Here is a 114,233-nt window from a genome sequence, read left to right as displayed (position 1 = left end):
TTCCTCCTGAAAATAGCATTATTCCTGTTTGCTTTACAGCTAAAGAAAATTAACTAGCAACTTGAGTTAATTATAAAGAAAAAAGATTACACTTGGGTAGGTATAAAATATGCTTTTATAACACTTATTTCGACCGCTTTTGTTTCAAGTTTAATAGGCTTTTTTGAAGAAGGTATGGGAAAAGTTAATGGATTCTCAGACTATATATTAAAACCTATTTTTTTAATTTCAGTAGTAGGAATTATCCCTGTTTTGCTAGTAGGATTCTGGTTCGGTTGGAAAATAAACCGTAAAGGAAAACAATAAATTTAGATTTGTGTCAACAAGTCGTTCGTTTTTATTGCATCTTCCTTCAACTGACTTTTTAAGGCATCTAGACCATTGAATTTTACTTCGCCACGTATATAGGCGTGAATGTGTACTTGAATAGTTTGGTCGTAAATGTCTTCGTTAAAATCAAAAATATTTACTTCAATTACCCTCACTTTGCCATCAATTGTTGGTCTGATGCCGATATTCATCATTCCTTTGAAACTGTCGACTGTCGACTGTTGACTGTTGACTGTAACTGCATACACACCATTTGCAGGAATTAATTTTTCTTCTGTTGCGATAGAAATATTAGCGGTAGGATAACCAATTGTTCTGCCTAGTTGATTGCCTTTTACAACTGTACCTTCAAAAAAATAAGGGTAGCCTAATAATTGATTGGCTGTGGTAATATCATGTTCTAATAAAGCTTGACGAACTTTTGTGCTGCTAACAGTTATTTCATTTAAAATTTGTGCATTAATTTCTATTACATCAAAGCCAAGTTCTTGCCCAATTTTTTCTAGTAAATGGTAGTCACCTGAGCGATTTTTGCCAAAGCGATGGTCGTAGCCAATAATGATTTTGCTTGGTTTAAAATATTGATAGATAAAGTCTTTGCAATAAGCTTCAGCAGATTGATTGGCAAAAGCCTCGGTAAAAGGTACAACCACCAAATGGTTGATGCCTGCTTGGTTGAGTAAAATAATTTTCTCTTCAAGTGTATTTAGCAGCGCTACATTGCCACCGTAGCTACCCACTATTTTTCGTGGATGTGGATGAAACGTAATGATAACAGTTTCGCCATTAACGGCTGCTGCTGTGGCTTTTAACTGATTAATAATTTGCTGATGGCCTTTGTGTACACCATCAAACGTACCGATGGTAATAACGGCATTTTTAAATTCGGGTAACTGCGCTAGGTCTCTGTGTACTTGCATCATAAAGTGCGAATATACCGCCAAGGCGTAAAGCGTAGAAATTATGCGTAAAAAAGGTTTGTCAACAGTTACATTTGCGGCGGAAATATGGTGGGCTGCTGATAAAAGTATCAGAACGTTGCAGTGTGCGACGCAACGAAGCTACATAGCAGTATAAAAGTTCACCCAATCATCATCTTTAAAAATGGCCGTTAAGGGCTGGTATTATGTCTTTATATTCTCAACGTGGTGTTTCGGCGCAAAAAGAAGAAGTGCATGCAGCAATTAAGAAATTGGATGTCGGTTTGTATGCCAATGCATTTTGTAAAATGTATCCTGACTACCTTGGTGGTGACGATAATTATGTGAATATTAGCCACGCTGATGGTGCTGGTACAAAGAGTATTTTGGCGTATTTGTACTGGAAAGAAACTGGTGATGTGAGTGTGTGGAAAGGCATTGCACAAGATGCAGTAGCGATGAATTTGGATGATTTATTGTGTGTAGGTGTAGTGGATAATTTGCTGTTTTCATCCACCATTGATAGAAATAAATCGGTGATTCCTGGTGAGGTTTTAGAGGCAGTAATAAATGGTACGCAAGAATTTTTTAATCAGTTGAAAGATTTCGGGGTAAATATTCACTACTTAGGTGGCGAAACGGCTGATGTAGGTGATGTGGTGAGAACGATAGCTGTAAATGGCACAATGACGGCAAGATGGCCAAAAAACAAACTGGTAACCAACGATAAAATTGATGTAGGCAATGTGATTGTGGGATTTGCAAGTAGCGGTAAAGCGGTGTACGAAACTGAATACAATAGTGGCCTTGGTAGTAATGGCTTAACAAGTGCTAGGCATGATGTGTTGAGTAAATATTATGCAGAAAAATATCCTGAAACATTTGAGCCAAAATTGAACAATGAGGTAGTGTATATTGGTAAAAATAAAGCAGAGGATGAATTTGAGATTGGTGATTTGAAATTTCAAATTGGCAAGCTATTGTTGTCGCCTACAAGAACATACGCACCTTTGCTAAAAGCCTTGCTAGATCAACATTTTGACGATATTACTGGCATTATACATTGCAGTGGTGGTGGACAAACTAAGTGCATGAAATATTTACCAAAACCTTTAAAAATTATAAAAGATAATCTATTTGAAGTACCACCGATTTTTAAATTAATTCAAGAAAATTCTGGTGCAGATTATAGAGAAATGTATCAAGTGTTTAATATGGGGCATCGCTTAGAAGTATTTACAAACCCACAAGCAGCACAAGCGATGATTGCAATAGCGGCAACATTTGGTATAGAAGCGCAAATTGTAGGTAGGGTAGAAGCTGCTGAGGAAAAAGAATTGGTGTTAAAAGGTAGCTTTGGTGAGATTAAATATTAACAAGATCGTAAGCGCTGCAAACAATTCTTATATTGTAGTTTCGTTAAAAGAATAATCAATAGAACAATCATGGCTGAAACAGTAATATCTCTTAAAAACGTTAATATATATCAAGGCTCAAATTTGGTGTTGCAAGATGTAAATTTTACTATCGAAAAAGGTGAATTTGTATACTTGGTGGGTAAAACTGGTACAGGCAAAAGTAGCTTACTGAAAACATTGTATGGTGACCTTACGTTGACTGATGGTGAAGCGTCTGTGGTAGGTTTTGACTTACGCAAAATGGATTGGAAAAAAGTACCTTTTTTGCGTAGAAATTTAGGTGTGGTGTTTCAAGATTTTCAATTGTTGACTGATAGAAATGTACACGATAACTTAAAGTTTGTTCTAAAGGCCACAGGCTGGAAAGACGAACGGTTGATGGAAGAAAAGATAAATGATGTACTAAATAAGGTAGGCTTAAAGAGCAAAGGCTTTAAAATGCCTTTTGAAATGAGTGGTGGTGAACAACAACGTGTAGATATTGCTAGAGCTTTGCTTAACTCACCAAAGTTGATTTTAGCTGATGAACCTACCGGTAATTTAGATCCTGAAACTAGTGATGAAATTATGCAGTTGTTGTTTCAAATTGGTGAAGATTATGGTACCACTATTATTATGGCTACACATGATTTCATTGTTATCAATCGTTACCCATCACGAATGCTTAAAACTGAGCGTGGTAAGGTATTAGACAGCGGTACATTTGTACCTGCCAATCATCAACATTAAAATTTAGTATAGGAAATAATAAGACGAGCGACCATTTTGTGGCCGCTCGTTTTGTATAATAAGTATTTTGATAGCTTATTTAATAGTAAAACTCACTTTATTGTCACCCCATAACAATATCACAGTGCCATTTGCGCTAGCTTCAATTTTAAATTGTTCAGTAAAGCTGCCTTTACCACCTTTAACAGTTACACGCAAAGCGTCATCAGCTTCTTTGTAGTTAAAAGCGCCCCATTGTTTGGCAGTTTTGTTGAAAATAATCGTCCATTCTTCACCGTTTAGCAAAGTAAATAAACTGTATTTGCCAGCAGGCAATGCCTTACCCTCAATGGTTACATCTTTACTGAATTCAATTGTTGTGGCTTCATTTGCGCCAGTGCGCCATACTTTACCAGCCATTGGTTCTAAGTTAGTACCAATCGTTCTACCTTTTACAGAAGGTGCGCTGTAGTTTATTTTTACAGTTGCGCCACTAGCGATGGTAGCTTCTGTACTCATTGCAGGGCTTGGTTTTGGCTTGTCTTGCGCCATTACAGATGAACTTGCAAATAGACTTACAAATAGAAGAGATGCGATAACTTTTTTCATGTGTTTGTTTTATTTTTAGAATGACGAATATATTGTGGCTTTTGTTTGCTTGAGAGGTGTTTTATGATGTGCGGTAATTATTAATTTAGGTTTACAAAATCTGGTCGTTTTACATACTGACTATTGTATTTAAAGCGTAAGTCTGTAGAGAATGTAATATTCCATGGGTTCATATTGATTGTAGTTCTTGGATAATAAAATGCTTTTAATTCCATAGTACCAAAAATCAAGTTTTCATTGCGGCTTCTTACGCCTGCACCAACCGAACTATAAATATCACCTTTACCAAACTTGTAGCCTATTGGCTTTAGGTAGGTTAAATCAGTAAACACAAAAGGCGCAAAACTAAAGCCTGATAATTTCCAAGTATTGTAAAACACCGAGGTGCAGCCAATGCTTAAACGTGTATCTGCAAGTGTGGCAGAATCGCTACTAAATTGCTCAATACCAAATTCGCTGTTTAAACGTATAGGCTCATCTAATGTGCGCCTGTATTGCTGCGAAATGCTTGCATTGATAAAATGCCTTGTAAACCATCTGCTATTGGCTATTTTTCTTAGCTTGGTAAAGCTTTCTACACCTAAAACCATCCCTACATCTTGCAATTCTTTTTTGTTTAAATAACTACCCACACGTAAGGTATAGTTAAAATAATTCTGTTTGCTTGTAAAGTAATTACGCTGAAAATCAATACCAATATACGACCTTGACACATCGCTTCTATCGGCCCAGCCTGCTATTAATGAATAGTTAAAACCTTCTGGAATATCTTCATTTCTACCAAAACCATACAAGAAATTGGTACGGTAATACTCTTGTTTAAAAATGGTATAAGCTGCCAGTATGCTCGTTAAATTTGCATATTGATACACGTATCTATCGTGATACAAACTAGGTGTTTCATCAAATTTTCGCTCCGTAGCTCTTATTGCTAAAAACTGTTTCACCTTACGCACAGTACCTTCATCATTAGCCAATTTACCAGAGATATTATAGCCTGCCCAAGCATCTACTTGCTTGTAGCGATAGTTAAAATCACTGTTAAATAATGAGTCACTCACGTATCTGTTGGTAGTTGCATGTACGGCATTTTCTATTGAGCCCGTCCACAAAGAATAGGGACTTACAAGAGGTAAATCCAGCCTTGTATAGAAAACGGTTTCTTCTCTTCTGCCGCTATTAAAAGTTGGTGTGATGTCACTGTAGCCAATGGTAAAATCAACAAAAGTGCCTTTAATGTTGCGCTTGGTATATTCTAATCCAATACCATATTTTTTACTTCTATCTAAATCGTAGTATTGCCTTGCAATAATGCGTTGCGCTTGGCCCATGAAATTATCTTCCTTAATTTCTAAGTAAGCATTACGTGGTGAGCCACTACCAGTACCACTTACAGAAAATACGTCTTTATACACAACTACTATATCTACGGCATCATTATCTGTTACTGATGGTTGTACCAATATTCTAGCATCTTGTATGTAACTGAGGTCACGTAAAAAGCGCTCATTATCTGCCACCAAGTTTGGGAACAATCTATCGCCTTCTTTAAAAAACAAATTATTGCGAATGATTTTTTCTTTTGTTACAACGTGCAAATTATCTGCTAATCTTAAGAATATGGATTTGCGTACAGTGCTTGTATCATTCACCGAACCACCAAAAGTGATATTGGTAACCTTAATGTGATTGATTTTTTTGTCCTTGAAAATAATAAATGGATCGATGTTATTGATAGTAGCACCAATAGTATCATTAGGTGAATCGATAGATACTAAGCGGCCGATTTTACCAAGTAACCCTTTCTTTTTTGCCAGAAAAAAGGTATCTGCTTTAATGGTTGGGGTAGATTGTGAATAGCCATTGTTTATTAGCAATGCACTGAACATACCAAGCATACAACTACGCAAAAACATTATATAAAACTGGCAATGCATTGAAAATAAGAATGAATTAGAAACAAGCATGTAAATATAAGTGTTGAACGCATTGATTAGTAGATAGGTTGTGTTAACTATTTAATAGTACACAAAATGATGCCAGCTTGTAATTTTCCAGCAATCGAAACGTCTTTACCCACAAATGTTGATTTTAAATACCAACAAGAAACTATCAAACAATATTTTTGCAACTCTTTAAAAGAAGTTATTATGGCAACAAATGAGGCAATAGAAAAAGTACATGTATTAATTATTGGTAGCGGCCCGGCAGGCTATACAGCAGCTATTTATGCCGCTCGTGCAAATATGAAACCAGTGTTGTATCAAGGTATTCAGCCAGGTGGACAATTAACTATTACTACCGAAGTAGAAAATTATCCCGGCTATGCAGATGGTGTACAAGGCCCTGAAATGATGATTCATTTTGAGAAACAAGCCGCAAGAATGGGTGCTGATATTCGCTATGGCATGGCTACAAAAGTTGATTTTAGCCAGCAACCATACCGTGTAGAAATTGATGAGGAAAAATGGATTGAGGCAGATGCGATTATTATTTCAACAGGTGCTTCGGCAAAATGGCTAGGCTTGCCAAGTGAAGAACGCTTAAATGGTTTTGGTGTAAGTGCTTGTGCGGTGTGCGATGGTTTTTTCTTTAGAGGTAAAGAAGTAGCGATTGTAGGTGCTGGCGATACTGCGGCCGAAGAAGCCATGTATTTATCAAAACTTTGTACCACTGTACACATGATTGTACGTAGCGGACAAATGCGTGCAAGTAAGGTAATGCAAGATAGAGTGTTGGCTACGCAAAATATTAAAATTTATTGGAACAGCGAAACTGATGAGGTTTTAGGCGAACATAAAGTAGAAGCTGTGCGTATTAAAAACCGCCTAGACAATACCACACAAGAAGTACCTGTTAGCGGCTTTTTCGTAGCTATTGGTCATAAACCAAACAGCGATATTTTCAAAGGCTTTATTGATATGGATGAAACAGGTTACATCAATACCATACCTGGTACATCTAAAACAAATCTTGAAGGCGTATTTGCTGCAGGTGATGTACAAGATAAAAACTACCGCCAAGCAGTAACAGCAGCAGGTAGCGGTTGTATGGCTGCCCTTGATGCAGAAAGATATTTGAGTACAAAAGGCTTGGTTTAGTATAACATATTTACTAAAAATACAAAAACATCCGAGAGTGAATAGCTCGGATGTTTTTGTTTTATAAGTATACACTATGTCGATAAGATTTTTTTGTATGCATTTTATAATTATTATTACAACCTGAAATTTAAAAAATGAGAGTCTTAGTTTTAATTATTGCAATATGCAGCTTTGCGATTAGTGTAAATGCACAAAACGATACTATTAAGATGTACTTAAGCAGGTATAATTACAAGTCATCAAAGGAAAATGCAAAGTATTATGCAAAGACATACCAAGTTGATAGTCATTGGCATAGGCAAAAATTTTTATTAACAGACAATCGTTTGGTCGATGAAATAGATTTTGCAGATAAGAATTGTAAAAAGTATCACGGCTTTTTCCGTGAGTATTCAGATAGCGGCAATCTTGTTAAAGAGTTTTATTATCAAAATGATAAAACTATGTATGGTACTTATTATCATAACAATGGTAAGAAAGCTGGCTATGCAGAATATGATACTGCTAAAAAAGAAAAAACTAAGCAGCAAGGTTGGGATGAAAATGGCAATGAGATACCCAATTATTCTTTTTATCAAGCAGCGGAATTTCCAGGGAAATCTCAAGGTTGGGTAAAGTTTCTACAGAAAAATTTAAACCCAGATGTACCAACTTATAAAGGTGCTAAAGCTGGTAAATACACTGTTATACTTGGTTTTTTTGTTGAACCCGATGGCACTTTATCTGATATTTCAATACTTGAAGACCCTGGTTATGGTACAGGTGCTGAAGCCTTGAGAGTGATGCGACTAAGTGTAGGATGGACGCCTGGTATTGAAAACAATAAGGTTAAACGTTTCTTATATAGGCAACCCATTACATTTCAGGTGTCAGATTACTAAAGACTTTTGGTAAAGCTATAAGTATGCCTCACAAGCCAAATACTTGTACCTTTAAATAGCACTTCTTTTTTATTAACAAAAGTGGTGGCTGTAATTGTAAATGTTCGTCTGATAGTGGCCGGCTTATTATCATTGCCATCAATACTCTCTTTTTCACCAATAATTTCTAATGTACCGTCTTTCGCTTTTTTGAAACCAACAATTGTAAATTCATCTAGCATTTTTCCATCTTTACTTATAATCATCGAATCTTTTTGATTAGCATGTGGTTCTGTACTATAACCAATTGAGCGTAAATAAATGTTAGGATTGCTTTTGCTTTGTTCAAACGTGGTATTTGCAGGCATCGTAAATGGTTTGCCACTCGTATAATCTAAATAAGTAAGCGTACCAACCCAATTGCCTTCAAGTACTTTTAAATCTGCTGGTTTGATGGTTTGTGCAAAGGCAATTACTGTAAGCATTGTAAAAATGACTGTTGCAAAAAATTGTTTTTTCATGTGTTTTATTTTTCGAGTTAATATTTATTTTTCTTTAATTCTATCATTTTCGCCTTCATTACCAATGCTTCTATCTCTAGCGGCTTTTATTTTAAAGTTACCAAAGCGGTAGGTAAAACTCAATGAAATATTACGGCTTTCCCACTTGCGATAGGTGTGCATGTTGAGGTTGAAATTGTTTAAAGATTGTTCCCAGCGCTGCGAGTTCAATATATCTGTAATACCCATTTTTATAGTCGCTTTATCTTTCATGCAGGTTTTGCTTACACCAATATTGATGCTGCCAAGTGGTTTTGATACATAAATAGTAGTTGCATTTTGGTAATTAAACCAGCCGCTTAGTTCTGCCGCCCATTGCTTTTTAAGGGTAAATGAATGGCTCATGTAACCATTAAAGCCAATGCTACTAACATTTGTAGTTTTATTGATACCATAACCAACAATGCTAGTATTAAACTGTTGCCAATAAGGTTCTGCTGATACATAAATATTCCACCAAGGTGCAGGTTGAAATGGTGTACTTAAACTTAGCGTTACCATTTTTCTATTACCTACATTTTGTGGGGTTAAAATAGTGCTACTGCCTGTTTGGTAAGTAATTTGATCTATATAATTGCTTGTTTGCGTGTATTTTAGTTTGGCGTTTGTGGCGTATTTGTAAGTATAGCTTAGTTCTACACTGTGGCTTATTTGCGGTAGCAAATAAGGATTACCAACCTCACTATTAAAAGCATCTAGCACATAAATAAACGGATTTTGATCTTGGTAGCTTGGTCTATCTATGCGTTTACCATAGTTTAAGCCTAGTTGATGCTTATTATTTAAATTATATTGTACAAATAGGGTAGGAAATAAGTTAGTGTAACTCGTATCTGGATTTGTGATTTTTTCATTCTTTAAATTGGTAGATGTAGCTAGAATATTGGTGTTTTCAGCACGTAAGCCAGCTTGTATGGTTAGTTTTTTCAAGCTAACGTTGTAATTAAAATAAGCAGCGTTAATATTTTCTTTATAGTGAAAGGTATTTGTTTTGCCTGTGTCTTTTAGCCAATTGTTATTGCTAGCGTTTAAAACTTCTAAAGCATTATTGGTATTGGTAAATACGGTTTTTAATCCAGCATTTATATTTATTTTATCATTGATTTTCAATGAATAATCAAGTTTTGCTGATAATATTTTAATCGCTACGTCTACATTGTTTTGGTTGCTATTGTTATTATATTTCACATTGGTATTTGCAAAAGCAACATTATTTACGGTATTATAAAGCGATGAAATAAAGTTGGTGTAATCAGCATCAAAGTTTAATTCTTCACCCTTGGTGCTATTGTATTTATAATTAAAATTCCAGTTGTTTCTTTTGGTTACAAATGGTGCTAAGCTTCTAGTAATAATATTTGTGTCAGGTGCATTAAGCTGCTGTACCAAAGTTTGACTATTGTTATCCATGGTGCTTTTGTAATTATTGGCCATCCAAAGCACACCAATGGTATTCTTTTTATTAATGGTATAATCTAAGCCACTACGTAATAAACTACTGCTAAATCTATCATTTTCAATGCTTTTTTGTAGGTATTGCTTTTGTAAAGAAGTACGTTCGTTGTTAGCAATTGTATTTTGCTCGTTATCTTTTACGCTCACTGTGCTAAACCAATTTAACTTGTTTTTGCGTACATTAAAGCTGCCATTAATGCCTTTTCTTGCATGTACACTTTGTTGGTAATTAGTGGAAATATTGCCATTTACACCATTGGTAATGCTTTTTTTAAGCTTAATATTAATAATGCCTGCATTACCAGCTGCATCGTATTTGGCAGAAGGATTACTTATCAGCTCAAAATCTTTAATATTATTGGCTTCAATGGTTTTGAGCAAATTCGCAATGTCTTGTGCACTCATGTAGGTATTTCTACCATCAATTAAAATAGTAACGCCAGCTGAGCCATTCATTTTAATATTGTCGTTGCCATCAACTACAACACCTGGTGCAGATTTCAATACGTCTAACGCATTTTGCCCCGCTGTGCTTAACATATTATCTACATTCAGTAAGGTTTTATCTACCAATACTTGAATCCTTGGCTTTTTAGAAGTAACGGTAATACTGTCAACTTTTTTACTGTTAAGGGTATCATTTGTTTGAGCAGTTGTTTTTAAGGCAGAAAATAGGATGCAGATAAGCACTTGAAATTTCATGGTGGTGTGGTTTTGTTAGTGCAATTTGCGTTGCTTAAAAAGCTACACCGCCTCAAATGATAATTTGAGACCAAGCAAGCTAGTATCAAATTATTTATTATTGAAAATCAATGTGTTAGAAAATTTGTAAACCAGAATTTGAGACCTCACAGGATAAAATAGTTGTGAAATGTGCAAAGCTTTTTGCCGATAAACTCACTATTAACAGATGTTTACAAAACTTTAAACTCACTTAAAACAGAAACTTTTACTTTCGGCTAATGAAATACCTTTTGCTTTTATTCACTTGTTTTTCCATAGCAACCACATTTGCCCAAACTTCATTTATTGATGCACAGCGAAGCAACTCAAAAGTTGCAAATGCTTTGAAAACGAAAGAAGATACACTTAAAAAGCAATTTGAAAAAGCCAATTTACAATGGCCGGCCAAGCAAGTATATATACGCAGCTTTAAATACGATAGTCAGCTTGAAGTTTGGGTGAGAAACACAAACAAAGAGCCCTATAAGTTATTCAAAACCTACAAAGTTTGTGCTTTAAGTGGCGCAATGGGGCCAAAACGCATAGAAGGTGATTATCAAGTACCTGAAGGCTTTTATTGTGTAAATGAATTTAGGCCCAATAGTAGTTACCATCTTGCACTTGGTATTAATTATCCTAATGCATCTGATTTGCTGTTAAGCGATAGTACAAAACCTGGTAGCGAAATCTACATTCACGGCAGTTGTATTACCGTAGGTTGCATACCTATTCAAAACGATCCTATAGAGGAATTATTTTTAATTACAGCAATGGCAAAAAATGTAGGCGAAGATTTTATCCCTGTGCACATTTTTCCTGCAAGATTTAATGTGGCTAAAAGTGCAGATTATCTTGCAAAAGCTAGTCATGATGACAAAGACTATCAATTGTTTATCAAGCAGTTAAAAGAGGTTTACGATTATTTTGAATTACATAAAAAGTTGCCTCTAATTGCTGTAAACAAGAAGGGTGAGTATGTGGCTTTATAATAACTTATCTATACAAAACCTGTACAGTTTCTGGTGTTTTTTGCAACAGCAAAACCTGTTTACCAGCAGTTAGTTTCTCTAAAATAGCTTCGTTGTAATGACGAATGGTTAGCAACGTTAAATCCTTAACTACTTGAATATCAAAAAGGGTAGAAGCTGCTAGTGCTAATTGTTCTATCTTTTCTTTCCTATCATCAAGGCAAATTTGTAAGCTAATGGCTTCAGTTTGAATTAAGTTTGCTTTAATTTTTAATTGACTAAATATTTTATACAATTCAATCATCGGCTGTTCACCTACAAATGAAAAGTCTTGACTATGCAACTCAATTAATGCCTGTTGATTTTTAACAACAATAATTGGCGGTAAATGCTTTACAAGTTTTTGACGAATAGATGTGCCAGGTAAACCAGTATTTAAAAAGCATTTTACATGCAATGGTATGCCTTTGTTTTGTAGCGGTTTTATGGTTTTTGGGTGAATGACTTGCGCACCATAATATGCCATTTCAATTACTTCTTCAAAGCTTAATTCTGACATTAATTCAGCATCAGGAAATTGTTTTGGATCTGCATTCATCACGCCGGCAACATCTTTCCAAATGGTTAAACTATTTGCATTCAATAAGTTAGCAAAAATCGCTGCTGTAAAATCGCTGCCTTCTCTACCAAGTGTAGTACTTTCATTATCATCTGTAGCACCTATAAAACCTTGTGTTAAAATGATACTATCTGTCGCAAAATCCAAGCTTTCAACTGCGATTTTTGTTTTCGCCCAATCGATTGTTGCATCTCTAAAATTATTATCAGTGCGCACAATATCTCTTACATCCAACCATGTATTGGCAACACCAATTTCGTTTAAATAAAAGCTAACAATAGCTGTACTCAACAATTCGCCTATACAAACAATTTGATCGTAATAATAATCAAATTCTCGTACTGGTTTATCGTGCAATAGCCATTCTATCTCAGTAAAAAAATCATTTAATAATGCATAGCAAGGGTTGTAATGTGTAACCAACAAATATTTTGCAGTAGTTAAATGCTGCTGTTTAATCACTTCAAAAAGGCGTAGCGCATTGTCAGTATCGCCATTAAAAAATACTTCAGCTACTTTTTCTAGTGCATTGGTAGTTTTACCCATGGCAGAAATAATTACCACAAGTGGCTCATTATCAGTTTTATTCTGTAAAATGTTGCCCATGTTTTGTATACGCTCAATACTATTTACGCTAGCACCACCAAATTTATACACCTGCATTTGTTCATCATTTATTCATGCAAATATGCTAATTAGTCTGTTAAATTTGAGAATGAAGAAAATTATTTTTAAAACTTTCAGTAATTATTGAAAGTTTTATATAGTTTTGTAGCGTCAAATTTTATGATACTTAAAATTAACAACAGATGAAAGTAATTATAGTAGGTGCAGGTTTTGCAGGATTGCAACTTGCCAGAAGACTAAACAATAAAGAAGGCATTGAAATATTATTACTTGATAAAAATAATTATCACCAATTTCAACCGCTATTTTATCAAGTAGCAACTGCAGGTTTAGATGCTAGCAATATTTCATTTCCATTGCGAAAAGTATTTCATAATAGTAAAAATGTATCTATTAGGCTAGCAGAGTTACAAACTGTTAACGCAAAAGACAATACAATTACCACCGATATTGGCATTTTGCACTACGATATTTTGGTTTTAGCAACTGGTGCAGACACCAATTTTTTTGGCAACGATAATTTGAAAAAATTAGCTTTTCCAATGAAAAGCACCGTAGAAGCGCTACAATTAAAGCAAAAATTAATTCAAAACCTTGAAGATGCACTTGAAATAAAAGATGCTGTGGCTTTAGAGCAACAATTGAGTATTGTGGTAGTTGGTGGTGGCGCTACAGGTGTAGAAGTAAGTGGTGCCATTGCAGAAATGCGCAACGGTATTTTGCCAAAAGATTATCCAGATTTAGATTTTAGCAAAATGAAAATCTATTTGCTAGAAAATTCACCTGAATTGCTTGGGCCAATGAGCGAAAAAAGCCAGGTAGAAGCTAAGCAGTATTTACAAGAATTAGGTGTAATTGTGCAAAATGGTTCGGCGTTAGATAAGTTTGATGGCAGTATTGTAACGCTACGAGACGGCAGAACAATAATAAGTAAGACTGTAATTTGGGCAGCAGGAATAAGAGGTAATGTGCCTCAAGGCATTGATAATGAATTAATTGTTCGTGGAAATAGAATTAAGGTTGACAGAACGAACCGTATGCAAGGCTTTGAAAATATTTATGTTTTAGGTGATGTTGCATTCATGGAAACACCAAAATATCCTAAAGGTCATCCACAAGTAGCTAATGTGGCTATTAATCAAGCAAAAAATTTGGCCACCAATATTGAACGCATGGTTACTGGCAACAGCCATTTCTTAAACGAATTTGAATATGATGATAAAGGCAGTATGGCAACTGTGGGCAGACATTTAGCTGTGGTAGATATTCCAAATCCTAAAATTCATTTCAGCGGATTTTTTGCATGGCTAGTTTGGATGAGCTTGCACTTAATGCTAATTCTTGGCGTAAAAAATAGGTTGCAAATATTTATTAACTGGGTGTACAAATATTTTACAAGAGATCAAAGTTTAAGATTGTTGTACAAGGGTTTGTTTAGAAGCGATAAACCAGCTGAGTAAGGGCATTTTATACATCAAGTTTATTTCGAAGAACCATATAGATTTGGTATTCTTTATTGTAAAAAAGGTAGATATTCTTATCTAGTTTTCGCCACGAGAGCATTAATACACTAGGTTTTTTATCATTATTGGGCATTTTTTTATCAATATCAAAATACAAACTAGTTGTTGTTGAATTTTTAGAGTTGTAATAATAGATCATGTCATTTAAGTAAAATGCGAATAAATGATCCCTGTAAATAAAATATGCTTCATGACCGTTTTCAGATTTTACAACTTCATCGTTTTTAAGTATCAAAATTGATTTAAGTTCCTTGTCTTTTAAAGATTCCAATTGCGCAATTGTAGTATTGGCAAATAGAAGCGCTAAAGCTATGAAAAGCGTTTTCATGGTATAATATTTCATCTCAAATAAACAGAAAACTAGTGAGATTTATCAACTCGATTTTAGCCTATAATTTATATTATGTTAAACAGTGTCTAGGTTAAAATAAGACGACATCCTATCTATTCTTTCCACCCAACATTGGCACAAACGAAAAGTTTTCAAACGCCTCTTCTAGCAAACTGCCATCTGCTTGTTTGGTAATGCGTAGCATACGCTGAAATCCATTCTCATTGTCATCTACAGGAATTACCATATAGCCACCAACTTTTAGTTGTTCTACAAGTTTTGGTGGTATAAATGGCGCCGCTGCGGTAATAATAATTTTATCAAACGGTGCAAATGTTGGCAATCCTTCAAAGCCATCACCGTAAAAAAACTTGATGTTGAGATATTTGCTTTTAAAGAAATAATGCTTTTGGTTATCATACAATTTTTTTTGTCTTTCAATGGTAAAAACTCTTGCGCCCATTTCAGCCAAAACTGTTGATTGATAGATACTTCCAGTGCCTATCTCTAATATTTTCTCGTTCCGTTTTACCTCTAACAATTGTGTTTGATAAGCAACCGTGTAAGGTTGCGAAATAGTTTGGTCTGCATCTATAGGAAAAGCCCTATCCTCATAGGCAATTTTATCGAATGCGCTGTCTAAAAAATAATGCCTTGGTATGGTATTAATGGCATTTAAAACTGCTTCATCAGTAATACCCTTTGTTTTTAATAAATCTACTAGCTGCTTGCGCATGCCTTTGTGCTGATACGTGTCTATATAATTCCTCTTGTTCGTCATAAGCTATAGCGAAGGTAATTGCTTTGAAAAATAGAAATAAGGCTATTAATTGATTGTGAACAGAAAAATTTATCCATTAAATTACCCACAACGTTGAAAAACTTCAAATAACTCGTAGTATTCATTCAATTTCTGTTAACAATACCTTTATTTTTGTAACCGCAAATCATTAAAACTTAATCATGCAATTATCTTCTTTGTTAGACCGTTTCGCAGAACCAGAAACGCTGAAAATGGCCAAACTAGGCCGTGAATTAAGAGCTCAAGGCATTGATGTGATAGACCTTAGCCTTGGTGAACCAGACTTTGATACGCCTCAGCACATTAAAGATGCGGCTATTAAAGCTATTAACGACAACTTTAGCCACTACACACCTGTATCTGGTTATTTAGATTTAAGAGAAGCTGTTTGTACAAAGCTTAAGCGTGATAATAATCTTGACTATAAACCTGAAAATATTGTTACTTCAACTGGTGCTAAACAAAGTTTAGCAAATGCAATTTTAGCTTTAGTTGATGAAAATGATGAAGTGGTAATTCCTACACCTTATTGGGTTACTTACAGTGAGCTAGTTAAAATTGCTCGTGGTAAAGTGGTAGAAATTCATTGCGGTTTAGAAACTGGTTTTAAAGTAACACCTGCGCAGTTAGAAGCAGCTATTACACCAAAAACTAAAGTATTCATGTTCTCTTCACCATGTAACCCTTCTGGTGCTGTTTACAGCAAAGCAGAATTGGCAGCATTAGCAGAAGTTTTTAGAAAATATCCGCAAATCATCATCTTATCAGATGAAATTTATGAGTACATCAACTTTGGTGGTCAGCACGAAAGTATTGCGCAGTTCGAAGATTTAAAAGATCGTATTGTATTAATTAATGGTTTAAGTAAAGGCTTTGCAATGACAGGTTGGAGACTTGGGTACATTGCTGCTAATACTACTATTGCTAAAGCTTGTGAGAAATTACAAGGTCAATTTACAAGCGGTACTTGTTCTATTACACAAAAAGCTGGTGTGGTTGCTTTAACAACCGATCTAAAGCCAACTTTTGAAATGACTGAAGAATTTACCCGCAGAAGAACGACAACTTTAGAACTAGTGAGTAAAATTCCTGGTTTTAAATGTTTTGCACCAGAAGGCGCTTTCTATATTTTCCCAGATGTTAGTTCATATTATGGTAAATCTAATGGCACAGAAGTAATTAAAAATGCTGCTGATTTCAGTATGTATTTGTTAAATACGGCTCATGTGTCTAGCGTTATGGGTGATGCTTTTGGTGAACCAAATTGTGTACGTTTTAGCTTCGCAAATAGCATGGCAAATATTGAGAAAGCTTGGGCAAGAATTGCAGAAGCTTTAGCTAAATTGAACTAAAATCAATACGTTTAATTCATAAAAAATCCGTTCTAACACTCAGTTTAGAACGGATTTTTTCTTTTGTACCACTACCCTTTTTAGTTGGCAGTAATTTCTGATACAAAGTTATTCTTGCTCACTTTAGCTTTATTTATTAATGCTAATACGCGTTCTTTCACATCTTCTTGCAAGCCATCAACTTCTGTTTCAAATAAATGCTTCAGTTCATCAAGTTCATCTACTGCTTGACCTCTTAGTTTCTTAAGTTTTTTCTTTAAATCTTCTGCACTATTGGCAATGTTTTGTCTAGTTTCTTTACCAGATGCAGGTGCAGTTAATACGCCAATTACAGCACCAGCTACTAAACCTGCAGTAGCGGCAACAATTATTTTTTGTAAGCTCATGATACTATGTTTTAAGTTAAACAATATCTATCATAAGCCAATAACCCTGCCAACAATGCTTTACCACATTAATATTAACAATTGCTACAAATAAAAATCCCCCGGACGAGTTCGAGGGATTTTTTAATATATTACTTTAAAAACTATTTTACTGAAGCAACCAAAGCTTTAAAGCTTTCAGGGTTGTTCATAGCTAAATCAGCTAAAACTTTACGGTTAAGGTCAATACCTTTAACGCTTAGTTTATTAATAAATTGGCTATAAGTCATACCTTCTTCTCTTACACCTGCATTAATACGTGCAATCCATAATTGACGGTATTCTCTTTTCTTTAATTTTCTACCAACATAGCTGTAAGTTAAACCTTTTTCAACGATGTTTTTGGCAACGGTATATACGTTTTTACGTTTACCATAATAACCTTTGGCTTGTTCAAGAATTCTTTTTCTTCTTGCCCTTGATGCTACTGCATTTACTGAACGTGGCATATTTTATAAGTTTGTTGTTAGATGAGCTAACAGATTTTTAAAATGATTTTTTGCTTTTGAAACTTGTTCCTCGAAACTTGTTTCTTGGATGCTTATTTTAAAGCTAATAAACGCATAACAAAATCTTTGTTAGCTGGCCCAACCATACCTTTTTTGCTAAGGTCACGTTTGCGTTTGGTAGATTTTTTGGTTAAAATGTGGCGTTTGAAAGCCTTTTGAAAAGTGATTTCGCCTGTGCCCGTTACTTTAAAACGTTTCTTAGCACTTGAGTTTGTTTTTATTTTTGGCATAAAATAATCTTTGTTAAGATTACACCCTACTGGCGTCTCGAACAGACGAGCACTTGTTGAGCCGTTTGGGAAATGGGCTGCAAAAGTAAGGGCAATTTCTTAAATTAGGAAATTGAATTTAAAGCTGGTAAAACTTTGTAGCGCAGCTTTGGTTTTCCACATAGGCAGTTGTCCCGCTTTTCGTTGCAAGTCCTCGCTGCGCTGCGGGCTTTTCACTGCAATCGGGGCTAGAATCATCAGCTTATTGTAGCGCTATTTAGCTTTATAAAATTACAAAGCCCCACAAAATTGTGAGGCTTTGATTATTAGACTGAGTAGCTTATTCAGTTTCTTTCTTCTTTTTAGCTGTTTTTGGTGTTAACATCAAAAACATTCTTTTACCTTCTAGCTTTGGTAAACTTTCTGGTTGGCCACTTTCTGCTAAGCGTTCTGCGAATTTTAATAATACCAACTCGCCACGTTCTTTAAACATAATTGCACGGCCTTTAAACTGTACGTAAGCCTTTACTTTATTACCTTCCTTTAAAAACTTCTCAGCGTGTTTTGCTTTAAAGTCAAAGTCATGGTCGTCAGTGCCTGGCGTAAAGCGAACTTCTTTCACCTCGCTTTGCTTAGCATTGGCTTTCATATCTTTTTCCTTACGTTTTTTCTCGTAAAGAAACTTTTTATAGTCAATCGCTTTACAAACTGGTGGGTCTGCATTTGGCGAAATTTCTACTAAATCTAATTCAAGTTGCTGCGCAATCTTTAGGGCTTCTTGTATTGGGTAAATACCAACCGTAACGTTTTCGCCTACTAAACGCACTTGAAGTGCTCTGATTCGTTCATTAATACGATGTTCAGGTTCTGGTTGTCTGTTAAATCGTGGGTTAAATCTGCCTGCCCCACCGCCTTTAAATGGTAATGCCATTAAAACTTATTTGGTTATTTATTTTTGTTAAAGAAAAATCTTTGCAAGCGTTATAAAAAATGCACCTGATGCAAACATAGTAGCAATAATCCAAACGATTAGTTTATTAATTTCAGATTTTATCTCGCTTTTAGTTTCTGCTGAAATAGTTTTCATTTCTTGGCGCAGCATATTCATCTCGTGTTTTAATTCTTGAATATCGGTTCTAGGGGAAAAATTACCTTTCTCACTATCAAACTTTTGTTCAATTAGTTTTTCAACTTCTTCTACAAATACTTTGGCTTTAGCATCATCAATATTGAGTTGCTGCCTAAAGAAGTCGTAAAATTTTATGTGCTGTGCCGCAGTCATACTGTAAAAATAATATTATTCTGCACTTCTACGTTCTAAAATTTCTTCAGTAATATTTTTCACAAATTCTTCTACAGTTTGTGAGCCTCCATCGCCTTTACCTTGACGACGAATTGACAAGCGATTTTCGTTTACTTCCTTTTCGCCTACTACCAACATATATGGTACACGGCTTAATTCTGCTTCACGAATTTTCTTGCCAATTTTCTCTTGTCTATCATCAACTTCTACCCTAACACCTGCTTGCTTTAATTGTTGCATTACAGCTTCTGCATAAGGCATAAACTTATCGCTGATAGGTAAAATTTTCACTTGTAATGGTGATAACCACACAGGGAATTTTCCTGCATAATGCTCTAACAAGAAACCAATAAAACGTTCATGCGTACCTAGTGGTGCACGGTGAATGATTAAAGGAATATCCGTAGAGTTATCTTTTGTAGTGTATTCAAGTTTGAATTTTCGACCAGAATTAAAATCTACTTGGTTGGTAGCTAATGTAAACTCTCTACCAATAATGCTCCAAATTTGAACGTCAATTTTAGGGCCATAAAATGCCGCTTCATCTTGCACTTCAATAAATGGTGTACCAGTTTCTATCAATACTTTGCGCACCATGTCTTCAGTTTCTTTCCAAAGTTCTGGTTCATTTACATATTTCTGACCTAGTTTTTCAGGATTGTGTAAGCTTAAACGCATCACATATTTTTCTACCCCAAATATTTTGAAGTATTTTAAATACATATCGTTTACAGCCTTAAACTCTTGGAAAAACTGTTCTTTATTGCAGTAAATGTGCGCATCGTTCATGTGTAAGCAACGTACACGCATTAAGCCAAATAACTCACCACTTTGCTCGTAACGGTAGCAAGTACCATATTCTGCAATACGGTATGGCAAGTCACGGTAACTTTTAGGCTCAGCACCAAATATTTTATGGTGGTGCGGGCAGTTCATGGCTTTTAAATAGTATTTTTCACCATCCATTTCCATTGGTGGAAACATACTATCTGCATAATATGGTAAGTGACCACTTGTGTGGTACAAACTTTCTTTTGCAATGTGTGGCGTAACTACACGCTTGTAACCAGCAGTACCTTCAGTTTCTTTAGCAAGTTTTTCAAGTTCTTCAATGATGATGGTACCATTAGGCATCCACAAAGGCAACCCTTGACCAATTTCATCATCCATGGTGTAAATACCCAATTCTTTACCCAATTTTCTATGGTCACGTTTTTTTGCTTCTTCTAGCAACAATAAATACTCGTCTAACTCTTTTTGGCTAGGAAAAGTAATACCGTAAACACGAGTTAGCTGTTTGTTTTTTTCATCGCCTTTCCAATAAGCACCAGCAATGCTCATTAACTTTATGGCTTTAATAAATCCTGTATTTGGTATGTGTGGCCCACGACATAAATCGGTAAAATCACCTTGTGTGTAAAAGGTGATTTCACCATCAGTTAAGTTTTGCAACAAATCCAATTTGTATTCATCGCCTTTGGCTTCAAAATATTGTAAGGCGTCTTGTTTAGAAATTTCTTTGCGGACAAATAAGTTGTTCTTTTTTGCTAACTCATTCATTTTCTTTTCTAGCACAGCCAAATCCTCGTCAGATAATTTTCTATCGCCTAAATCCATATCGTAGTAGAAACCTTTTTCCAAGGCTGGACCTACCCAAAATTTTACTCCATAAAACATAGATTCTACCGCTTCTGCCATCAAATGCGCAGAAGAATGCCAAAATGTATTCTTACCATCATTATCATCCCAGGTCACTAATTTCAATGATGCATCAGACGTTATTGGTCTTGAGGCATCCCATACTTGTCCATTCACATTGGCAGCCAAAACCTTTCTGGCAAGCCCTTCACTAATTGATTTTGCTACATCAAGTGCACTAACGCCTAGCTCGTATTGTCTTACTGCACCATCTGGAAAACTAATGTTAATCATATACTATAGCCGCTTAAAAATTGTTTAAGGATTGCAAATGTAACAAATACATCGCTTAAATAAGAAGAAGGTTTTGCATTGCTAATTTGCTTGTTGGTAATATTCTTTTTGTTTCAGAACATTTACCCTGCTACTTTTAAATTCTAATCATCTTATAAGCATTTATGAAATTTTTAAAAGCATCTGTAATCGCATTGTGTGCCTTAGTAGGTAATGCTCAAATGAGTGTGGCGCAAACCGCTACACCACCTACTTCAAAGTACGATCAGCACAAAGTTTTCAACCCATTATTTTACACCACAAATGGTAACGAGTATCGCACAGCAGGCGGCGAGCCAGGTGTAAAATATTGGCAAAACCGTGCTGACTATAAATTAGCCGTGACATTAGATACTGCTGAACACAGAGTATCTGGTAATGTAGAAATAACTTACACCAACAATAGTCCTGACAAATTACCTTTTGTATGGTTGCAACTAGACCAAAATATTTACCGTGAAGATTCTCGCTCACAAGCTACAAGTGTGGTTGCTGGTGGCAGGTTTGCTAATAAAGCATTTACTAAGGGTGACGAAATAAAATCGGTAACAGTTATTCAAAATGGTAAGGCTGAAAAAGCAAATTTTATCATCAATGATACAAGACTACAAATTCGCTTAAAAGACACCCTTAAAGCCAATGGTAGCAAGCTATCTATTAAAATAGAATATGCTTTTACAGTACCTGAATATGGTACCGACCGTTTAGGTAGATTAAATACCAAAAACGGTTGGATTTATGAGGTGGCGCAATGGTATCCTCGAATGGAAGTTTACGATGACGTACTTGGCTGGAACAGCATTCCTTACCTTGGTAGTTCTGAGTTTTACTTAGAATATGGCAACTTTGAATACAGCATTACCGCACCAGCTAACTTAATTGTGGTTGGTTCTGGCGAATTAGTTAATCCTTCAGAAGTACTTACGGCTTCTACAATAGCTAAATTGGCTAAAGCTGCTGCAAGCCCTACTACTGTTACTATTAAAGATTCATCCGAAATTAATAGCAAATCATTTTACCCAAACAAAGCCAATTTAACTTGGAAGTTTAAATGCTTAAATGCAAGAGACGTGGCTTGGGCTGCTTCTCGTTCATTCATTTGGGATGCTGCAAAAATTGAATTGAAAAGTGGTAGAAAATGTTTGGCACAGTCTGTTTACCCAATTGAAAGCAGTGGCAAAGATGCTTGGGGCAGAAGTACAGAATATGTAAAACACAGCATTGAGTTAAGCTCAAGATGGTACGAATACACCTACCCTGGTGCTACAAACGTAGCAGGTATTGTAGGCGGTATGGAATATCCTGGCATTGTATTCTGTGGGCACAATGCAACTAAAGGTGGTTTATGGGGCGTTACCAATCATGAGTTTGGGCACAATTGGTTTCCTATGATTGTAGGTAGCAATGAGCGTAAATATGCTTGGATGGATGAAGGTTTCAATACGTTCATCAACGACTTTGATACAGATGATTTTAACAATGGTGAATATGCTGAAACGCAAAATGTACAACGTATAGCAAAAGCGATGTTTAACCCAAATGCAGATGCTATTATGAACACACCTGATGTCATTCAAAACAGCTATTTAGGTTTTGCTGCTTATAACAAACCTGCATTGGGGCTACACATTTTACGTGACCAAATTTTAGGCGCAGATAGATTTGATTATGCTTTTAAAACTTACGTTAAACGTTGGGCATTTAAACACCCTACACCATGGGATTTCTTCCGCACTATGGAAAATGCTGCTGGTGAAGATTTGAGTTGGTTTTTTAAAGAATGGTTTATGACCGATTGGAAATTAGACCAAGGCGTAAAAGACGTGAAATATGTAGATGGTGACGTAACCAAAGGTGCTTTAATTACCATCGAAAATTTAGAAGAAATGGCATTACCTGTAGTAATTGCTATTAAACAAGCGAATGGTAAAACAGATACGGTGAAATTACCTGCAGAAATATGGCAACGTGGTAGCAAATGGACTTTCAAGTACAAATCAACTTCTAAATTAGTAAACGTTACTATTGACCCTAAAGCACAATTTCCTGACATTAATACCAGCAACAATACTTGGACTGGCATAACTGCAAAAGCAGTGCCTGCAGGTGTTACAGCCAATACAGTTATTGAAAATTACTTAAAAGCTATAGGTGGTTCAGATAAAATTAAAGCCATTAAAGATGTGAGTGTTACATCAATTGGCACAGTGCAAGGTATAGAAGTAATACAGGTGTTAAAGCAAATAGTGCCTGATAAATTATTTCAAGAAGTAAGTGTACCAGCTATGAATATGGTGCCACTAAAGTTTATAATGAATGGCGATAGTTTAAGCATGAAGCAAAATGGTCAATCCGTACCATTGCCTCCTGCTGCTAAAGAGGGTCTTTTAACAAGCATGCAATTTATTCCTGAAAGTAATTTAGGTAGTGCCACTGTAACACTTGCACCTATGCTTGAGGCAGTGGGTGATGTACAAACATATGTGCTAACTATTGTGCTTGCATCAGGTTCTAAAATCACGGCTTACTACGACGAAACAACTGGTTTAAAAATTAAAGAAACCACTGCAACTGGTACATCAGAAATTAGTAATTACCAAGTAGTAAATGGCATCAAAATACCTTTTACTAAAAAGTCAGAAATGGCTGGCCAGTTAATTGAGTTTAAAATAAAAGAAGCTAAAATAAACAGCGGTTTATCTAACGAAGATTTCAAATAGAAACTTTTTGAATAATTCTCAAACAAAAGCGCCACAATATTTGTGGCGCTTTTTTTATACTTATGATATCAGCTTTCTGTAGCCCTATTCAGCACCCGTTGCGTCCACACTGCATCGGCTAGATACTGTGTTGGGCTTTTATTGTAGCGTAGTTTTTCACGTAACGAGTCAGCGAGGGCAAAGGGGGCAGAGGTTGTGTTGTCATGCTGACGAAGGAAGCATCTAACGAGATATGGAAAAGCAGTAAATTTGTTACAAATGATATAACCATGACCACATCGGCAATTAGAAAAAAGCTAACAGACTACCTAAAAGTTGCTGACGACAAAAAGATTAAAGCTATTTATGCAATGGTAGAAGAGGAAATAGGTACGCTAGAAAATGATTGGGATAAAGATTTTATACACGAAATGAATAGTAGAATAAAATCCTACGAAGCAGGCGAAGCAACTACTTACACACTAAATGAAGCAGAAACAATTGCGTGTATTGTCCCAGAATAGGTTGACAGATTTTAAGATATCCCAGTTGCTACGGTAACTGGGATTTTTTGTAAGTGTACTTGATTAGGGCAATTAAGTTTTAGTGCCCAATGTGGTCTATAATTGTTATAGATGTCTACTGCTTCTTCTACCAACCGGTATGCTTTTTGCCTTGAGGGCAACAGCCTACCTAACCCAAATTCATCTTTCAAGGTTCTGTTCATTCTTTCGGCTAAAGCATTTTCATACGGATCTCCATTTTCTGTCATGCTGATGGTTACGCCACATTTGTTAGAGAGTTCTGTATAGTCTTTACTACAATATTGCAAGCCTCTGTCGGTATGATGTATCAATGTTTCTAAAGGATAGCTTCTATTCTTTAAAGCCATTTGATAGGCTGGCAACATGGCTTCTGTGTGCATGTTGTCGCTAATGGCATACCCTATTATTTTACGGCTATATGCATCCGTAAGCATATTTAAATAGCAGTTACCTTCATCTGTTTTTATGTACGTGATGTCGCTCACCCACACCTGCTCTGGTGCTGTAATCAACTTATCTTTTACCAGGTTGGGATATTTTCTCAGCCAATGTTTACTCATGGTGGTTTGTGTATAGGTACGCCTAGGCTTTATGAGCAAATCCTTTTCAGACAAGAGTTTGAATAATTTATCTCTGCCAAATTTGATGTGCTGTTGCTGCAATTTGGGTTGTATTTGATGATACAGCTTTTTGCCGCCTAAGCGTGTTAATACTTTTCTTTCTTGTTGTACCAATTGCAATACAGATTGTGCTACCAACAACTTTTGCTGTTGTGAACTACAGTGTTTGTAATAATACTGACGGCTGTAGCCTAATATAGCTGCTACTCTGCCAATGGGTCGTTTTCGCTTAAGTGAGCCTGTTGCTGGCTGGTAGTGCTTGACAACAGGCTCAAATACTTTTTTCTGATATCTGTTTTGAGCATATCATCTGCAATATCTATGGCCACATTCAATACTTCTTTCTCTTCTTCTAAACGTTTAATATGCTTTTCCAGTAGTAATAGCTGCCATTAGCCAATACAGCAACACCAGTTTTATTGGGTAAACTTAATTCAGATACAACAGCATTATCACCAAAGCGCTTGCCAATACTATTGTAATATTCAAATGGTTCTTTCTTCTTGGTGTAAGTCACTTGTAAGTAGTCGGTAAATTCTAATGCTGCTGTGGTTGAATTTAAGGCATATGCAACACTATCGCCAGGCAGTATTTTATTGATTAAAAAATCTTTAGAGTCAGGTTCTTGTAAAATACGTTGGTAATAAGCCGAAGAATCACCACCCATAGCGTTCACGTCTATTGTAGAAATACCTCTTAATACAAAGCTTTTATACAATTGCTTTACTCGTAGTTTTTCTTGGTTAGGTACACGAATTATTTTACGTAGTTCGTACCCTTCTTCTACTATTTTATTACGATACACACAGCGCATAAAATGCATCACTGAACCATAATAAGCTTCTTCTCTATTCTTAGCCCATCGTTTAGCAATACCGGGTCGTTTGGCCGTCATTTCTTCAAACAAAGGATAGCCTTGATAGTAGAAAGTTCGCTTTGTAAAATCGTATTCAAACAGTTTTAGTTCATAGCGTAAAATGTAACCCAATGCTTGATTTTCTATCACTAAAGGCTCATCAGCAAAGGCTTTCAGTATATTTTGTTTCTTGTTAAATCTAAACTTGATGATGTCTTTATTTTTAAAGTTACACTGTGCAGCAAAGGCTGATTTGCCTATAAAATTCTCCATAAAAAAGTTGCCCCATTTATACCAGCCATTAGCATCATAAGGCTCTAGAATCACTTCTTGCAATTGTTTCGCTTTCGGTTGTAAGGTAACAGTGAGCAGTTCAGGTATTTGCGTTGAGTTAACAGTTATAATTTGCGTTTCGTAGCCAATGCTACTTACTACCACATCAAATCGTCCAGCAGGAAAATGAGCTATCGTAAACTCGCCTTTATCATTGGCAATAGTACCTACCGATGTATTGCTTAAAAATATAGAAGCGGCAGCAATTGGCTGATGTGTGTCAGACGCTACTACTTTACCTTGTAGGCTTTGCGCTATTGTTTGATTACTAAAAATAATCAGAAGCAAAATCAGACGTTGTACTATTAGTCTCATAAAGTATAAATATACAACAGCCACTGATTTCTAGAAATCAATGGCTGTAATAAACGGTAAAAATATCTTCTTAAAAATGATACACGACACCACCAAGCACTTGTAAACCTAAAGCCTCGTATTGGTTCCAACGTTGGTATTTATTATTAAATGCGTTATTCAATTGTAGCCATACATTCAGTTTTGGCATTACAGTAAATTCAGTGCCAATATTCGCATCTACAGCAGGGCTTAATTTACCACTTTTTAGATCTTGCATTTGGTAGCTACTGCCATCCCAAAAGAATACATCAGCCTTTACCAATAAATCTTTAAAAACTTTCCAGCGCAAGGCACCATTAATTTCTAGTGGCAACAAGCCATAAGCTTTGTCATAAGTATTTAGCTTGGTAAACTGTGTGTAATTAGCCGAAGCAATCAATGAGAATTTCTCTTGGTCAGTGTAGCCAATTTCACCATGTAGTTTGATGGCTTTTAACACTGGTTCAAACACTGTTTTAAACTCTTGCGTTTTAGCAGAAGTTGTATCATTTACAAACAACGCAGCATTATCCATATTTAAAAAAGAAACACGTGCATTGTAGGTAAAATGCTTGCCAGCACTGCCTTTAAAGCCAGCGTATTGCTCACTCACTTTGGTATTTAATAAGCTTGTTGGTTGTGTAATGTATGGATTAATACCAGCTAATGACTGATAGGTATTCTTGTTTACATAGCCACGCCAGCCAGCTTGAACTACAAATTTTTCTTCGTTAATTTTTGCTTCAGCAGTAATGTTTGGCAATAGCCAGAAACTTTGGTTATCCCACGTGGGCTGAACACCAATATTCACTTTTAGGTTAGGTGTTTTAAACTGAATGGTTGGATTAACGTAAAACAAGTTATTGTTGATAGTGACTGCATTAGGCACTAACTGTCGCTTAAACGTACTAATATCAGCTGTTGCAGCTACATCTAAAGCCAAGAATCTACCAAACGATTTATTGATAGGCAACTTAGCTAGTAAGCCAATCTCATTACCATCACGATTATCGAAAAAAGTACTTGCTTTAATTTGAGGATGGTAAGTAATACCAAAACTATTTGGCTCTTTATTTTGTAGCCCAAGTTCTATACCAACTGTGTTAAAAAACTGCTCAAATCCAACTGTATCAATTAATATAAATGCCATAGGATTATAGCCATATCGATATTGTCTACTGTTATCCCAATATGCCTTAGCCGAAATCTCATTGTTTCTTTTGGTAGTAATACTGCCTATAAAGTCAATACCTGTTTTACTAAAATTTTGAAGGTTAAGTTTACCTTTGGATGAGGTATGCTTACCATGTAAGCTAAACATGGTTTGCTTGCCATCACCAAATGCAATACCAGCTTCTGCATAAGGACTAGAAAAATTACCAAAGCCCAGTTTTACATACGCATCATTATGCCAATCGATGGATGTATCTGCAAATAAAGCAACAGGTTTTATAGCTACAGGTTGGTAACTAAAAAATAGATTTGACGAAGGGATATTGTAACTAAGCGGCAACTTATTAGTATCAATAATAGGCGTTGCAGCCGTGAAATTTATTTTAGCTGCATTACGTAGCGATGGCTTAAAAGAAGATGTAATGGTTACTTCTTTAGGTGCTGTTGTATCGCTTGCTGTGGTAATTGGCTTAAAATTAATAGCAGCAGGTTGCTCACTGCTAACTGTTGGTTTTAACTTTTTACTTGAAGCCTTCTTCTTACTTGTAGCTTGTGTTTTGGCACTTGCTGCCTTACTACTTTTCTTCTTTTTCTTTTGTGCATCAACAGTGCTATACGTCAATGTAAAAGCAACTATTAGCAACAATATATTGGTGACTTTATTCATTGTCTTAATTAATTTATTGAGGGTTAGCTACTTTATTTGTTTTTTCTTTTTCTGCAATTACTTGGGCCAATTTATTATTCGCTTCATCTTTAAGTTCAGCCACATTTGCATTTTCTGAAACACTTTTAAACGTTGCTTCTGCATTAAATAAATCATTGGTTTTAAAGTAGATATCGCCAAGTAGCAGATAGCTTTTGGTAACCCAATATTCGTATGAGCCCACTTTCTTAATCACATCAAATGCTGCTTTTTCCGCTTCAGAATATTTGGCTTGTAAAAACAAAATCTCTGCTAGGCGATATTGTGCTTCTGCACTGTATTCACTTTTACCTAAAGCAACTACAGCCTTATAAGCATTTGTAGCCTGGTCTAGTTGATTATTAGCTTGAGCACTTTTAGCAACTATTAAGTTCGCCATCATTTTATCATCAGTTGCTGCGCCTTTTTCTTGCAAAACATCTTGTGCATTTGCTACAGCTTCTTTAAATTGCTGTAAGCGATATTGGCAACGCAACAAACCTCGCATGGCTTCTATCCTATTTTCTTGTTGTGTAACCAAAGTTTTTAGCTGCGCAAAATAGGTTTGTGCTTTTGTGTAATCCTTTAAATCAAAGTAATAAATCCTTGCACTTTGTAACGATGCTCTTTCAGCATATTTGTTAGGTGCTTTTGCCGCAACTGCATTGTAGTAAGGCAATGCAGCGTTAAAGTCTTTATTGGTGATATTGATTTCGGCTAAGAAATAATTGCTCTCAATGGTGTTTCTACCTTCAGGGTATCTTGCTAAATAATCGATAAAACCAATTTTAGCAGAAGGAAAATCTTTGGCTTCGTAACGCAAGTAAGCCGAACGATATGTCAAACTATCAGCTTCATTTGCAGTTATATTTTTACCATTGCTCTGCATAAAATTTACAAAGTCACCCGGCTTTTGATTCTCTATAAAAATATTGCGGATGTACTCAATCGCTTCATCACTTTCAGGTGCGTTAGGATATTGCTTTACCAATGTTGTAAAGTTGCTTAACGCTTCATCGTTTTTATTGGTATTGAAATATGCGACACCAGTTTTTAAATAAGCAGTTGGCCAAAGCGCTGTTGCTTTTGCATCCTTTAGTACCGTTTGCAATGGTGCTAACGCTTCATTAAATTTTTCATCTGCTAAGTAACTATTAGCTACTTCTAAGCTTGCATCAGCCAATAAACTTGAGTTTGGATAACGTTGTATCAGTTGCTGCATTAGCGCTATTTTCTCAGCGTTTTTATTAGAAGCACCAGCTATTACCGCTTTTTGAAACAAAGCGTAATCTGCAGTTTTCCAGTTTTGGTTTAAAGCATCTTCATACACTTTACTTGCTTGTTTATATTGCTTCGTCATAAAGTAGCAGTCACCTGTACGTATGTAAGCATCTTGTTCTATTGGTGATGAAGTCGCTGCATTATAGCCTGCCACTTGCTGAAAATAATTCAGCGCTACATTGTAATCACCACGCTTTAAAAAGCAATAACCCAAATTGTATCTCGCATTGGTAATACTCACTTCACCATTGGTTCTAGGTGCTTTTAAATAGGTGGTTAAATAGCCAATCGCATCATCTAAATTGCCTGTTCTGTAAGCAATTTCGCCTTTCCAAAAGTTAGTATAAGGCAATTGCTCATTGTTATAAGGCACAGTTAAAATTCTATTAAACAATGCATCCGCTTTCTCAATTTGCTGATCATTGATTAGCTCAATAGCCCTGCCATACAATATTCTTGGGTAAATCTTTTTTACGTTTTCGCTTTGCGATGGCAAACTTTCAAAGAGTGCTAAGGCTTCTTTAAAGTTGCTTGTATTTGATAAAACAGCCACTAACAATTCTCTTGCTTCTTGCGTGTTTTTACTATCAGGATAATCTTTTAAATACTGTTGTAAATCTTTTAAAGCAATATCTGTATAGCCAAGCTCATAAGACAATTTTGCGTAGCTAAAACTTGAAATTTCTTTTTGTGTAGGGTTACTATTATTACTTGCACAAAACAAAAAAGCATTACGAGCATTAATCTTTTGGTCTGTTTTTAAATAGGCATCAGCCAATAAATACATACTATTTTGCGCTAGCGAATCTTCTCTACCACCTAACTGCTTAAAGCCTTCAATACTTTTTTTCCAAGTACCTGCTTCGTAGTAGCAATAGCTTAGTTCGTATAAATCTTCACGGCTAACTTTCTCCGTTTTATTTACATAAGCCTCTAAGTAAGGTTGTGCTTTGGCAAACTGTCTTTTATCAAAATACAAATGCCCTACTAACTGTTTTAATTGTAGCTCATAAAATTGACCACCTTTGTTTATGGCAGCCTCACAGTAAGTAATGGCTTTGTCTCTTTGATTGTTAAAGTAGTAAATCTCTGCAATGTAAAAAGGTACAACGTTTACATAATTGGCATTGCTTTCTGCCACGGTAAATGCAGCCAAAGCGTCGCTGTAATTTTTATCGTAAAAAGAAATGAAACCGTAATAATAATTCGCATCAATATAGTTGGGATCGCTTGGTATTTGTCTAATGGCATTAAACAAAGGCTTTGCTTCTTTAAACTGCTTTAAGGTAAACAAGGCGTAAGCTTTATGAAACTTCATAGCTGCTACATCACTGTTACTTAAATTATCAATGCCAGCCTTTGCATAGTAAGTTAGTGCGTCAGTATAATTGCCTTGTCTGTACAAATATTCACCAAGCTCAAAGCTCATCATTTGTATGCGAGGTTCGTTGTGTTCAAGTGCTATAAATTCAGAGGCTTTTGGCAAAGCGGTAGCATCGTTTAAACGCAAACCACAAACAATGTAATAAAACTTAGTTTCAAGATTTACTGTAGTACTGTAGTTACTTTTACTTACACCATTGCTGTACAAGTTTTTAAAAATGGGATATGCTAAACTGTACTGTTCTTTTAGGTAATACTCTTTAGCCAATTTAAAATTGGCATCAACATCGTTGTTTACCATTGTGTACTGTGCTTGCGCCGAAAATAGCAGTGTGCTAAGCAAAACGGTTATCAATATTGTAATCCTACGCATATAAAGTATTGATGGGTTTAAACAAAGATTCATTTTTCAATCTTAACGAAATGTAAAATACGCTTAAAGGTAAATTGCAGCCAAAGGAACAAACATCGTTCCAGCATTTTGTGTATAAACAGCAAATGCCAATAACTTTACCAACAGAAAATAAGCAGCATGTACGAAAGCAACACGCAGATACGCGTTAGATACGCAGAAACCGACCAAATGAATGTGGTATATCATGGCAATTATGCCCAGTATTTTGAAGTAGGCCGTGCAGAAGCCATACGCAGCTTGGGTTTTACCTATAAAGATTTAGAAGCAATGGGCATCATAATGCCAATAGTAGAACTGACTTGTAAGTTTTTACGCCCAGCGCACTACGATGATTTACTGACGATTAAAACCATGTTAAAAGAATTGCCCAAAGAACACAGAATAGAATTTCACCAAGAAGTGTACAATCAACATGAAAAATTACTGACCATTGGCAAAGTAGTGTTGTACTTTATAGATGCAGTAACAAGAGAAAAAGCGACCATGCCAAAAGAATGGCACGATGCAGTAGTACCATATTTTGAGGAATAAAAAAGCCCTTACAAATGCAAGGGCTTCAATTTTTTGTATTAATCTACTACACACGATTATAATCAGCTTTCCAATCTACAATAGCTTCTTTAATAGCTTTTGCAGATAAATTTTCTTCTACAGCTTTATTGGCTAGTACTACAAATTCTGCATCTGACGCAAAGCGTAAAGCGATGATTTGACCAATACGCAAACGACTATCTAACAATTTACCTGTTAACGCCAAATGGCGCAGATTTTCTTCTGCCCGTATTGCTCTGTCTTGCGCCTTCAATGCAAATACTCTTGTAAACCAAAAGATAAAAACCAAAATAATAGCTACCAATACAACTAATGCAGCGGTAAAATGTGTTGCCCAACTAGCGTAGCAAAGATTTATAATAGAACCAATTAATAAAACCAGCAACAAAAAGGCAGTGATGCCATGCCAGCCAAGTAATAAACGTGAGTGATTTTTGAAGTTTTGCGGTGTCATGATGAATGTGTTAAAATTTGCGGCAAGATAGCTGTAATTACACGTGAGGGAGTAATAATGGTAATTTTTATGTCTTCGCCAATTTGGCAATGACTGTCTAGACGTTTTTTATGTCTTCGCCAAATTTGCGATGACTATCTAAACGGTTTTTATGCACCCACCAATTTAGCGATGACTATCTAAATAGTTTTTATGAACAAGCTAATTTAGCGGTGACTATCAAATAAGTTTTTACGCATCCACCAATCTAGCTATAACTATTTAACTGTTTAGATATTACCAAAAAGATATTTTGTGACTATCTAAAAGATTATGCATCACCAAAAAGATATTTTGTGACTATCTAAACAATTATGATGCACCAAAAAGATATTTTATGACTATCTAAACGATTATGATGTACCAAAAAGATATTTTATGACTATCTAAACGATTATGATGTACCAAAAAGATATTTTATGACTATCTAATCATTTAGATAAAGCAAAACTTACGGTTGATGACTATATAAACAATTAGTTAGACAAAAACTTACAGTTGTATGCATAAAAAATGTCCGATGGCTATCTAAACCATCGGACGTTTTATGTTATTTATTGACGCTACAATTAGTGCTGAGGCATACCCTGTGGCATTGCTGGTTGTGCTTGAGGTGCCGGAGCAACTTTTACATCTACTACTTCAATGTCAAAAATTAAGTTGCTATTAGCTTTAATAGGGCCTTGTGCTTGTGGACCATAAGCTAAGCTTGAAGGAATAAGGATTGTACCTTTACCACCTTTACCAAAAAATTTCAAACCTATTTCCATACCAGGAATTACCATATGCGCCCCAATGTTTACTTGTAAAGGTTGGGCACCTGGCTTACCAATATTGCTGTCAAATTCTTTACCATCTTCTGTATAGCCTTTGTACATTACCAATACTTGCTTACCTGTATCTACTTTATTGGTTAAATCACCAACTGTAGTAATTTGTGCAAATACACCTTCTGCACTTTTTTCAGCTTTAATACCTTTTTTAGCAATGTAAGCTTCTAGCGCTTTTATTTCACCAGCTTTTTGCTTTTCTACCTCTTGTGTTCTATCAGCAGTTGCAGCTTTATCATCGTTAAATGCAGCTAATAATTCAGCTTTACCTTTAATTACTGAACCTTTTAAGAAAGGTGCTTTAAATTCTGGTATTAAGCCCATTCTTTTCAAAGTATCTACACTTAATTGAAATTCTACTTTATCACCTACATTCATTAGCGGAAGTACTTCCATTAAGTCGTATTTTCTTGAATTTACTTGCGCTGTATCGTATGGCATATAAACTGGTACACCACCATATGAAGTATTTAAAATACTGTCTTTGCCACCTACTTTAACGGTGAATTCAAAGTTAAACTTAGCAATTTGACCTTGTTTTAATTTGTCTGTTTTGCCGCTTTTGGCAATTTTATAAGGCAAGCCAGATTTTGTTTTATTGTACTGGTTACAGCTTACCAATAAAATGGCAATGGCTAAAAGCGATGTTAGTTGTTTCATGTGTGAGTGTTTGTATTTGTTGTTTTTGTTTTAAAAATCTAAACTGCGAATTAAGGCTAATTAATCGAGTATTTAACAGTGTGTTTATGTAGCATTTTATCGTAAGTTGTCTTCGTATTCAGTTATTACTTCCTTAAACTTTTTAACTGTTTGTTCTAGTGAGTCACTACTTCTTCCACCTGCGGCGTTAAAATGTCCACCTCCTTCAAAGTGTTTTCTAGCAAATGTGTTTACATCAAATTCACCTTTACTTCTAAAACTCCATTTGCGCTCTTCATCTCTATCTATGCAAATGGCACCAAGTTTTATCCCTTGAATGGTTAACAAATAACTTACTAAACCTTCAGAATCGCCTGTTTTAATGTGAAACCTAAGCAAGTCTTGCTTTGTAATGTACATCAATGCAGTATTGTATTCATACAACACCTCTAGCCTATTTAATAAGGCGTGACCAGTAAAGCGTAATCTATTTTCAAGAAAATTATCGTAAATGTTATTGTGAATAGGATTGTGTTCTAAGCCCAAGTCTTTAAAATGAGCCACCATTCTATGTACTGAAGCCTTGGTAGATGGAAAACGGAAAGAACCCGTATCTGTCATTACACCAGTGTACAAGCAAGTAGCTACATCATTATTTATTTTGTCTTGATGGCCAGATTGCATGATAAAATCGTACACCATTTCGCAGGTACTACTTTTAGAGGTATCACTTATACCAAAGTCAAACTGTGACTCTTGTGGTTCTTGGTGATGATCGATTAATACTTTAATGGCTTTTGAAGCGATAATTGGTTGTTCTAAGTGTTTGGTTCGATATAATACATTAAAGTCTAAGCAAAAAATAATATCGGCTTTATCTAATACCGCTTGTGCTTTGTGTTTGCCAGCTTCATAATCTAAAACCGTATCTACGCCTGGCATCCAGTTTAAAAAATCGGCCCAGTTAGTAGGCGATATTACCGTAACATCATGACCAAATTGAACTAAAAAATGGTATAAGCCAAGTGTACTACCCATTGCATCACCATCTGGCTTTTGATGACAGGTAATCACAATGTTTTTAGGCGTAACAATCTGTGGGAAAAAATGCGCTATTGCTTCCATAAGGTGGCGGCAAAATTGCGGTATTCAGTTCATACACTCAAATTGATTTTTAAATGATAACAGTATTTTCTTGGATAGGCACAATATTCTATTACTTTTGCTGCCGAAAAACACTATACAATGAGCAATAGAACTTTCACAATGATTAAGCCTGATGCAACAAGTAAAGGCTACACAGGTGCAATTTTAGACCAGATTATTAAAGCTGGTTTTAGCGTAAAAGCTATGAAATGGATAAAATTAAGTGAAGAACAAGCTGGTTTATTCTACGATATTCACAGAGAACGTCCATTCTTTGGCGAGTTAGTACAATTTATGAGCAGTGGCCCAATAGTAGCTGCTATTTTAGAAAAAGACAATGCAGTAGCTGATTTTAGAACTTTAATTGGTGCTACCAATCCTGCACAAGCAGCTGAAGGTACTATCAGAAAGAACTTCGCATCGTCTATTGGTGAAAATGCAGTTCATGGTAGTGATAGCGATGAAAATGCTGCAATTGAAGGCGATTTCTTCTTCAGCAAATTAGAGCGTTTCTAAACCGTTCGTACAAGAATTTTAATATTTCGTGTAATATTTTTTCTACAAATAAAATATTCCCATACTTTTAATTGTTTTTTAAGGGTTTAGGGTTGAAAAACGGGGCGGTGGTTTTCCACCAGCCCCTCTTTTTTTGCAATACCTTTTAACCTAAATATCATCTGGATAACACACAATTAGCCATATCTTAGCTTGTATTTTACCCCCAATTCGATAATAGATTTATGAAACAATCCTTTTTAGTAGCAATCACATTGCTAGTGGCTAATCTTTTGCATGCGCAAATACCTGTAAACATGGCTGCGCAAAAAAACTTTACCTACACAGAAAACTTCTCAGACATAGGCAATTGGATTTTTAATACCAACACCATTGATGGCACATTTACCTATGGCTTAGGTGCCGATGCTTGGCGTGGCAACGTGAGAAGTGGCACAGGCACAGTACCAAATGCTACAAAAATTACTGGGCAGACTATTTCTTTTCAAATACCATTTGGTTCTGGTACAGCTATCAGTAGTACGGGTATTCATAAAAGTACGAGTAGTATGATTTTACTAGCTACTGGTACAAAAGATGATACAGCCGCTGTTGCAATGGATTTGTTTTTAGATTTTACAGGCGTAACCGCTGGTACAATTAGCTTCGACTGGGCTAGCTTAAACAACGGTACAGGAAATCGTACGGGATCTTTGAGAATCTATACAAGTATTGATGGTATAAATTTTACCGAACTTTCAGCAGCCAATGTTTTGAACTTTGTTAATGGTGTACCTACATCTGGCACCATTGCTAGTGTTACATTGCCTAGTAATTTTACCAATAGTGCTACCGCACAAATTCGCTTTTACTACCACAATGGTACAGGTGGTTCTTCTGGCTCTAGACCGAGAATTAATATAGACAATATAAGCGTAACAGCAACACCAGCTAATGTTAGCTGCGCTACACCTACTGCTCAGCCTACCAATTTTTCAGTAGGCACTGTTACAAACTATTCTATACAAGGCATTTTTACTGCGGCTAATCCAGTAGCAGATAATTATATAGTGATAGCAAGTAGCAATACTGCATTAAGTGCTGGCCCAGTAAATGGCATTACGTATGCCTTAGGCGATAATTTGGGTGATGGTAGTGTGGTAGCATTTACACATGGGTCATCATTTACCGTTACTGGTTTAGCACCATCAACTAGCTACAACTTTTTTGTTTATGCCATGAATAGTAATTGTAGCGGTGGCCCTAAATATGCAACTGGTAATCCATTGGTTGGCACAGCCACTACCCTTGCAGGTGGTAGTACTTGTGTAGCGCCTATTTCTCAGCCTACTACATTAACATTTACTAGTACCAACACTACTACTATAAAAGCCAACTTTAAAACCAGTGTTATAAGCGATGAGTATTTAGTGGTAAGAAGTACAGCTGCTACGCTTTCAGCACAGCCTGTAAACAAAACAGTCTACAACCCTGGTGATGCATTGGGTGGCGGTATTGTTGTTGTACGTAGTGCCGATAGTTCGTTTAATGCACTTGGCCTAGCAAGTGGTACACAGTACTACTTTTTCGTTTATGGCCTAAGTTCTAAAAACTGTAATAATGGTCCTAATTACAATACTACCAATCCATTAACAGGTACAGCTAGTACCACTGCGCTTACAACTTGTGCCACACCTACAACACAGCCAACAGCATTAAACCTTACCGCAAGCAACACTTTTATTAATGGTAGCTTTGCCACAGCAACTAACACAGACCAATATTTAGTGCTTATGAGTACTGCTAGTTCACTTACAGCAACGCCTCTAGATGGCGTGAATTATGCTGTAGGTGTAACGCTTGGCAATGCAACTGTAATTAGTAATTCATCTGCCACAGCTTTTTATGCTAACAATTTAAATGCATCTACCACCTACTATTTTTATGTGTTTGCAAAAAATAGTATTTGCACCAATGGGCCTAAATATTTAACAACTAACCCATTATCAGGTAATGCAGCAACTACGGCTGTGGCTGCCTTTAACTATTATTTTGGCAATCTACATGCACATACTATTTACTCTGATGGCGGTAAGGATAATAGTAGTACCAATCCTGCTGCAGCTTATGCTTACGCCAAAAATTCTATGTGTATGGATTATCTTGGTATTTCAGAACACAACCATTCTGACGCAGGTATGAACATTGCCAATTGGCAGCCCGGTATTGACCAAGCAACAGCTGCTACTAGTAGTAATTTCTTAGCCTTATATGGCATGGAATACGGTGTTATAAGCAATGGTGGCCACGTATTAATTTACGGTACTAACCAGTTGATTGGTTGGGAAATAAATAACTATAACATTTTTGTGCCTAAAAGCGATTATACCAGTTCTATAGGTTTGTTTAGAACGATTAACGCTATTGGTGGCAATGCTTTTGCTACACTAGCACACCCAAATTATGGCGACTATAACAACCTTACTACAAGTACAACAGCCTTTAGTACCACAGCAGATAGTGCAATAGCAGGCGCAGCAATATCTAGTGGGCCAGCTTTTTCTACCAGCACTACTTACAACGATCCTTCGACATCATCAGGCGATTATTACGAATACTTTAAAACATTATTGGCAAAAGGCTATCATGTAGGTCCATTAATGGATCATGATAACCACTATACTACTTTTGGCAGAACATCAAACACAAGAACGGTTTTTGTAGCACCATCACTTAGCCAAACAGAGTTTTTAAAGGCAATGAAAAATAGGCGCTTTTATGCTACAGAAGACTGCGACACCAAAGTAAATTTTACGCTTAATAACCAGCAAATGGGCAGTATTTTGAGCGGTAGCAGTTACCCTTCTATTAGTGTTTGGGCAAGCGATCCTACTAATCCTACGGCAGTACCTACTATTAAAATCATGTATGGTAGACCAGGTAGTAATATCATTGCAATTGCCTTAGATTCTGTAACTGCCAATACTTATAACTTTACCGATTACAACATGCTTAACAGCACTACCAATTACTACTTTGCTGAAATAACTATTGCTGGCAATAAAGTAATCACAGCACCTATTTGGTACACATACAATGCAGTATTACCTGTAACATTATTAAACTTTAAAGCCACAGTTAATAATAACAAAACGGTGTTGGTAAACTGGGTTACTGCTAATGAAATAAACAATCAATTATTTGTAGTTGAAAAATCTATTGATGGTGTAAACTTTACTGCTATCGATTCGGTAAAAGGTGCCGTAAATACAAGTATACAGCACAATTATTCTATTATTGATGCCACACCGTTTGATGGTATTAATTACTATCGCTTACAACAAATAGATATAGACGGCAAATCAAGCTATAGCAATGTAGTATCAGTAAATATTAACCAAGCTGCTATTAACTATTTTACAGTATATCCAAATCCTGTAGGTAATCAACTAACCTTAAGTATAAACTCAAAAACAGAGCAAAAGGCATCACTTATTGTTACAGATATTTACGGTAGAACATTGCAATCTAATAGTTTACAATTGACTAAAGGTAATCAATTGCAACGTTTGGATATTAATCAATTAGCTGCTGGCAACTACAATGTAACCATCATATTTAACGATACTCAAGTGACTAAAAAAATACTGAAATTCAATTAATCAGTCTCACTAAGATTCATAAAAAAGCGAAGTCAAGTAATGACTTCGCTTTTTGCTTCTTATACATAATTTAAAAAGGCTGCCCTTTTGAGACAGCCTTTTTATGTTTTCATGTTATATCTGTATCATCAATCTTATCAGCGAGCGGTTACACTAAATATCAATCGCTTCACCGTAAGCCATAGCAGTAGCTTCTTTAAAAGCTTCGCTCATAGTTGGGTGAGGGTGCACAGCACCTAAAATTTCGTGTGCTGTAGTTTCAAGTTTACGTGCAACAACTGCTTCTGCAATCATGTCAGTCACATTCATACCAATCATGTGAACACCTAATAACTCGCCGTATTTAGCATCGTAAATTACTTTTACAAAACCATCAGTTGCGCCAGCAGCACTAGCTTTACCACTAGCCATAAAAGGAAACTTACCAACTTTTAATTCGTAACCTGCTTCTTTAGCAGCTTTCTCAGTCATACCTACACTAGCAATTTCTGGTGTGCAATATGTACAACCAGGGATATTATTATAATCCATTGCTTCTGGTAAGTGTGCAAATTTCTTTTCGTTGTAAGCAATTGCTTCAGCAGCGTTAATAGCTTCTTTACTTGCTACGTGCGCCAAAGCTTGGCCAGGTGTAGCATCGCCAATAGCGTAAATACCAGCAACATTTGTTTGACCGTACTTATCTACTACTATTTTACCTTTCTCTGTTTTAATACCAAGTTCTTCAAGGCCAATATTTTCAATATTTGCAACCACACCTACAGCGCTTAATACTAAGTCAGCTTCAAGTGTTATATAGCTACCATCTTGTTGTTTTACTTTAGCTTTAACACCTTCACCAGCAGTGTCTACACTTTCAACAGAAGCGTTAGTCATTACAGTAATGCCTTGTTTTTTAAAGGCTTTCTCTAATTCTTTGCTAATGTCATCATCTTCTACTGGAACAATTTTTGGTAAAAACTCAACAATAGTCACTTTTGTACCCATGCTATTGTAGAAATAACCAAACTCACAGCCTATAGCACCACTACCTACAATGATTAAACTTTTCGGTTGTTCTGGTAATACCATGGCTTCTCTATAACCAATAATTTTTTTACCATCAACAGGTAAGTTTGGTAACACTCTACCTCTACCACCTGTAGCTATAATAATGTATTTACCTTCTACTACTTGTTTGCTACCATCAGCAGCGGTAACTTCTACTTGGCCTTTGGCTTTAATTTTACCATAGCCCATTACCACATCAATTTTGTTTTTACGCATCAAAAACTGAACACCTTTGCTCATTTTATCTGCAACACCACGGCTACGTTTTACCACACCACCAAAGTCTTTTTCTACGCCTGTAGCTGTAATACCATAGTCGCTAGCATGTTTTAAATAATCGTACACATTAGCACTTTTCAACAATGCTTTGGTAGGGATACAACCCCAGTTTAAACACACACCACCTAAACTTTCTTTCTCAATAATAGCCACTTTTAAGCCCAACTGAGAAGCACGGATAGCGGCAGGATAACCACCAGGACCACTACCTAAAACAATTACATCGTATGCCATAATTTTTAATTTATTGAATGGGTGGTTGTAAATACATCGTTGGTTTTAACCAGCATGAGCTTTATAACTTTCCCGTTTTATTTTACAGATTGCGAATTTAGTTGCTAAAAAGCAAACAGCAAAGCACTGTTGTAATTATAAGATAAAGAATTACAGAAAAAATGTTACGCAAACAATAGCGTAAAAAACTAGTTGCTTCTGTATGGTGCTTTAAGCGTAAGAATAATGATGGCGTAACCGCTAAGGCGGTCGGGCTGTCCGTTATTACTCCGCCACAATAGCTTGGCTGCAAAGCCTTCAGCGGGGTAGCCACTGCCATCCCTTACGCAATAGTGCAGCAGGCTAAGAAAGTTGTAACCACAGCAAATTCAGGAATTGCAACAAGCAGTATAAAAGGCCTAAAAAATTTCCTGCCTTGAAAATTTATTTTCCAAGCTAGGAAATCTCAATTTCCTAGTGTGCTAATTTTTTTTCCTAGCTAGGAAAATTTTAACGCCTAACTAGGGATTTATTTATCATACTTTATCAAATTTCAAAACTCGACTCTTGTATTCTAATTTATGAGTGAGCAAGTATCTGTAAGCACATCTTATCCAACAGCTTTTACTTTATTGCTGTAACAACTTACTCAAAAAAGATTCTTACCGTTTGGTAAAACCATTTGTTTTGTACTGCAGCACCTTGCTGTTGCATTTTTTGGTTAAAACCTTGCAAGCCAAACAAACCAGCCAGATTACCACTATTGATAGCAATTTCTAAATAGCCAGCAGAATTAAACCAAGCCAATTTTTCGCCTTCAACAACGCTTGAATAGTTATTGCTAATCTTATCAATTACTTCATTGCGCTTAAATACAATCTTAAAGTTTCTATCACGTCGTTGTTCTTCAAACTCTTGTTTGGTAATATTAATCACAACGTTTTCAAAATTGTCTATAAATAAAATTTGGCCTTCCATCCAATCTGGCCCTATGGTAGCACGTAAAGGATATTTTTCAATTAACTGCTGTACAGGATAGCCTACTTCTGATAAATTATTGGTGTGTAATAAAGCGGCAATAGCTTTTGCAACAATGGCAGTTACAGATAACAAACTATGATAACCACTTACAGGAATGGCTACAATTTCTTCTGGTTTATTACCTGTAATCATAGTAATAATGCCATTATCGGGGCAAATGATGTATTGGTTATTGTGCTTGGCTACCAATAAATATTGTAAAGCATTTTCAAAAAAGTCAAGTACCACGATATGGCAGGTGTTATCTGGAAAATGTTTAAAAGCATTGGCACAGATATAGGCAGCTTGCGGGTAATTATCTTTGGGTAAATAATGCGTGATATCAACAACATTAAAACCAGCATACTGCGATAGTAACTGACCTTTAATGGCGCCAACTACAAAGTCTTGCTGGCCTATATCTGTTGTTAAAGTAACAATTGGCATTAGTTATCGGTAACGTAAAACAGGTAGTTATTATTTTACCAATTCACCATTTTTATAAAAGTAGTTGCGAGTCAATATATCTGCAAGCGATGGAAAAAATTTATTCATAAATACTGTACGCTTACCAGTAGCTGTTAATACTAAGGTACGCTTTCTTTTTTCTATTGCAGTAATTATGTGTTGTGCACATTCTTCACTTGTCATCATCTTACCTTCGTCCATAGAAGTTTCACCATGCGACTCACCTTTACTGTTTAATGCCGCCACTCTAATATTAGAAGCTGTAAATCCTGGGCACACCCACATTACATTTACACCACTGTCAAGCAATTCTGTTCTTACTGCCTCAAGCCAGCCATTTACAGCAAACTTACTAGCACTGTAACCGCTTCTACCAGGTAAGCCTCTATAACCTGCAATAGACGATACGCCTACAATAGTACCTTTATTAGCAGTGATGTAAGGCAACGCAAATTTGGTACAATAAACAGTACCCCAAAAATTGATATCCATCACTTTACGTAATGCCTCTAACTCAACATCTTGTAAAAGGGCACGCATAGATACACCTGCATTATTTATTAAAATATCAATGGTAGAAAAGTTTTTAATTACCTTTTCTATAAATAATGTACACTCTTGTTCTTTACTTACATCTGCAGAATGTATCACTAATGGCTTACCCGGATGTGCTTTTTGCAATTGATACAATTTATCATAATTTCTGCCACAGGTTGCTACCTTAGCACCTAGCAATAAAAAAGCATCTACTAAAGCCTTACCTATACCATCGCTACCACCTGTAATTACTACTACCTTATTTTGAAACACAGACATAATTTTTAAAAATTCTGAACAAAAATAAGCTTACTACGTTTTAATAATCAGTTCTTTTAAAATTTAGTTTACGTCTTTGCAAAAAGTAATTCAAGCAAAAATATTTTCTATTTTTTTCTAAATTATTTGGTGCAATAATCAAAACCCCTATTTTTGCACTCCCAAAATGAAAAAGGAATAAAAATCCTTAGAAAAAGGGTAAGATTTCGTAGCTCAGCTGGTAGAGCACATCACTTTTAATGATGGGGTCTTGGGTTCGAATCCCAACGGAATCACACTAAAATACAAACGCTTTAAAAAGCCGTAAACCCACTATTTACGGCTTTTTCATTAAGATTTCGTAGCTCAGTTGGTAGAGCACATCACTTTTAATGATGGGGTCTTGGGTTCGAGTCCCAACGGGATCACAAAACAAAAAAGCTTCACAACTGTGAGGTTTTTTTGTGTCCGTATCTTTTACTTTTTATTACGATTTCAAGATTGATGGCAAAAAAAATCACACCCAGAAATAGATGTGATTTGTGGAGCGTAGCGGGGTCGAACCGCTGACCTCTTGCATGCCATGCAAGCGCTCTACCAACTGAGCTAACACCCCTGAAAGATTGCAAATGTAAAGTTTCGCTAACTACAATACCAAAAGAAATTACTGTTCTTCTTGTTCCATCAATTTAGCTCTTAGTGCTCTCAATTCTGTTTCAAAGTCGGCTACTTGTAAGGCATCTTTTACATCAAAATTGCCAATTTTAGTTCTGCATAAGCTGCTCATATAGCCGCCTACACCTAATCCTGCGCCAAAGTCATTTGCCAAGCTTCTAATATAAGTACCCGTAGAACAGCGCACTCTAAAATGAACGACAGGTAATTCGATATTTACAATGTCAAATTCATGAATGGTAACAGGTCTCGGTTCTACTTCTACCACAATACCTTGTCTTGCAGATTCATATAGGCGTTTGCCATCTTTTTTTATAGCAGAATGTTGTGGTGGATATTGTAAAATATTGCCTTTAAACTGCTCAGTTGCAGCAATAATTTGTTCTTTGGTAAGATGGCTTGTTTCTTTGAAATTTTCAGGTTCAGTTTCTAAATCAAAACTTGGTGTAGTGCTGCCTAACGTAATAGTGCCAGTGTATTCTTTAGGCATACCCATATACTCGTTAATCTTCTTAGTAAACTTGCCTGTACACACAATTAATAGCCCAGTTGCTAATGGATCCAATGTGCCAGCATGCCCTACTTTTTTTACCTTAGTTAGATAACGTACTTTGCTTACAACATTAAAACTTGTCCATGTTAAAGGCTTATCAAACAATAGCACTTTACCCTCACTGTATTCTTGAATTGGTAGCATTTGGCAAATGTAAGTAACAGCATGTGTTTATTTTTTGTGGCAAAGCAAAATGCTAACAATATATTTGTTACATATCGGCTTTAACCCAATGAACAAATACTCTAAACAAACACGTATTTTAACGGCTGTTGATTGTATCATCTTTGGTTTTGATGGTACTGAGCTAAAACTGCTATTAATTAAACGGGCATTCGAGCCAGAAAAAGGCAATTGGAGCTTGATGGGTGGCTTTGTACAAGCTACTGAAAGCTTTGATGCTGCGGCAGAAAGGGTGCTAAAACAACTAACAGGCCTTGATGGCGTATATCTTGAACAGTTGTATGCTTTCGGGGCAATTGATAGAGACCCGCTTGAACGTACAATCTCAATTGCTTATTTCGCACTAATTGACATTCATAAATATGAGAAGCAAATAAGTGAGGACTATCATGCAGAATGGGTACCTGTTAAGCAAGTACCAGCTTTGATATTTGATCATCTGCAAATGATTAAAATGGCGAGGGAAAAGTTACAGTATAAAGCAGCCCTGCATCCTATCCTATTTGAATTACTGCCAGAAAAATTTACGCTGCCACAATTACAAAGCCTTTACGAAGGTGTGTATGATACAGAATTTGATAAACGTAATTTTAGCAGAAAAGTATTATCAACAGGACTTATAATAAAGCAGAAGGAAAAAGAAAAGGCTTCTTCAAAAAAAGGGGCTTTCTATTATAAATTAAACAAACGTAGTTACAAAGCAAATTTTCAAGCTTTTTTGAATATCATACCTAATTCACATAAATTGAAATAAGGTGTTAATAACCATAAAAAGTTTAAGTTTTCAGAAACTTAAATTTTTTTAACACACTTTTTAAGTGTTAATTTGACACCTATTGATAAATTATTTGAGGTTTGCAACGGTAAATGCGAGTTTCACTTGCCATTGAAAAATAGACAAGACATGAAAGACAACTATGTAATTGGTGTTGACTACGGTACAGATAGTGTACGGTCAATTATAGTAAATGCAGCTAACGGTTTAGAACTTGCTTCTTCCACATTTTATTATCCAAGATGGAAAAAAGGTTTGTATTGCAACGCAGCTACACAACAGTTTCGCCAGCACCCATTAGATTACATTGAGGGGCTTGAATCTACTATTAAAGATTGTATAGCAAAAGCTGGTAGCAATGTTACAGCCAATGTGAGAGCCATATCAGTTGATACAACAGGTTCTACACCTATTGCAGTAAATGAAGCTGGTACGCCGTTGGCCTTAATGCCAGAATTTGCTGAAAATCCACATGCTATGTTCGTACTTTGGAAAGACCATACAAGCATTGGCGAAGCCGCAGAAATAAACGAACATGCTATAAAATTTGATACTAATTACTTACAATTTGTAGGTGGTATTTACAGCAGCGAATGGTTTTGGGCTAAACTATTAAGAACCTTACGTATTGATGAAAACGTACGTAAAGCTTGCTACTCTTGGGTTGAACATTGCGATTGGATACCTTTTTTATTAACCGGTGGTAGCGATGTGAAAGATATAAGAATTGGTGTTTGTGCAGCAGGCCATAAAGCATTATGGAATGATAGTTTTGGCGGCTTACCACCTAATGATTTTTTTGCATCATTAGATCCATTGTTAGATGGCTTTACGAGTAGACTTTTTAATAAAACTTATACATCTGACCAAGCAGCAGGTACAATTAGCACAGAATGGGCAAGCAGACTTGGATTGCCAAGTGATGTAACCATTGGCATTGGTGCATTTGACTGTCACATGGGTGCAGTTGGTGGGCAAATTGAACCGTACTATTTAAGTAAAGTTATGGGTACTTCTACCTGCGATATGTTGGTAGCACCTGTTGCAGATATGCAGGATAAATTGGTAAAAGGTATTTGTGGCCAAGTTGATGGCTCTATTATTCCAGGCATGATTGGTCTAGAAGCTGGTCAATCTGCCTTTGGTGATACTTACGCTTGGTGGCGCAATACATTGGCTTGGCCTTTAAAAAATATTTTGGCAAATAGTACACTAATTGATGACGCTACTAAAGAGCAATTAATTAATGAAGCACTTGATAATATCATTCCCACATTAACCAAAGAAGCAGAAAAACTTGATTGGACAGAAAATGATTTGCTAGCTGTTGATTGGTTAAATGGTAGACGTACACCTGATGCGAATCAATCTTTAAAAGCAACAATTACTGGCTTACATCTTGGTAGCGATGCACCTTATATTTTTAGAGCATTGGTAGAAGCAACATGTTTTGGTGCGAAGAAAATTGTAGACAGAATTGCAGAAGAAGGTGTACCTGTAAAGGGCTTAATTGGTTTAGGTGGTGTGGCTAAAAAATCACCATTTATTATGCAAATGATGAGTGATGTAATGAAAATGCCAATTCGTATTCATAAAAGCGAACAAACCTGTGCTGCAGGTGCTGCGATGTTTGCAGCCACTGTTGCTGGCATTTATAATAAAGTTGAAGATGCTATGGCAGCTATGGGTCAAGGGTTTGATGCTTACTACGAGCCAAATCCTGCAAAAACAGCTTTATATGAAAAACGATATGAGAAATATACAGCACTAGGAAAAGCGTCAGAGGCATTTGTCTAAACCATGATTTTGTAGGATGATTGGGATTAAAATGATTAGAATTTCATTTGCCAAAACTTCTACAAAAAGCATTTACAGATAATCTCACAAATCTTTACAATCTTATAAAATCCCCGTTCAGACAAATGAACAAATACGAACACATACAACAAGAGGCTTACGAAGCCAACATGCAGTTGCCAAAATTGGATTTGGTATTATTTACGTTTGGTAATGTTAGTGCTGCTGATAGAAACCTAGGCGTTTTTGCTATTAAACCAAGTGGTGTTGCTTATGAGAAATTAAGCCCTGCAGATATGGTAATTGTTGACTTTGATGGCAAAACCATTGAAGGAAAATTGCGTCCATCATCTGATACTTTAACCCATGCTGTTTTGTACAAGCATTGGGAAGAAATTGGTGGTATTGTACACACACATTCTACCTATGCAACTGCTTGGGCGCAAAGCCAAAGAGATATACCGATTTTTGGCACCACACATGCTGATTACAATACAGTAAATATTCCTTGTGCTGCGCCAATGAGCGATGAGATGATTAAAGGTAATTATGAGTATGAGACAGGCTTTCAGATAATGAACTGCTTTAAAGAAAAGGGTTTGGATTATAAAGAAGTAGAAATGGTGTTGGTTGGTAATCATGCGCCATTTACTTGGGGTAAAAATGCAGATAAAGCGGTACATAATAGTGCAGTTTTAGAACAAGTGGCTAAGATGGCATTACTGACAGAACAAATAAATCCTGCCGCACCAAGATTGAAAGATGCATTGATTAAAAAGCATTTTGAACGCAAGCATGGGCCTGATAGTTATTATGGGCAGTAGTAGTCTGAACCTTGATTTAGTAGGATCAATTTGATTAGAGTGATTCATCAAGACAATCATGAAATCTAACAAATCCAAGTTCAGACAAAGCTTAATAAAGTATCAACTCGTACAAGTGGGTATTTCGCAAGCTCAATATAAACTTGCAACGATGCTAGATTGAAAAACTAAAGACGATAAACAAATTATAAAAATAACACTAATGAATACCTTTCAAAATTTAGAAATTTGGTTTGTTACTGGTAGCCAAGACTTATATGGCGAAGAAACTTTGAAAAAAGTTGCAGAACATTCTCAACAAATTGTAACTGGCATTAACGAAACCAATGCATTGCCTATTAAAATCGTTTACAAGCCTACTGTAAAGTCACCTGAAGAAATTTATGCGGTATGTAGAGATGCCAATTCTACGGCTAATTGTGCAGGTATTATTTCGTGGATGCACACTTTTTCGCCTGCAAAAATGTGGATTAATGGCTTGAAGGCTTTGCAAAAACCAATGTTGCATTTGCACACACAATTCAATAGAGATATTCCTTGGTCTAGCATTGATATGGATTTTATGAATCTAAATCAATCTGCACATGGTGATAGAGAATTTGGTTTTATGATGAGCCGTATGCGCATTAACCGCAAAGTGGTTGTTGGCCATTGGCAAGATACCGAAGTGCTTGATCGCATTAACGCTTGGATGCGTGCAGCAGGTGCTTGGCACGATATGCAAGGCGCAAGATTTGTGCGCTTTGGCGACAATATGCGCTATGTAGCTGTAACTGATGGCGACAAAGTTGAGGCTGAAATGAAATTTGGTTTCTCAGTAAATACACACGGTATTGGTGATTTAGTAGCAGTAATCAACTCAATAGATGACGCTACAATTGCTGCTTATGTAAAAGAATACGAAGCTGAATACAATCTTGTTCCTGCATTATTAGAAGGTGGTGCACAACGTGTATCATTAATAGAAACGGCTCGTATAGAGGCTGGTATGACTAAGTTTTTAGAAGATGGTAACTATAAAGGCTTTACAGATACGTTTGAGGATTTGCATGGTATGGCTCAATTGCCAGGTTTGCCAGTACAAAGATTAATGGCCAAAGGCTATGGCTTTGCTGGTGAAGGTGATTGGAAAACCGCAGCTTTGGTAAGAGCAATGAAAGTTATGGGCCAAGGTTTACCAGGTGGTAATAGTTTTATGGAAGATTATACCTACCATTTTCAGCCAAATAATTCAAAGGTTTTAGGTTCTCATATGCTTGAAATTTGTAGTTCTATTGCTAAGGATAAACCTAATTGTGAAATTCATCCGCTAGGTATAGGTGGTAAAGCCGATCCTGTGCGTTTGGTATTTAATGTAGCTGGTGGTGCAGCTTTAAATGCTTCATTAATAGATATGGGCAACCGTTTTAGACTATTAATTAATGAGGTAGTTGCTGTAGAAGCTGAAGAAGCATTACCTAAATTGCCTGTGGCTAGAGTATTATGGCAGCCTTTACCTGACATGAAACAAGCTTGCGCTAGCTGGATTTATGCAGGTGGTGCACACCATACAGGCTATAGCCAAAACCTTACAGCCGAACATTTGCAAGACTTTGCAGATATTGCTGGTATTGAATTCATTAACATCAATGCTACGTCTACCACACAAAGTATTCGTAATGAGTTGAGATGGAATGAGGTGTATTATCAATTAAATAAAAGCTAGATAACAATTTAGAAATAGTCAACTTGTGAAGAATCGCAATTAATTAGGCAATCATTTGCATTTTTGAAAGATAATCTCATACATTTATCGCTCAAAAATTAGCTTCAGAATTTAAAACTAACCTCAACTTTAGCCAAAATGAAAACATTACAAAGCCTTGACTATTTTGTGTTTATCTTCTATTTTATAATTGTTACAGGTTATGGATATTGGGTATACAAACGTAAACAAGAATCTAGTGGATCTGCATCGCATGACTACTTTCTTGCAGAAGGTTCATTAACATGGTGGGCAATTGGTGCATCTTTAATTGCTTCAAATATTTCAGCAGAACAGTTCATTGGCATGAGTGGTGAAGGTTTTTTTGTAGGCACAGCTGTTGCGGCTTACGAATGGATTGCTGCAATTGCCCTAATTATTATTGCTGTATGGTTTATTCCAATTTACCTTAAGAATAAGATTTATACAATGCCTCAGTTTTTAAAAACGAGGTATAATGATTCAGTAGCGTTAATTATGGCAGTGTTTTGGCTATTCCTATACATTTTTGTAAACTTCACATCTATTCTTTATTTAGGTGCGTTTGCAATTGATGGTTTATTAGGTGGTGGCTACTTGCATGTTGTAATGATTGTATTGATGGTTATGGCATTACTTATTAGTCTTGGTGGTATGAAAGTTATTGGTTTTACCGATGTTATTCAAGTTGCAGTACTAATTATTGGTGGTTTTGCTACCGTATACATGGCGTTACTAATTGTAGATCAACGTATTAACCATGTTGCTTCAGGTAGTGCCATTGCAGGTTTTAATACACTAATGAGCCAAGCCCCAGATCATTTTAAAATGATGTTACCTAAACCTAATAATACTGATATGAGTGCTGCTGGTCAACTTGCTAGAGACAAATTCTTAGTATTGCCTGGTATTGCTATGTATTTCGCGGGTCAATGGATTGTTAATTTAAACTATTGGGGCTGTAACCAATACATCACACAACGTGCTTTAGGTGCTAAGCTAGAAACTGCACGAAAAGGCATCCTTTTCGCTGGTTTTATTAAATTGTTTATGCCTATTATCGTTATGTTACCAGGTATTGCTGCTTATGTGTTACACAGTAATGGTCAGTTAGAGAATTTCTCTGGTAGTAAAGATGGTGCATATTCAGCTATCCTAGCCTTTTTACCAGCTGGCTTAAAAGGCTTAGCCATCGCAGCCCTTACCGCAGCAATAGTAGCATCATTAGCTGGTAAAGCAAACAGTATCTCTACAATCTTCACTTTAGATATTTACAAAAAGTACTTAAATAAAGAGGCTGACGAAAAGAAAATGGTTTGGACAGGTCGTTTAACCATTATTGTGTCAATGATAATAGCTATTCTATTTACATGGAAAGATATTTTAGGTATTGGTGGTGAAGGTGGTTTCACATTTATCCAAAAATATACAGGCTTTATTAGCCCTGGTGTATTTGCAATGTTTATTTTAGGTTTTTTCTGGAAACGCACCACTGCATCTGCTGCACTAGTGGGTTTAATTTTAGGTTTTGTATTAGCAATATTCTTTAATAGTTATGCTGTAAACCTACTAGGAAAAGAGAATTTCTTATACACTGCTTATTTAAACAAAGATGGTGTTTATGAGATTCCATTCTTAATAAACATGGGTTGGTCTTTCTTCTTTACAGTAGTTACCATGGTTGCAATAAGTATGGCTGGGCCTAAGGTTAATCCAAAAGCATTTGAGATTGATAAAGCAATGTTTAAAATTAGTAACAATACATTGGTATTAATTATCATTACGCTAATCTTATTAAGCGCACTTTACATTAAATTTTGGTAATCGCGTTTAATAAATTCTAACAAAAAGCTACTTTGGTCAATTTGCCAAAGTAGCTTTTTTATGTAGTAGACCTCTTTTTAATAAATATTATAAAAGCCGCCTAGTTTCGCGGTAATCAAACACAAACAAGCAAGCAATGGCAACAATCAACAAGGCATTTATTTTCGATATGAACGGCACTATGATAGACGATATGGCTTATCATGCAAAAGGCTGGTACAATATTTTAACAGACGATTTAGGCGCAACACTTACGTTTGAAGAAGTAAGTAGAGAAATGTATGGGAAAAATAGTGAGTTACTTGAACGGGTTTTTGGTAAAGGAAAATTTACCAAAGAAGAAATGGATTTCTGGAGCATCGAAAAAGAAAAACGTTACCAAGCAACTTACTTACCAAAATTGGCATTAATTGAAGGCTTACAATCTTTTCTTGAAGCTGCTTATAATGCAGAAATACTTATGTCCATTGGTTCAGCAGCTATTCCTTTTAATATTAATTTCGTGCTTGACAATTTGCGGTTACGCAAATATTTTAAAGCCATTGTAAGTGCAGATGATGTTGCAATAAGTAAACCACATCCTGAAACATTCACTAAAGCCGCAAGCTTAATGGGGGTAGCTCCTGAAAATTGTATTGTATTTGAAGACGCCCCAAAAGGTGTAGAAGCTGCTCAGAACGCAGGTATGCAATGTGTAGTACTTACTACTATGCACGAAGCAGAAGAATTTAGCCAATACACCAATATAATTTGCTTTGTAAAAGACTACACACAACTACGAGTAGAAGATTTAGCGTAATGCAAATACTTAAAATTACAAAACTCACCGTTGCTGGTGGGTTTTGTTTAAATTCTCAAGAAGTTCGAAAGAGTACTTACAAAGCGACTTTAGGGGGGCCGCTCCAGCGGCTAATAACACATCTGCCCGCCTGTAAATCAATACAAGCCAGTGTGTACGCTCTTGTCTAGCAAAGCACGTAGGCCTGTTTCTCGTAAAAGTTTAGTTAATAAAGATTTACGCAAATTTATTTTTTTTCTTTGTACAAATACTCTCATTTTAGTTTTGCCATCAGGCAAAGCTGCAACACAAATATCTAAACAGCAAGTTCGGCATTATTTGCTGTTATTACAGCCGTTACCTATCAGAATCTTCCGAAGTAGTTTCTTGCTGATGAGATTGCACCGTTTTACTATAAGCCAAATCATTTTTTGTGGTAAAATCTCTTGTAATAGTAAAATTACCACAAAACTGTGGTAAAAAAAATGTGGCAAATTATTTACCACAAAAAAAATATCACAAAAATGTGGTAAAAAAAAGTCAGCTAAAAAATTATCACAAAGCTAGTTTCTCTCGTAATTAATTACTGTAAGGTTGCTGATTTTAAAAATATAGACTAATATGGCATTATAAATGACTAGTTAATTACCATTTGGATGCTCACCACCAACCGTTTAAAGCTACGATTGTTGTAATAACCTATCTTTTATTGCGTTAATCACATTATTTAATTGTTAAAAATGGCTGAAAAAGTAGTATTTGCGAAGGCAAAAAAATCTGTTTTATGATGATAAATAATCTGTTTAGTGAGCGTAAAATAAATACCTGCTTATTCACATTTTTGTAAAAACCAGGGTATTTATTTAACTTTGAGACTCATTCAAAATCCATTTAAAATGATTACCCAAACCTTAACTCCACAGCAAGTGGAAACTGCATTAGCAAAAGCTAAAAAGAACAAAAAAAAGTACATGCAATCTATCCAAAAAATAGTGGATGGGCATAAAGCATTTTTAACCACTACCCAAGATGATGTATTGGTAGGTGCTGGTACGATTGATTTATTAGGTGTTGCCGTTTACCAGTGGGTAGATACTACCTCTATTTTTACAGATGGTTCTACCTTATCCTTTTCAGGTAGCGACTGGGCATTAAGTGCCATATTTGGTGACTGCCCTGTAGCTGTATCTACCTTGTATGTACCGTTAAACCAAGTGCCATCTAGTGGCTATGCAAGAGTTACTGCTTTAGCTTACGAAGAAGGCGGCATTTTGGTACAATTGTACGATAATAATGATGTATTACTAGCAACAGTTGGTGGCCCCATAGAAGGTCTTGGCTTAGACGCACCACTTACAGTAGATGGAACATACACCACTACACCAGCTTAATCAACAAAAATTTATAAGCAGCCTTTCTTTTTTTTAGAAGGGCTGTTTCTTTATAAAAAATAAACCTCGCTTTTCGAGAAATTCAACCACTTACTAATAGCTAAGGATTTACAAGTCCTAAGGCTCGTGGGCAAAACTACACCAGCAAAACAAGTAGGAATCCTCTGAGGCATCTGGAAATAAAAATTTTATTATTACCCAAAAATCTCCCCCACTACAAAACCAAATTGATTAGCATAGCGGGCAGCAATATACACGCCATTTACGTTCAAATAATTTATTTGCAATATCTCGCCATTGTTACAGGCAATGGACATATATTCACCAATGTTTAAGATAGTACCGCTTTGCGTTTGCGGGATAATATTTACACTTTCTATAAACGCATCTAAAAACCTTACATTCCAATGGTTATAATTAGTAGCCGCACCAATATACCAAGCGTTGCAGGCTTTTATCAAATGGCAAATTTGTAAAGCTGTCATGCTTTGCCAATTAATGCTTACATCTTCTAAAGTAGGTGATGCTTGGTAGCTAGCCTCGGCGGCATTTTGTTCAACTGCATGTAGCGGCTTGCCTTGTAATAAGCTACTGAGTATGCCATGCACCCCAGTAACAGTAAGGTTGCTGAGCATTTGCTGGGCATAGGTATAATTTATGTGTGGTTGGTTGGGTATTTCTGCTTGCCAAACTATTGCACCTGCATCTAGTTTATTGGTCAAGTGGTGTATGGTGATGCCAATCGTGGGGCTACCGCTTTTTAATTGCCAAAACAATGGTGCTGGCCCTCTAAACTGTGGCAATTTACCAAAATGAATATTGTAAATGCCCAAGGGTAAGGGCTTAATATTGCTAAGGTTTACTTTATTACTGTAGCCTAATATAAAAACAATATCAGCATTTATTTGCTGTAGCCAATAGTACAGGTTAGTAATATCAATTTCTATGTTAGCTGATATTTGGTGGGAATGGCAAAAATTTGATACTTGGGCTAGACTACTGGCATTGGGGCTTTTGCCAATATACACCATGGGTACAACTTGCTGAGATATTAAAAAAGACAGTAACGGCAGGCTAGCATCGCTATTAGTTATAATGCCTATTTTCATACATAGCTAAGTCTAGGTGTGTAAAAGAAACTGATTTACAAAGGCTGTAAGGCAGTTCATTACAAAAAATTTTGTCTAAACAGTTTCTCACTATTGCGTGCGCGGCAGGCAATCTGCATTGTTAAACAGGTAGTTTAAATAGCTTCATGACTCACTATTAACTTCTTCTACTAAGGATGATCTGGCCAAGTACCTACTGTTGCTATTACAAAGTTGATACCCAATACGGGTTGAATATTTGGTATTGGTGGTACTGGTGAATTACTACCCGTATTATTTACCGTAACCATACCTGCTGCTGTACTACTACCATTTAGTGGTACAGTAGGTGGGCCAATGTATTCAGCGGTAACATTTACACTCATTTTAGCAGTACCATCTTGTGGGCCATAAGCCAATACAGGTTTAGATACAGATCCACTAGATATTGGTGGAACTTGTGCTAGGCCAATATTAACACCTGGTGTGCTAGTAGTACCCATAGCCGTAGTGGTTAGCATTACGCCCTGTGCTATAATTGGGGGCAATGGTGCAGTATTACCTTCAAGTATGGTTTGCTTACCTGTAAATGTTGCAGCATGGTTGTGAAATGGTAGGTTTGGCACGGCTAGGGTATTGGTTTCTGCACCTGTGGGTTTGCCCAGTGTATAGGTATTTTGCAAATTAGACCCTTGCCCAACCTGTATGGGCAACCTACCTCTTAAATCGGGCACGCCAAAAGTCGTTCTGCCATCACCACCATAGATTGTACCCAATAAGGCATACAATGCTTGGTTGTCGCCAATAGACAATAATTGCCCGTTGCACAATGCCCAACCATCTGGTGCATAATCAGATGCAACCATAGAAATTTCACCTATAAACGGTTCTGTCATAATTGTATGTTTTATGGTTATAAAGTAAGAAATGTGTATTACCTTCTAAAGGCTAAACATTGGCTCTTCGGGATGCTAAAAGAACAATACCTGAAGTACTAAAAAACTAGCTTACCTACTAGCAGGATTCTACTAAATAAATTGAGAATACGCAAATTAAGGATGTGGTGGGTAATTACCGTACAATGCTATTACAAAGTTGATGCCCAATACTGGTTGAATATTTGGTACAGGTATATTGCTCCCCGTATTGCCAACTTCAACCGAGCCCGCCGCAATACTTGTACCAGCTAATATAGCAGTACCATTGCCTTGATAAACAGCAGTAACATTAACGTTCAATTTGGCAGTACCATCTTGTGGGCCATAGGCCAATACTGATTTAGGACCGCCCTGACCAGCATTAAATGGAATTTGGGGAATTTGTGCCGGACCAATATTAACGCCGGGTGTACTAGTTGTACCCATTGCAGTGGTAGTTTGCAATACGCCACCCGCTGAAATATTGGGCAATGGGCCTGTTTGACCACTAATTGGGCTTTGAAAGCCAGTAAATTTTGCAGTGTGGTTGTGTGACGGCAGGTTAGGTACAGTTAGGGTATTAGTTTCGGTACCAGCTGTTACACCCAATTCATAATTGTTTTTCAAACCTGTACCCTGCCCTGGATGTATAGGCAACCGGCCCCTTAAATCTGGCACAGCAAAGTTGTGTACACCATCACCACCATAAGTGGTACCTAATACCGAGAATAAAGCCTGGTATTGGCTTACTGGTAACAATTGACCATTACACAATGCCCAATTTACGGGTGCATAATTAAATGCCACCATGGAAATTTGACCTACATACGGTTCTGTCATAATTGTCTGTTTTTTTATAATTAAATAATAAGAGACATTTTATGGCATTACAAATGCCCACATAGCTGTACTTCGAGATACCTTACGGAACATCCCGAAGCTCGGCTTAAATTAGAATACTATCCATTCAGCCCCTGTCCATATTAATGCACTCATAAATCCGTTGGTACTATTAAGTGGATAATTAGCCGACGCAGCGAAAGCTGTACCACCCTGTTGATAATTAATAGGACCACTTGCACTATTGGTAATCTTATTACCCGTGCTACTTGTAGGAGAAGCAATTCTAATAACAATGCCTGGTGAGGGAGAAGTAGGTAATGTTAACGTAATATTATTAGCAGTAATTAAGTAATTCCCACTGGCATTAGGTAAGGTTTGACTTGTATTTGTTACTGTGTAACTTGCACTACCACCGCCGCCACCGCTAGGTGTACTAAATGCACCTGTACCATCCAAATAAGTAGTGGCACTACCAGAGCTGGTACCTAGTCGTGCCGCAGGTATTGTACCCATAGTAGCATTGCCCAATGCGGTTACCATACGATTACCTGCTGCTACTGACGTAGCAAGTGTTGTTACAGCTGTTGAAGATATTGTTATATCACCCGTTACTGTTTGAGGGCTTTGTGGGGCAAACGGTGTAGATCCTGTTAAATACACCTGACCAGCGGCCGTACCATTTGTAAAGCCAGCACCAGTAGCACCAGTTACGCCAGCTAAACCCTGTAAGCCTGTTGCACCAGTAGCACCTGTTACACCAGCCAAACCTTGTAGGCCTGTTGCACCAGTAGCACCAGTAGCACCAGCTAAACCTTGTAGGCCTGTTGCACCAGTAGCACCAGTTACACCAGCTAAACCTTGTAAGCCAGTTGCACCAGTAGCACCAGTAGCACCAGCTAAACCTTGAATCCCTTGTAAGCCTGTTGCACCTGTAGCACCAGTAGTACCACCACTACCACCAATTACAGTAGCCCAGCTTGTTATAGTACCATCGTTAGTTAAATATTTACCTGTGGTAGCACCTGATATGGCAGGAACGCCATTGCCTGTAGCACCAGTTGCACCAGCCAAACCTTGAATACCTTGTAAGCCTGTCGCACCTGTAGCGCCAGTTGCACCAGCCAAACCTTGAATGCCTTGTAAACCTGTGGCACCTGTTGCACCAGTTACGCCAGCCAAACCTTGAATGCCTTGTAGACCTGTTGCACCTGTAGCGCCAGTTGCACCAGCCAAACCTTGAATGCCTTGTAAACCTGTGGCACCTGTTGCACCAGTTACGCCAGCCAAACCTTGAATGCCTTGTAGACCTGTTGCACCTGTAGCGCCAGTTGCACCAGCCAAACCTTGAATGCCTTGTAAACCTGTTGCACCTGTAGCACCAGTTGCACCAGCCAAACCTTGAATGCCTTGTAAACCTGTGGCACCAGTTGCACCAGCCAAACCTTGAATGCCTTGTAGACCAGTTGCACCTGTAGCGCCAGCCAAACCTTGAATGCCTTGTAAACCTGTTGCACCTGTAGCGCCAGTTGCACCAGCCAAACCTTGAATACCTTGTAAGCCTGTCGCACCTGTAGCGCCAGTTACGCCAGCTAAACCTTGAATGCCTTGTAAGCCAGTTGCACCTGTAGCACCAGTTGCACCAGCCAAACCTTGAATGCCTTGTAAACCTGTGGCACCAGTTGCACCAGCCAAACCTTGAATGCCTTGTAGACCAGTTGCACCTGTAGCGCCAGCCAAACCTTGAATGCCTTGTAAACCTGTTGCACCTGTAGCGCCAGTTGCACCAGCCAAACCTTGAATACCTTGTAAGCCTGTCGCACCAGTAGCGCCAGTTACGCCAGCCAAACCTTGAATACCTTGTAGACCAGTTGCACCTGTAGCGCCAGTTACGCCAGCTAAACCTTGAATGCCTTGTAAACCTGTGGCACCAGTTGCACCAGCCAAACCTTGAATGCCTTGTAAACCTGTGGCACCTGTTGCACCAGTTACGCCAGCCAAACCTTGAATGCCTTGTAGACCTGTTGCACCTGTAGCGCCAGTTGCACCTTTAGGGCCTGGATTTAATGAGTACAAAGCATACGGCACGCTTAATAATTTACTAGCCCCCAAATTAATATAGCCTGCACCTAAATCTATTTCTGTTTGTATGTATTTCTGAGTGGAACTGCTCCACGTGATAGCAGAGAATGTTCCTATTGTTGGTGTGCCAGAACCGATATCTAGCGTAAACAATCCATATTGGTTGGTTGCTACTGACTGAGTTTCTTGGTATTCAACCGTTCCATTTGCACTACCCATAAGTATAGATACTCTAACATTAAATGATGTATTAACTAGTAGTGCACCATTTACACCTCTTGCTACCGCTTGATATTTAAATGCTTGAGGTTGAGCAAGAACCGCACTACTGATAAAAAGGGTTACTAATAGAAGTAGGATTGTTTTTTTCATTACATTATAGTTATGGTCTAAAAAGTTATTGCGTGTATTTATTATTTATTGTTTTATAAGTTTAACTGAACCTTTAAAATTATTATCACTTCTTACCCTTAAAAAATAAGTTCCTTGAGCATAAGAAGAAATATTAAAATCAACGTATAAAAAATTAAAATTGGCGTATACTACTGTTTTAGTTTGCAGAACTCTGCCAATAGCATCAATAATATCTATATTATAAGTTCCATTAGCTACATTATTAAATGCTAGCTTTACAAAACCATTAGTGGTAGGGTTGGGAAATATTGTAAGCGATTTGCTAATATCTCTGTTTAAAACTTCTTTTAGTTCAATATCGGGTTGTGTAAAACCAGTTGTAAGGTATCTACTATTATCTGAGCTTGATAAAAGCTCACCAACCGCTTCGCCCAATACGTAAGTAATGCTTAAATCACCTTTTTGTAAGGTTTCGCCTGATGAACATTGAACGGTACGTGATAAAGATTGAGAGGCTGCATTTATTCCTGTAGATAGGAAGGCAATTATTATTGCTAGGGTTAAGAGTAGTTTTGGCATCAAAATAGGATTAAAAAATAAAAGTGCAAATAAAATGTGAAATTTCCAAGAATAGTTAAACAAATTTAAAAAAAATATTGATAACATAAGTTTGTGTAAGCCATTTAGGCCACATGGCAAAAAGATGGGTACATAGAGTTTTTGCAAGTTAATTTCTCAAAACTTAATTTAAAATTCTTGATGTAGAACAACTAAAAATAGTTGGCAAATAACTTTTTATTTATTTTGCCGTCAACTAAAATAGCTATGAATCGTTTGAAAACCTTAGTTATTATACCATGTTTTAATGAAGAGGAGGCGCTTCCCAATTTAATTGCTGAGGTTAAACTTGTTCAAAAGGAAGTCCCAAATTTAAATATTTTGGTTGTAAATGATTGTTCTACTGACAATACATTTCAAGTAGCAAAAGCATTGGAAATTAATACGCTTAATCTACCAGTAAATCTTGGAATAGGTGGTGCAATGCAAGCTGGTTTTTTATACGCACATTTTAATCATTATGACTTTGCTATACAGTTAGACGGTGATGGGCAGCACAATCCACAAGAAATAAAGAAATTATTTGACACTGCCGAAAAGTATAAACCTGATATTGTAATTGGTTCAAGATTTATACATAAACAAGGTTTTCAATCCTCTTTTTTAAGAAGAGTAGGTATTTCATATTTTTTTATCATTAATAAAATATTTACTGGTTTAAGCATTCTTGACAGTACATCAGGATTCAGATTATTGAATAGAAAAGCATTTTCATTTGCAGCATTCAATTATCCCGATGAATTTCCAGAACCAGAATCAATTGTTATTTTCGCAAAACAAGGATTGATAATACAGGAAACTCCTGTAATTATGCGAGAACGGCAAGGAGGGCAATCGTCTATTAGATGGTTTTTGCAATTGTATTACATTATTAAAGTTAGCATTGCAATGTTTTTTTCTTACATACGAAAATAGATTCTATGGCTCGCATACAAATTATCACTATCATCATCAACTTATTTTTTATAGGCTATATAAGTTGGTTGATTATTAAAGGAAAGCTCCGTGAAGAATATGCAGTAGTATGGATAATAATAACGTTATTCATGGCCATATTTTCGTTTTGGCGAGATGGGCTTGCTTATTTTTCAAAGCTATTTGGAGTAATAGAACCACCAAATTTAGTATTTACTGTTTTTATTTTTCTAATTATGGTTTATTTACTCCATTTAAGTCAGGTAAGTTCTAAAATGCAAAAAAACATTACCAAGCTTACACAAGAAGTTGCTTTATTAAAAAATGCAATAGATACAAGTAATAATAACAAAATAAATTTTTAAATAAAATGAAGCGAACTGTACGAAATGCAATTATAGTAGCGTTAGTTTTATTTGTACTATTACTCATAAGCTATTCCAATCATTTTAATAATGGCTTCCATTTTGACGATATGCATACAATTGTTAATAATGTGCATATTAGAGCCCTAAAAAACATTCCCGAATTTTATAGAAACCCAAAAATGTTCAGTGCTTCGCCAGCACATTGGGGTATGCGACCTTTAGTAACTACTACATTGGCCATTGATTATTTTTTAGGTAAAGGCTTAACCCCTTTTTATTTCCAATTATCCACATTCCTTTGGCATATACTCTTGGTGTTTATACTATTTATAGTATATAAAAAATTATTAAAAAAATCACTATCCGATGAGACGTATGTATTAATTTCGGCTGTTTTAGGTGCTGGTTGGTTTGCATTACATACAGCTAATGCCGAGACATTAAATTATATTATTTCAAGATCAGATGTACTTTCTACTTTTTTAATTACTCTATCGTTATTAATATTTATTAGCTTTCCTAATAAAAGAAAATACTTATTATATCTTTTACCTGCTGCAATTGGGGTATTTGCAAAAGAAACTGTACCAGTATTAATAATACTATTGTTTTTCTACTTATTGTTTTTTGAAGCGCAGTTGTCCATAGTAGATATTTTTAAAAAGAAAAATATCAAACAAGTAGGAAATGTTATTGTGAAGCTTTTACCCGCAGTTTTAATCATTGCTTCATTTCAACTTTACACTCTTTCTAAAATAAAAGCCATTGAAGGCATATCTAACCCAGCGGGCTATTATATTTTAACGCAATCGTATGTTTGGTTAAGATATTTTGTACTATTTTTTATTCCGGGAAATTTAAGTGCCGATTCTGACTGGTGCGTAATCACAAATCCTTTTGATGAACGAATTATAATTGGGTTGACATTTGTTTTTATCCTTGTTACTACTGTAATAAAAACTTCAGCAAAAAAAGAAACAACACCTATTGCCTTTGGATTGATTTGGTTTATGGCTTCGTTACTACCAACATCGTTCGTGCCTTTTTCAGAAGTTACAAACGACCATAGAATGTATTTTGCTTTTGTTGGATTAACTTTTGCGTTTACTTCTTTTGTTCTGTTACAGATACAGAAAATGAGCAATAAAGAACCGCAATCAAAAAATACAAAAGTTTTTATATTATTGATTGTGTGTGTTGCTTTTTTACTAAATGCATTTGGGGTTTATCAAAGAAATAAAGTTTGGAAAACTGAAGAATCTCTCTGGTATGATGTAACAATTAAAAGCCCTATGAATGGAAGAGGTTTGATGAATTATGGGTTAACACAAATGGAAAAAGGTAATTATGCAGTTGCAAGTAATTACTTTGAAAAGGCTTTAATCTATACACCCTATTATCATAGTTTATTTATTAATTTAGGCATTCTAAAAAGTGCAATGGGCAACCCTACAGATGCGGATATTTATTTTAAGAAAGCAATATTTTACGGATCTACTTATGTGGATTGTTATACTTTTTATGCAAAGTTTCTTATTCAAAACAATAAATATGATGAAGCAATTGCTATTTCTGAAAAAGCATTAAACATTGATCCTTATTCAACTATGGCATTGAATAACTTAATGGTTGTTTATTTACAAACAGAACAATGGAATAAATTAACAGAAACGGCTAAAAGATACCTTTCAATAATTTCAGACGATAAAAACGCATTAGTTTTTCTAGAGTCGGGGAAACGAAAACAAAACTTGTTCATAACAACTACTTCGGCAGAAACAAAAAAATTATCAGCAGAAGATTATATAAATATAAGTCTCAATTATTATAACAAGAAGGAGTATTTAAAATGCATTGATGCTTGCAATGAGGCACTAAAAATTAAGCCTAATATGGTGGAGGCTTATAATAATATTGGTGCTTCTTACAACCAATTAGGGCAATGGGAAAAAGGAATAGAAGCATGTGCAAAAGCATTGCAAATTAATCCGAATTTGCCTCTAGCAAAAGGCAATTTAGAGTGGGCAAAAAGCCATCTTAAAAACAAATAATCTAAACATTTAACTGCCAAATTGCATTGAAGCATTTATTACTATTTTCGAAAAAATCATTCAATCTTTTAGGCCCTAAAAATGGTAACAAACAATGGAACTAAACTATTCGGTTGGAGAAAAATTATTATTGCCCCGCCCTGTTGAAAGAGTAGGTTATATAGTAAAAATGTGTGACGGCAAAAACGTTTTGGACCTTGGTTGCTATGATGAAACAGCTTTAATTAAAGAAAACACTGGAAAATACTTATTTACAGAAATTTCAAAAGTTGCAAAATTGCATTATGGAATAGACAATTCGGCTCAATTACCTGAAAAAGGTATTATCTACTCTGATAGAGAAAAAATATTAAAAGGCGACATATACAATTTACATCAAATAAATTTTGGCAACACTGAATTTGATGTAATAGTTGCCGGTGAATTAATAGAACATTTACCAAATACACTGGATTTTTTTAAGCATATAAAACAATTATACTCAGGCAAAAAAATGATATGCTCTACGCCAAACACCACATCATTTTCTAATATTATATTAGCTCTGTTTAAGAGAGAATCTTGTCATATAGACCATTTGCAGGTGTATTCTTATAAAACATTAAACACGCTTTGTAAACTTGCAGGCTTTTCTAAATGGGAAGTAATTCCTTATCATGTAAAATTTACAGAAATGATTATGCGATCTAAAGGGTTGAAGAAAGTTTTTGTAAATGGCTCTGAGAAATTGGTAAATGGAGTTGAGATTTTATTTCCATTGATTGCAGGTGGTAATATTCTTGAAATAGATATTTAGACCTATACCTTATTTTGTTTATGGCCAATTAAATAAATTGGAATAACTATTTGGGCGAAATATTTACCCCAAATAGTTCGAAAAAGTTTAGTTTCTTCTTGTTTTCGCTTTCCATTATTGATAAGGTTACTGGTTTCTGATGCCACATGAATTCTATGGAGCATTAGAGATTGATTAATGAAATAGAAAGCACCTTTTCGTGAAGCAAGTTCATACCATGCAAACCAATCAAGTACACAGGCATAATCATTAGAAAATGAAAAATTCTTTAATGCTGACGAATTGTATGTAACAGTTGGGCATCCAATTGGATCTCCAAATGCTAGTATCATTTTTTTTACGAAACGCGAATGAATATTTTTTTTAAACAAAAATGGAAATAGTAATATTTTTTTAACAATATGGTTAAGAGAAATATTTCTTGGTTCAGTTCCAATCAAATCTTTATAATCTGTAAATGCAATCAGCCAATCCTTAGCTTTAGAGTTAAATGTATTAACAATTTCCTGACTAAAGTTGGATAGATAAACATCATCTTGATGTGCAATGGTAGTTAGTATTGTAGAAGATTTTGACAAAGCAAAATTCCAGTCGGCAGCAATCCCTTTCTCACCACTGTCATTAATATAACATTTGAGCTGATATTTATCGGCCAATGCTATTATATGATTGTTAGGGGTTGAAGTAGTTATTATTATATTACTTTTCTCTTTTTGAGAAAGCAGGTTTTGAATGCATTGTTCCAAATATGGCGACTCATTATATGCAGGTATTACGAATGTATGTATAGTCATTTTAGATGTTCATGCAAAAAATTAGAGAGTATTACGGCCATAAAAATAAATAATTTATTTAGCTTATAGCTATGTTTTGTTAAATATTTTCTTTAACATTAAAGTTATTTAAAATTATTTTAACCGCAATGAACGCAACTTTTTTAGAAAAGAATTCGCTAAGCCCCTTGCAAACTCTGCATTTTTCACTTTGTGCTTCTCTGCGGTTAAGAAAACAACTTGTTTATTTTAAAGAAACTAAATTTAAAATAATTTTATTATTTAAGTGTGAAATAATATTTTCTAATTGGTTGAATGTAGGTTATTTATAAAATATTTGGTATCATTGTGTTTTGAAAATAAATATTATGGCTTAACCAAATATATACATATTCATAAAATATTTTAACAGACAAATTAGAAATTATGGTTTTAGAAATAATCTTTTGGTTATTGGTTTACTGTTTTTCATCTGCTATTTCAATTGTATTAGTTGGTGATAGAAATTTAATTTCGGGCAACTTATTTAAAAACTATGCGCTCATCAATTTGCTATTTAATTGGAAATTTATTCTAGCAATGTTCTTTGCAATTTTTTCAAGATTAAGTTTTATATTTTTAAATAATAGTTTTTTAAAAATACCTCGCTTAGCCCCTATTTCTACAACGCTCACAACTTTTGTAACCTTACTATCGCTGTTTTTTATAGTGTTGGCAAATTATTTTTTTCTTAACGAAAAATTAAACATTCAACAAGTTATTGGTGCGGCTTTTATTATTGTAGGAATTATTATTATAACAAACTAGATAACAAATACGAACATATAAAAACTCATATCCTCATAAATAAAAAAAATACAATTGTAAAATATTTGGTGTCTATAAATGAGTTTAAATTTAGGAATTTACCACCCCTATATTAATTTTAGGAAAAAAAGTCATTAACATACTGATAGCGGAGGAAACTACTAGTGCCAATAAAGCCCAGTGTCTTTCGGGGCAAATACCCATCATACAAGTAGTTAGTAAAATATAATTTCTTACAGCCCAAGAAAAATTTAAAGCACCTAGAAACACATTAGTACGCTTAGCCCAAATTTTTGGCAAAAAGAAGAATACTGCCATGACTATGCTAAAGAAAATGTTCACTTTACCAGGTGTACCAAAATCTGTTCCTTTAGCGTTCATACCAGTAACTACCAAATCTTTTGTGGGTATAGTAACCCAAGGTAAAAAACAGATACCAATAATTACCAACGCTGCTAATAATCCTATAGTTTGTGAATGTTTCAAAGCATAATATTTTAGTGAATAAAATGGCTGGCGAAGATAACGTAGAGACAGTCTTAAATTGGTAATCAAATTATCACAAGTAATTACCAACCAATACCATAATGTTCACCGTTATTACTATTACCCCCCAAAAACTACCATGTTGCCAATCGCACAAAATTGCATTAATTGATCCCTACTTCTATTGTCATAACTCAATTTGTAACCCATTTTTTCTACCTCAGCTACAAGTGCAGGATTTTTTGGGTTTTAGTGTTCAGCAATAGGTTACCCACTTTGGGTTTCTATCATCTATTCTAGCCCCCCTAAGCTCAACCATAGTTAATGGTTTGTGATAAAGATAACAAGCAGTTCGGTTTATTGTTATGGTCTAGATGACTTTTAAACAAAAATGCCTGTCACCAAATAGTAACAGGCACTTTAAATTATGTGTAGAATACTACAGTTGTTTGATTTCAATATTTCTATACCATACATCATCACCATGATCTTGCAGGCATATTTTACCTTTTTTAGCTGTGCCAAAATCAGCCCATTGTTTAAACTTACTTTTAGCTACCATGGCTTTCCATTCATCACCAAACATGGTTGTGTGCACTACTTTTTCACCGTTAAGAATAAAAGTTAAATCACCATTGTTTAAAATAATTTCTGCTTTATTCCATTCACCCACAGGCTTTACAGTTTCTTTACCACAAGATATTAAATCGTACAAATCACCAGCTCTGTGCTTTATTATTTTACCATCAGCATGACCATCATTATCTAGCACTTGCATTTCTGGGCCAGTGAAATAAGGTTCGCTGTATTTAGCATCTTCAACTACATTAAACAGTAAGCCACTATTGCCTTTGGGCGAAATTTTCCACTCGTATTTTAAATGATAATTTTCATAAGCTTGGTCGCTTACTAGGTTACCTCTACCCTCTTTGGTAGCTGCATCTAAGTGCAATGCCCCATCTTCAACTTTCCAAGCAGCGCCAACAGTTGATTTATTGTAGCAGTGCCAGCCTTTGGTAGTTTTACCATCAAATATTTTTACAAAACCTTTAGCAGTATTTTTAGCTACAGTTGTAAATCCAAAAATTACTACTAATGCGCAACTTGCAATCGTTAGTTTACTATACATGACTTAACTATTTTTAAGTAATAAAATATATTTCACCATTTGCTCAGCATCAGCTTGCGATACTTGAGGGTGTGGTGTCATAGGTACAGTGCCCCATGAGCCAGCACCACCTGCAATTATTTTACTAGCAAGTCTTATAATAGTTGTATCGGCTGCGCCATCATACTTTTTAGCCACTTCGTTGTAAGCAGGGCCAGTAGATTTCTCATTTATTTTATGACAAGTAAGGCAATCAGATTTTGCAACTAAATCAAGTCCTTTTTGATAATTTGGATCAGCGCTAATGTCGGTTGTAGCTGTAGCTACCGCTTTGTCTTTTGTTTCAGAACCACCACAAGCTATTAAACTAGCTACAATAGAAGTGGCAAATAGGATGGTAAACACTTTTTTCATCTTAATCGTTTGAATTTGTTTTTAACAAAATAATACTTGTAAATGTATGGATAGAAGCAACAATTAATCATTTTGCACTACCTTTTTTGTACTAAAAAGTTGAAAAAAAACCGCCTAAAAAAAAGTTTATAAATAGCAAAGCTTTGCATTAAAACAAAGAATTATAAATAACTAAAAAAGCTATTGTTAGTTCAAATTTATTTCTACATTTAAACCGCCAACCTGTTTTATACATTCTAACGATTTACACAAATGATTAAAAAGAATCAGCTTTTTGTTGCCAGTTGTCTTGCGCTTTTAGTTACATCACTTTCTTTCGGTATTAGAGCCGGTTTACTTGGTACTTGGGGCGATGAATTGCACCTTTCTAAAACAGAATTAGGCAGTATTGCTGCCACTGCATTTTGGGGCTTTCCTTTAGCAGTTATTATTGGTGGTTTAGTGGTAGATGTTATTGGTATGAAACGCTTACTAGTTCTTGCTTTTATTTTTCATTTACTAGGCATTATCTTAACCATTACTGCTAGTGGCTACACAGGTTTATTTATTTCTACCTTGCTTATAGGTATTGCAAATGGCACCGTAGAAGCAGCTTGTAATCCTTTAGTGGCTAGTCTTTATAGCGATAATAAAACAACTAAACTTAATCATTTTCACCTTTGGTTTCCTGGCGGTATTGTAATAGGTACTTTAATCGTTTTTTTACTTAATAAAATTGGCATAAGCTGGCAAATTCAAGTTGGCTTAATGTTAATACCTACCGCTATTTATGGTTACTTGTTTTCAAAGCTTGATTTTCCTGTAACTGAGAGAGTTGCAAAAGGCGTAAGCACAGCCAATATGTACAAAGCTTTGCTTAAACCTTTGTTCCTTTTCATGATTATCTGCATGTTTGGTACAGCTATTACTGAATTGTTTACAGGTCAATGGATTGACGTTTTATTGCACAACGTAACAGATAATTCGTTGCTTATTTTAACTGTAACAACGTTGGTGATGGTTGTGGGTAGAGGTTTTGCAAAGCCTGTTGTAAAGCAATTTTCACCACAGGGCGTGTTGTTATTTTCTACCATATTAGCGGCTTTGGGCTTATACATTTTAAGCCATGCAAGTGGTAATGCCTTATTTGCTGGTGCATTAGTGTTTGGTATGGGTGTTTGTTATTTCTGGCCTACTATGCTGGGTTTTGTAGCTGAGAACTTGCCAGATACTGGTGCTGTTGGGTTAAACCTAATGGGTGGTGCAGGTATGTTTGCTGTATCTGTTTATATGATTTTTATGGGCGAAAGATATGACGCCATTTTACTTGAAAAATTACCTGCTGGCGCAAATTTGGCAGAATACAGTAATGCCGTAGCGGGTACACCTTTGGCAAATGCTTTATCAGTGGCAAAAGCAACCGCTGGCCCCGATATTATTAATACTACAATGATGATTCCGTTAGCTTTGATTGTAGCTTTTACTGGCCTTGTTATTTACATGCGCAAGCAAAAAGCTACTGCTTAATTATTCTTTATCTTATAATTTATTTATTGATGTCGAACACTAACAGAAGAACCGTTATAAAAAATATACTTGCTGGCTCTGTAGCAGCATCTGCAACAGGTGTTTTATCAAGTTTTTCTTCACCAAACGCTCAAAATAATCCTTTGAAGAAGAATATCAACCATTCAGTTTGTAGATGGACTTATGATTTTTTACCGCTTGATGAATTATGCAAGGTGGTAAATAGTATTGGCTTTAGTGCTATTGATTTGTGTGGCCCAAAAGATTGGCCAACGCTTAAGCAATACAATATTTACAGCAGCATGTGCAATGGCGCAGAAATTAGTTTAACAAAAGGCTGGAACGATACTCAGTATCATTCAACCTTGATAAAAAACTACACCGATATGATTCCATTAGTAGCTGCTGCAGGCTACAAAAATCTCATTTGCTTTAGCGGTAATAGAAATGGTATGGCAAATGAAGTTGGCATGAAAAACTGTGCCGATGGTTTAAAACAAATAATGTCTGTTGCTGAAAAAAATGGCGTTACAATCATTATGGAACTTTTGAATAGTAAAGTAAACCATAAGGATTACATGTGCGACAGAAGCCAATGGGGTGTTGATTTGTGTAAAATGATTGGCTCTGAAAACTTCAAATTGTTGTACGACATCTACCACATGCAAATAGACGAAGGTGATGTTATTAGTACTATTAATACGCATCATCAATATTTTGGTCATTACCACACAGGTGGTGTACCTGGTAGGCATGAGATTAATGACACGCAAGAATTGTACTATCCTGCCATTATGAAAGCCATTTTGGCAACAGGCTACAAAGGCTATGTAGCACAAGAATTTATACCTACAGGCAATGATAAAGTAGGTTCATTAAAGCAAGCCATCAGTATTTGCGATATTTAAACAGCACTATTTTCAAATAATTTCTAACGATAAAACAAACATAAAACAAATCCATATGGCAGAAAACACTTACGATGCTATCGTCATAGGTAGCGGTATTAGCGGTGGCTGGGCAGCAAAAGAACTGACTGAAAAAGGCCTAAAAGTACTCATGTTAGAACGAGGCAGAAACATTGAGCACATCAAGGATTATGTAAACGCTAATAAAGCGCCATGGGAATTTCCACATAGAGGTGGCAAAACCCAGCAAATGATTACTGATTATCCTGTACTAAGTAGAGAATATACACTAAACGAGCAAAATCTTGATTATTGGGCTAGCGACAAAGACAGCCCTTACACTGAGAAAAAACGTTTTGACTGGTTTAGAGGCTATCATGTTGGTGGTCGTTCTTTAATGTGGGGTAGACAAAGCTATCGTTGGAGCGATTTTGATTTTGAAGCAAATGCAAAAGATGGTCATGGTGTAGACTGGCCTATTCGTTATAAAGATTTAGAAAAATGGTACGACCATGTTGAGCGCTTTGCTGGTATCAGCGGGTCTAAAGAAGGTTTACCACAATTACCTGATGGTCAGTTTTTACCACCAATGGAAATGACATGTGTAGAAAAAGATGTTGCTGCAAGAATAAAGGCGCATTACAAAGGTGCACGTACTATGATTATTGGCCGTACGGCTAATTTAACAGAAGCGCATGAAGGCAGAACCAATTGCCAATACAGAAACAAATGCTGGTTAGGATGCCCATTTGGTGCGTATTTCAGCACGCAATCTTCTACCCTACCTGCGGCTATGAAAACAGGTAATTTAACAGTACGCCCTTTTAGTATTGTTACTAAAATTTTATATAACAAAAACACTAAAAAAGCAACTGGTGTTGAGGTTTTAGATGCTGAAACAAATAAAACCTACGAGTTTAAATCAAAGATTGTATTTGTAAATGCTTCTGCGTTAAACTCAACTTGGGTGTTGATGAACTCAGCAACAGATGTTTGGGATGGCGGTTTAGGTAGTAGCAGCGACCAACTTGGTAGAAACGTAATGGATCATCACTTAGGTGTGGGTGCAAATGGTACTGTAGAAGGTTATGAAGATAAATACACGTATGGCAGAAGAGCCAATGGTATTTACATACCTCGCTACCGCAATTTATTTGGTGATAAACGTGATTACGTACGTGGTTTTGGCTACCAAGGTGGTGGTACAAGGCAAGGCTGGCATAGAGATGTAGCCGAAATGGCAAATATTGGTGCAGCATTCAAAGATGCCTTAACAGAACCAGGTGGCTGGACGATGGGCATGATGGGCTTTGGTGAAGTACTACCTAACCCCGATAACAGAGTGACCTTAGACAAAACCAAGAAAGATAAATGGGGCTTGCCAGTATTGTCATTTGACTGTGAGTTGAAAGAGAATGAAATAAAAATGCGTAAAGACATGATGAATGATGCAGCAGAAATGCTAGAAGCTGCTGGCGTTAAAAACGTAAAAACTTACGAAGGCAACGGCATTTTGGGTAGAGGTATACACGAAATGGGTACAGCTCGCATGGGCAAAGACCCTAAAACATCGGTATTAAATGGCAACAACCAAGTATGGGATGCTTTAAACGTGTTTGTAACTGATGGTGCGGCTATGACTTCAGCAGCTTGTGTAAACCCTTCATTAACTTACATGGCGCTAACAGCTAGAGCATGTGATTTTGCAGTAAGCGAATTGAAAAAAGGCAACTTATAATTATCTAATTTTAAAACATTTACAATGAATAGACGTGAAGTAATTTCAAGATTAGGATTACTGCTAGGCGGCACCATTATTGGCGCAGAAATGTTTGTCAATTCAGGGTGCGGCTTAACCGATACACAAGTAAACAAACTGTTTAAACAAAGCGATGTTGCATTGTTTGACGAAATAGCAGAAACTATTTTACCAGCAACGGCTACACCTGGTGCTAAAGCAGCAAAAGTGGGTGATTTTATTGCAATGATGGTACAAGATTGTTATACTGTTGCTGATCAAAAAATATTTGCAGACGGTATAAAATCGCTAGAAGAGGGTTTTAATAAAAAATACAACACTAGCTTTATTAAAGGTACATCAGAACAACGTACTGAATTTTTAACAGCACTTGATAAAGAGCAAAAAGCATATCAAGATAGCAAGAAAAAAGACGAGCCAAGCCATTACTTTAGAATGTTAAAAGAAACAACCTTACTTGGCTTCTTTACATCTGAAGTTGGCGCTACAAAAGTGTTACGCTATGTAGAAGTACCTGGTAGATTTGAAGGTAGTGCAACATACAAAAAAGGTGATAAAGCTTGGGCAACATAAATTGATTTATGATTTTGGATTTGAGATTTATGATTAGTCAAAATTACTATTGACTATTGACCATTCACTTTTAATTAAACAACATTATGTCTGACAATAAAAGAAGAGAATTATTAAAGCTTTCAGCACTAGCTGCTGCGGGCTTTTTGTTACCATCAGCCACTACAAAAGCAGCCTCATGGTTTAGCGAAGTAAGCGGCGGTGTAACTACACATAAATTTGGTATACAGTTATGGTCGTTAAGAGACGATTTGCCCAAAGACCCTAAAGGTGTTTTAAAGCAAGTTGCCGATTTTGGCTATAACCAAATAGAAAGCTTTGAAGGCGCTAAAGGTATTTTTTGGGGCATGACGAATAAAGAATTTAAAAGCTATCTTGGCGGTTTAGGTATGCAAATAGTATCAAGCCATTGTGACTTTAGAAAAGACTTTGAACGCAAAGCCGCTGAGGCAGGTGAAATAGGTATGAAATACTTAATTGCACCTTATTTGGGGCCACAAAAAAGTATTGATGACTTTAAAAAAGCTGCCGACGAGTTTAATAAATGCGGTGACATCTGCAAAAAAAACGGTTTAAAATTCGCTTACCACAATCATGATTATTCTTTCAAGAAAATGGATGGTGAAGTACCTATTGATGTGATGCTAAAAAATACCAATCCAAGTACTGTATTTTTTGAGCTTGATATTTATTGGGCAGTTACTGCTGGCGTAAATCCTGCGGATTATTTTACCAAACATAAAAATCGTTTTACACTTTGTCATGTAAAAGATAGAATGAAGAATGCGGTAGCTACCGACCAAAATTCTTCTTGCGTTTTAGGCGAAGGCGTTATTGATTACGCACCAATTTTAAAAGTTGCAAAAGCAAATGGTATGCAATATTTTGTAGTAGAACAAGAACGCTACGATACTGCAACACCACTTGAAAGTGCTAAAAAAGATGCAGCCTACATGAAGAAATTGAAGTTTTAACCAACAGATTTTGGGTATACAAAAAAAGGATTGAGCTTACATCTCAATCCTTTTTTGTTACCTATAAAATCATAATTAAATCGCTACCATATTGCCAAAGTTTCACAAATACAGGTTGTGTAACTGTAGCCCAAACTTTTTCTAAGCTAGCGTTAATGGTAATTCTAGAGATGTTTCTAGCCATATTGTTGTTGTAGAAATCGTACATTGGTTGAAGCAACTAATTTCTAAATGCTACACAAATAATCTCAAATCATAAACCCCAAATCTCAAATTAACCAATCCCCAATATCCTTCTATTCGCTGCATCATCTGCACCGCTATTGGCAAAATCATCAAATGCTTTTTCAGTCACTTTTATAATATGGTTTTGTATAAAAGCAGCGCCTTCTGTAGCACCTTGTACACTGTCTTTAATGGCGCATTCCCATTCTAGCACCGCCCAGCCTTTGTAATTGTATTGTGCTAGCTTCGAGAAAATGCTCTTAAAATCAACCTGACCATCACCTAAACTTCTAAACCTACCAGCACGGTTTACCCAGCTTTGATAACCACCATACACACCTTGCTTGCCTGTTGGGTTAAATTCAGCATCTTTTACATGAAACATTTTAATTTTCTCGTGGTAAAAATCTATGTACTGCAAGTAGTCAAGGCATTGTAATACAAAATGCGAAGGGTCGTACAACAAATTCACACGTTTATGATTGCCAGTAGCTTCTAAAAACATCTCAAACGTTACGCCATCATGCAAGTCTTCACCTGGATGCACTTCATAGCAAACATCTACACCACAAGCATCAAACGCATTCAATATTGGCAACCATCGCTTTGCTAATTCTTGAAAACCAGCCTCTACAATACCTGCAGGCCTTTGTGGCCAAGGGTACACATAAGGCCAAACCAATGCACCGCTAAAAGTAGCATGAACATCTATACCCAAATTCTGCGACGCCTTTGCGGCATATTTTAATTGTTGTACCGCCCAAGCTGTTCTTGCAGCACTATTGCCATGTACTTCTTTTGGCGCAAAGCCATCAAACATTACATCGTAAGCAGGATTTACCGCCACCAACTGCCCTTGCAAGTGCGTAGAAAGTTCGGTTATTTCTAACCCATAAGAAGCCACTTTTCCTTTCAATTCATCGGCATAGGTTTTACTTTCTGCCGCCAATTGTAAGTTCATGCAACGGCTATCCCAAGTTGGTATTTGAATACCCTTAAAGCCAAGGCTAGCAACCCATTGGCAAATAGTATCTAACGAATTAAACGGTGCTTCATCACCTAAAAACTGCGCTAAAAAAACGGCAGGGCCTTTAATAGTTGTCATACAGAAAGCATTTATTTTTGCGAGGATGAAGTAACGTGTTTTTACAAACAAATCGTTCAAGTTTTTCTTTTTTTGTTTACCGATTGTAGTATTTCTTTACAGCTTCGTTGCGCAAACTGCGGCATCTTGTTCGCTTTGGGGCTTTTATTAAAGCGAAGTATTTTACAAAAACACAGCGCAACCAAGGATAGAAGACTTACAAGTATCTTATACATTGCTTCCTTGCCATGTGGTTCTCTATTTTCTGAGTAATCAGCGGTATCTAAGAGAAATTAAAACTATTGCTCTGTTGCATCTTTTGCTCTATGGTTTTCTATTTTCAGCGTAATCAGCGACATCTGCGAGAAACTAATGTCGTCTGCGAGAAATACTCTACTGACACTGTGTATTTAAAAACTTCAATGCAGCCCTATTATAGTCACTATACATTTGATGGTCAGCTACACATAAATCTATTTGCTGTATCACAAATGCTTTCTGAAAGCCATTCAAACTATTAAGCACAGTAAAACTGGTAGGATTAGCCGTGTAAGCACTCACCATCCCATCAGAGAAACCAATATAATAACCTTTGTTATCAATATAACCTTTGGCTTTTAGCTCATTAAACACAGCAATAGATTGACTAGTAGAAATATCACCTCTTCTTGCAAAACGTTCAGGATAAATAGGGCAATGCTCTTTAATAGAGTATTTACTACAAATACCTTTTGCCAATAAATTGGTATAATTGGTTAATGCAGCTGCATTACCAGTAGCACCAACATTGTCATTATTATCGTACCTAGCCATACAAAACTGAAACGGTGTGCTGCTAAGTTGAACCAATGCATTTGCAGTTTGTGCACAATAACTTACACCAGCTTTGTACTTAAACATGTACGATAAAAAAGACGAAAAATACCCGCCATTACTCATGCCAACACTATAGCGCAACTTGCCCCGATTGGTAACCCCACGATTGTAAAAGGTGTCTGTTATTGCTTTAATATTGGCATAGTCAACATTAGTAACCGAATCTAAAGGCGTTTCGTTCCATTGCAATTTACCATTACCATTGGCATCTACAACTGTGGTTGCTTCTTCTGCCTCGGTAATAATGACACCAAAATTATCCGTCACCAAGTCTTTTATTAGTTGTGTAAATTCAAAATCATTTACCGTGTATATAGCCCTACCACCAGTACCATGCAGCAAAAACACAAAGCCTTTATGCCCTGCAGGAAAATAATAGTACACAGGCTTTTTTCTATCTCTACCTTGTATTTGCTCAAGTCTAAGGTTATATGTTGCAGCGGCTTTAACACTACCAGATAGGCTAACATTTTTTGCAGGCATTACAAACCAAGTATGCCATTCGTTAGGTGCGTTAAGCAAGTTTGCATCGCCAGCCCAAGTGTTAAATACCTGTGCATCGGTATAATGGGCTGAAAACACATTCACCGTATCGCCCACTTTGTATTTACCACTACCATAGCCACTAGTTACAGTAACCGAAAAACTATCCGTGGTGTTAGGTATGGCGGTAGTTGAGTCAGCTTTTTTACAACCAAAAAGCCAACCTACCATTACCACACAAAAAGCAATAGTCACTAAATATTTCATACCAGTTTGTTTTTGTTAAAGACGCAAATGATTAACTAGTGTTTAAAATAACAACAAAAAACGATTGTGGCAAATGGTAAAGCCTGACCCCACCAACAGCATTCTTACCATTGCCAAAAATATTCTAAGTGCTACTTACCAGAAGCATTAGCAAAACAAAAAGAAGTTTAGCTAATTACTTGGGTGCTATTTTACACCACCTATAATATATTTTTGCAGGTAATGTTAACTTCTCTTTAAGTTTTATCTATAATAATATTACCCTAATAAAGGCTTTTACTTTTGAAACATTATTTATTCGTTTATTCGTTAAAAAGCTCTAGCATTTATCTATAAGCCTTTACTTTTGTTGCGTTACTAAATTGTTACGTGTATGTTTTGGTACGAGGAAGATGTAAAACGCCTTGAGATAATTAAAGAAACAGTTGCTTACAAGCCTGAATTGGTGTTTTATGGTAGTTCCTCTATTAGATTGTGGCGTGGTTTAAGTAAAGATTATTCAGCATACAACCCTATCAATTTAGGTTTTGGTGGTTCTACTTTGGCAGCTTGTGTGTGGTATTTTGATAGGATAATGGAAGGCTTGCAACCTAAAACCATGATATTGTATGCAGGCGATAATGATCTTGGCGATGGTAGACATCCCGAAGAAGTATTTATTTTTTTTAAGCAAGCAATAGCAAGCATTAGAGAAAAATATGGCAATATACCTGTTGTGTATATTTCTATAAAACCAAGTATTAGACGCTTTAATATTATAGACCAAATAAAATTTACCAATAAAATTATTGCCGAAGAAATAGAGCGCATGAACGATGCGACGTATTTTGTAAATATTTATGATAGCATGCTTGATGCCAATAAATATCCTAGAAGAGATTTGTTTGAAGCCGAAGGATTGCACATAAACGATAAAGGCTATGCCCTATGGAAAAGCATAATTGATGAAACACTTGCAGCCAAGTCGCTTCATTTATTGTCAACCATTTAAACAAAAATCGTTATGAGTTACCAAGCAAGCCATGCCATAAAAAGAGAGTATCAAAAGTGGTATAGCCCTCACTTGCGGAGAGACATGGAATTATTGGTGTTTGGTGACGGTGGCAAACCTGTACTGTTTTTTCCTACACGTACAGCGCATTTTTACGATTATGAAGATTGGAAAGTGATTGATGCTTTAGCACCAAGAATAGATGCTAGAGAATTACAAATAATTTGCGTAGATAGTGTAGATAAAGATAGTTTTTACAATAAAGAACTACATCCATCAGACCGCATTAAGCGCCACGAACTGTTTGAGAAATACATACTCACAGAAGTATTGCCATTTGTTAAACAAAAAAATAGTAACCATCAGATTATTTCGGCAGGCTGTAGCTTAGGTGCTTATCATGCAGTTAATTTGGCTTTTAGATACCCACAACTGTTTAGTAAAGTGGTAGGTATGAGTGGTAGATATGATATTACTATTCAGCTAGCCTATTTTGAAGATTTGTTTGAAGGCTATATTGATCAACAAATTTTCATGCATCAGCCTACGCAATATTTACCACATATAAAAAGCGAAGCAACGCTTAGTAAATTAAATCAATTAGAGATTGTAATAGCCATTGGTGAAACAGATGCTTTTTTAGCCAATAACTTGTTGCTAGATAATATTTTAACAGAGAAAGGTATTAACCACAAGTTTTTCATTTGGCAAGGTGAGGCTCATAAAGCACAATATTGGAGCCAAATGGTGCAATTGTATTTCTAACTTTCATGACACGAATTTTTGAACAATTACACGAATTATACTCATGATTGGTGTAATAATTTTTCTGCGTTAATCAGCGCAATCTGCGAGAAAATATATCATTTTATGATAGCCAAAACACCACTACCACCCTATTATGCGGTCATCTTTACATCGCTAAAAACTAATGATAATGCAGGTTATAATGAAACGAGTGAATTAATGGTAGAACTTGCTCAGCAACAAGTAGGATATCTTGGTCATGAAAGTGCAAGAGATGGTGTAGGTATAACGGTATCTTATTGGCAAAGCCTTAATGATATAAAAGCTTGGAAACAACAAACCGATCATTTGCTTGCGCAAAAGCTAGGTAGGCAACAGTGGTACGAATGCTATAAAACACGCATTTGCTTGGTAGAAAGAGATTATGGTTTTGAAAAATGATTTGCCGCTATTAATCTGTCTTTACACGTTGCAATAACACATCATAAACATCTGCGTAGCTAGTACCAATTGGTAACTCCTTACCAGCAACAAATACTTTGCTTTTGCTAAATTTTTCAACCTTGGCTATAGGAATTATATACGACCTATGAATACGTATAAACTCTTTTGAAGGTAGCTTTTCTTGAATGCCTTTTAAGGTCATTAAAGTGAGTATTGGCGAAGGTTTTATATAGAGTTTTATGTAGTCATCTAGCGCTTCTATCAGGTCAATATCTTTCAAGTTTATTTTCATCATTTCGTAATTGGCTTTAATGAAAATAGAACTCATTTGTAAGTCTTGCGAAGACAAAAATTCCATGTATTCTTTTGCTTTATACACCGCTTTTAAAAACCTATCAAACTCAAAAGGTTTCAATAGGTAATCAACAGCATCTACATTAAAACCATCTACTGCATAATCCTTGAAAGCAGTGGTAAAAATTACTTGTGGTTTATTGGCAACAGACAGATTTTTATAAAATTGCAGCCCACTTACATCTGGCATTTGAATGTCTAAAAAAATTAAATCTACCGGGTTTTGATGCAAGTAAATAGTCGCTTCATCAGGATTAGTAAATACTTTTTTTAGTTGTAAAAAAGGCACTTTTTCACAGTACTGTGTAACTAATTGTAGCGCCAAAGGCTCATCATCTATTGCTATACATTTAATCATTTTATCGTTATATCTAAGGTTACAAAAAACTGGTTACCATCGTTTGTAATTACTAAGTTATGCTTATCAGGGTACAATAAGTCTAGTCTTCTTTTTACATTATTAATTCCAATACCTGTTGTATCTAAAATGCCGTTATCTGCTTTTACAATGGTATTAGTTGTGTACAAATGCACAGCAGTTTCTGTTGCTTTAATGGTGATAGAAATGGTAGAATTTTCTTTGGTACTTACGCCATATTTAAATGCATTTTCAACAAAAGGAATAAATAGCAAAGGCGCAATTTGTTGATTGGCAATAGTGCCTTCTGTAATAAAAGCTACCACTACTTTATCAGTTAATCTCACACGTTGTAAATCAATAAAATTATTGATAAAATTAACCTCATTTTCAACTGGCACAGTATCACTTTGTGTATCGGTTAAAATGTACCGCATGATAGACGATAGCTTCATAATTGCCGGTGCGGTTTTTTCGCTGCCAACTACTGCCAAAGAATAAATATTATTAAGGGTATTAAAGAAGAAATGTGGGTTTACCTGTGACTTTAAAAATGATAATTCTGTGTTTAATTTTTCCGTTTCAACTTCCTTTTTTGTTTGCTCAGATTTAAGCCATTGTTGTGTTACAGAAATACAAGTGCTTATTAAAAAAACTAAAAAGAAAATGGCATTAGAACCAGGAAAAAATATAAAACGAGAGCCACCACGCATACCACCTCTTGGTCGCATTTGTTGCCACTGTTTTGCTGTATCTATTAAGTGATTATGTTGCTGCTGTTTAAAAGCTTCCATTTTAAAAGGGAAGTCTTCTGGTGGTACTATCAAATTGGCAATTTCTCTTGGTACGTACATAAATACTACCAAGCAAGCCACGATGCTTGCTGCATACCAAAGCCACTTTTTTTGAAACAAGAGTTTTGGCAACAATATCAATGTGTTAAAGTAGTAGAATGCAACTAAATAAATACCGTTGGTTGTAAATACTGCAATAAATCGGTTGCTAATACTCATTGGTACGTCGCGACCTTGCGGCCTGAAAATAAAAGGCAACAGAAAAAAACAGCCCCAAACAGCTGCGTGTATAATGATGGTAAGTATTTTCTTATTGTTCTTCAAAATGGGGGTATTTAAATATGCATAATAATACCGCAAACATAAACCTACAATAAGCTACAGGTTTTACATTATGGGTAAAGCAAAGTAATCAATCGGTAAATGCAGTTTTTTGCTACAATCAATGTGTTTATTTTACACAATAACTAGTATTTTTAGCCCCTAAAACATTGTTATGCATTTGAAAAACGTATTTCTTGCAGCATTTGTATTGCTGTTTTTTGCTTCTTGTAGTAACCAAAATAGTTCAATAAGTAACGCTGATACAGCTAAAATCGACGGGCATCCTGCTTGGATAATGCAGGGTAACATCTATGAAGTGAATATTCGTCAGTACACACAAGAAGGCACTTTTAAAGCTTTTGAAAAGCACTTAGATAGACTAAAAGATATGGGTGTACAAACCCTTTGGTTTATGCCAATCAATCCAATAAGTGTAAAAGACAAAAAAGGTGCACTTGGTAGTTACTATGCTGTTGCAAATTATACAGCCATTAATCCTGAATACGGTACGCTACAAGATTGGAAAGATTTGGTAGCAAAAGCGCATGACATGGGCTTTAAAGTAGTAATAGATTGGGTGCCAAATCATACAGGTGCAGATCATTATTGGCTAGAAAAACATCCAGATTTTTATGTACTTGATAGCGTTACTAAAAAGCCTGTTTCACCATTTGACTGGACTGACACACGTAAACTAAATTACAACAATCCTGCATTGTGCGATAGTATGATTGCTTGTATGAAATATTGGATTACCGAAAGCAATATTGATGGTTTTAGATGTGATGTAGCACCAGAAGTACCAAAGGCTTTTTGGAAAAAATGTATTGCTGAGTTAAAAAAACAAAAGAACATTTTTATGCTTGCTGAAGGTGATAAGCCTTGGTTACATACGGCTGGTTTTGATGAAACCTATACTTGGAACGACTTTAACATGATGAAACTAATTGCAAAAGGTGAAAGAAAAGCCATTGCCTTAGATAGTACCATCAATAAAACCGATACAAGTTTTCCTAAAAATGCATTGCGCTTATTTTTTACCAGCAACCACGATGAAAATAGCTGGAACAAAGCCGATTATGCAACCATGCCTGGTGAAAGCCATGCACCATTTGCTGTGCTTACGCAAACTTTAAAAAATAGTGTACCATTAATTTATACCGGCCAAGAAGAACCAAAGCTTGATAGTATTAGTTTCTTTTATAAAAACGCTATTCAGTTTGGTAAATATCAACGAGCAAATTTTTACAAAGCATTACTTAATGCTAGAAAAAATAATGCTGCCTTAGCTGCCAATGCGAGTTTCACAAAACTTGTTACCACTGCTGATGATGCGGTTTATGCTTTTGTGAGAGAAAATAATGGCAAAAAAGTAGTTGTGATTGCCAATCTATCTAAAACGCCACAAAGCGTAACTATTAATAATGCGATTGTTGATGGCGAGGCAACAGAACTATTTACCAATAAAAAAGAGATTCTAAAATCTGGCCAAGCAATAATATTACCAGCTTGGGGTTATTTGGTATATCAGTACTAGTTTATTATTAAAAAGCTTCTTAAAGGCTATCACAGGTCTAAATATCTGTGGTAGCCTTTTCTTTTTTCGGCATATCTGTAACCTTTTTTACCACATTTCGTTTAAAAATGGCTTGGTTTTAATTTTTAAATTTTAAACAACCCTTATTATTTACCTTTTATCCTTGCAATGCACCGTTTATGCTAAAGCAATGTACTATGCAATGCAAGGTAACTAGTTTTGTTCTGTAATAATCAAACACAAGAACTATAAACTAATCAAACAAAATATCATGAAAAAGATTTTCGCATTACTAACTGCCCTTGGATTATTCAGCTTTACAAGCCAAGCGCAAAACAATTCAGGTAAAGTAAATGGTAGTATTTCTAGCGGTGCTAAACCAATAGAAGCCGCTACTGTAAACCTTTTACGAGCTAAAGACAGTAGCATTGTAAAAATTGCCGTAAGCAATAAAGACGGCAATTTTGAAATAGAAAAAATAGCCAATGCTAAATATTTGGTGGCTGTACAAAGTGTAGGCTACAAAAAATATTATAGCGAAGCGTTTGAATTAACTGCAGCTAAAAATGAGGTTACATTAAAAGCAATTGTATTGGCTGCTTTGGATAAACAACTAACGGATGTAGTAGTTACAAGTAAAAAGCCATTGGTAGAAATTAAACTTGATAGAACTATTGTAAATGTTGAAGCATCTGTTACGAATGTTGGTTCTACCGCTTTGGAGGTTTTAGAAAAATCACCAGGGATTTCGGTTGATAAAGATGGCAATATCAGTCTAAAAGGTAAAAGTGGTGTGGTTGTTTTAGTTGATGGTAAACCTTCTTATTTAGGAGCGGCAGATTTAGCCAATATGTTGCGTAGCATGACATCTAGCCAATTAGACCAAATTGAAATAATGACCAATCCACCTGCAAAATTTGATGCTTCTGGAAATGCAGGTGTTATTAATATTAAAACCAAAAAAACAAAGTTGAAAGGTTTAAATGGCTCTGTAACGGCAGGTTATGGTCAAGGCGTTTACCCAAAAACCAACCAAAGCGTTAACATGAATTTCCGTGACGGTAAATGGAATTTGTTTGGTAATTACAGTTACAACCATAGAGAAGGCTTTCAAGAGTTGGATTTAGAAAGAAAATTTATAAACAGCAACAAACAATTAGTGTCAGTTTTCAAGCAAAATTCGGTAATGACAGACGAAAGAAACGGTCATAGTGCAAAACTTGGTGCTGACTTTTTTGCCACCAAGAACACAACTTATGGTTTTGTTGTAAATGGCTTTAATAATCATACTGCAAGAACTGGCAATAGCGATACGAGAATTTATGATGCTACTAACAATTTGAAAAATATTACAATTGCTGATGTACCATCTGCTCAAAACTTTAAAAACTTAAGTACCAACTTCAATTTCCGTCATCAATTTGACAGCACTGGTAAAGAAATTACTATAGATATTGATTATGCTGGTTACAATGGCACTAATCATGGTCAGTTAATTAATAGCTATTTTGATAAAAATAGAAATCCTGTATTGCCTGGTGATACTTTAAACAGCAACTTACCTACTATCATTAACATCTATAGTGCAAAATCTGACTTTACATTACCATTGAAGAAAGGCGCAAAAATTGAAGCTGGCTTTAAAATAAGTTATGTAGAAACTGATAATAATGCTAAATATGATAGTGTTATTAACAATCAAGAAAAGCCAGATTTTAACCGTAGCAATCACTTTATTTACAAAGAAAATATTAATGCTGCTTACGTAAATTATAGCAAACAATTGAACAAAAAATGGTCTGTACAGTTAGGCTTACGTTTAGAAAATACACATGCAAAGGGTGACCAATTGGCTAAAGTATTAATTGGTAATGCAACATTTGATACCACTTATACGCAGTTATTTCCAACTGCCTACATTAGCTATACATTAAACGATAAAAACCAATTCTCATTAAACTATGGTAGAAGAATTAACCGACCAGATTACGAATCATTAAATCCATTTGTTGAATATCTTGACAAATACACTTTTGAACAAGGTAACCCTGGTTTAAAACCACAGTTTAGCGATAATATTGAGTTAAGCCATTTGTTCATGGGTGGTGCCATTAGCACAACATTGAACTATACAAAGGTAAATAATATTATACAACAAGTAATTGAACAACGTACAGCTACCAACGAAACGTTTGTTAAGCAAGCTAACATTGCCACTTTAGATCAGTTTGGTATTGCCATTTCAGGTCAAGCACCAATTACAAAATGGTGGAACCTTAATTTGTACACCAATTTACTTAGCAACCGTTTTAGAGGTTTGGTAAACAATGCTGTTGTAGATTTAAGTTCACCAATGTTTATGGTTAATGGTAGTAACTCATTTAAACTTGGTAAAGGTTGGAATGCTGAAATAAGTGGCTTTTACCGTACAGGTGGCTTAGAAGGTGTTATGTATATTCAACCATTAGGTCAAATTGGCGCAGGTATTTCAAAATCTGTACTTAAAAATAAAGGCTCTATTCGTTTAAATGTAAGAGATATTTTCTGGTTGCAACAGCCAAGTGGCTATGCTAAATACGATGATATTGACTTAACATTTAAAAATAGAAACGATAACAGAGTAGCAAATATTAGCTTCACTTACCGCTTTAGCAAAGGTAAAGTAGGTAATACGCAACGTAAAAGAAGCAGTGTAGACGAAACAGAACGTGTAAAATCTGGCAACTAATTATCCGCATCGTTTTAAAATCCTTCATACAGCAAGCAGGCTATCTTTATTAGGTAGCCTGTTTTTGTTTGTAAATATTAATAGGTTATGTAAATTAATTACTGCATCTTTACATTGTTAAGAAAAGAATTTGTCATTCCGTACCCTATTTTTTCTTAATAAAACGCTTTGGCGCATTAGTTTTTATCCGCAGGTATTTTGTCACACTTCTCCAGACAATTATTACTTACTCATCATTAGCGGTTTTCAGCAATGATCTTCAGCACAATATTCATTTGCAGTTGTACTATTTGTATAGCTAGCTCAAATACATTTTATGACATTTAACGACATGGGCATAATTAGCCCCATTTTAAAAGCCTTACAAGAAGAAGGTTACACGCAACCCACACCTATTCAAGAACAAGCCATCCCTGTAATTTTAAACCAAAGCGATATTTTAGGTTGTGCGCAAACTGGTACAGGTAAAACAGCAGCATTTGCTATTCCTATTTTACAATTATTACAAACACAGAAAGAATGTGGCAACACCAATACCGGCATTAAAGTATTGATTTTAACGCCTACAAGAGAACTCGCTATTCAAATTGGCGAAAGCTTTGTAGCTTATGGTAGACATTTAAAACTAAAGCACGTTGTTATTTTTGGCGGTGTTTCTCAATTTCATCAAGTAGAAGCCTTAAAGAAAGGCATTGATATTGTTATTGCAACACCGGGCCGTTTGTTAGATTTAATGAACCAACGTTTTGTACACTTAAACAACCTTACAACCTTTGTTTTAGATGAAGCAGACAGAATGCTTGATATGGGTTTTGTACAAGATGTAAAACGCATTATTACTAAAATACCAGCCAAAAGACAAACCTTGTTTTTCTCTGCAACCATGCCTCCTATTATTCAACAATTGGCAAATAGCATTTTAAGTAATCCAGTAATGGTAAAGGTTTCGCCGGTATCTTCTACTGCCGATACCATTGACCAAAAAGTGTATTTTGTAGATAAAGACGATAAGAAGAAGTTGTTGGTTCATTTACTTCAAGATGCATCTATTGCTAGTGCATTGGTATTTACACGTACAAAACATGGTGCCAATAAAATAGCAGAACACTTAACAAAATCGGGTTTTGAAACGCAAGCCATTCATGGTAATAAATCGCAAAATGCAAGACAACAAGCGTTGCAGAACTTTAAAAATGGCAAAAACCGTGTGTTAGTGGCTACAGATATTGCCGCTAGAGGTATTGACATTGATGAACTGTCTCACGTTATTAACTTTGAATTACCTAATATTCCTGAAACCTATGTGCACCGTATTGGTCGTACAGGTCGTGCAGGTTTTAGTGGTAAAGCCTATTCTTTCTGCGATATGGAAGAAAAAATGTTCTTGCGTGATATTCACAAAGTAATTGGTAAAACTTTACCAGTAGAAAAAGAACATCCTTACGCAATGCCTGAAGTAACGCCTATTGTAACCACTTATGTGAAAGCACCTTCACAACAGTTTAGAGGTAAAAAACGTAGATTCTAGCACGAATTTGAAAAACATTACTCGTCCCGATAGCTATCGGTATACACGAATAAAAAATCCTATTTCATTAAATTGAAATGGGATTTTGTTTTTTGTTAAGTCTTGGGCAACAAAAAACCCGTTTACAATAAACGGGCTTTTGAAATATTTAAAAAGAGATTAGTCTTTTTTTGCGTAACGTTTTTTGAATTTATCGATACGACCTGCAGTATCAACCAACATGTTTTTACCTGTGTAAAAAGGGTGAGATGTATTAGAAATCTCCAATTTAACTACTGGATATTCGTTACCGTCTTCCCAAACAATAGTTTCTTTACTGTTTGTAGTTGATTTGCTTAAAAATGATGTACCGTTACTCATGTCTTTGAAAACAACTAAACGGTAATTTGAAGGGTGGATACCTTGTTTCATATAATTTTATTTAAGGCTTATACGGATTTTGCCGTATAAAATGTTTTAATGGATGGCAAATGTAAGCTTGATAAGCCTTTTAGCCAAATGAAATTTCAATCTAGCTCTTCATGTTATCAAATTGTAGCGGAAAGCCAAGATTTCCACTTTTACAAAGTGCTATTACTTCTTGTAAGTCATCAATTTTTTTAGCAGTAACACGAACTGTATTATCCATAATAGCTGCTTGCACTTTTAGACCGCTATCTTTTATTAGCTTCACTATTTTTTTAGCATCATCTTGCTTTAAACCATTGCGTACCGATACCTCTTTTTTTACCACTTTACCGCTTGGGTAAGCTTCTTTTTCAAAATCAAATGCATTCGCATCTATACTTTGCTTCATACTTCGGCTAATAATCACATCAATTACCTGTTGTAACTTCATATCACTCTCAGCTTCAAGATTTACGACATAATCTTTCTTATTTAGAGATATTACTACATGACTATTTTTAAAATCGAAACGATTTTCTATTTCTTTTTTTACCGTATTGATGGCATTATCTAAGGTTTGCAAATCAACTTTACTGGCAATATCAAATGATGGCATAACTAAAATTTACGCAAATATAATAGCAAGTTCACTATGGTGTAACTGTAAGCTATCGTAAACCTTTAAGATTTCTTTCACAACAAAACTGTAAAAGCTGGTATCTAGTAGTAAATACAGGCACGAAATTTTCTGTTGTATTAACCATCAATTCACACTATAAATATTTGCCGCAAATAAGAATTCTACCTGACCATTTTTTTAACACTAAAACTTCAGTTATGAATTCTAACCTCAAAACCCGTGTGGTAACTACTGCCCTTTTCGCCATTGTATTTACAACCCATGTTTCAACAGTTTCTGCCCAAATCAAAGGTAATTACGAAATTGGGGTAAACGTGGGTACACTTATTTATCAAGGCGATTTAAACAATACAGCTTTAGGTTCTATAAAAAACCTAAAACCTGCAATTGGTGTGTATGTTAATAAAGAACTAGATGCTTATTTTTCACTTCGTGCCAATTTGTTATACGGAAAAATTAGTGATGATGAATCGCAATACAGCAGCCCATCGTGGAAGCAGCAACGTAATTTTAAATTTTCTACATCGGTTACAGAGCTTTCTACGGTTTTAGTTTGGAACTTTTTGGGCGACAATGGCGCAAGAGATTACCGTACTTTTTCGCCGTATGTTTTTGGTGGTTTAGGTGTAAGTTTATTAAATGTAAAAAGAGATTGGAGCGGCATAAATCGTACAGTATTTGATAATAAATCTAGTGCTATTATTGGTTTAGGTATTGATACACTACATGCAACACCAAAAATTTTGCCTATAATACCTGTTGGTATTGGTTTACGCTATGCTGTTAATAACAAGATAAGCATTAGAGCAGAAGCTACTTACCGATTCACTTTTTCCGACTATATTGATGGCTTTAGCCAAGCCGCCAACCCTTCAGCAAACGATAAGTATTATGGCTTATCACTTGGTGTTGGTGTTAAATTATTTGGCAATAATTATAAATGCCCTACCGTAAGATAATTGCTGAAATTTAATGCTTGAACATAGGTAGAATTACCAATTTTACAAGTATTACAACAATTGCTATTAAAAACATAAAAACCGAAATGCGATTCATGCCGTGCATGTATTTCATCCATTGTGTGCGCTCATCGTTTGGGTCACGTTTTTTAATGTACAAATATTCTGCGAGTTGTTTTAGTATTCCCATTGTGTAAGATTATATTGATACAACAATACGCTTTGCTTTTAGTTGTACAAATAGTAAACTAACTAAGAAATATGAGGTAACGAAAACCTTCTCAAAGTGAATTTAGACAACAGCATTTTGAATCTTAACAATACAACTAATTATTTTTCATAGAGTTAATTTTTTTTGTTGAAGTTTTTGCGGGTAATTTGAAGTATTAATTACCAATATGGATAACAAGCATACACTAAACGCTGATAATTGGATTACTAATTATTCCGATGCTCTATTTAAATACACCATGATGCGTGTAAACGATGCTGGTATTGCTGAAGACATTGTGCAAGAAACTTTTTTAAGTGCTTGGCGTAATAAAGACAGTTACAAAGGTATTGCATCAGAAAAAAACTGGTTATATACTATTTGTAAAAATAAAATTATAGATCATTATCGTAAAAAAAGTACCAGCATTATTCAGTATGCTGAAGCAGATACAACTTCGAGTATGTTTGATGATGTAGAACATTGGACAAAAGAAGATGCGCCAAAAGAATGGGGTGTTAATTACAGCCAAACCGTTGAGAAGAAAGAGTTTTACAGCATTTTAGAAAAATGTAAGTCTAAACTTCAGCAAATGCAGCAGTCTGTTTTTGTAATGAAATACCTTGAAGATTTAGATACTGAAGAAATTTGTAAGGTACTTGGTATTACTACGTCAAACTATTGGGTGTTAATTCACCGTGCCAAGTTGGGTCTACGAAATTGTTTAGAAAAAAACTGGGTAAATATTTAAAGCATTGTGATGAAGCGATTAGTGAATATTAGTTGTAAAAAAGCAACGTATCTTATTTCTAAAAAAGAAGAGAAAGCCATCGGCTTTTTCGATAGTATAAAGCTTAAGCTTCACTTAGGCATTTGCAGCGCTTGCCGTTTATTTGAAAAACAAAGTTGGTTTATAAAAATAAATGCAAAGCATAACCACGAACACTTAGATGCTTCACTTTCTAATGAAGCAAAAGAAAAAATGAGTGCAGCTTTAAAAAGCGTGCAATAACTTTTACAAGGCAATGTTTTCTTCACAATTTGTTGCATATTTCTCAGTTTGGTACAATTATTTCTAATGGTGTTTTTATATTCACTAACAGCTATTAATTGAAACTTTATGACAGCATATCCTTTTTACCAAGTTAACGCTTTTACAACTTCCATATTTGGCGGCAATCCTGCGGCTGTTTGTCCACTTACAAGTTGGCTACCTACTGAGCAAATGCAGCAATTAGCCAAAGAAAACAACTTATCAGAAACGGCCTTTTTTGTACAAGATGGCGATATTTTTCACATCCGTTGGTTTACGCCTGAAATCGAAATGGATTTAGCTGGTCATCCTACTTTGGCTACCGCTTTTGTCATTTTCAATTATCTTAATTATTCAAAAACAGAAATAGAATTTCATAGCAATAGTGGGCCATTGTATGTAACAAATAAAGGCAATGGCTTGTTAGAAATGAATTTTCCAAGCAGAATGCCTCAAATATGCGATCAGCCATTGGCTTTAATTCAAAGTATTGGTCACCAACCGTTTACAATGCTTAAAAGTAGAGATTATGTACTAGTGTATCATACACAAAAAGAAGTGGCTGACTTAAAACCAGATTTTAATTGGTTAAATAAAGTTGAAGCTATGGGTATTATTGCCACTGCACCTGGTGATGATTGCGATTTTGTAAGTCGCTTTTTTGTACCAAATTCTGTTATTGGGGAAGATCCTGTTACAGGTTCTGCACATGCCACTTTAATTCCTTTTTGGGCAGAAAAATTGGGCAAAACCAATATGCTTGCTAAACAAATTTCAGAGCGTGGTGGTGTTTTGTATTGCGAAAGTAAAGGTGACCGTGTAGCTATTGGTGGTGAATGTGTGCTGTACATAAAAGGTGAGTATTTTTTACCTTAAAAGCATTGAAAAAGTAGAAGCTAAAACGATATGTTTGCAGCCTTCATTTTTTACAATTCACTTTATAATGTCAGAAATACAATCGCATCCTTTAATTATTTATACTGATGGTTCTTCTCGTGGTAATCCTGGCCCTGGTGGTTATGGTGTGGTAATGATGTGGGGCAGCAAACGTAAAGAAATTTCGCAAGGCTTTCGAAGAACTACCAATAACCGTATGGAATTAATGGGTGTAATTGTAGCGCTTGAAAGCCTAAAGAAAAATAACATTCCACTCACCATTTATACCGATAGTAAATACATTGTAGATAGCGTTCAAAAACGCTGGCTAGATGGCTGGATTAAAACTGACTTTAAAGGCGGTAAAAAAAACAAAGACCTTTGGACGCGTTATTATCAATTGTCAAAGCAGTTTAAAATCACTTTTGTTTGGGTAAAAGGTCATGCTGATAACCCACACAACAATCGCTGCGATGAACTAGCTACTTCTGCTGCTGATGGCGGAAACTTAATTGAAGATATTGGTTACGAAGGCTAGAAATACATACTAAAAGGCAACTATCGGTAACAAATTTTTGGAAAATACGTTACTTTATTGTAGAAACTAACAGCAATATGCCTTTTCACTTTAACAAATACAGTGGCTTACTTTTAATTTTTTTTATACATGGCCTAGTTTATGCCTTCTTACTATTGAGAAAAGGTATGAAAAACGAAACTGTTCACGACAAATGGTTGGCTTTTTTTCTCCTGCTGTGTATTTTCTTCATTTGTCCATGGATGCTTGGTTTTGCAGGCTGGTACGATGGTAGAGATTGTATTGAATGCAGAAACTTCTTGTTTTACATGCCTTTTCAGCAGGCATTACTCATGGGGCCGGTGCTTTATTTCTATATCCAAACGCGTCTAAATCCTAGCTTTTCATTTACAAAAAAGCATTGGCTACATCTTTTACCTGGCATACTTTATAATACTTGGATTTTGGTGGTAGCCATTGTAGATAGAGTAATTTTAAAAAGCTATTACCTGATGGATGGCGAAAACGACCCTGATTTTAATACGTGGTATGTCGCTTTAGGTTTAGTGAGTTTGTTGGTGTATTTGCTCTTAAGTTTTAAATATTACCAGCATTACAAAACTATCATCTACCAAGAATTATCTTTTGCTGATGATGTTACTTTCAAATGGATTCGTAACTTTTTAATTGCCTTTTTCATTTACTTTTTCTCTAGTCTTGTGCTTGGCTTGCTCGATTTTTTCGATGTTGGTATCAAGTACACAGATTCTTGGTGGTACTACCTACTATTTGCAGTCATTTTTTACTACATCGCTATCACTGGCTACTCTAATTCTATTGTTACCAAAGCACATTATCAACTAGCTTTTTTGCAGCAGCAATTACCGCCACTGTTGCCAAAAATCAATCAAGAATCTGCCATCACAGAAGACATTAGTTTTGAAGAAGTTACCGAAAAATCAACAACCGATAAAGCCACAGAAGCTAACAATAGCGAGGCTTTAGAAGCTTGGAAAGCCAGAGTGTTACAAGCTGTTGTTACTGAAAAAATGTATCAAAATCCAGAGTTAACACTAACCGATTTGTCTAAACATTTGACCACCAATCCTTCTCTCCTATCAAAAATTATTAACCAAGGTTTTGCCATGAATTTCAACGACCTCATCAATTGGTATCGTGTTGAAGAGGTGAAACAACAACTACAAAATGCAGCCAATGCAAACCTCACTATTATGAGCCTCGCTTACGATGCAGGATTTAATAGCAAAGCCACTTTTAACCGTGCCTTTAAAAAAGCCACTGGTAAAAGCCCTAAAGAATTTTTGGGCCACCAGCAGTAGTACTACTATTTAGCTTCTGTGTAGCCTGTGCTGAGTTTACGAAGCATCTACACTTGTACGTTCTGTTCGCTGCGCAACTTTTATCTAAGCGAATAAATAAAGCCTGTTGACATCATTATTAGCTGTATAAAATCGCAACTATTATCTTCGCTGCATAAATGAATATGATAATGAAAGTTGGTATTTTAGGTGGTGGTCAGTTAGGTAGAATGTTATTACAAGCAGCAGCCAACTATCCTGTAGAAACGTATGTATTAGAAAACGATGCTAATGCACCCGCAGCGCATTTGTGCCATCATTTTACAAAAGGCAGCATTACAGATTTTGATACCGTGTACAATTTTGGTAAAGGCCTAGATGCTATAACCATTGAAATAGAAAACGTAAACGTTGAGGCACTTGAGGCACTTGAAAAAGAAGGTATTCGTGTATATCCAAAACCTTCGGCTTTACGTACTATCAAAAACAAAATCGTTCAAAAGCAATTTTATCAAACGCATCAAATACCTACATCTGAATTTGTAATCACACAAAATCAGCAAGACTTACAAAACCACATTAGCTTTTTACCAGCCGTACACAAGCTTGGTGAAGGCGGTTACGATGGCAAAGGCGTAGAAATTTTACGTGATGAAACAGCTATCAGCAAAGGCTTTAATGCGCCTTCTGTGCTTGAAAAAATGGTGAATATTCATAAAGAAATTGCACTGATTGTAGCCATGAACGAAAAAGGCGACACCGTTATTTATCCGCCTGCTGAAATGGTATTTGATACCAGATTAAACTTACTCGATTATCAAATTTCGCCTGTAAAACTTGCTGAAAAAGCACTTTGGAAAGCTGAAGCGATGGCGATAAAAATTGTGCAAGAACTAAAAAGTCCCGGGCTTTTTGCCGTTGAATTGTTTATTGATAGAGATGAGAATGTTTTAGTAAATGAAATAGCCCCTCGTGTACACAATAGCGGTCACCACACCATTGAAGCCAATTACAGCAGCCAATACGATATGCTTTGGCGTATTTTATTACAATATCCTTTAGGCAATACCGATGCTATTTTGCCATCAGCTATTGTGAATATTATTGGTGAACAAGGCTTTAGCGGCCCTGCCAAATATCAAGGCTTAGAAGAAGTATTGACCATGACTAACGTATTTGTACATCTATACGGTAAAGCTGAAACCAAACCGGGTAGAAAAATGGGGCACGTTACCATTATTAGCAGCGATTACCAAGATTTAACCTACAAAGCCAACAAAATCAAGCATTTGCTAAAAGTAGTGGCTTAACATTTTCAATATAGCCTTACTTACCTTTACAGGCTTTACAACACTTACACACAAACATTTATGGTTAAAGAATACGATTACATCATTGTACTTAAAAAGCCCGATTTTAAAGTAATAGACTGGATGAGCCAGTTTATGCTATTGCTATCGCTTGGTAGTTTTGCTTATGTGGCTTATGTATCATTATCGCAAGAAAATGCTTTATTAAAACCTAGTAGCGCTTGGCTATTGGTATTTATTTGTAGTCTCATCATCGTTTGGTGGACGTTTTGCGCTGGCCAAGTAAAACGTGGCATTACACCTTATTATCGCTTTGCAGTTATGTTTGCTGCATGGGGCTGGTTTGTGGTACCCAAAGGCAAGTTGGTAACACTTATTTACATTGTTGCTTGCTTTTTAGAAAAGCCAGTAAAAGTATCTCCCGAAGCGGCTTTTGATGGGGAAGAAATTGTATTTAACAGCTTTCCTAGAAAAACCATTTTGTGGCAAGATGTAAATAATGTGGTATTAAAAGACGGTTTATTGACCATCGATTTAAAAAATAACACACTCATTCAAAAACAGGTTAACGACCCAGTAGAAAAACAAGTTGAAGACGAGTTTAACCAATTTTGCAAAGAACAATTAGTCAAAGTAGTTTAGGCAGTTTCGAGTTTAATTAGTTTAGTAGTTTAACAAGTTAAGAGTTCTATGTTTTAGTTACTAATGACTACTGACAACTGACCTTTGACTATTCACTTTTCACCTTTCACAATTCACCACAAATGCTTACAGAATCACCATATATTTTATACTCAGACGGTCAGGGAAATATTTTTGAAGATACCAGTTTGTACGCTGTAGGGCGTGCTGGTTGGGATGCTTACCCTGTAGAAGTTGAAGATTGGATAGAACTACCTGAAGGTGGTAATTTATACGAGTTACCCGGCCGTAGAGGTATTGGTATTGATGTGCTTACAGGCGATATGCGCTTGTGCGAAAAAGGTTGGGCCGTTGCTGCCTTTATACCACCTGCACATACAGGTTTGTTTATAGCAGCTTACGAAACTTTGCCAGATGCACCTACCCTGCCCTTATTTTGCTACACGGCTGCGGCTTGGCACAACGATACTTTTTATGTAGCTGGTGTAAGAATTGAGGATGACATTAGACAAGAAGCTGCTGGCTACGATGAAGCTAAAATAGCCGCTGGTACACAGCAAATGTTGGCTGCTTACCCACATAACCGTTTGGTAAAGCATTTGATGGAAAACTGTTGCAATACTTACACATGCCCTGCTGCAAGAAATTTAAGCTTGGGCAGATGGGAATGTCCTGTACCTATGTCGCCGGCTTGTAACGCCAACTGTATTGGTTGTGTATCGTTTCAGCCGCAGGAAGAAACCATTACCTCGCCACAAGACAGATTAACATTTAAGCCTTCGGCAGAAGAAGTGGTTGAGTTTACCGTACCACACTTAATGAACGCACCTTATCCTTTAATTAGTTTTGGGCAAGGCTGTGAGGGCGAACCGCTGTTGATGTGGGAAACAATTCGTGAAGCCATCATTGAAATAAGAAAACATACCGATAAAGGCAGCATTAATATTAACACTAATGGTTCTAAACCCGATGCGGTAAAAGCCTTGTGTGAAGCAGGTTTAAACAGTATTCGTGTGAGTACAAACTCTGCCAGAAAGCATATTTACACACCGTATTATCGTCCTAATAATTACCAGTTTGAAGACATTGTTGAGAGCTTAAAAGTAATGCGTAGCTATGGTGGCTGGGCTAGCATTAATTTCTTTGTGTTTCCTGGTATGACAGATAGTGTAGAAGAATACGAAGCGCTGCGCAAATTGATTATTGACACCGATTTAAACATGATTCAGTGGCGTAATTTTAATATAGACCCTGACTGGTATTTAGGCCAAATAGGTATTACTGATACTAGCGAAATAATGGGTATAAAACAATTACAACAATTGATTAAAGAAGAATTTCCGCATGTAAAATATGGCTACTTCAACCCACCAATTGAGCGTATAAAAGGCGATTATAGCAAAGACTTTGCGCATTATTAAGATAGGAACGCTAATAGCACTAATTGAAACAGAAAAGCACAGATTGAAAGGTCTGTGCTTTTCTGTTTTATATTAGGGCAATAACTAAATTTTTTAGTGCCAAAATAATCCGTGCAAATCTGCTCAATCCGCCTAATCTGTGTTCCTATCTTTTCTCAGCCAATACTTTCAAATTATTCAAATTCTTTTCCATCATTGTACCCAATATTTTGTCATTCATAATAGAGGCAAAACGCTCCCAAGGGTACCATTTTAGCTGCTGCTGAAATTCCCATTGTACCACCGTTTGTATACGTGTACTATCGCCAAATACATTAATACTAGCTATTTGTTGGTTACCATTTCTACCTACCCAAACAGAAGTCACACTGCTATCACTCACTTTTGTAATGGTCACATCTGTTTTACCAAGTAAGGCTTTTGTAGGCGAACTAATCACAACCGATTGGTCGTTCATGCCTGCAACCCATTTTTTCCAGCCATTAATATCTTTTACCAGCAATAAAATACTGTCTTTAGGCGCAGTAATATCTACCGCTCTTGATACCAATACCTGCGAAGGAAACAATAAGCCCAAGGCTGTTACCAAAGCAAATAAAATCACTACACTAAAGCCTATCAATTTTATAAATCGCATGATTATTCCCATTTAAATACACGTAACACAATAACATAAATACCAACCGTCCACAAAGCCAATACACCAATATTTTGCCAGCTATCTATAATGCTTGCGCCTTCAAAAGATATTTTGCGCATTGCCAAATTAAAGTGCGTTAGTGGTAGTATTTTACAGCAGGTTTGCAACCATTGTGGAAATACCGATATAGAGAAGAAGGTACCAGATAATAACATTTGCGGTAAGCTAAAAATATTAATCACTAATGGTATCATGGTATCGTTTTTAACCACGCTAGAAATAATTAAACCCACACCCATTAGCAGCATTAATAGCAGAATGCTCAACGATACCATTTCTATAAAAGTAATAATACCATGAGCTAACGTAAACCCTAAAAAGAAATGCCCTACGCTTATTAGCACCAAAACATTGATTAACTGAAAGAAAATACGGCTAAACCCAATGCCTAATAAAATATTGAGACGATTAACAGGTGTGGCGTAAAAGCGTTTTAATACTAGCTGTTCACGCAAGTTGTAAAAGGTAAATGCAATACCAAACAAGGTTGAAAATAAGAGCGAGAAACCAATTTGCCCTGGCAATACAAAGTCTATTTGCTTGTATTCACGAACATTGTAAATCTCAGTTTTAATGGTTACAAATTGTGCCGTATTACCATTAAGTTTCTTTTCTAAACTGTTATCAATATTTTCTAGCAAAGGCTTTAACTGACTTAGTTCTGCCGCACTTGCTGAGGTAGATTTGATGTTTAGTGTAAAGGTTGGCGCAGGATTTTTAACTGCTGTATTATTTACAGCTAGTTGTTGTATATCAATCACCCCAACCAATTTGCCTTTCTCTAAATCGCTACGCATTAAAGCCGTATCGGCATAGCGCTGAAAGTTAATAAACGGTTGCTTATTTAATGCTTGAAACAGCACATTTGCTGTATCGCAATTAGGGGCTAGTGCTAGTTTAAATTTGGTGAGTCCACCACCACCAAAAGCACCGAAAATAAATACAAACACCAGCGGAAATACCAAGCTAAAAACAAGGGATTGCGGATTTTTAAGATTGGCTAAAAAACTAGCTTTGGTAATGGCACCAAGGGCTTTGCTTTGGCTATAGGCTTTGCTCATAATCAAATTGTTCGGGCAAATCTATTGATTATTTTTTCTTATGAAAACAACAATGTTAATGAGTTAACAACAATAAAATATTCATTTAAAAAATAGAAAAATAAAAAATGAGAAAAGTATATAAATGAAAGACAAATGTCGTATCTTTGAATGACAAATGTCCAAATATGGCGAAGTCAATACACTATAAAACATCAAAAATTACCGCAGCCAATATTGCAAAAGAACCAATGGTTGCCTACAAAGCCATGCCACCAATGCCACGCATGGTACAAGTAGCCACTTTTACATACAGTAAGTTCGAGAAAATAGCTGCTACAGTACCATTTACACAAAAGGAATGGGCCAATATATTGCATTTATCTGACAGAACACTACAACGATATGCATTAAATAATACCGCCTTTGAGGGTATTTATGTTGATAGAATTTTACATATACAACAATTGCTAGAGCTAGGGCTGAAAACCTTTGTTAGTGCCGATGCATTTTACAAATGGTTAAAAAAAGATAAAAATGTAATGGGACAATTAATTAATTTCCAGTCTTTATATACCACACAAGGTATTCAAGAAACCATTAACCAGGTAGGAAGAATTCTTTATAACGTGTATTCATGATTACTGTTTACAGATTTGCGCCAAAGCAATTTATTGATGATTTATCGGGAAAAGGTGCCATGCTTTTTGGTGGTAGATGGAATAGCATTGGCTTACCAGCTGTTTATACAAGCTATACTATTTCTTTGGCGTTGGTAGAATTGTTTATTCATAAAGAAACCTATCAAGATATTTTAGCTAATCAATTAATGGAAATAACGATTGATGATACAATTAGCAATACCATCAGAAATAAAAAATTAAAAAAGCATTGGCAGTTAGATGCTACATATTCTCAATTGATGGGTAATGATTTTCTAACCAATCGCAACAACCTTTGTTTGCAAGTACCATCTGCCATTATTGAAGAAGAAAATAACATTGTATTGAATCCACAGCACATTGATTTTTCAAAAAAAGTACGCATTAAAAAAGTGCGATCATTTAGTTTTGATAACCGATTATTTAAAACCGTATAATGCACAAAGCATATTTATTGTTGGGTACTAATTTAGGTAACAAACTTGCATTTTTACAACAAGCAAAACGTATCATCACCTCAAAGGTGGGTTTATTTTCAACTGAATCATCGGTTTATGAAACAGCCGCTTGGGGCCTTACAGAGCAACCATCTTTTTACAACCAAGTATTGGTAATAAAAACTTCGTTTGAGCCAGAAAACTTAATGCAACAATTGCTAGATATAGAAACACAACTTGGCAGAATTCGCACTATCAAGTTTGGCCCAAGAACCATAGATATAGACATTTTATTGATAGACGACTTGGTAAATAATTCTGCCATATTACAACTGCCCCACCCTGCCTTACCGCAGCGCAAGTTTGCACTCATGCCATTGGCAGAAGTAGCACCCAATTTATTTCACCCTGTTGAAAAAAAGACGATAAGCCAGCTATTACAGGCTTGTACAGACACCTTAGATGTGCAAAAAATTACGCCAACTGCTAGTTAATCGCAGCTAATTTTGGCGCTAGCATGAAGTATCATTTTATTACTGTTGAGGGAAATATTGGGGCGGGAAAAACGACGCTAACACACTTGTTAGCCAAGCATTTTAATGCAAGAATTGTATTGGAAGAATTTGCAGATAATCCTTTCTTAGCCAAGTTTTACGAGAATCCTCAGCAGTATGCTTTTCCTGTGGAGCTATTTTTTATGGCCGAGCGTTACAAGCAGTTAAAAGACATGCTACACACGAAAGATTTGTTTCAGAATATCACTATTTCAGACTACTTGTTTACCAAATGTTTGCTATTTGCTAAGGTAAATTTGCCCGAAGAAGAATTTAGATTGTACCAAAAATTCTACGACATCATTCATCAGCAAATGACTTTTCCTGATATTCTTATCTACCTACATGCACCTATAAAACGCTTACAAGCAAACATCAAAAAGCGCAACCGCAGCTACGAGCAAAGCATACCTGATGAGTACTTGTTTAACCTGCAAGAAACCTATACCAGCTATATCAAACAGCACAATATCAAAACCATTTTTATTGATGCGAGTAATGCCGATTTTTTAGATAATCCCAAGCACTTACAAGTAGTGCTTGATGCATTGTATAAAGACTATGACAGTGGTCAACATTATTTTACGCTGCCATAATTTTCTGTATAGTCTAAGGTGAATTTACATCAACTCTATTGATGGCAAGTAAACTGCCTTACATCAATAAAGTCAATTACAAGCACAATTCTTTTTCACGCATCTATTTTGCAATGTTTGTTCCTTTGTGGCTTCTCTCAACCTTTATTAGCGTTTAGTGTTATTACAAGCATTATGGTACAAGCGTATAATTTTTTGGCATCGTGGCAGTTGTTTCCTGAGAAGTGTGATTTTCAATTTGGTGTAGCACCTAAAAGTGGTAATTATAAAATAGATAGCGTAAATAATGGTAAGGAATTAAGCATTAGTACCAATTGGGTATCGGTAACGAATGATGCATTTTATGCACAATACAGCGTAAACCCCAATGGCGAAAAGCAACCTTTTGACAACCAAGATTTGGCTGATACGATTGTGGCTGATATTACCAATGCTTCTACCATAGAAACGCAGTTTTTTAAAGATGACAAACTGGTGCTGGCTGTAACCAACGAGATTTTGGCTAATGGCTACATGAAAGTAACGCACAAGGGTTTTGAAAATGGCGAACCATTTACCAATATTGAGATTTACCACAAGCAAATGAGTGTGTTGCCTTACGCATCGAGCGCTGGCAGTGTGGCTATACGACCTACCAAAGAAGGTGTGATTAAGCACAAGGCTTTGAGTGCGATGGAAGAGCAAACCAACATGCAGCTTGACCAAATAAAACAACAAATAGAACTACTAGCAAGGCAAGCACAGGAAATAAACAAACGCAAAGAACTAAGCTTGATGATATACGAAGCGATGCTACGTTTTAAACCACAAATTGGTCATGTGTACCACTTGTACGAGAAGAAAGATGGCACACATATGTTATCGCTGGTATCGCCAAAAGAATGGGGCGGTAACGGGCCATTTAAACAATTTTTAGCTTCGGTAAGGTTACTAGCTGACCATACTTGGGTTGAGGTAAACTAAACACAAACATCTTAAAATAGACATTGCCACAAGCATGCTCAGATATAGATAAAATCTTGTCTTGCGTACTTGTGGCAATAATATGTTGGGTAAAAGCTAACTAGCTTTCTATCAATCGTGACTTAGTAAGGTATTGCTTTACTGGGCTGTAAATAAATAAGCAACTACCATCTTTAATGGTATTGATGATGGCTTTATGTTCTTGCTGTGGTACTGCTGGGCAGCCCTCGCTTCTACCAATATAGCCTTGCGAATTAATTAAATCTTCTGTTACATAATCAGCACAATGCATAACGATACCTCTGTTTAAAGCATTATCGTTAATGCCTTTTTCCTCGCCTTCTAAGCGAAGTGATAAGCCATGTTTGCCAATGTATGTGTTGCTTGTAATGAAAAAGCCCAAGCTGCTTTTGTAGCTATTGGCTTTATTAGAAAACTGCGATGCGATGGCTTTACCTGAGTTTTTACCATGCGATACTAAGGTGTTAAATAATACTTCGCCCAATTTTAGATCGATAACAAATAATCTTTTTGCGGTAGAAGGCAAACTAAAATCGATGATGGTAAGGGTTTCATCATTTTTAATTTTACCAGCTTGTAAAAGTTTATTGTAGCCGGCCAAAGCATAATTGTATGCTTCTTTAGATAAGCCTTTGAGATTTAGCTGTAAACTATCGTACAAAAACCACTGAGCAGAATCGGGTTTAATGTGCGTAGCTGCGATTACTGTTGTATGGTTTTCGGTTGAAGAAATGGCTGTTCGATTGAAAGTAAATGCCATTATAAAAGCTAACAACCCCCATTTTGAAAAATCCTGTATCTGCATGTTCTTGATAACTTTAAGTAAACTATTGAGCCATAGGCAGACGATGTAGATATTGTTTTTTGAGTGACGAATATACCTAGCGAAAGCTAAGGAGATGCAATTAAACAGCCCAAAACTGAAATTTTAACAGTTATATCACACCGTACAAACTACCACCCTTTTCAAATAATCGATCTATTTTCTTCTCAATTTCAGGCACTTTTTCTACTGGTGGTGCGTGGTGTGGTTTTATTCTAGCATCAATGACTAGTGAACTTTTACAGCCCCAATGTTTGTTTTGTGTGAATGCGTTAATGCCATAAATATCGTGGCTAGGATTGCAACGTGTGTAAGCAACCCACAGGTAATTACCAATGCGTTCAGCTACAAAACTACTGTCATCGCAAATGATGATGAAAGGTGTTTGGGTGAGTTTTGAGTTGTAGGTTGTAAGTTGTTGGTTAAGTGCTTCCATTTCTTGGTGTGCAGCTTCGTAAGTGGTAAACTTTTTTGTTTGCAAAGCAATGACACCTGGCATAGCCAATTGTGGGTTCGCAAAACCTTGTAATTCTTTCAAACATTGCGGTATGTCTTTACATAATTCTCTTTGTTTTTCGCCGTAGGCTGCAAATACCACTTTACTACCAGTATTTAAACCTGTACCGCTGTAGTCAAGTGTGTCTATAGTGGTGTTTGTGTAAAAATGAACATCTCTTGTAAGGTCTATTCTTTCCAATAAATATTCCATAAAGTGTTGCACGTTATGGGTGGTTAGTTGGTTAGTATCATCGGCTGTGATGAATAAGAATTTAGCCAAACTCAATTGCCCTGTACCAAGCACATGATTGGCAATGGTCAATATTTCTGCAGGCTGTTTAGTAGGTGTGTAAGGTGTATAGCGTTCGCTACCAATGGCTAGTAACAAAGGATGTACACCTGCAGCATCAACCGCATGCACTTCTTTTAAACCGGGCACTTCTTGTGGTATAGCTGCGCCTGTTAGTTCATGGATTAATTCACCAAAACTGGTATCTTCTTGTGGTGGCCTACCCACAACAGTAAATGGCCAAATGGCATTTTTTCTTGCATACACTTTATGTACCCGCATTAAAGGAAAATCGTGCTGCAAAGAATAATAACCTAAGTGGTCACCAAAAGGGCCTTCAGGCTTATTCTCATTCGGATAAACTTCACCTGTAATTACAAAATCAGCATCGGTACTTACAGCAAATCCATCTTCATACGTATATCTAAATCGTCTACCGCCAATTACACCAGCAAAAGTCATTTCGCTAATACCTTCTGGTAAAGGCATTACAGCCGATAATGTATGCGATGGTGGGCCACCAACAAAACAGCTCACTTTTAGTGGCAAGCCTTTTTTATTAGCTTTTGTTTGATGCACACCAATACCACGGTGCAGTTGGTAATGCAAGCCAATTTCTTTGTTTAATTCGTAATCGTTACCAGTTATTTGTATGCGATACATACCAAGGTTTGATTGCATAATGCCTGGCTTATCGGCATCTTCAGTGTACACTTGTGGCAAGGTTACAAATGCACCACCATCCATTGGCCAATGGTGAATTAATGGTAAATCTGAAATGCTTATTTCTTGATAAAGTACGGGTTTGTTGATAGGATTTTTTAAGGGCAAAGCTTTTAGCGCAGCTAAGCCTGTGGCCATATTTGCCAATGGGTGCTTTAAGGCTTCCATTGGATTGCCTTTTAAATCGATGAGTTGCTGAACGAGTTTAAAAGTGTCTCTAAAAATGAATTTGCTTCTGTCTAGCGTACCGAAAATGTTAGAAGCAGCTCTAAACTTTGAGCCTTTTACATTTTCAAACAAAATAGCTGGCCCTTTTGCCTCGTACATACGTAGGTGAATTGCTGCCATTTCTAAATATGGGTCAACTTCTTCTTTAATACGAACGAGTTGGTTATTTTTTTCTAAATCAAGTAAGCAAGATTCTAGGGATGAATACGACATATAATACTAACAGCTTTTGAGACAAATAGTTGGGCATCAAAGCTAAGCTGCGTAGATTATAAAAGTTTATTGGGTAGAGATTAAAAATTTCCTAAGCAGGAAATTTTGGTTTGGTAAGCAGGGAATTTTCTAGGCTTTGCGCGAGGAATGGCAGTGAAATTGCTAAGACTCATCAAAGCCAAAACAATAAAAGAAATGAGATAAAGCCCACAGTGCAGCTTTGCTGCACGAGGACTTGCAACGAACAGCCCGACCTGCCACAAGCAGGGCGCGCCATAAATATCTTAGTTGGTAAATGGCTTGAAAGTAAACAAAGGCTTTTTGCACACTACATTTGCACCATGACGAAACTGAGTGTAAACATCAACAAATTTGCTACGATACGTAACAGTCGTGGTGGTAACAATCCTAATGTAAAGCAAGCTGCTATTGATGCACAGCGTTTTGGTGCAGATGGTGTAACAGTGCATCCTAGACCAGATGAAAGGCATATTACCTACCAAGATGTGTACGACATTATGCCAATCATTACTACAGAATTCAATATAGAAGGTAATCCTACAGAACAAAAATTTGTTGACCTAGTACTTGCTGTAAAACCGCACCAAGTAACCCTTGTGCCAGATGCTTTGGGGCAAATAACGAGCAATCATGGTTGGAACACAATTACACATAAAGACTATTTAATCAATATTGTTAGTGTGTTTAAAAATGCTGGCATCAGAGTATCCATTTTTGTAGACCCAATTATTGAAATGGTTGAAGGCGCTGCGCAAACTGGTACTGATAGAATAGAATTGTATACAGAAGGCTACGCAAAAGGTTTTGAAGAAGCAACAATAGATAATCGACAATCGGTAATAGCACCATATTTGGCAGCTGCACTAAAGGCAAAAGAATTAGGCTTGGGGTTAAATGCTGGCCATGATTTAGACTTACACAACCTTCAATATTTTGCAAAAACAATACCTTGGCTTGATGAGGTAAGCATTGGTCATGCGCTTGTATGTGACGCCTTGTACATAGGTTACGAAAATGCTGTACAGCAATATAAAAGACAATTAATTTAGAGAATTTTTATTTTTTACGTATAGAATAATTACATTTGTGGTATAAAAATAAATGTAATGGATGCAAAAATAACTTTAAGCTTTGATGAAGAAGTGATAGCAAAAGCAAAGCAATTTGCAGACAGCCACAACATAAGCCTATCTAGGCTTACAGAGTTTTTATACAGTAAGCTTACTAAAAATAATTACACATCGTTAGAAGATTTACCTGTTTCTGATTGGATAAATATTGCCGCTGAAGGGCCTGCTGAATATGTGGCACAACGCAAAAACAGCAAGAAATTAAAAGATGAATTTTATCAATCAAGAAAGTAAGCGATGAAGGTATTTCTTGATGCGAATATTTTAGTAACGGTTTTAAACAAAGAATATCCTGCATTTAGCTATGCAGTAAGAGTTTTAAGCCTAGCAGATCATCAAAAGTTTCAGCTATACACTTCACCTATTTGCTTTGCCATTGCATTTTATTTTTCGTGCAAAAAAAGTGGTGCTGTTTTGGCAAAAAAGAAATTAGCATTGTTAGCTAAAAAAATTCAAATAGCTGAAAACAAGCAAAGTGATGTATTGAAAGTATCGAATAATCAACAAATTCTTGATTTTGAGGATGGATTAGAATATTACGCAGCGCTAAATGCAAATTGCGGTTGCATCGTAACGCAAGATTTAAATGACTTTCATTTTTCAGAAATTCCAGTACTAAATGCTGAAGATTTTTTAAGGCAATATGCCATTTGATGGTCTAAAGTTATATTCAGCATCAAAAAACACCCAATTATTTTCCAATAACCATTACTTTTCGGTGTTTTAACAACCTTTAACGCTTTTTTAATGTTAGCGTTGTGTAATTTGCATAATCGAATAAGAATATGAGATTAACGTTTACTTCATTCATTGTTTTATTATCTGTAGTTTTTGGTAAAGCGCAAAGCCTTACAGGCATTTGGCGTGGCTATTTTATTCAAAAAGATTTTGATTTAGTGAAAGGCAGGCCTACTGAGGATAGATATAAAATCGAAATGCAAATCAATAACTTATCAAATAATAGTATCGACGGTGTAACTTACTCATATAAAACAGTTGTATTCTACGGAAAAGCATCTATCCAAGGCATTTACACAAAAAAGACGAAAAATATTATTGTAAAAGAAGTAAAACTATTGGAAGTAAAAACTACTGGTAATCTTTCCCCTTGTTTGATGACTTATTATTTAGACTACAAAAAAAATGGCAATAAAGAAACCCTGACTGGTGACTTTATAAGCGTAGGCGATAAAAATTCAGACTGCGGTTCTGGTACTGTTTTTTTAGAAAAAGTAACTACTACAGAATTTGAAAAAGAACCCTTTTTATTGAAGAAAAAAGAACTAGCAGCTTTAGGAAAAAATGCACCCGAAACGCCAGCAAAAAAGCCAATAACTAGTAACACACCAAGCAATACAAGCCCATCAAAAAAGCCTGTAACAGCACCTACAAAACCTACTACACCCAACCAAAAACCATTAACCAATAGCAGTGTTTCACCTAAAATAAAACCAGGTGCTGAAGGTTTTGTAATTACTAAAAATGATGCGCCAAAAGCGCCATCACCATCAAAACCTGCAACAGTAGATACAGTAGTAAAACCTAAAGCATTAGTGCCTACAATACCTCAGCCCAATAAAATAGCGCCTACTCTTAAAGTGCCTAAAGTATTGCTAGAAAGAGAGAATAATTTGCAAAAAACATTGATTGTAGACCAACAAGATGTGCAGATTGATTACTACGATAATGGTCAGGTAGACAATGATACGATTACTGTATACCATAATAATCAAGTATTAATAAACAGAGGTAGATTAGATACAAGGCCACTTACACTTACAGTTCATTTAGACGAGCAAAACCCCAAATACGAGCTTATTACAGTTGCTGAAAACTTAGGCGATACACCACCAAACACAGCATTGATGGTAATTACAGCAGGTAGAAAACGCTATGAAGTGTATATTACTTCAGACGATAAAAAGAATGCCAAGGTCGTTTTAGAGTATCAAGCACCACCCAAAAAGTAATTACAAAAGTGCTCTAATTGACGCTCTGCCTATATTGATAGTTCGTGTTTCACCGGGCTTTCTACCCTCGTAGCTAAAGCTTATCTCTAAGTTGTTTATCAAGCGTTTGGTAAACTCAATATTCCACAAGTAGTTTTTGCCCGGCAACAATCCATCTAGCATAATGTAACTTACAGTTGTGTTGGTAGCACCTGTATACGAGATGTTACTGTAGGTAAATTTGGCTGTTAGACTTGTGTTCTGTACAGCATTGTATTTGCCTTCTATATTGAGTGAATGTGTAACAGATTTTTCGCCGCCATACAAAATACTATTCGTTTTTTGAGCATATTGGTAGCTTGTTTGCACACGATACTTAGTGCCATTGATGTAAGTAAATTTTGGCTCACTACTCAATGTATTTAAAGCATAGTTTCTATTGTTAAAATTTGGTGTCAGCAAATTATTACTACCTACTTTTTGTAGTACTTCAAATGTGTAACTACGTTTAATATTTATCCTTCCTCTAAATGTCCATTCATTCAGTTGTCGGCTTTCAAAACCATAGGTTAAAAGGCTTTTAGAGAAATTAGATACATTGCTTACATCAACACCCCAGCTACTACTAAAGCGATTAAACGACAAGGTATTACTGATTACTTGCGACAAACTTATCAAAGCCGTATCAGCAATTTTTCCTGTAAATGGATTAAACTCAGGATTGCCTTGCGCTAATATTTTTTTACCAGTTTGCAAAGCAGATTGAGCACTAAACCTTGTAATGATATTTTTAAAACGCTTATTCTTAATACTATTTGCCAAAGCTCTTGGGCTAAGCAATAAGCTGTAATTGAACTGTGTATAATTGGCTTTTACAAACACATTTGTAGGCGTAAATACGCGTATAAACTTTGCTTGATCTTGAAATTGAGCTAGCTCAAATTCATTCAATTGTTGAATACCATCAGCATTATAATCGTTCCATGTGTATTGACCTCTGCCAGCTTGCACTTCTATGTAAGAGAAGTCTTTTTTCTGCTCTTGACCTGCACCTATTTCGTATAAAGCATTACCAGTTACAAAGCCGTTCCATTCGTTTATCACATATTCTACCCTACCAAGCAAGCTATTATCTGCTTTCAGATTGGTGATTTTTTCATTTACAACTTGCAATTGTCTGTAAGTAATATTACCTCTTACTTGATGCTTTTTTTTTTGCAAAAGTTCTACCAATAAATTGTAATTATGGCTTCTGTCGGTAGCTAATAAGGTTTGATTATAAGGCAATTTGTTGCTGCGTGTATTGTAAGAAATCGTCCAATGATTATCTTTTTGTTGATTACTTTTTACAAAAGCAGTAATGGTTTCAAAAGCAAAGCTTACCGCATTTACAGTGTCGGTAGTACTGCTCTTTTGCAAATTATGTTCTAACGCATAACCTACACCAATTTCAAAGTTTTTAAATTTTGGCAATAGTTTATTTACCGTAATACTTGGCCTTAAAAAAAAGCCTTTTGTAAGTATAGCATTATTATTTGTTAAGTTAAAACTACTGGTAATTTGCCAGCCTTTAATGTTATGCTGGTGTAATAATGATTGTCTAAAACCACTATAGCCATCACCTCTAAAATAGCCTGCCGCTGTGTATTGTAGCAAATTGCTACTATCATCTTTTATTTCTATTATAGCCGTTGGCAAACTTTCATAAGTAGCGTTATTGAGCAAATTCAAGCCCCAATCTCTAGTAAATTCTACGGTTCTTAATCGCTCTAGTGGTTTAAAATTCGCATCATTGTATTCATAACCAAGCTTGGTATTTAGCTGTACTTTTTTATTGATAAAATACCATAAACCTTTTCGCTCTAGTTGAAACTTTGTAGCATAGCCAGTATTATTAGTTTTATCTTTTTGCGAATAGGTATTCACATCGTAATTACTTAAAGCCATATCAGTTTTTAAAACCGTTTTATCATTCAATTGATACTGCGTAGTCAGGTTGACTAACTGTTGTTTTTTAGGCGTTACCAAAAAAGTTGCTGGCTCATAATTACCTTGTGGCACGCCATTAATTGGTGCTATGTATTGATACACTTTGCCATTTACACTATTTAGCAACGGTATATAATTACCTTTATTTACCCCAACTTCTACAAAGTTTAAACTGTACTTAGCACTGTCTTTGCTGGTAGAATAATAATAGATAGAATCGTTGCTATTACTGAGTTTTATGCGTGCATACAGAATTTTAGAAGCAGAAAAAGTATCGATACCAGCGACAGGATAAAACGCATTTTGTATACTATCACCAAGGTTGGCTAAAAACTGTTTTTGTTTATTATCAAGCGTTTGATTTATGGGCGAACTTTTAGCATCGCTATTGCTATACACACCAATATTTACCTTCAGCTTTTTACGCCATTCAAATTCATCATTTGCGTAAACAAGCGAGTTTAAATAATTTCTATCAGCATACTCAAACTCAATCTGAATACGCTTGTCTTTAGTAATCATTCGCTTGGGCGTAAACGTTATTTCTGCGGTATTGTAATTAATAATATAATCTTGATCTTCACCACGTTGCATTAATTCCCCATCAATAAATATGCGCTCTGTATTTGCCAAAACCACAAAATACAATTCGTTATTAGCGCCTGTAAGCCTGTATGGGCCTTGGTTACCTTCTTGCCCTTGAAAAACATTACGTGTAAACTTACCTTTCGCAATAGCGCCACTTACTAGCAACTTGTTAGTGCCTTGCTTGCCTATTTTATTGGCTTGCGCAAATGATACACCTTGTAAGCGTTTGTAAAAATTAAGGTAATAAGCATTCGTTTGTCTAATGTCAATATCGCCCAAATTTAATTCCCAATCACGTTTTTTAAATTGCAGCAAAATGCGGTCAAACTCATTGAGTTGCTGCGTTGTACCATCAGGTTGAATAGGAATATTATTATCAGTTATGGCTGCTGCAATTTGTATACTATCGCCTATAAAGCCACTGATTTGCAAGTTCAATTGTGAGTTAAAAACAGCGTCTTGATTATTACCAAAACTTAAATTTCTACCAAAACTACCGTTGTAGTTTATAGTACCAAAATCAAACAAACCATTACCATTTTTCTGCTGATTATTTCTATTAAAAACAAAAGGTTGTGGCGCTAAAAAATTATTTTTTACACTATCGTAATTGAATCTACTTGCGGTACTATTAAATGCAAAAGATAAAGTTCTATAAGTAATGGTGACGCTATCAACTGCTAGGTTTTTGCGCCATACCAGTTCACCTTTTGATGGGTTTAGTGTATAAAAAGAAGTGTCTACGTTATTGATGCTAACAGAATTAGGTACAATGGTTTTGCTATCAATTGTAACCACGCCTTTAGCTGCAATTTTTTTAGTGGTAAGGTTTGATAATTGGGCCTGAACATTTACCCAAACACAACAACCTAGCAATATGGTGATAGCTTTGCGCAGAAATACTCAATTTTATGCAATGATAACGATAGACTTACGATAAGATTGAGTATTTGAACAGAATGATGCATGAAATAAAGAATACTACACTGTTGTTGCTGCAGCTTCCTTTGCCAAATCTTCTGGCATCACATCACCTTGCGATTGAAACACTTTCTTAATAATTACAGGATTTCTTGTAGTGATGGCATCAATGTTTAAGCTATTATATTCAGTAGTTGCGTCAGAAAATATTTTATTAGCCGTGTTAATGTTGAGGTTTCGTCTAATGTCAATTAAAATATCATATTCAGTTTTTGGCAGCAATAATTTCATGATGGAAGGAATGAGTTCAAACAGCAAAAACAAGAATGTTATGCCCAAACTCATCGTGCTAGCAGCACCTGTTTTGTCAGTGGCTTTTACTTCCTGCAAGGCTGTGTATTTAGATAACAAATCGTACGAATGACCAATTCTATCCACCTTTACCGTAGAATCTGTTTGCGATTGTAGCCCTGCAATTTGCTGCTGTATTTTTACCAATTCACTATCAGTTCTATTGATTAACATATCAGCTTCTTCCTTATTGCTTTTGGCAGAATTATAGGCATTGCCTTTGCCTGCTGGTCGTTGTTTACCATCTCGTAAAGTGCCCACCACTTCTATATCCATAATATTGCCCCAATTGGTACGGTCTCTTAATGCAGCATTTTTTATTTTCTGTAAAGTATCTCTGCGACTTTCAAAAGGCACCATTTTTTGGTGTACTTTATCGGCTAATTGCTGATTTTCAACACGCATATTTTCTACCAATCGCTTGGTAATTCTAGCGTCAAATAATTGTAATTCTATTGGTACAGAAATTACCAAACTGATGATGATGGCCAAAGGAATTCTCAGCACAACAGCCCATTTGGTTGAAGCTGCCACAATTTCTCTATCAATAGCCATAATTAGAGTTGCATACACCAAACCAATAATGCCAGAAAACAACCAACCAACAAATGCCATTTGCGGTTTGCCAGTTATGGCATCGGCAGTAATAAACATATTTGATACTGCCAAACTACCCGAGATAAAAGCCAAAACGCCTGTAAGCAATACAAAAAAGCCTAATGATGCTTGAATATTTTTGGTGGCTTCGCTGCATTTTTCAATAACAGAACTATCGGTTTTTGATAGGAATAATAAGAATTTGCGCATAAAAAAGGGGGTTGGCGGTGTAAACTATTACAAATCTATCCTTTTATATGGTACTATGTTAAATAAAGTATCTGCTTATACACAAAATAAGTTTTACTTAACAAAAAAGCCACTACCAAATGGTAGCAGCCTGTGTTGTTTTGGTTGATATATAAGGTTTAATTAAAGGTTCTAATCATCACATTTGGGCCACTTGCAGTTTTACCAGCTTTATTTAAACTAAAGGTAAAACTGAGTAAAAAATACTGTTGTAGCACATTGTAGCTTACATCTTCAATATAATTCAAGTTGGCATTTCTATTGATACCTAGGTTTTTATTGAGCAAATCAAGAGCACTTAGTTTCAATTCTGCTCGTTTATTTTTTAGAAAGCTTTTTGCTACTGAGGCATTCCATAAAGGCACTTTATTGTTAAACCCATCTGCCCTACCGCTATTGATGGTATAGCTGAAATTATTGGTAACAATAAAACCTGCTGGTAAATAATTGGTCATTTCGTAGCCATACACTTGTTGCAAGAAATTATTGCTTAACTGTGGTTGCAACGAGTTTTTAGAACTACTAAAGTTCAATCTACCACTTGCTCTTATATCTATTTTGTTGTCTAGGCTAAAATTGTAGTTAATACTTGGGCCAATAGTACTGTAATCAATGGTATTTTTTACCCCATTTACAAAGCCAATATTGCGACTGATATTGCTACTTAAACCAAGTTCTACCCTACTTTTTAGCTTCTTAATACCAAAGCCATAGTTTACATTACCAACAAGAAAATAGTTACCATTCACGTTGGTTGGTCTTGAAACTCTTGCACCGTTGCTATAAATACTATCTGCATATACAATGGCATTATTGGTAACATTGCCACTTATAAAAGCAAACAAATTGCGTTGCTTGTAAATATTGGTGCTGAAGTAATTCAGCGTTATTGACTGCTGATAACTACGTTTTAAATCAGCTTTACCATACACAATATTTAGCGGGTCGCTTATATCTGCAATAGGCTGTAACTGTGTAGTGGTTGGCTGTTGCGTACTTGTGGTATAGTTAATACCAAGGCTACTACTTTGGTTAGGCTTAAATTGAATATTGGCCGAAGGCAACACGTCGGTAAACGATTGCTTGATACTGCTATTTTTTGAATTGTTGTTACTAGTTAATGTAGCTGCTTGTACCGATGCACCTGCACTGTAGGTAAACTTGGGCAAATTGGTTCTTACATTAAACGTACCACCTGCATAGGTATAATTATTACTAAAATCATTTGTCAGGTTGGTATTTACAGCATCAAACTTGCCTGAAAGACCATTAAAATCAAGGGTTTTACGGTTGCTTTCACCTGAGCTAGTGTTGTAAAAGCCACTAAATTCTAACAACGATTTTTTACCCAATGGCTCGGTATAAGTCACCAAACTACCAAAGCTTCTACTAATAGCATCACGACTATTTTGTTGGTAAATAATCGAGTCTTTGCCATTAGTACCATTGGTGTAAAAGGTATTTTTAGTGTATTGGTCACCAGTTGAGCTACTGTTATTGTAAGCATTGGTAATGGTGGCAGAAAGGGTTCTTCCTTTTCTAGCAAAGCGTCTTCTAAACAAAGCCGTATTATTAAAATTCACCGCATTCGCATTGCTATTGGTATTGGTAATGCCTTCATTCAATTTGGTATTGTTGCTATTTACTGTGGCATAGCCAGTACTTGTGTTATTGTTATTCTTTTGAAAGGTTAATTGTGGTGTAATTTTAAGCGAAGTAAACGTGTCTATTTTTTGGTCTAATACAAAGTTTAAACGCTGCTGCTGATTATGTTTCAGGGCGTTACTTGTGCCATTATAAAAGTTACTCGTACCATCTTGCAAAAAGCTTTGCCTGCTAGTATTACGCTGTGTATTTAATCTTATATCGCTTAGCAGCACATTGCTATTAAGGTCAGTTTTTTTATTAAAATAGTTGTTGTAATTAATGCCGCCAGCATAGGTTTCTGCTACGCCTTGTTGGTTTTGCCCAAGGCCAGTTATAGGCAAGCCATTATCGTTACTGCCATCATTTACCCTAATAGTTACGCCACCACCATTGCGCATACCTCTGCTCAATTCACCAGTAAAATTCAATACATCGCTTATGCTAAAACCTTGCTTATTGGTATTGTTACCCATACCTATCAAGCTCATCTGTTTATCGCCATTAAAGCGGTTAATATTAGCCTGACTTTCAAATCTATCATTACCATTTGCGCCAGCCATTACTCTACCAAATGTGGCATTCTTTCTATCTTTTTTCAGCTTTAGGTTAATGGCTTTTTCGCTATTACCATCATCTATGCCTGTAAACTGTGCACGGTCGCTTTTTCTATCAAATACTTGTACTTTATCTATTGCCGAAGCATCTAAATTTTGCGTAGCTATTTTAGGGTCACCTGTAAAAAACTCTTTACCATCTACCAATACACGTCTTACTGTTTGGCCATTTACTTTCACCGTACCATCGGCTTCAATCACCACACCAGGTAGCTTTTTCAGTAAATCTTCCACCACAGCATTGGGTGCAGTTTTAAAGTTTTCGGTGTTAAATTCAAGTGTATCGTTGTTAATGGTTACAGGTGGTCTTTTGGTATTTACGGTTATATCGGCCAGCTTTTTTACGTCCGTTAATGCAATATTACCAAGGTCGGTAGTTTGGTTGTCTTTTACGGTAAATGGCTGCCACACGGTAGCAAAACCCACATACGATGCTGATAAAATAAAATTGCCTTTCCCTAATTGCGCTATGGTAAACTTACCCGTAGAATCGGCTCTTGTAAAGCTTACCAATGTAGAGTCAGTCGCTTTTACAACCGATACCGTGGCATAAGGCAAGCCCTTATTAAAAGCCGTATCGTACACACGACCTTTTACCGCCGTTGGTTGATTTTGACATCTTGCAAATACAGCAAGCAATACACTCAGAATGACTAAAATTGGCTTCATAACAGCGATAGTTTTTTTGATTGGCCAAAACTAAAAGCTGCCCAAAGCAATAGCAGTTAATAAACTTAGCTATAACGTTAATGAAGGTTAATAAATATTGGTGGTGTCATGCTGACGAAGGAAGCATCTGCTGAAATGCAAGATAGATAGCCGACAATCCGCAATTTAATAGGTATTTTTTTGGTTACCAACTGCATTACTACTATGATACTTTTGTGCAGCCTGTGCTGAGTTTGCGAAGCATCTACACTTGTACGTTCTGTTCGCTATGCAGCTTTTATGGTAGCGTAGGTTTTCACGCAACGAAACAAAGAAGGCAAAGGGCGCAACGGGTTTTGGTGTATGCTCAGTCGTGTTTTGTGTCTTTACGAAACTCAAATAAAAATGGTACTTGAGGACACGTACTAAGGCGAAGGTTCATACTCAAACGTGTTTCATGTCTTCACGAAACAAAAATAAAAATGGTACGTGAGGACACCATAGGTGTACGAAAGATATTTATGAGGTGTTACACAATAAAACTTCATTTAGTTTTTCAGGATTTCCACCACA

General features: G+C 35.9%; 100 protein-coding genes, 3 tRNA genes and 1 pseudogene. 54 read left to right on the top strand and 50 right to left on the bottom strand.

Annotated elements, in window-relative coordinates:
- Positions 1-308 precede the first annotated feature (308 nt).
- Positions 309-1,253 (bottom strand): bifunctional riboflavin kinase/FAD synthetase, encoded by a 945-nt coding sequence (locus tag ACT9TX_RS06715; protein ID WP_481337481.1) that lies wholly within the window; start codon positions 1,251-1,253, stop codon positions 309-311.
- Positions 1,254-1,456: 203 nt separating this feature from the next.
- On the opposite strand from ACT9TX_RS06715, the gene ACT9TX_RS06710 reads away from it, so the two are divergent.
- Positions 1,457-2,626, top strand: a complete 1,170-nt coding sequence (locus ACT9TX_RS06710) for an AIR synthase related protein (protein ID WP_481337480.1) — start codon at positions 1,457-1,459, stop codon at positions 2,624-2,626.
- Between the two features lie 69 nt (positions 2,627-2,695).
- Complete coding sequence (locus ACT9TX_RS06705) at positions 2,696-3,397, top strand: cell division ATP-binding protein FtsE (RefSeq protein ID WP_481337479.1); 702 nt, start codon at positions 2,696-2,698, stop codon at positions 3,395-3,397.
- Between the two features lie 75 nt (positions 3,398-3,472).
- Here ACT9TX_RS06705 and ACT9TX_RS06700 read toward each other — a convergent pair whose 3' ends face one another.
- Complete coding sequence (locus ACT9TX_RS06700) at positions 3,473-3,985, bottom strand: DUF2911 domain-containing protein (protein ID WP_481337478.1); 513 nt, start codon at positions 3,983-3,985, stop codon at positions 3,473-3,475.
- Between the two features lie 80 nt (positions 3,986-4,065).
- Positions 4,066-5,883, bottom strand: a complete 1,818-nt coding sequence (locus tag ACT9TX_RS06695) for a hypothetical protein (protein ID WP_481337477.1) — start codon at positions 5,881-5,883, stop codon at positions 4,066-4,068.
- Between the two features lie 252 nt (positions 5,884-6,135).
- Between ACT9TX_RS06695 and trxB the strand changes: the two genes are divergently transcribed.
- Positions 6,136-7,086 carry a thioredoxin-disulfide reductase gene (gene trxB / locus ACT9TX_RS06690; protein WP_481337475.1) on the top strand — a complete coding sequence of 317 codons (951 nt, stop codon included), beginning with the start codon at positions 6,136-6,138 and terminating at the stop codon, positions 7,084-7,086.
- Between the two features lie 137 nt (positions 7,087-7,223).
- A complete protein-coding gene (locus ACT9TX_RS06685; protein WP_481337474.1) occupies positions 7,224-7,970 on the top strand; it encodes an energy transducer TonB in 747 nt (248 codons plus the stop codon).
- Here ACT9TX_RS06685 and ACT9TX_RS06680 read toward each other — a convergent pair.
- Entirely contained in the window at positions 7,967-8,470 is a 504-nt protein-coding gene (locus ACT9TX_RS06680) for a hypothetical protein (RefSeq protein ID WP_481337473.1), read from the bottom strand. The genes ACT9TX_RS06685 and ACT9TX_RS06680 overlap by 4 nt on opposite strands.
- A 24-nt stretch (positions 8,471-8,494) precedes the next feature.
- On the bottom strand, positions 8,495-10,666 hold the full coding sequence (locus ACT9TX_RS06675) for an outer membrane beta-barrel protein (protein ID WP_481337471.1): 2,172 nt from the start codon (positions 10,664-10,666) through the stop codon (positions 8,495-8,497).
- 260 nt (positions 10,667-10,926) lie between these two features.
- On the opposite strand from ACT9TX_RS06675, the gene ACT9TX_RS06670 reads away from it, so the two are divergent.
- Positions 10,927-11,676 (top strand): L,D-transpeptidase family protein, encoded by a 750-nt coding sequence (locus ACT9TX_RS06670; protein ID WP_481337470.1) that lies wholly within the window; start codon positions 10,927-10,929, stop codon positions 11,674-11,676.
- A 4-nt stretch (positions 11,677-11,680) separates the two neighbouring features.
- On the opposite strand, the gene ACT9TX_RS06665 is transcribed toward ACT9TX_RS06670, so the two are convergent.
- On the bottom strand, positions 11,681-12,937 hold the full coding sequence (locus tag ACT9TX_RS06665) for an aspartate kinase (protein ID WP_481337469.1): 1,257 nt from the start codon (positions 12,935-12,937) through the stop codon (positions 11,681-11,683).
- A gap of 146 nt (positions 12,938-13,083) precedes the next feature.
- On the opposite strand from ACT9TX_RS06665, the gene ACT9TX_RS06660 reads away from it, so the two are divergent.
- Positions 13,084-14,361: an NAD(P)/FAD-dependent oxidoreductase gene (locus ACT9TX_RS06660; protein ID WP_481337468.1), complete on the top strand. Its 1,278-nt coding sequence runs from the start codon at positions 13,084-13,086 to the stop codon at positions 14,359-14,361.
- 7 nt (positions 14,362-14,368) lie between these two features.
- Here ACT9TX_RS06660 and ACT9TX_RS06655 read toward each other — a convergent pair whose 3' ends face one another.
- Together ACT9TX_RS06655 and ACT9TX_RS06650 are read right to left on the bottom strand one after the other, a co-directional pair.
- Positions 14,369-14,752 (bottom strand): hypothetical protein, encoded by a 384-nt coding sequence (locus ACT9TX_RS06655; protein WP_481337467.1) that lies wholly within the window; start codon positions 14,750-14,752, stop codon positions 14,369-14,371.
- 112 nt (positions 14,753-14,864) lie between these two features.
- The gene (locus tag ACT9TX_RS06650) at positions 14,865-15,536 is read right to left on the bottom strand and encodes a protein-L-isoaspartate(D-aspartate) O-methyltransferase (protein ID WP_481337466.1); all 672 of its coding nucleotides are present in this window, start codon (positions 15,534-15,536) and stop codon (positions 14,865-14,867) included.
- 182 nt (positions 15,537-15,718) lie between these two features.
- On the opposite strand from ACT9TX_RS06650, the gene ACT9TX_RS06645 reads away from it, so the two are divergent.
- Positions 15,719-16,909 carry a pyridoxal phosphate-dependent aminotransferase gene (locus tag ACT9TX_RS06645; RefSeq protein ID WP_481337465.1) on the top strand — a complete coding sequence of 397 codons (1,191 nt, stop codon included), beginning with the start codon at positions 15,719-15,721 and terminating at the stop codon, positions 16,907-16,909.
- A gap of 80 nt (positions 16,910-16,989) precedes the next feature.
- Here ACT9TX_RS06645 and ACT9TX_RS06640 read toward each other — a convergent pair whose 3' ends face one another.
- From ACT9TX_RS06640 to thrS, 6 genes are all read right to left on the bottom strand, one after another.
- Complete coding sequence (locus ACT9TX_RS06640; protein ID WP_481337464.1) at positions 16,990-17,295, bottom strand: YtxH domain-containing protein; 306 nt, start codon at positions 17,293-17,295, stop codon at positions 16,990-16,992.
- 143 nt (positions 17,296-17,438) lie between these two features.
- Positions 17,439-17,783, bottom strand: coding sequence for a 50S ribosomal protein L20 (rplT, locus tag ACT9TX_RS06635; protein ID WP_379014940.1), 345 nt, complete (start codon positions 17,781-17,783; stop codon positions 17,439-17,441).
- Positions 17,784-17,875: 92 nt separating this feature from the next.
- Entirely contained in the window at positions 17,876-18,073 is a 198-nt protein-coding gene (rpmI, locus tag ACT9TX_RS06630) for a 50S ribosomal protein L35 (RefSeq protein WP_481337463.1), read from the bottom strand.
- A gap of 319 nt (positions 18,074-18,392) precedes the next feature.
- A complete protein-coding gene (gene infC / locus ACT9TX_RS06625) occupies positions 18,393-18,983 on the bottom strand; it encodes a translation initiation factor IF-3 (protein WP_481337462.1) in 591 nt (196 codons plus the stop codon).
- A gap of 27 nt (positions 18,984-19,010) precedes the next feature.
- Positions 19,011-19,334 (bottom strand): hypothetical protein, encoded by a 324-nt coding sequence (locus tag ACT9TX_RS06620; protein WP_481337461.1) that lies wholly within the window; start codon positions 19,332-19,334, stop codon positions 19,011-19,013.
- A 15-nt stretch (positions 19,335-19,349) separates the two neighbouring features.
- The gene (thrS, locus tag ACT9TX_RS06615) at positions 19,350-21,287 is read right to left on the bottom strand and encodes a threonine--tRNA ligase (RefSeq protein ID WP_481337460.1); all 1,938 of its coding nucleotides are present in this window, start codon (positions 21,285-21,287) and stop codon (positions 19,350-19,352) included.
- Between the two features lie 164 nt (positions 21,288-21,451).
- Between thrS and ACT9TX_RS06610 the strand changes: the two genes are divergently transcribed.
- Entirely contained in the window at positions 21,452-24,046 is a 2,595-nt protein-coding gene (locus ACT9TX_RS06610) for a M1 family metallopeptidase (protein ID WP_481337459.1), read from the top strand.
- Between the two features lie 269 nt (positions 24,047-24,315).
- On the top strand, positions 24,316-24,549 hold the full coding sequence (locus tag ACT9TX_RS06605; protein ID WP_481337458.1) for a hypothetical protein: 234 nt from the start codon (positions 24,316-24,318) through the stop codon (positions 24,547-24,549).
- Between the two features lie 11 nt (positions 24,550-24,560).
- Here the strand turns inward: ACT9TX_RS06605 and ACT9TX_RS06600 are convergent.
- The 4 genes and pseudogenes from ACT9TX_RS06600 to ACT9TX_RS06585 all read right to left on the bottom strand — a co-directional run.
- A pseudogene (locus ACT9TX_RS06600) lies at positions 24,561-25,457 on the bottom strand (IS3 family transposase); the annotation flags it as partial.
- Between the two features lie 85 nt (positions 25,458-25,542).
- Positions 25,543-26,694, bottom strand: coding sequence for a carboxypeptidase-like regulatory domain-containing protein (locus ACT9TX_RS06595; protein ID WP_481337457.1), 1,152 nt, complete (start codon positions 26,692-26,694; stop codon positions 25,543-25,545).
- Between the two features lie 70 nt (positions 26,695-26,764).
- A complete protein-coding gene (locus ACT9TX_RS06590) occupies positions 26,765-28,555 on the bottom strand; it encodes a TonB-dependent receptor (RefSeq protein WP_481337456.1) in 1,791 nt (596 codons plus the stop codon).
- Positions 28,556-28,568: 13 nt separating this feature from the next.
- Complete coding sequence (locus tag ACT9TX_RS06585; protein WP_481337455.1) at positions 28,569-31,610, bottom strand: tetratricopeptide repeat protein; 3,042 nt, start codon at positions 31,608-31,610, stop codon at positions 28,569-28,571.
- A 159-nt stretch (positions 31,611-31,769) separates the two neighbouring features.
- Here ACT9TX_RS06585 and ACT9TX_RS06580 point away from each other — a divergent pair, with 159 nt between their 5' ends.
- Complete coding sequence (locus ACT9TX_RS06580) at positions 31,770-32,183, top strand: acyl-CoA thioesterase (RefSeq protein WP_481337454.1); 414 nt, start codon at positions 31,770-31,772, stop codon at positions 32,181-32,183.
- Positions 32,184-32,229: 46 nt separating this feature from the next.
- Here ACT9TX_RS06580 and ACT9TX_RS06575 read toward each other — a convergent pair whose 3' ends face one another.
- The 3 genes from ACT9TX_RS06575 to ACT9TX_RS06565 all read right to left on the bottom strand — a co-directional run bounded on the left by ACT9TX_RS06575 (position 32,230) and on the right by ACT9TX_RS06565 (position 35,291).
- Positions 32,230-32,658 (bottom strand): DUF6526 family protein, encoded by a 429-nt coding sequence (locus ACT9TX_RS06575; RefSeq protein WP_481337453.1) that lies wholly within the window; start codon positions 32,656-32,658, stop codon positions 32,230-32,232.
- Positions 32,659-33,266: 608 nt separating this feature from the next.
- Entirely contained in the window at positions 33,267-34,187 is a 921-nt protein-coding gene (locus ACT9TX_RS06570; protein ID WP_481337452.1) for an FKBP-type peptidyl-prolyl cis-trans isomerase, read from the bottom strand.
- A 96-nt stretch (positions 34,188-34,283) separates the two neighbouring features.
- Complete coding sequence (locus ACT9TX_RS06565; RefSeq protein WP_481337451.1) at positions 34,284-35,291, bottom strand: DHH family phosphoesterase; 1,008 nt, start codon at positions 35,289-35,291, stop codon at positions 34,284-34,286.
- 120 nt (positions 35,292-35,411) lie between these two features.
- On the opposite strand from ACT9TX_RS06565, the gene ACT9TX_RS06560 reads away from it, so the two are divergent.
- Both ACT9TX_RS06560 and ACT9TX_RS06555 read left to right on the top strand, forming a co-directional pair.
- Positions 35,412-35,828 (top strand): nucleoside-diphosphate kinase, encoded by a 417-nt coding sequence (locus tag ACT9TX_RS06560; protein ID WP_481337450.1) that lies wholly within the window; start codon positions 35,412-35,414, stop codon positions 35,826-35,828.
- Between the two features lie 224 nt (positions 35,829-36,052).
- Entirely contained in the window at positions 36,053-39,469 is a 3,417-nt protein-coding gene (locus ACT9TX_RS06555; protein ID WP_481337448.1) for a T9SS type A sorting domain-containing protein, read from the top strand.
- A 153-nt stretch (positions 39,470-39,622) separates the two neighbouring features.
- Here ACT9TX_RS06555 and lpdA read toward each other — a convergent pair whose 3' ends face one another.
- The 3 genes from lpdA to ACT9TX_RS06540 form a co-directional block, all read right to left on the bottom strand.
- Complete coding sequence (lpdA, locus tag ACT9TX_RS06550; RefSeq protein WP_481337447.1) at positions 39,623-41,032, bottom strand: dihydrolipoyl dehydrogenase; 1,410 nt, start codon at positions 41,030-41,032, stop codon at positions 39,623-39,625.
- 624 nt (positions 41,033-41,656) lie between these two features.
- Positions 41,657-42,478 carry an SAM hydrolase/SAM-dependent halogenase family protein gene (locus tag ACT9TX_RS06545; RefSeq protein WP_481337446.1) on the bottom strand — a complete coding sequence of 274 codons (822 nt, stop codon included), beginning with the start codon at positions 42,476-42,478 and terminating at the stop codon, positions 41,657-41,659.
- Positions 42,479-42,508: 30 nt separating this feature from the next.
- Positions 42,509-43,315 carry an SDR family oxidoreductase gene (locus ACT9TX_RS06540; RefSeq protein WP_481337445.1) on the bottom strand — a complete coding sequence of 269 codons (807 nt, stop codon included), beginning with the start codon at positions 43,313-43,315 and terminating at the stop codon, positions 42,509-42,511.
- A gap of 202 nt (positions 43,316-43,517) precedes the next feature.
- Here ACT9TX_RS06540 and ACT9TX_RS06535 point away from each other — a divergent pair.
- A tRNA-Lys gene (locus tag ACT9TX_RS06535) sits at positions 43,518-43,590 on the top strand.
- Between the two features lie 59 nt (positions 43,591-43,649).
- Positions 43,650-43,722, top strand: a tRNA-Lys gene (locus ACT9TX_RS06530).
- Positions 43,723-43,837: 115 nt separating this feature from the next.
- On the opposite strand, the gene ACT9TX_RS06525 is transcribed toward ACT9TX_RS06530, so the two are convergent.
- Together ACT9TX_RS06525 and truB are read right to left on the bottom strand one after the other, a co-directional pair.
- Positions 43,838-43,910, bottom strand: a tRNA-Ala gene (locus tag ACT9TX_RS06525).
- A 48-nt stretch (positions 43,911-43,958) separates the two neighbouring features.
- Positions 43,959-44,666, bottom strand: coding sequence for a tRNA pseudouridine(55) synthase TruB (gene truB / locus ACT9TX_RS06520; protein ID WP_481337444.1), 708 nt, complete (start codon positions 44,664-44,666; stop codon positions 43,959-43,961).
- Positions 44,667-44,754: 88 nt separating this feature from the next.
- Between truB and ACT9TX_RS06515 the strand changes: the two genes are divergently transcribed.
- The 7 genes from ACT9TX_RS06515 to ACT9TX_RS06485 all read left to right on the top strand — a co-directional run bounded on the left by ACT9TX_RS06515 (position 44,755) and on the right by ACT9TX_RS06485 (position 53,817).
- Positions 44,755-45,459, top strand: coding sequence for an NUDIX hydrolase (locus ACT9TX_RS06515; RefSeq protein WP_481337443.1), 705 nt, complete (start codon positions 44,755-44,757; stop codon positions 45,457-45,459).
- Between the two features lie 150 nt (positions 45,460-45,609).
- A complete protein-coding gene (locus tag ACT9TX_RS06510) occupies positions 45,610-47,277 on the top strand; it encodes a ribulokinase (RefSeq protein WP_481337442.1) in 1,668 nt (555 codons plus the stop codon).
- Positions 47,278-47,402: 125 nt separating this feature from the next.
- Complete coding sequence (locus ACT9TX_RS06505) at positions 47,403-48,101, top strand: L-ribulose-5-phosphate 4-epimerase (protein ID WP_481337441.1); 699 nt, start codon at positions 47,403-47,405, stop codon at positions 48,099-48,101.
- Positions 48,102-48,303: 202 nt separating this feature from the next.
- The gene (gene araA, locus ACT9TX_RS06500) at positions 48,304-49,806 is read left to right on the top strand and encodes an L-arabinose isomerase (RefSeq protein ID WP_481337440.1); all 1,503 of its coding nucleotides are present in this window, start codon (positions 48,304-48,306) and stop codon (positions 49,804-49,806) included.
- A gap of 138 nt (positions 49,807-49,944) precedes the next feature.
- Positions 49,945-51,648, top strand: coding sequence for a sodium:solute symporter family transporter (locus ACT9TX_RS06495; RefSeq protein WP_481337439.1), 1,704 nt, complete (start codon positions 49,945-49,947; stop codon positions 51,646-51,648).
- Positions 51,649-51,793: 145 nt separating this feature from the next.
- The gene (locus tag ACT9TX_RS06490) at positions 51,794-52,447 is read left to right on the top strand and encodes an HAD family hydrolase (protein ID WP_481337483.1); all 654 of its coding nucleotides are present in this window, start codon (positions 51,794-51,796) and stop codon (positions 52,445-52,447) included.
- A gap of 875 nt (positions 52,448-53,322) precedes the next feature.
- A complete protein-coding gene (locus ACT9TX_RS06485; RefSeq protein WP_481337438.1) occupies positions 53,323-53,817 on the top strand; it encodes a hypothetical protein in 495 nt (164 codons plus the stop codon).
- A gap of 194 nt (positions 53,818-54,011) precedes the next feature.
- Here the strand turns inward: ACT9TX_RS06485 and ACT9TX_RS06480 are convergent, their stop codons facing one another.
- From ACT9TX_RS06480 to ACT9TX_RS06460, 5 genes are all read right to left on the bottom strand, one after another.
- Positions 54,012-54,926, bottom strand: coding sequence for a methionyl-tRNA formyltransferase (locus ACT9TX_RS06480; RefSeq protein WP_481337437.1), 915 nt, complete (start codon positions 54,924-54,926; stop codon positions 54,012-54,014).
- 170 nt (positions 54,927-55,096) lie between these two features.
- Entirely contained in the window at positions 55,097-55,801 is a 705-nt protein-coding gene (locus ACT9TX_RS06475) for a phage tail protein (RefSeq protein WP_481337436.1), read from the bottom strand.
- A gap of 156 nt (positions 55,802-55,957) precedes the next feature.
- A complete protein-coding gene (locus ACT9TX_RS06470; protein ID WP_481337435.1) occupies positions 55,958-56,662 on the bottom strand; it encodes a phage tail protein in 705 nt (234 codons plus the stop codon).
- Between the two features lie 111 nt (positions 56,663-56,773).
- Positions 56,774-59,116, bottom strand: a complete 2,343-nt coding sequence (locus ACT9TX_RS06465; RefSeq protein ID WP_481337434.1) for a beta strand repeat-containing protein — start codon at positions 59,114-59,116, stop codon at positions 56,774-56,776.
- 45 nt (positions 59,117-59,161) lie between these two features.
- Complete coding sequence (locus ACT9TX_RS06460; protein ID WP_481337433.1) at positions 59,162-59,764, bottom strand: T9SS type A sorting domain-containing protein; 603 nt, start codon at positions 59,762-59,764, stop codon at positions 59,162-59,164.
- Between the two features lie 159 nt (positions 59,765-59,923).
- Between ACT9TX_RS06460 and ACT9TX_RS06455 the strand changes: the two genes are divergently transcribed.
- The 4 genes from ACT9TX_RS06455 (at position 59,924) to ACT9TX_RS06440 (ending at position 63,846) form a co-directional block, all read left to right on the top strand.
- Entirely contained in the window at positions 59,924-60,631 is a 708-nt protein-coding gene (locus ACT9TX_RS06455; RefSeq protein ID WP_481337432.1) for a glycosyltransferase family 2 protein, read from the top strand.
- 5 nt (positions 60,632-60,636) lie between these two features.
- Entirely contained in the window at positions 60,637-60,996 is a 360-nt protein-coding gene (locus ACT9TX_RS06450) for a DUF2304 domain-containing protein (RefSeq protein ID WP_481337431.1), read from the top strand.
- 5 nt (positions 60,997-61,001) lie between these two features.
- A complete protein-coding gene (locus tag ACT9TX_RS06445) occupies positions 61,002-63,050 on the top strand; it encodes a tetratricopeptide repeat protein (RefSeq protein ID WP_481337430.1) in 2,049 nt (682 codons plus the stop codon).
- A 94-nt stretch (positions 63,051-63,144) separates the two neighbouring features.
- Positions 63,145-63,846, top strand: coding sequence for a methyltransferase domain-containing protein (locus ACT9TX_RS06440; protein WP_481337429.1), 702 nt, complete (start codon positions 63,145-63,147; stop codon positions 63,844-63,846).
- A 2-nt stretch (positions 63,847-63,848) separates the two neighbouring features.
- On the opposite strand, the gene ACT9TX_RS06435 is transcribed toward ACT9TX_RS06440, so the two are convergent.
- From ACT9TX_RS06435 to ACT9TX_RS06420, 4 genes are all read right to left on the bottom strand, one after another.
- Positions 63,849-64,640 (bottom strand): glycosyltransferase, encoded by a 792-nt coding sequence (locus ACT9TX_RS06435; protein WP_481337428.1) that lies wholly within the window; start codon positions 64,638-64,640, stop codon positions 63,849-63,851.
- 876 nt (positions 64,641-65,516) lie between these two features.
- Positions 65,517-65,912, bottom strand: coding sequence for a hypothetical protein (locus ACT9TX_RS06430; protein ID WP_481337427.1), 396 nt, complete (start codon positions 65,910-65,912; stop codon positions 65,517-65,519).
- A gap of 439 nt (positions 65,913-66,351) precedes the next feature.
- The gene (locus ACT9TX_RS06425) at positions 66,352-67,041 is read right to left on the bottom strand and encodes a 3-keto-disaccharide hydrolase (protein WP_481337426.1); all 690 of its coding nucleotides are present in this window, start codon (positions 67,039-67,041) and stop codon (positions 66,352-66,354) included.
- A gap of 3 nt (positions 67,042-67,044) precedes the next feature.
- Positions 67,045-67,434 carry a c-type cytochrome gene (locus ACT9TX_RS06420; protein ID WP_481337425.1) on the bottom strand — a complete coding sequence of 130 codons (390 nt, stop codon included), beginning with the start codon at positions 67,432-67,434 and terminating at the stop codon, positions 67,045-67,047.
- 252 nt (positions 67,435-67,686) lie between these two features.
- Between ACT9TX_RS06420 and ACT9TX_RS06415 the strand changes: the two genes are divergently transcribed.
- The 5 genes from ACT9TX_RS06415 to ACT9TX_RS06395 all read left to right on the top strand — a co-directional run bounded on the left by ACT9TX_RS06415 (position 67,687) and on the right by ACT9TX_RS06395 (position 73,154).
- Positions 67,687-68,940 (top strand): MFS transporter, encoded by a 1,254-nt coding sequence (locus ACT9TX_RS06415; protein ID WP_481337424.1) that lies wholly within the window; start codon positions 67,687-67,689, stop codon positions 68,938-68,940.
- Positions 68,941-68,969: 29 nt separating this feature from the next.
- Entirely contained in the window at positions 68,970-69,848 is an 879-nt protein-coding gene (locus tag ACT9TX_RS06410; RefSeq protein ID WP_481337423.1) for a hydroxypyruvate isomerase family protein, read from the top strand.
- Positions 69,849-69,903: 55 nt separating this feature from the next.
- The gene (locus ACT9TX_RS06405; RefSeq protein ID WP_481337422.1) at positions 69,904-71,586 is read left to right on the top strand and encodes a GMC oxidoreductase; all 1,683 of its coding nucleotides are present in this window, start codon (positions 69,904-69,906) and stop codon (positions 71,584-71,586) included.
- 24 nt (positions 71,587-71,610) lie between these two features.
- Entirely contained in the window at positions 71,611-72,180 is a 570-nt protein-coding gene (locus ACT9TX_RS06400) for a gluconate 2-dehydrogenase subunit 3 family protein (RefSeq protein WP_481337421.1), read from the top strand.
- 86 nt (positions 72,181-72,266) lie between these two features.
- Positions 72,267-73,154, top strand: coding sequence for a sugar phosphate isomerase/epimerase family protein (locus ACT9TX_RS06395; protein WP_481337419.1), 888 nt, complete (start codon positions 72,267-72,269; stop codon positions 73,152-73,154).
- 61 nt (positions 73,155-73,215) lie between these two features.
- Here the strand turns inward: ACT9TX_RS06395 and ACT9TX_RS06390 are convergent, their stop codons facing one another.
- The 3 genes from ACT9TX_RS06390 to ACT9TX_RS06380 form a co-directional block, all read right to left on the bottom strand.
- Positions 73,216-73,338, bottom strand: coding sequence for a hypothetical protein (locus ACT9TX_RS06390; RefSeq protein ID WP_481337418.1), 123 nt, complete (start codon positions 73,336-73,338; stop codon positions 73,216-73,218).
- 90 nt (positions 73,339-73,428) lie between these two features.
- A complete protein-coding gene (locus tag ACT9TX_RS06385; protein ID WP_481337417.1) occupies positions 73,429-74,484 on the bottom strand; it encodes a sugar phosphate isomerase/epimerase family protein in 1,056 nt (351 codons plus the stop codon).
- Positions 74,485-74,856: 372 nt separating this feature from the next.
- Entirely contained in the window at positions 74,857-76,089 is a 1,233-nt protein-coding gene (locus ACT9TX_RS06380; protein WP_481337416.1) for an alpha/beta hydrolase family protein, read from the bottom strand.
- Between the two features lie 373 nt (positions 76,090-76,462).
- Between ACT9TX_RS06380 and ACT9TX_RS06375 the strand changes: the two genes are divergently transcribed.
- The 3 genes from ACT9TX_RS06375 (at position 76,463) to ACT9TX_RS06365 (ending at position 78,268) form a co-directional block, all read left to right on the top strand.
- Entirely contained in the window at positions 76,463-77,080 is a 618-nt protein-coding gene (locus ACT9TX_RS06375; protein ID WP_481337415.1) for a GDSL-type esterase/lipase family protein, read from the top strand.
- A gap of 12 nt (positions 77,081-77,092) precedes the next feature.
- Positions 77,093-77,845, top strand: coding sequence for an esterase family protein (locus ACT9TX_RS06370; RefSeq protein ID WP_481337414.1), 753 nt, complete (start codon positions 77,093-77,095; stop codon positions 77,843-77,845).
- Between the two features lie 105 nt (positions 77,846-77,950).
- Positions 77,951-78,268 (top strand): antibiotic biosynthesis monooxygenase family protein, encoded by a 318-nt coding sequence (locus ACT9TX_RS06365; protein ID WP_481337413.1) that lies wholly within the window; start codon positions 77,951-77,953, stop codon positions 78,266-78,268.
- A gap of 10 nt (positions 78,269-78,278) precedes the next feature.
- On the opposite strand, the gene ACT9TX_RS06360 is transcribed toward ACT9TX_RS06365, so the two are convergent.
- Together ACT9TX_RS06360 and ACT9TX_RS06355 are read right to left on the bottom strand one after the other, a co-directional pair.
- Positions 78,279-78,983, bottom strand: coding sequence for a LytR/AlgR family response regulator transcription factor (locus ACT9TX_RS06360; RefSeq protein WP_481337412.1), 705 nt, complete (start codon positions 78,981-78,983; stop codon positions 78,279-78,281).
- Complete coding sequence (locus tag ACT9TX_RS06355; protein ID WP_481337411.1) at positions 78,980-80,101, bottom strand: sensor histidine kinase; 1,122 nt, start codon at positions 80,099-80,101, stop codon at positions 78,980-78,982. The genes ACT9TX_RS06360 and ACT9TX_RS06355 overlap by 4 nt, the downstream gene beginning before the upstream one ends.
- 172 nt (positions 80,102-80,273) lie before the next feature.
- On the opposite strand from ACT9TX_RS06355, the gene ACT9TX_RS06350 reads away from it, so the two are divergent.
- From ACT9TX_RS06350 to ACT9TX_RS06340, 3 genes are all read left to right on the top strand, one after another.
- Positions 80,274-81,638 carry an alpha-amylase family glycosyl hydrolase gene (locus ACT9TX_RS06350; protein ID WP_481337410.1) on the top strand — a complete coding sequence of 455 codons (1,365 nt, stop codon included), beginning with the start codon at positions 80,274-80,276 and terminating at the stop codon, positions 81,636-81,638.
- 271 nt (positions 81,639-81,909) lie between these two features.
- Complete coding sequence (locus tag ACT9TX_RS06345) at positions 81,910-84,366, top strand: TonB-dependent receptor (RefSeq protein ID WP_481337409.1); 2,457 nt, start codon at positions 81,910-81,912, stop codon at positions 84,364-84,366.
- A gap of 316 nt (positions 84,367-84,682) precedes the next feature.
- Positions 84,683-85,894 (top strand): DEAD/DEAH box helicase, encoded by a 1,212-nt coding sequence (locus ACT9TX_RS06340; RefSeq protein ID WP_481337408.1) that lies wholly within the window; start codon positions 84,683-84,685, stop codon positions 85,892-85,894.
- A gap of 159 nt (positions 85,895-86,053) precedes the next feature.
- Here the strand turns inward: ACT9TX_RS06340 and ACT9TX_RS06335 are convergent, their stop codons facing one another.
- Positions 86,054-86,305: a type B 50S ribosomal protein L31 gene (locus ACT9TX_RS06335; RefSeq protein WP_481337407.1), complete on the bottom strand. Its 252-nt coding sequence runs from the start codon at positions 86,303-86,305 to the stop codon at positions 86,054-86,056.
- A gap of 100 nt (positions 86,306-86,405) precedes the next feature.
- Positions 86,406-86,897: a YajQ family cyclic di-GMP-binding protein gene (locus tag ACT9TX_RS06330; RefSeq protein WP_481337405.1), complete on the bottom strand. Its 492-nt coding sequence runs from the start codon at positions 86,895-86,897 to the stop codon at positions 86,406-86,408.
- Between the two features lie 221 nt (positions 86,898-87,118).
- Between ACT9TX_RS06330 and ACT9TX_RS06325 the strand changes: the two genes are divergently transcribed.
- Positions 87,119-87,880, top strand: a complete 762-nt coding sequence (locus ACT9TX_RS06325; RefSeq protein WP_481337404.1) for a DUF6089 family protein — start codon at positions 87,119-87,121, stop codon at positions 87,878-87,880.
- Positions 87,881-87,890: 10 nt separating this feature from the next.
- On the opposite strand, the gene ACT9TX_RS06320 is transcribed toward ACT9TX_RS06325, so the two are convergent.
- Positions 87,891-88,070 carry a DUF6728 family protein gene (locus tag ACT9TX_RS06320; RefSeq protein WP_481337403.1) on the bottom strand — a complete coding sequence of 60 codons (180 nt, stop codon included), beginning with the start codon at positions 88,068-88,070 and terminating at the stop codon, positions 87,891-87,893.
- Between the two features lie 208 nt (positions 88,071-88,278).
- Here ACT9TX_RS06320 and ACT9TX_RS06315 point away from each other — a divergent pair, with 208 nt between their 5' ends.
- From ACT9TX_RS06315 to ACT9TX_RS06280, 8 genes are all read left to right on the top strand, one after another.
- Positions 88,279-88,842, top strand: a complete 564-nt coding sequence (locus ACT9TX_RS06315; protein ID WP_481337402.1) for a sigma-70 family RNA polymerase sigma factor — start codon at positions 88,279-88,281, stop codon at positions 88,840-88,842.
- Positions 88,843-88,851: 9 nt separating this feature from the next.
- Positions 88,852-89,103, top strand: a complete 252-nt coding sequence (locus tag ACT9TX_RS06310; RefSeq protein ID WP_481337401.1) for a hypothetical protein — start codon at positions 88,852-88,854, stop codon at positions 89,101-89,103.
- A 108-nt stretch (positions 89,104-89,211) separates the two neighbouring features.
- Complete coding sequence (locus tag ACT9TX_RS06305) at positions 89,212-90,000, top strand: PhzF family phenazine biosynthesis protein (RefSeq protein ID WP_481337400.1); 789 nt, start codon at positions 89,212-89,214, stop codon at positions 89,998-90,000.
- A gap of 67 nt (positions 90,001-90,067) precedes the next feature.
- On the top strand, positions 90,068-90,538 hold the full coding sequence (rnhA, locus tag ACT9TX_RS06300; protein ID WP_481337399.1) for a ribonuclease HI: 471 nt from the start codon (positions 90,068-90,070) through the stop codon (positions 90,536-90,538).
- Between the two features lie 167 nt (positions 90,539-90,705).
- On the top strand, positions 90,706-91,857 hold the full coding sequence (locus ACT9TX_RS06295) for a helix-turn-helix domain-containing protein (RefSeq protein WP_481337398.1): 1,152 nt from the start codon (positions 90,706-90,708) through the stop codon (positions 91,855-91,857).
- A 170-nt stretch (positions 91,858-92,027) separates the two neighbouring features.
- On the top strand, positions 92,028-93,146 hold the full coding sequence (locus ACT9TX_RS06290; RefSeq protein ID WP_481337397.1) for a 5-(carboxyamino)imidazole ribonucleotide synthase: 1,119 nt from the start codon (positions 92,028-92,030) through the stop codon (positions 93,144-93,146).
- Between the two features lie 60 nt (positions 93,147-93,206).
- The gene (locus ACT9TX_RS06285; protein WP_481337396.1) at positions 93,207-93,788 is read left to right on the top strand and encodes a hypothetical protein; all 582 of its coding nucleotides are present in this window, start codon (positions 93,207-93,209) and stop codon (positions 93,786-93,788) included.
- Positions 93,789-93,910: 122 nt separating this feature from the next.
- Positions 93,911-95,209 (top strand): radical SAM family protein, encoded by a 1,299-nt coding sequence (locus ACT9TX_RS06280; RefSeq protein ID WP_481337395.1) that lies wholly within the window; start codon positions 93,911-93,913, stop codon positions 95,207-95,209.
- Between the two features lie 145 nt (positions 95,210-95,354).
- Here ACT9TX_RS06280 and ACT9TX_RS06275 read toward each other — a convergent pair whose 3' ends face one another.
- Positions 95,355-95,846, bottom strand: a complete 492-nt coding sequence (locus tag ACT9TX_RS06275) for an SRPBCC family protein (RefSeq protein ID WP_481337394.1) — start codon at positions 95,844-95,846, stop codon at positions 95,355-95,357.
- A gap of 2 nt (positions 95,847-95,848) precedes the next feature.
- Positions 95,849-96,970 carry an ABC transporter permease gene (locus tag ACT9TX_RS06270; protein ID WP_481337393.1) on the bottom strand — a complete coding sequence of 374 codons (1,122 nt, stop codon included), beginning with the start codon at positions 96,968-96,970 and terminating at the stop codon, positions 95,849-95,851.
- 167 nt (positions 96,971-97,137) lie between these two features.
- On the opposite strand from ACT9TX_RS06270, the gene ACT9TX_RS06265 reads away from it, so the two are divergent.
- The 5 genes from ACT9TX_RS06265 (at position 97,138) to ACT9TX_RS06245 (ending at position 100,161) form a co-directional block, all read left to right on the top strand.
- On the top strand, positions 97,138-97,590 hold the full coding sequence (locus ACT9TX_RS06265) for a hypothetical protein (protein WP_481337392.1): 453 nt from the start codon (positions 97,138-97,140) through the stop codon (positions 97,588-97,590).
- Positions 97,587-98,048, top strand: a complete 462-nt coding sequence (locus ACT9TX_RS06260; protein ID WP_481337391.1) for an RES family NAD+ phosphorylase — start codon at positions 97,587-97,589, stop codon at positions 98,046-98,048. Before ACT9TX_RS06265 ends, ACT9TX_RS06260 begins: the two co-directional genes overlap by 4 nt.
- A complete protein-coding gene (gene folK / locus ACT9TX_RS06255; protein WP_481337390.1) occupies positions 98,048-98,542 on the top strand; it encodes a 2-amino-4-hydroxy-6-hydroxymethyldihydropteridine diphosphokinase in 495 nt (164 codons plus the stop codon). The genes ACT9TX_RS06260 and folK overlap by 1 nt, the downstream gene beginning before the upstream one ends.
- Positions 98,543-98,565: 23 nt before the next feature.
- Positions 98,566-99,198: a deoxynucleoside kinase gene (locus tag ACT9TX_RS06250; RefSeq protein ID WP_481337389.1), complete on the top strand. Its 633-nt coding sequence runs from the start codon at positions 98,566-98,568 to the stop codon at positions 99,196-99,198.
- 174 nt (positions 99,199-99,372) lie between these two features.
- Positions 99,373-100,161, top strand: a complete 789-nt coding sequence (locus tag ACT9TX_RS06245; RefSeq protein WP_481337388.1) for a DUF2452 domain-containing protein — start codon at positions 99,373-99,375, stop codon at positions 100,159-100,161.
- 100 nt (positions 100,162-100,261) lie between these two features.
- Here ACT9TX_RS06245 and ACT9TX_RS06240 read toward each other — a convergent pair whose 3' ends face one another.
- Both ACT9TX_RS06240 and ACT9TX_RS06235 read right to left on the bottom strand, forming a co-directional pair.
- A complete protein-coding gene (locus ACT9TX_RS06240; RefSeq protein ID WP_481337387.1) occupies positions 100,262-100,942 on the bottom strand; it encodes a murein L,D-transpeptidase catalytic domain family protein in 681 nt (226 codons plus the stop codon).
- Positions 100,943-101,117: 175 nt separating this feature from the next.
- Entirely contained in the window at positions 101,118-102,956 is a 1,839-nt protein-coding gene (locus ACT9TX_RS06235; protein WP_481337386.1) for a UbiD family decarboxylase, read from the bottom strand.
- A gap of 341 nt (positions 102,957-103,297) precedes the next feature.
- Between ACT9TX_RS06235 and ACT9TX_RS06230 the strand changes: the two genes are divergently transcribed.
- The 4 genes from ACT9TX_RS06230 to ACT9TX_RS06215 all read left to right on the top strand — a co-directional run bounded on the left by ACT9TX_RS06230 (position 103,298) and on the right by ACT9TX_RS06215 (position 106,077).
- Positions 103,298-104,026, top strand: coding sequence for a pyridoxine 5'-phosphate synthase (locus ACT9TX_RS06230; protein WP_481337385.1), 729 nt, complete (start codon positions 103,298-103,300; stop codon positions 104,024-104,026).
- Between the two features lie 57 nt (positions 104,027-104,083).
- The gene (locus ACT9TX_RS06225; protein WP_481337384.1) at positions 104,084-104,341 is read left to right on the top strand and encodes a DUF6364 family protein; all 258 of its coding nucleotides are present in this window, start codon (positions 104,084-104,086) and stop codon (positions 104,339-104,341) included.
- Between the two features lie 3 nt (positions 104,342-104,344).
- Positions 104,345-104,761, top strand: coding sequence for a type II toxin-antitoxin system VapC family toxin (locus ACT9TX_RS06220; RefSeq protein ID WP_481337383.1), 417 nt, complete (start codon positions 104,345-104,347; stop codon positions 104,759-104,761).
- Between the two features lie 131 nt (positions 104,762-104,892).
- A complete protein-coding gene (locus ACT9TX_RS06215) occupies positions 104,893-106,077 on the top strand; it encodes a hypothetical protein (protein ID WP_481337382.1) in 1,185 nt (394 codons plus the stop codon).
- Here the strand turns inward: ACT9TX_RS06215 and ACT9TX_RS06210 are convergent, their stop codons facing one another.
- The 3 genes from ACT9TX_RS06210 to ACT9TX_RS06200 form a co-directional block, all read right to left on the bottom strand.
- On the bottom strand, positions 106,078-109,431 hold the full coding sequence (locus ACT9TX_RS06210; protein ID WP_481337381.1) for a hypothetical protein: 3,354 nt from the start codon (positions 109,429-109,431) through the stop codon (positions 106,078-106,080).
- Positions 109,432-109,614: 183 nt separating this feature from the next.
- Entirely contained in the window at positions 109,615-110,712 is a 1,098-nt protein-coding gene (locus tag ACT9TX_RS06205; RefSeq protein ID WP_481337380.1) for a DUF4407 domain-containing protein, read from the bottom strand.
- Positions 110,713-110,870: 158 nt separating this feature from the next.
- Positions 110,871-113,681, bottom strand: coding sequence for an outer membrane beta-barrel protein (locus ACT9TX_RS06200; RefSeq protein ID WP_481337379.1), 2,811 nt, complete (start codon positions 113,679-113,681; stop codon positions 110,871-110,873).
- Positions 113,682-114,233 lie beyond the last annotated feature (552 nt).

It is taken from the genome of Parasediminibacterium sp. HNIBRBA5674 (assembly GCF_056745525.1).
The sequence above is the reverse complement of the archived record's forward strand: the minus strand, read 5'-3'. Positions and strand labels throughout refer to the sequence as shown.

Excerpts from the sequence above, each read along its gene's own strand:
- ACT9TX_RS06715 (WP_481337481.1), bottom strand. The coding sequence starts at position 1,253 with ATGATGCAAGTACACAGAGACCTAGCGCAGTTACCCGAATTTAAAAAT.
- ACT9TX_RS06710 (WP_481337480.1), top strand. The coding sequence starts at position 1,457 with ATGTCTTTATATTCTCAACGTGGTGTTTCGGCGCAAAAAGAAGAAGTG.
- ACT9TX_RS06705 (WP_481337479.1), top strand. The coding sequence starts at position 2,696 with ATGGCTGAAACAGTAATATCTCTTAAAAACGTTAATATATATCAAGGC.
- ACT9TX_RS06700 (WP_481337478.1), bottom strand. The coding sequence starts at position 3,985 with ATGAAAAAAGTTATCGCATCTCTTCTATTTGTAAGTCTATTTGCAAGT.
- ACT9TX_RS06695 (WP_481337477.1), bottom strand. The coding sequence starts at position 5,883 with ATGCTTGGTATGTTCAGTGCATTGCTAATAAACAATGGCTATTCACAA.
- trxB (WP_481337475.1), top strand. The coding sequence starts at position 6,136 with ATGGCAACAAATGAGGCAATAGAAAAAGTACATGTATTAATTATTGGT.
- ACT9TX_RS06685 (WP_481337474.1), top strand. The coding sequence starts at position 7,224 with ATGAGAGTCTTAGTTTTAATTATTGCAATATGCAGCTTTGCGATTAGT.
- ACT9TX_RS06680 (WP_481337473.1), bottom strand. The coding sequence starts at position 8,470 with ATGAAAAAACAATTTTTTGCAACAGTCATTTTTACAATGCTTACAGTA.
- ACT9TX_RS06675 (WP_481337471.1), bottom strand. The coding sequence starts at position 10,666 with ATGAAATTTCAAGTGCTTATCTGCATCCTATTTTCTGCCTTAAAAACA.
- ACT9TX_RS06670 (WP_481337470.1), top strand. The coding sequence starts at position 10,927 with ATGAAATACCTTTTGCTTTTATTCACTTGTTTTTCCATAGCAACCACA.
- ACT9TX_RS06665 (WP_481337469.1), bottom strand. The coding sequence starts at position 12,937 with ATGCAGGTGTATAAATTTGGTGGTGCTAGCGTAAATAGTATTGAGCGT.
- ACT9TX_RS06660 (WP_481337468.1), top strand. The coding sequence starts at position 13,084 with ATGAAAGTAATTATAGTAGGTGCAGGTTTTGCAGGATTGCAACTTGCC.
- ACT9TX_RS06655 (WP_481337467.1), bottom strand. The coding sequence starts at position 14,752 with ATGAAAACGCTTTTCATAGCTTTAGCGCTTCTATTTGCCAATACTACA.
- ACT9TX_RS06650 (WP_481337466.1), bottom strand. The coding sequence starts at position 15,536 with ATGACGAACAAGAGGAATTATATAGACACGTATCAGCACAAAGGCATG.
- ACT9TX_RS06645 (WP_481337465.1), top strand. The coding sequence starts at position 15,719 with ATGCAATTATCTTCTTTGTTAGACCGTTTCGCAGAACCAGAAACGCTG.
- ACT9TX_RS06640 (WP_481337464.1), bottom strand. The coding sequence starts at position 17,295 with ATGAGCTTACAAAAAATAATTGTTGCCGCTACTGCAGGTTTAGTAGCT.
- rplT (WP_379014940.1), bottom strand. The coding sequence starts at position 17,783 with ATGCCACGTTCAGTAAATGCAGTAGCATCAAGGGCAAGAAGAAAAAGA.
- rpmI (WP_481337463.1), bottom strand. The coding sequence starts at position 18,073 with ATGCCAAAAATAAAAACAAACTCAAGTGCTAAGAAACGTTTTAAAGTA.
- infC (WP_481337462.1), bottom strand. The coding sequence starts at position 18,983 with ATGGCATTACCATTTAAAGGCGGTGGGGCAGGCAGATTTAACCCACGA.
- ACT9TX_RS06620 (WP_481337461.1), bottom strand. The coding sequence starts at position 19,334 with ATGACTGCGGCACAGCACATAAAATTTTACGACTTCTTTAGGCAGCAA.
- thrS (WP_481337460.1), bottom strand. The coding sequence starts at position 21,287 with ATGATTAACATTAGTTTTCCAGATGGTGCAGTAAGACAATACGAGCTA.
- ACT9TX_RS06610 (WP_481337459.1), top strand. The coding sequence starts at position 21,452 with ATGAAATTTTTAAAAGCATCTGTAATCGCATTGTGTGCCTTAGTAGGT.
- ACT9TX_RS06605 (WP_481337458.1), top strand. The coding sequence starts at position 24,316 with ATGACCACATCGGCAATTAGAAAAAAGCTAACAGACTACCTAAAAGTT.
- ACT9TX_RS06595 (WP_481337457.1), bottom strand. The coding sequence starts at position 26,694 with ATGAGACTAATAGTACAACGTCTGATTTTGCTTCTGATTATTTTTAGT.
- ACT9TX_RS06590 (WP_481337456.1), bottom strand. The coding sequence starts at position 28,555 with ATGAATAAAGTCACCAATATATTGTTGCTAATAGTTGCTTTTACATTG.
- ACT9TX_RS06585 (WP_481337455.1), bottom strand. The coding sequence starts at position 31,610 with ATGCGTAGGATTACAATATTGATAACCGTTTTGCTTAGCACACTGCTA.
- ACT9TX_RS06580 (WP_481337454.1), top strand. The coding sequence starts at position 31,770 with ATGTACGAAAGCAACACGCAGATACGCGTTAGATACGCAGAAACCGAC.
- ACT9TX_RS06575 (WP_481337453.1), bottom strand. The coding sequence starts at position 32,658 with ATGACACCGCAAAACTTCAAAAATCACTCACGTTTATTACTTGGCTGG.
- ACT9TX_RS06570 (WP_481337452.1), bottom strand. The coding sequence starts at position 34,187 with ATGAAACAACTAACATCGCTTTTAGCCATTGCCATTTTATTGGTAAGC.
- ACT9TX_RS06565 (WP_481337451.1), bottom strand. The coding sequence starts at position 35,291 with ATGGAAGCAATAGCGCATTTTTTCCCACAGATTGTTACGCCTAAAAAC.
- ACT9TX_RS06560 (WP_481337450.1), top strand. The coding sequence starts at position 35,412 with ATGAGCAATAGAACTTTCACAATGATTAAGCCTGATGCAACAAGTAAA.
- ACT9TX_RS06555 (WP_481337448.1), top strand. The coding sequence starts at position 36,053 with ATGAAACAATCCTTTTTAGTAGCAATCACATTGCTAGTGGCTAATCTT.
- lpdA (WP_481337447.1), bottom strand. The coding sequence starts at position 41,032 with ATGGCATACGATGTAATTGTTTTAGGTAGTGGTCCTGGTGGTTATCCT.
- ACT9TX_RS06545 (WP_481337446.1), bottom strand. The coding sequence starts at position 42,478 with ATGCCAATTGTTACTTTAACAACAGATATAGGCCAGCAAGACTTTGTA.
- ACT9TX_RS06540 (WP_481337445.1), bottom strand. The coding sequence starts at position 43,315 with ATGTCTGTGTTTCAAAATAAGGTAGTAGTAATTACAGGTGGTAGCGAT.
- truB (WP_481337444.1), bottom strand. The coding sequence starts at position 44,666 with ATGCTACCAATTCAAGAATACAGTGAGGGTAAAGTGCTATTGTTTGAT.
- ACT9TX_RS06515 (WP_481337443.1), top strand. The coding sequence starts at position 44,755 with ATGAACAAATACTCTAAACAAACACGTATTTTAACGGCTGTTGATTGT.
- ACT9TX_RS06510 (WP_481337442.1), top strand. The coding sequence starts at position 45,610 with ATGAAAGACAACTATGTAATTGGTGTTGACTACGGTACAGATAGTGTA.
- ACT9TX_RS06505 (WP_481337441.1), top strand. The coding sequence starts at position 47,403 with ATGAACAAATACGAACACATACAACAAGAGGCTTACGAAGCCAACATG.
- araA (WP_481337440.1), top strand. The coding sequence starts at position 48,304 with ATGAATACCTTTCAAAATTTAGAAATTTGGTTTGTTACTGGTAGCCAA.
- ACT9TX_RS06495 (WP_481337439.1), top strand. The coding sequence starts at position 49,945 with ATGAAAACATTACAAAGCCTTGACTATTTTGTGTTTATCTTCTATTTT.
- ACT9TX_RS06485 (WP_481337438.1), top strand. The coding sequence starts at position 53,323 with ATGATTACCCAAACCTTAACTCCACAGCAAGTGGAAACTGCATTAGCA.
- ACT9TX_RS06480 (WP_481337437.1), bottom strand. The coding sequence starts at position 54,926 with ATGAAAATAGGCATTATAACTAATAGCGATGCTAGCCTGCCGTTACTG.
- ACT9TX_RS06475 (WP_481337436.1), bottom strand. The coding sequence starts at position 55,801 with ATGACAGAACCGTTTATAGGTGAAATTTCTATGGTTGCATCTGATTAT.
- ACT9TX_RS06470 (WP_481337435.1), bottom strand. The coding sequence starts at position 56,662 with ATGACAGAACCGTATGTAGGTCAAATTTCCATGGTGGCATTTAATTAT.
- ACT9TX_RS06465 (WP_481337434.1), bottom strand. The coding sequence starts at position 59,116 with ATGAAAAAAACAATCCTACTTCTATTAGTAACCCTTTTTATCAGTAGT.
- ACT9TX_RS06460 (WP_481337433.1), bottom strand. The coding sequence starts at position 59,764 with ATGTTATCAATATTTTTTTTAAATTTGTTTAACTATTCTTGGAAATTT.
- ACT9TX_RS06455 (WP_481337432.1), top strand. The coding sequence starts at position 59,924 with ATGAATCGTTTGAAAACCTTAGTTATTATACCATGTTTTAATGAAGAG.
- ACT9TX_RS06450 (WP_481337431.1), top strand. The coding sequence starts at position 60,637 with ATGGCTCGCATACAAATTATCACTATCATCATCAACTTATTTTTTATA.
- ACT9TX_RS06445 (WP_481337430.1), top strand. The coding sequence starts at position 61,002 with ATGAAGCGAACTGTACGAAATGCAATTATAGTAGCGTTAGTTTTATTT.
- ACT9TX_RS06440 (WP_481337429.1), top strand. The coding sequence starts at position 63,145 with ATGGAACTAAACTATTCGGTTGGAGAAAAATTATTATTGCCCCGCCCT.
- ACT9TX_RS06435 (WP_481337428.1), bottom strand. The coding sequence starts at position 64,640 with ATGACTATACATACATTCGTAATACCTGCATATAATGAGTCGCCATAT.
- ACT9TX_RS06425 (WP_481337426.1), bottom strand. The coding sequence starts at position 67,041 with ATGTATAGTAAACTAACGATTGCAAGTTGCGCATTAGTAGTAATTTTT.
- ACT9TX_RS06420 (WP_481337425.1), bottom strand. The coding sequence starts at position 67,434 with ATGAAAAAAGTGTTTACCATCCTATTTGCCACTTCTATTGTAGCTAGT.
- ACT9TX_RS06415 (WP_481337424.1), top strand. The coding sequence starts at position 67,687 with ATGATTAAAAAGAATCAGCTTTTTGTTGCCAGTTGTCTTGCGCTTTTA.
- ACT9TX_RS06410 (WP_481337423.1), top strand. The coding sequence starts at position 68,970 with ATGTCGAACACTAACAGAAGAACCGTTATAAAAAATATACTTGCTGGC.
- ACT9TX_RS06405 (WP_481337422.1), top strand. The coding sequence starts at position 69,904 with ATGGCAGAAAACACTTACGATGCTATCGTCATAGGTAGCGGTATTAGC.
- ACT9TX_RS06400 (WP_481337421.1), top strand. The coding sequence starts at position 71,611 with ATGAATAGACGTGAAGTAATTTCAAGATTAGGATTACTGCTAGGCGGC.
- ACT9TX_RS06395 (WP_481337419.1), top strand. The coding sequence starts at position 72,267 with ATGTCTGACAATAAAAGAAGAGAATTATTAAAGCTTTCAGCACTAGCT.
- ACT9TX_RS06390 (WP_481337418.1), bottom strand. The coding sequence starts at position 73,338 with ATGGCTAGAAACATCTCTAGAATTACCATTAACGCTAGCTTAGAAAAA.
- ACT9TX_RS06385 (WP_481337417.1), bottom strand. The coding sequence starts at position 74,484 with ATGACAACTATTAAAGGCCCTGCCGTTTTTTTAGCGCAGTTTTTAGGT.
- ACT9TX_RS06380 (WP_481337416.1), bottom strand. The coding sequence starts at position 76,089 with ATGAAATATTTAGTGACTATTGCTTTTTGTGTGGTAATGGTAGGTTGG.
- ACT9TX_RS06375 (WP_481337415.1), top strand. The coding sequence starts at position 76,463 with ATGTTTTGGTACGAGGAAGATGTAAAACGCCTTGAGATAATTAAAGAA.
- ACT9TX_RS06370 (WP_481337414.1), top strand. The coding sequence starts at position 77,093 with ATGAGTTACCAAGCAAGCCATGCCATAAAAAGAGAGTATCAAAAGTGG.
- ACT9TX_RS06365 (WP_481337413.1), top strand. The coding sequence starts at position 77,951 with ATGATAGCCAAAACACCACTACCACCCTATTATGCGGTCATCTTTACA.
- ACT9TX_RS06360 (WP_481337412.1), bottom strand. The coding sequence starts at position 78,983 with ATGATTAAATGTATAGCAATAGATGATGAGCCTTTGGCGCTACAATTA.
- ACT9TX_RS06350 (WP_481337410.1), top strand. The coding sequence starts at position 80,274 with ATGCATTTGAAAAACGTATTTCTTGCAGCATTTGTATTGCTGTTTTTT.
- ACT9TX_RS06345 (WP_481337409.1), top strand. The coding sequence starts at position 81,910 with ATGAAAAAGATTTTCGCATTACTAACTGCCCTTGGATTATTCAGCTTT.
- ACT9TX_RS06340 (WP_481337408.1), top strand. The coding sequence starts at position 84,683 with ATGACATTTAACGACATGGGCATAATTAGCCCCATTTTAAAAGCCTTA.
- ACT9TX_RS06335 (WP_481337407.1), bottom strand. The coding sequence starts at position 86,305 with ATGAAACAAGGTATCCACCCTTCAAATTACCGTTTAGTTGTTTTCAAA.
- ACT9TX_RS06330 (WP_481337405.1), bottom strand. The coding sequence starts at position 86,897 with ATGCCATCATTTGATATTGCCAGTAAAGTTGATTTGCAAACCTTAGAT.
- ACT9TX_RS06325 (WP_481337404.1), top strand. The coding sequence starts at position 87,119 with ATGAATTCTAACCTCAAAACCCGTGTGGTAACTACTGCCCTTTTCGCC.
- ACT9TX_RS06320 (WP_481337403.1), bottom strand. The coding sequence starts at position 88,070 with ATGGGAATACTAAAACAACTCGCAGAATATTTGTACATTAAAAAACGT.
- ACT9TX_RS06315 (WP_481337402.1), top strand. The coding sequence starts at position 88,279 with ATGGATAACAAGCATACACTAAACGCTGATAATTGGATTACTAATTAT.
- ACT9TX_RS06310 (WP_481337401.1), top strand. The coding sequence starts at position 88,852 with ATGAAGCGATTAGTGAATATTAGTTGTAAAAAAGCAACGTATCTTATT.
- ACT9TX_RS06305 (WP_481337400.1), top strand. The coding sequence starts at position 89,212 with ATGACAGCATATCCTTTTTACCAAGTTAACGCTTTTACAACTTCCATA.
- rnhA (WP_481337399.1), top strand. The coding sequence starts at position 90,068 with ATGTCAGAAATACAATCGCATCCTTTAATTATTTATACTGATGGTTCT.
- ACT9TX_RS06295 (WP_481337398.1), top strand. The coding sequence starts at position 90,706 with ATGAAAAACGAAACTGTTCACGACAAATGGTTGGCTTTTTTTCTCCTG.
- ACT9TX_RS06290 (WP_481337397.1), top strand. The coding sequence starts at position 92,028 with ATGAAAGTTGGTATTTTAGGTGGTGGTCAGTTAGGTAGAATGTTATTA.
- ACT9TX_RS06285 (WP_481337396.1), top strand. The coding sequence starts at position 93,207 with ATGGTTAAAGAATACGATTACATCATTGTACTTAAAAAGCCCGATTTT.
- ACT9TX_RS06280 (WP_481337395.1), top strand. The coding sequence starts at position 93,911 with ATGCTTACAGAATCACCATATATTTTATACTCAGACGGTCAGGGAAAT.
- ACT9TX_RS06275 (WP_481337394.1), bottom strand. The coding sequence starts at position 95,846 with ATGCGATTTATAAAATTGATAGGCTTTAGTGTAGTGATTTTATTTGCT.
- ACT9TX_RS06270 (WP_481337393.1), bottom strand. The coding sequence starts at position 96,970 with ATGAGCAAAGCCTATAGCCAAAGCAAAGCCCTTGGTGCCATTACCAAA.
- ACT9TX_RS06265 (WP_481337392.1), top strand. The coding sequence starts at position 97,138 with ATGGCGAAGTCAATACACTATAAAACATCAAAAATTACCGCAGCCAAT.
- ACT9TX_RS06260 (WP_481337391.1), top strand. The coding sequence starts at position 97,587 with ATGATTACTGTTTACAGATTTGCGCCAAAGCAATTTATTGATGATTTA.
- folK (WP_481337390.1), top strand. The coding sequence starts at position 98,048 with ATGCACAAAGCATATTTATTGTTGGGTACTAATTTAGGTAACAAACTT.
- ACT9TX_RS06250 (WP_481337389.1), top strand. The coding sequence starts at position 98,566 with ATGAAGTATCATTTTATTACTGTTGAGGGAAATATTGGGGCGGGAAAA.
- ACT9TX_RS06245 (WP_481337388.1), top strand. The coding sequence starts at position 99,373 with ATGGTACAAGCGTATAATTTTTTGGCATCGTGGCAGTTGTTTCCTGAG.
- ACT9TX_RS06240 (WP_481337387.1), bottom strand. The coding sequence starts at position 100,942 with ATGGCATTTACTTTCAATCGAACAGCCATTTCTTCAACCGAAAACCAT.
- ACT9TX_RS06235 (WP_481337386.1), bottom strand. The coding sequence starts at position 102,956 with ATGTCGTATTCATCCCTAGAATCTTGCTTACTTGATTTAGAAAAAAAT.
- ACT9TX_RS06230 (WP_481337385.1), top strand. The coding sequence starts at position 103,298 with ATGACGAAACTGAGTGTAAACATCAACAAATTTGCTACGATACGTAAC.
- ACT9TX_RS06225 (WP_481337384.1), top strand. The coding sequence starts at position 104,084 with ATGGATGCAAAAATAACTTTAAGCTTTGATGAAGAAGTGATAGCAAAA.
- ACT9TX_RS06220 (WP_481337383.1), top strand. The coding sequence starts at position 104,345 with ATGAAGGTATTTCTTGATGCGAATATTTTAGTAACGGTTTTAAACAAA.
- ACT9TX_RS06215 (WP_481337382.1), top strand. The coding sequence starts at position 104,893 with ATGAGATTAACGTTTACTTCATTCATTGTTTTATTATCTGTAGTTTTT.
- ACT9TX_RS06205 (WP_481337380.1), bottom strand. The coding sequence starts at position 110,712 with ATGCGCAAATTCTTATTATTCCTATCAAAAACCGATAGTTCTGTTATT.
- ACT9TX_RS06200 (WP_481337379.1), bottom strand. The coding sequence starts at position 113,681 with ATGAAGCCAATTTTAGTCATTCTGAGTGTATTGCTTGCTGTATTTGCA.